The 115,343-nt window shown below is 59.7% G+C and carries 98 protein-coding genes, 1 tRNA gene and 3 pseudogenes (1 of these 102 running past the window's edge); 54 read left to right on the top strand and 48 right to left on the bottom strand.

Features of this window, described 5'->3' with window-relative positions; all coding sequences use genetic code 11:
- The 4 genes from AB4Z52_RS00510 to AB4Z52_RS00495 all read left to right on the top strand — a co-directional run.
- Positions 1–367, top strand: partial view of a 5'-nucleotidase C-terminal domain-containing protein gene (locus tag AB4Z52_RS00510; protein ID WP_442215844.1) — the 3' portion only. Its footprint begins 1,568 nt before the window's first position; 367 of the gene's 1,935 nt are visible here — the last part of the coding sequence; its start codon lies off the left edge, out of view; its stop codon occupies positions 365–367.
- 131 nt (positions 368–498) lie between these two features.
- Positions 499–1,533 (top strand): ferrochelatase, encoded by a 1,035-nt coding sequence (hemH, locus tag AB4Z52_RS00505; RefSeq protein ID WP_442215842.1) that lies wholly within the window; start codon positions 499–501, stop codon positions 1,531–1,533.
- A gap of 92 nt (positions 1,534–1,625) precedes the next feature.
- A complete protein-coding gene (locus AB4Z52_RS00500) occupies positions 1,626–2,639 on the top strand; it encodes an SPFH domain-containing protein (RefSeq protein WP_442215840.1) in 1,014 nt (337 codons plus the stop codon).
- A gap of 3 nt (positions 2,640–2,642) precedes the next feature.
- Positions 2,643–3,101 (top strand): NfeD family protein, encoded by a 459-nt coding sequence (locus tag AB4Z52_RS00495; protein ID WP_442215838.1) that lies wholly within the window; start codon positions 2,643–2,645, stop codon positions 3,099–3,101.
- Between the two features lie 49 nt (positions 3,102–3,150).
- Here the strand turns inward: AB4Z52_RS00495 and AB4Z52_RS00490 are convergent, their stop codons facing one another.
- A complete protein-coding gene (locus AB4Z52_RS00490) occupies positions 3,151–4,146 on the bottom strand; it encodes a KpsF/GutQ family sugar-phosphate isomerase (protein ID WP_442215836.1) in 996 nt (331 codons plus the stop codon).
- Between the two features lie 238 nt (positions 4,147–4,384).
- On the opposite strand from AB4Z52_RS00490, the gene AB4Z52_RS00485 reads away from it, so the two are divergent.
- Positions 4,385–5,905 carry an outer membrane beta-barrel protein gene (locus AB4Z52_RS00485; RefSeq protein WP_442215834.1) on the top strand — a complete coding sequence of 507 codons (1,521 nt, stop codon included), beginning with the start codon at positions 4,385–4,387 and terminating at the stop codon, positions 5,903–5,905.
- Between the two features lie 60 nt (positions 5,906–5,965).
- Here AB4Z52_RS00485 and galU read toward each other — a convergent pair whose 3' ends face one another.
- Positions 5,966–6,853, bottom strand: coding sequence for a UTP--glucose-1-phosphate uridylyltransferase GalU (gene galU, locus AB4Z52_RS00480; protein WP_442216622.1), 888 nt, complete (start codon positions 6,851–6,853; stop codon positions 5,966–5,968).
- Positions 6,854–7,060: 207 nt separating this feature from the next.
- Between galU and AB4Z52_RS00475 the strand changes: the two genes are divergently transcribed.
- Positions 7,061–8,284 carry a lytic murein transglycosylase gene (locus AB4Z52_RS00475; RefSeq protein ID WP_442215832.1) on the top strand — a complete coding sequence of 408 codons (1,224 nt, stop codon included), beginning with the start codon at positions 7,061–7,063 and terminating at the stop codon, positions 8,282–8,284.
- A gap of 28 nt (positions 8,285–8,312) precedes the next feature.
- Positions 8,313–9,512, top strand: a complete 1,200-nt coding sequence (locus AB4Z52_RS00470; protein ID WP_442215830.1) for an SGNH/GDSL hydrolase family protein — start codon at positions 8,313–8,315, stop codon at positions 9,510–9,512.
- Positions 9,513–9,579: 67 nt separating this feature from the next.
- Here the strand turns inward: AB4Z52_RS00470 and AB4Z52_RS00465 are convergent, their stop codons facing one another.
- Positions 9,580–11,034 carry a glutamate synthase subunit beta gene (locus tag AB4Z52_RS00465; protein WP_442215828.1) on the bottom strand — a complete coding sequence of 485 codons (1,455 nt, stop codon included), beginning with the start codon at positions 11,032–11,034 and terminating at the stop codon, positions 9,580–9,582.
- Between the two features lie 102 nt (positions 11,035–11,136).
- Positions 11,137–15,861 (bottom strand): glutamate synthase large subunit, encoded by a 4,725-nt coding sequence (gltB, locus tag AB4Z52_RS00460; protein WP_442215826.1) that lies wholly within the window; start codon positions 15,859–15,861, stop codon positions 11,137–11,139.
- Between the two features lie 524 nt (positions 15,862–16,385).
- Here gltB and AB4Z52_RS00455 point away from each other — a divergent pair.
- Positions 16,386–17,435 (top strand): threonine aldolase family protein, encoded by a 1,050-nt coding sequence (locus AB4Z52_RS00455; RefSeq protein WP_442215824.1) that lies wholly within the window; start codon positions 16,386–16,388, stop codon positions 17,433–17,435.
- Between the two features lie 6 nt (positions 17,436–17,441).
- Here the strand turns inward: AB4Z52_RS00455 and AB4Z52_RS00450 are convergent, their stop codons facing one another.
- Entirely contained in the window at positions 17,442–18,299 is an 858-nt protein-coding gene (locus AB4Z52_RS00450; RefSeq protein WP_442215822.1) for a LysR substrate-binding domain-containing protein, read from the bottom strand.
- Between the two features lie 91 nt (positions 18,300–18,390).
- On the opposite strand from AB4Z52_RS00450, the gene AB4Z52_RS00445 reads away from it, so the two are divergent.
- Positions 18,391–19,422: a bile acid:sodium symporter family protein gene (locus AB4Z52_RS00445; RefSeq protein ID WP_442215820.1), complete on the top strand. Its 1,032-nt coding sequence runs from the start codon at positions 18,391–18,393 to the stop codon at positions 19,420–19,422.
- A 76-nt stretch (positions 19,423–19,498) separates the two neighbouring features.
- Here the strand turns inward: AB4Z52_RS00445 and AB4Z52_RS00440 are convergent, their stop codons facing one another.
- Complete coding sequence (locus AB4Z52_RS00440) at positions 19,499–19,963, bottom strand: Hsp20 family protein (protein WP_442215818.1); 465 nt, start codon at positions 19,961–19,963, stop codon at positions 19,499–19,501.
- 400 nt (positions 19,964–20,363) lie between these two features.
- Between AB4Z52_RS00440 and AB4Z52_RS00435 the strand changes: the two genes are divergently transcribed.
- Positions 20,364–21,338 carry an alpha/beta fold hydrolase gene (locus AB4Z52_RS00435; RefSeq protein ID WP_442215816.1) on the top strand — a complete coding sequence of 325 codons (975 nt, stop codon included), beginning with the start codon at positions 20,364–20,366 and terminating at the stop codon, positions 21,336–21,338.
- 18 nt (positions 21,339–21,356) lie between these two features.
- Here the strand turns inward: AB4Z52_RS00435 and hisN are convergent, their stop codons facing one another.
- Together hisN and AB4Z52_RS00425 are read right to left on the bottom strand one after the other, a co-directional pair.
- Complete coding sequence (gene hisN, locus AB4Z52_RS00430) at positions 21,357–22,130, bottom strand: histidinol-phosphatase (protein ID WP_442215814.1); 774 nt, start codon at positions 22,128–22,130, stop codon at positions 21,357–21,359.
- A gap of 257 nt (positions 22,131–22,387) precedes the next feature.
- Positions 22,388–23,287 carry an N-formylglutamate amidohydrolase gene (locus AB4Z52_RS00425; RefSeq protein ID WP_442215812.1) on the bottom strand — a complete coding sequence of 300 codons (900 nt, stop codon included), beginning with the start codon at positions 23,285–23,287 and terminating at the stop codon, positions 22,388–22,390.
- A gap of 172 nt (positions 23,288–23,459) precedes the next feature.
- On the opposite strand from AB4Z52_RS00425, the gene cpdR1 reads away from it, so the two are divergent.
- The 6 genes from cpdR1 to AB4Z52_RS00395 all read left to right on the top strand — a co-directional run bounded on the left by cpdR1 (position 23,460) and on the right by AB4Z52_RS00395 (position 26,436).
- Positions 23,460–23,822 carry a response regulator CpdR1 gene (cpdR1, locus tag AB4Z52_RS00420; protein WP_111162680.1) on the top strand — a complete coding sequence of 121 codons (363 nt, stop codon included), beginning with the start codon at positions 23,460–23,462 and terminating at the stop codon, positions 23,820–23,822.
- 83 nt (positions 23,823–23,905) lie between these two features.
- Positions 23,906–23,980 (top strand) — tRNA-Val (locus tag AB4Z52_RS00415).
- Between the two features lie 137 nt (positions 23,981–24,117).
- Positions 24,118–24,360, top strand: coding sequence for a hypothetical protein (locus AB4Z52_RS00410; protein WP_442215809.1), 243 nt, complete (start codon positions 24,118–24,120; stop codon positions 24,358–24,360).
- 127 nt (positions 24,361–24,487) lie between these two features.
- Positions 24,488–24,718 carry a hypothetical protein gene (locus AB4Z52_RS00405; protein ID WP_442215807.1) on the top strand — a complete coding sequence of 77 codons (231 nt, stop codon included), beginning with the start codon at positions 24,488–24,490 and terminating at the stop codon, positions 24,716–24,718.
- A 201-nt stretch (positions 24,719–24,919) separates the two neighbouring features.
- Positions 24,920–25,390 carry a hypothetical protein gene (locus tag AB4Z52_RS00400; RefSeq protein ID WP_442215806.1) on the top strand — a complete coding sequence of 157 codons (471 nt, stop codon included), beginning with the start codon at positions 24,920–24,922 and terminating at the stop codon, positions 25,388–25,390.
- Between the two features lie 188 nt (positions 25,391–25,578).
- The gene (locus tag AB4Z52_RS00395; protein ID WP_442215804.1) at positions 25,579–26,436 is read left to right on the top strand and encodes a transglutaminase-like domain-containing protein; all 858 of its coding nucleotides are present in this window, start codon (positions 25,579–25,581) and stop codon (positions 26,434–26,436) included.
- Between the two features lie 9 nt (positions 26,437–26,445).
- Here AB4Z52_RS00395 and AB4Z52_RS00390 read toward each other — a convergent pair whose 3' ends face one another.
- Positions 26,446–26,694, bottom strand: coding sequence for a hypothetical protein (locus AB4Z52_RS00390; protein WP_442215802.1), 249 nt, complete (start codon positions 26,692–26,694; stop codon positions 26,446–26,448).
- A gap of 375 nt (positions 26,695–27,069) precedes the next feature.
- Between AB4Z52_RS00390 and AB4Z52_RS00385 the strand changes: the two genes are divergently transcribed.
- Positions 27,070–27,381 (top strand): hypothetical protein, encoded by a 312-nt coding sequence (locus AB4Z52_RS00385; RefSeq protein ID WP_442215801.1) that lies wholly within the window; start codon positions 27,070–27,072, stop codon positions 27,379–27,381.
- A gap of 15 nt (positions 27,382–27,396) precedes the next feature.
- Here AB4Z52_RS00385 and AB4Z52_RS00380 read toward each other — a convergent pair whose 3' ends face one another.
- The 4 genes and pseudogenes from AB4Z52_RS00380 to AB4Z52_RS00365 all read right to left on the bottom strand — a co-directional run.
- Positions 27,397–27,642, bottom strand: coding sequence for a hypothetical protein (locus AB4Z52_RS00380; RefSeq protein WP_442215799.1), 246 nt, complete (start codon positions 27,640–27,642; stop codon positions 27,397–27,399).
- Between the two features lie 311 nt (positions 27,643–27,953).
- A complete protein-coding gene (locus AB4Z52_RS00375; protein ID WP_442216621.1) occupies positions 27,954–28,304 on the bottom strand; it encodes a winged helix-turn-helix domain-containing protein in 351 nt (116 codons plus the stop codon).
- Between the two features lie 469 nt (positions 28,305–28,773).
- Positions 28,774–29,547: a 3-oxoacyl-ACP reductase FabG gene (fabG, locus tag AB4Z52_RS00370; RefSeq protein ID WP_442215797.1), complete on the bottom strand. Its 774-nt coding sequence runs from the start codon at positions 29,545–29,547 to the stop codon at positions 28,774–28,776.
- Positions 29,544–30,539, bottom strand: a pseudogene (locus tag AB4Z52_RS00365) (thiamine pyrophosphate-dependent enzyme); the annotation flags it as partial. The gene fabG and the pseudogene AB4Z52_RS00365, both read right to left, overlap by 4 nt.
- 78 nt (positions 30,540–30,617) lie before the next feature.
- Here AB4Z52_RS00365 and AB4Z52_RS00360 point away from each other — a divergent pair.
- From AB4Z52_RS00360 to AB4Z52_RS00300, 13 genes are all read left to right on the top strand, one after another.
- Positions 30,618–30,851 (top strand): hypothetical protein, encoded by a 234-nt coding sequence (locus tag AB4Z52_RS00360; RefSeq protein WP_442215795.1) that lies wholly within the window; start codon positions 30,618–30,620, stop codon positions 30,849–30,851.
- Between the two features lie 538 nt (positions 30,852–31,389).
- Positions 31,390–32,481: a DUF475 domain-containing protein gene (locus tag AB4Z52_RS00355; protein ID WP_442215793.1), complete on the top strand. Its 1,092-nt coding sequence runs from the start codon at positions 31,390–31,392 to the stop codon at positions 32,479–32,481.
- Positions 32,482–32,620: 139 nt separating this feature from the next.
- A complete protein-coding gene (locus tag AB4Z52_RS00350) occupies positions 32,621–34,048 on the top strand; it encodes a mannose-1-phosphate guanylyltransferase/mannose-6-phosphate isomerase (RefSeq protein ID WP_442215791.1) in 1,428 nt (475 codons plus the stop codon).
- A gap of 179 nt (positions 34,049–34,227) precedes the next feature.
- Positions 34,228–37,548 carry a transglutaminase family protein gene (locus AB4Z52_RS00345; RefSeq protein ID WP_442215789.1) on the top strand — a complete coding sequence of 1,107 codons (3,321 nt, stop codon included), beginning with the start codon at positions 34,228–34,230 and terminating at the stop codon, positions 37,546–37,548.
- Between the two features lie 14 nt (positions 37,549–37,562).
- On the top strand, positions 37,563–39,980 hold the full coding sequence (locus AB4Z52_RS00340; protein ID WP_442215787.1) for a circularly permuted type 2 ATP-grasp protein: 2,418 nt from the start codon (positions 37,563–37,565) through the stop codon (positions 39,978–39,980).
- A 3-nt stretch (positions 39,981–39,983) separates the two neighbouring features.
- Positions 39,984–40,862, top strand: coding sequence for a transglutaminase family protein (locus tag AB4Z52_RS00335; protein ID WP_442215785.1), 879 nt, complete (start codon positions 39,984–39,986; stop codon positions 40,860–40,862).
- 733 nt (positions 40,863–41,595) lie between these two features.
- Complete coding sequence (locus tag AB4Z52_RS00330) at positions 41,596–44,055, top strand: glycogen/starch/alpha-glucan phosphorylase (protein ID WP_442215783.1); 2,460 nt, start codon at positions 41,596–41,598, stop codon at positions 44,053–44,055.
- The gene (gene glgB, locus AB4Z52_RS00325; protein WP_442215781.1) at positions 44,055–46,262 is read left to right on the top strand and encodes a 1,4-alpha-glucan branching protein GlgB; all 2,208 of its coding nucleotides are present in this window, start codon (positions 44,055–44,057) and stop codon (positions 46,260–46,262) included. The genes AB4Z52_RS00330 and glgB overlap by 1 nt, the downstream gene beginning before the upstream one ends.
- A 19-nt stretch (positions 46,263–46,281) precedes the next feature.
- Positions 46,282–47,544, top strand: a complete 1,263-nt coding sequence (gene glgC / locus AB4Z52_RS00320) for a glucose-1-phosphate adenylyltransferase (RefSeq protein WP_442215780.1) — start codon at positions 46,282–46,284, stop codon at positions 47,542–47,544.
- A 3-nt stretch (positions 47,545–47,547) separates the two neighbouring features.
- Positions 47,548–48,987 (top strand): glycogen synthase GlgA, encoded by a 1,440-nt coding sequence (gene glgA / locus AB4Z52_RS00315; protein WP_442215778.1) that lies wholly within the window; start codon positions 47,548–47,550, stop codon positions 48,985–48,987.
- Between the two features lie 4 nt (positions 48,988–48,991).
- Entirely contained in the window at positions 48,992–50,620 is a 1,629-nt protein-coding gene (locus tag AB4Z52_RS00310) for an alpha-D-glucose phosphate-specific phosphoglucomutase (RefSeq protein ID WP_442215776.1), read from the top strand.
- Positions 50,621–50,630: 10 nt separating this feature from the next.
- The gene (gene glgX, locus AB4Z52_RS00305; protein WP_442215774.1) at positions 50,631–52,604 is read left to right on the top strand and encodes a glycogen debranching protein GlgX; all 1,974 of its coding nucleotides are present in this window, start codon (positions 50,631–50,633) and stop codon (positions 52,602–52,604) included.
- 83 nt (positions 52,605–52,687) lie between these two features.
- Positions 52,688–53,173, top strand: coding sequence for a MaoC family dehydratase (locus AB4Z52_RS00300; RefSeq protein WP_442215773.1), 486 nt, complete (start codon positions 52,688–52,690; stop codon positions 53,171–53,173).
- Between the two features lie 6 nt (positions 53,174–53,179).
- On the opposite strand, the gene AB4Z52_RS00295 is transcribed toward AB4Z52_RS00300, so the two are convergent.
- Genes AB4Z52_RS00295 through AB4Z52_RS00280 form a run of 4 tightly spaced genes read right to left on the bottom strand, consistent with a single transcriptional unit; the run spans position 53,180 to position 58,334 of the window.
- On the bottom strand, positions 53,180–53,728 hold the full coding sequence (locus AB4Z52_RS00295; RefSeq protein WP_442215771.1) for a sarcosine oxidase subunit gamma: 549 nt from the start codon (positions 53,726–53,728) through the stop codon (positions 53,180–53,182).
- Positions 53,721–56,714, bottom strand: coding sequence for a sarcosine oxidase subunit alpha (locus AB4Z52_RS00290; RefSeq protein WP_442215770.1), 2,994 nt, complete (start codon positions 56,712–56,714; stop codon positions 53,721–53,723). The genes AB4Z52_RS00295 and AB4Z52_RS00290 overlap by 8 nt, the downstream gene beginning before the upstream one ends.
- Positions 56,711–57,052 carry a sarcosine oxidase subunit delta gene (locus AB4Z52_RS00285; RefSeq protein WP_442215768.1) on the bottom strand — a complete coding sequence of 114 codons (342 nt, stop codon included), beginning with the start codon at positions 57,050–57,052 and terminating at the stop codon, positions 56,711–56,713. Before AB4Z52_RS00285 ends, AB4Z52_RS00290 begins: the two co-directional genes overlap by 4 nt.
- A 28-nt stretch (positions 57,053–57,080) precedes the next feature.
- A complete protein-coding gene (locus tag AB4Z52_RS00280) occupies positions 57,081–58,334 on the bottom strand; it encodes a sarcosine oxidase subunit beta family protein (RefSeq protein WP_442215766.1) in 1,254 nt (417 codons plus the stop codon).
- Between the two features lie 300 nt (positions 58,335–58,634).
- Here AB4Z52_RS00280 and rpsU point away from each other — a divergent pair, with 300 nt between their 5' ends.
- From rpsU to AB4Z52_RS00260, 4 genes are all read left to right on the top strand, one after another.
- A complete protein-coding gene (rpsU, locus tag AB4Z52_RS00275; protein ID WP_442215764.1) occupies positions 58,635–58,847 on the top strand; it encodes a 30S ribosomal protein S21 in 213 nt (70 codons plus the stop codon).
- A 129-nt stretch (positions 58,848–58,976) separates the two neighbouring features.
- Positions 58,977–59,852: a tetratricopeptide repeat protein gene (locus AB4Z52_RS00270; RefSeq protein WP_442215763.1), complete on the top strand. Its 876-nt coding sequence runs from the start codon at positions 58,977–58,979 to the stop codon at positions 59,850–59,852.
- 116 nt (positions 59,853–59,968) lie between these two features.
- Positions 59,969–61,057: an NAD(P)/FAD-dependent oxidoreductase gene (locus tag AB4Z52_RS00265; protein WP_442215761.1), complete on the top strand. Its 1,089-nt coding sequence runs from the start codon at positions 59,969–59,971 to the stop codon at positions 61,055–61,057.
- 204 nt (positions 61,058–61,261) lie between these two features.
- Positions 61,262–62,956 (top strand): sensor histidine kinase, encoded by a 1,695-nt coding sequence (locus AB4Z52_RS00260; RefSeq protein ID WP_442215759.1) that lies wholly within the window; start codon positions 61,262–61,264, stop codon positions 62,954–62,956.
- 782 nt (positions 62,957–63,738) lie between these two features.
- Here the strand turns inward: AB4Z52_RS00260 and AB4Z52_RS00255 are convergent.
- From AB4Z52_RS00255 to AB4Z52_RS00225, 7 genes are all read right to left on the bottom strand, one after another.
- A complete protein-coding gene (locus AB4Z52_RS00255) occupies positions 63,739–65,133 on the bottom strand; it encodes an NAD(P)(+) transhydrogenase (Re/Si-specific) subunit beta (protein WP_442216620.1) in 1,395 nt (464 codons plus the stop codon).
- 10 nt (positions 65,134–65,143) lie between these two features.
- Positions 65,144–65,542: an NAD(P) transhydrogenase subunit alpha gene (locus tag AB4Z52_RS00250; RefSeq protein WP_442215757.1), complete on the bottom strand. Its 399-nt coding sequence runs from the start codon at positions 65,540–65,542 to the stop codon at positions 65,144–65,146.
- Positions 65,542–66,705 (bottom strand): Re/Si-specific NAD(P)(+) transhydrogenase subunit alpha, encoded by a 1,164-nt coding sequence (locus AB4Z52_RS00245; protein ID WP_442215755.1) that lies wholly within the window; start codon positions 66,703–66,705, stop codon positions 65,542–65,544. Before AB4Z52_RS00245 ends, AB4Z52_RS00250 begins: the two co-directional genes overlap by 1 nt.
- 95 nt (positions 66,706–66,800) lie before the next feature.
- Positions 66,801–67,025 carry an aa3-type cytochrome c oxidase subunit IV gene (locus AB4Z52_RS00240; protein WP_442215753.1) on the bottom strand — a complete coding sequence of 75 codons (225 nt, stop codon included), beginning with the start codon at positions 67,023–67,025 and terminating at the stop codon, positions 66,801–66,803.
- A 191-nt stretch (positions 67,026–67,216) separates the two neighbouring features.
- Positions 67,217–67,972: an N-acyl amino acid synthase FeeM domain-containing protein gene (locus AB4Z52_RS00235; protein ID WP_442215751.1), complete on the bottom strand. Its 756-nt coding sequence runs from the start codon at positions 67,970–67,972 to the stop codon at positions 67,217–67,219.
- A 185-nt stretch (positions 67,973–68,157) separates the two neighbouring features.
- Positions 68,158–70,461 carry a putative bifunctional diguanylate cyclase/phosphodiesterase gene (locus tag AB4Z52_RS00230; protein WP_442215749.1) on the bottom strand — a complete coding sequence of 768 codons (2,304 nt, stop codon included), beginning with the start codon at positions 70,459–70,461 and terminating at the stop codon, positions 68,158–68,160.
- Positions 70,462–70,735: 274 nt separating this feature from the next.
- The gene (locus AB4Z52_RS00225) at positions 70,736–71,845 is read right to left on the bottom strand and encodes a TRAP transporter substrate-binding protein (protein WP_442215747.1); all 1,110 of its coding nucleotides are present in this window, start codon (positions 71,843–71,845) and stop codon (positions 70,736–70,738) included.
- Positions 71,846–72,153: 308 nt separating this feature from the next.
- Here AB4Z52_RS00225 and AB4Z52_RS00220 point away from each other — a divergent pair, with 308 nt between their 5' ends.
- A complete protein-coding gene (locus AB4Z52_RS00220) occupies positions 72,154–72,942 on the top strand; it encodes a gamma-glutamyl-gamma-aminobutyrate hydrolase family protein (protein ID WP_442215746.1) in 789 nt (262 codons plus the stop codon).
- Here the strand turns inward: AB4Z52_RS00220 and AB4Z52_RS00215 are convergent.
- The 3 genes from AB4Z52_RS00215 to AB4Z52_RS00205 all read right to left on the bottom strand — a co-directional run bounded on the left by AB4Z52_RS00215 (position 72,931) and on the right by AB4Z52_RS00205 (position 75,572).
- Positions 72,931–73,899, bottom strand: a complete 969-nt coding sequence (locus tag AB4Z52_RS00215) for a 2-hydroxyacid dehydrogenase (protein ID WP_442215744.1) — start codon at positions 73,897–73,899, stop codon at positions 72,931–72,933. The two genes, AB4Z52_RS00220 and AB4Z52_RS00215, sit on opposite strands and share 12 nt — an antisense overlap.
- A 24-nt stretch (positions 73,900–73,923) precedes the next feature.
- Positions 73,924–74,946 (bottom strand): LacI family DNA-binding transcriptional regulator, encoded by a 1,023-nt coding sequence (locus AB4Z52_RS00210; protein WP_442215742.1) that lies wholly within the window; start codon positions 74,944–74,946, stop codon positions 73,924–73,926.
- Between the two features lie 116 nt (positions 74,947–75,062).
- Positions 75,063–75,572, bottom strand: a complete 510-nt coding sequence (locus AB4Z52_RS00205; protein WP_442215740.1) for a MarR family winged helix-turn-helix transcriptional regulator — start codon at positions 75,570–75,572, stop codon at positions 75,063–75,065.
- Between the two features lie 85 nt (positions 75,573–75,657).
- Here AB4Z52_RS00205 and AB4Z52_RS00200 point away from each other — a divergent pair, with 85 nt between their 5' ends.
- The 5 genes from AB4Z52_RS00200 (at position 75,658) to AB4Z52_RS00180 (ending at position 79,370) form a co-directional block, all read left to right on the top strand.
- On the top strand, positions 75,658–76,449 hold the full coding sequence (locus AB4Z52_RS00200; protein WP_442215738.1) for a creatininase family protein: 792 nt from the start codon (positions 75,658–75,660) through the stop codon (positions 76,447–76,449).
- Positions 76,450–76,525: 76 nt separating this feature from the next.
- Positions 76,526–76,786, top strand: coding sequence for a type II toxin-antitoxin system Phd/YefM family antitoxin (locus AB4Z52_RS00195; protein ID WP_442215736.1), 261 nt, complete (start codon positions 76,526–76,528; stop codon positions 76,784–76,786).
- A gap of 70 nt (positions 76,787–76,856) precedes the next feature.
- A complete protein-coding gene (locus AB4Z52_RS00190; protein ID WP_442215734.1) occupies positions 76,857–77,180 on the top strand; it encodes a type II toxin-antitoxin system VapC family toxin in 324 nt (107 codons plus the stop codon).
- A 109-nt stretch (positions 77,181–77,289) separates the two neighbouring features.
- Positions 77,290–78,381: a CobW family GTP-binding protein gene (locus tag AB4Z52_RS00185; protein WP_442215732.1), complete on the top strand. Its 1,092-nt coding sequence runs from the start codon at positions 77,290–77,292 to the stop codon at positions 78,379–78,381.
- Positions 78,381–79,370: a WD40 repeat domain-containing protein gene (locus AB4Z52_RS00180; RefSeq protein ID WP_442215730.1), complete on the top strand. Its 990-nt coding sequence runs from the start codon at positions 78,381–78,383 to the stop codon at positions 79,368–79,370. The genes AB4Z52_RS00185 and AB4Z52_RS00180 overlap by 1 nt, the downstream gene beginning before the upstream one ends.
- A gap of 209 nt (positions 79,371–79,579) precedes the next feature.
- On the opposite strand, the gene AB4Z52_RS00175 is transcribed toward AB4Z52_RS00180, so the two are convergent.
- Together AB4Z52_RS00175 and odc2 are read right to left on the bottom strand one after the other, a co-directional pair.
- Entirely contained in the window at positions 79,580–80,170 is a 591-nt protein-coding gene (locus AB4Z52_RS00175) for a GNAT family N-acetyltransferase (protein WP_442215728.1), read from the bottom strand.
- A gap of 88 nt (positions 80,171–80,258) precedes the next feature.
- Complete coding sequence (gene odc2, locus AB4Z52_RS00170) at positions 80,259–81,392, bottom strand: ornithine/lysine decarboxylase (RefSeq protein ID WP_442215726.1); 1,134 nt, start codon at positions 81,390–81,392, stop codon at positions 80,259–80,261.
- Positions 81,393–81,919: 527 nt separating this feature from the next.
- Here odc2 and AB4Z52_RS00165 point away from each other — a divergent pair.
- The 3 genes from AB4Z52_RS00165 to AB4Z52_RS00155 all read left to right on the top strand — a co-directional run bounded on the left by AB4Z52_RS00165 (position 81,920) and on the right by AB4Z52_RS00155 (position 84,647).
- Positions 81,920–82,813 (top strand): LysR family transcriptional regulator, encoded by an 894-nt coding sequence (locus tag AB4Z52_RS00165; RefSeq protein ID WP_442215724.1) that lies wholly within the window; start codon positions 81,920–81,922, stop codon positions 82,811–82,813.
- 65 nt (positions 82,814–82,878) lie between these two features.
- On the top strand, positions 82,879–83,547 hold the full coding sequence (locus AB4Z52_RS00160) for a DUF1007 family protein (RefSeq protein WP_442215722.1): 669 nt from the start codon (positions 82,879–82,881) through the stop codon (positions 83,545–83,547).
- Entirely contained in the window at positions 83,541–84,647 is a 1,107-nt protein-coding gene (locus AB4Z52_RS00155; RefSeq protein ID WP_442215720.1) for a nickel/cobalt transporter, read from the top strand. The genes AB4Z52_RS00160 and AB4Z52_RS00155 overlap by 7 nt, the downstream gene beginning before the upstream one ends.
- A 24-nt stretch (positions 84,648–84,671) precedes the next feature.
- Here AB4Z52_RS00155 and AB4Z52_RS00150 read toward each other — a convergent pair whose 3' ends face one another.
- From AB4Z52_RS00150 to AB4Z52_RS00140, 3 genes are all read right to left on the bottom strand, one after another.
- Positions 84,672–85,223 (bottom strand): acyltransferase, encoded by a 552-nt coding sequence (locus AB4Z52_RS00150; RefSeq protein WP_442215718.1) that lies wholly within the window; start codon positions 85,221–85,223, stop codon positions 84,672–84,674.
- A gap of 197 nt (positions 85,224–85,420) precedes the next feature.
- Positions 85,421–85,636 (bottom strand): hypothetical protein, encoded by a 216-nt coding sequence (locus AB4Z52_RS00145; protein ID WP_442215716.1) that lies wholly within the window; start codon positions 85,634–85,636, stop codon positions 85,421–85,423.
- Positions 85,633–86,328, bottom strand: a complete 696-nt coding sequence (locus AB4Z52_RS00140) for a GNAT family N-acetyltransferase (RefSeq protein ID WP_442215714.1) — start codon at positions 86,326–86,328, stop codon at positions 85,633–85,635. Before AB4Z52_RS00140 ends, AB4Z52_RS00145 begins: the two co-directional genes overlap by 4 nt.
- Positions 86,329–86,352: 24 nt before the next feature.
- Between AB4Z52_RS00140 and AB4Z52_RS00135 the strand changes: the two genes are divergently transcribed.
- Positions 86,353–86,850, top strand: a complete 498-nt coding sequence (locus tag AB4Z52_RS00135) for a class I SAM-dependent methyltransferase (protein ID WP_442215713.1) — start codon at positions 86,353–86,355, stop codon at positions 86,848–86,850.
- Positions 86,851–86,930: 80 nt separating this feature from the next.
- The gene (locus AB4Z52_RS00130; protein ID WP_442215711.1) at positions 86,931–87,758 is read left to right on the top strand and encodes a COG4705 family protein; all 828 of its coding nucleotides are present in this window, start codon (positions 86,931–86,933) and stop codon (positions 87,756–87,758) included.
- Positions 87,759–87,897: 139 nt separating this feature from the next.
- Here the strand turns inward: AB4Z52_RS00130 and AB4Z52_RS00125 are convergent.
- Together AB4Z52_RS00125 and AB4Z52_RS00120 are read right to left on the bottom strand one after the other, a co-directional pair.
- A pseudogene (locus AB4Z52_RS00125) lies at positions 87,898–87,987 on the bottom strand (tellurite resistance TerB family protein); the annotation flags it as partial.
- A gap of 131 nt (positions 87,988–88,118) precedes the next feature.
- Positions 88,119–88,757: a 2-dehydro-3-deoxy-phosphogluconate aldolase gene (locus AB4Z52_RS00120; RefSeq protein ID WP_442215710.1), complete on the bottom strand. Its 639-nt coding sequence runs from the start codon at positions 88,755–88,757 to the stop codon at positions 88,119–88,121.
- Positions 88,758–88,921: 164 nt separating this feature from the next.
- Here AB4Z52_RS00120 and AB4Z52_RS00115 point away from each other — a divergent pair, with 164 nt between their 5' ends.
- The 4 genes from AB4Z52_RS00115 (at position 88,922) to AB4Z52_RS00100 (ending at position 92,747) form a co-directional block, all read left to right on the top strand.
- On the top strand, positions 88,922–89,395 hold the full coding sequence (locus tag AB4Z52_RS00115; RefSeq protein WP_442215708.1) for a CYTH domain-containing protein: 474 nt from the start codon (positions 88,922–88,924) through the stop codon (positions 89,393–89,395).
- Positions 89,385–90,293: a CHAD domain-containing protein gene (locus AB4Z52_RS00110; protein ID WP_442215706.1), complete on the top strand. Its 909-nt coding sequence runs from the start codon at positions 89,385–89,387 to the stop codon at positions 90,291–90,293. The genes AB4Z52_RS00115 and AB4Z52_RS00110 overlap by 11 nt, the downstream gene beginning before the upstream one ends.
- Positions 90,294–90,393: 100 nt before the next feature.
- Positions 90,394–91,338, top strand: a complete 945-nt coding sequence (trhO, locus tag AB4Z52_RS00105) for an oxygen-dependent tRNA uridine(34) hydroxylase TrhO (RefSeq protein ID WP_442215704.1) — start codon at positions 90,394–90,396, stop codon at positions 91,336–91,338.
- A gap of 803 nt (positions 91,339–92,141) precedes the next feature.
- On the top strand, positions 92,142–92,747 hold the full coding sequence (locus AB4Z52_RS00100; protein ID WP_442215702.1) for a hypothetical protein: 606 nt from the start codon (positions 92,142–92,144) through the stop codon (positions 92,745–92,747).
- On the opposite strand, the gene AB4Z52_RS00095 is transcribed toward AB4Z52_RS00100, so the two are convergent.
- The 14 genes from AB4Z52_RS00095 to AB4Z52_RS00030 form a co-directional block, all read right to left on the bottom strand.
- Entirely contained in the window at positions 92,744–93,289 is a 546-nt protein-coding gene (locus tag AB4Z52_RS00095; protein WP_442216619.1) for an NADPH-dependent FMN reductase, read from the bottom strand. The two genes, AB4Z52_RS00100 and AB4Z52_RS00095, sit on opposite strands and share 4 nt — an antisense overlap.
- 46 nt (positions 93,290–93,335) lie before the next feature.
- Entirely contained in the window at positions 93,336–94,709 is a 1,374-nt protein-coding gene (locus AB4Z52_RS00090) for a GH1 family beta-glucosidase (RefSeq protein WP_442215700.1), read from the bottom strand.
- 147 nt (positions 94,710–94,856) lie between these two features.
- Complete coding sequence (locus tag AB4Z52_RS00085) at positions 94,857–96,044, bottom strand: Gfo/Idh/MocA family protein (protein WP_442215698.1); 1,188 nt, start codon at positions 96,042–96,044, stop codon at positions 94,857–94,859.
- Positions 96,045–96,203: 159 nt separating this feature from the next.
- Positions 96,204–97,256: a sugar phosphate isomerase/epimerase family protein gene (locus AB4Z52_RS00080; protein ID WP_442215696.1), complete on the bottom strand. Its 1,053-nt coding sequence runs from the start codon at positions 97,254–97,256 to the stop codon at positions 96,204–96,206.
- A gap of 242 nt (positions 97,257–97,498) precedes the next feature.
- On the bottom strand, positions 97,499–98,446 hold the full coding sequence (locus tag AB4Z52_RS00075) for a substrate-binding domain-containing protein (protein ID WP_442215695.1): 948 nt from the start codon (positions 98,444–98,446) through the stop codon (positions 97,499–97,501).
- A 71-nt stretch (positions 98,447–98,517) separates the two neighbouring features.
- Entirely contained in the window at positions 98,518–99,522 is a 1,005-nt protein-coding gene (locus AB4Z52_RS00070; RefSeq protein WP_442215693.1) for an ABC transporter permease, read from the bottom strand.
- Between the two features lie 10 nt (positions 99,523–99,532).
- Positions 99,533–101,068, bottom strand: coding sequence for a sugar ABC transporter ATP-binding protein (locus AB4Z52_RS00065; protein ID WP_442215691.1), 1,536 nt, complete (start codon positions 101,066–101,068; stop codon positions 99,533–99,535).
- 652 nt (positions 101,069–101,720) lie between these two features.
- Positions 101,721–102,536 carry a hypothetical protein gene (locus AB4Z52_RS00060; protein ID WP_442215689.1) on the bottom strand — a complete coding sequence of 272 codons (816 nt, stop codon included), beginning with the start codon at positions 102,534–102,536 and terminating at the stop codon, positions 101,721–101,723.
- The gene (locus AB4Z52_RS00055) at positions 102,536–102,877 is read right to left on the bottom strand and encodes a hypothetical protein (RefSeq protein ID WP_442215688.1); all 342 of its coding nucleotides are present in this window, start codon (positions 102,875–102,877) and stop codon (positions 102,536–102,538) included. Before AB4Z52_RS00055 ends, AB4Z52_RS00060 begins: the two co-directional genes overlap by 1 nt.
- A 288-nt stretch (positions 102,878–103,165) precedes the next feature.
- A complete protein-coding gene (gene xylA, locus AB4Z52_RS00050; protein ID WP_442215686.1) occupies positions 103,166–104,476 on the bottom strand; it encodes a xylose isomerase in 1,311 nt (436 codons plus the stop codon).
- An 80-nt stretch (positions 104,477–104,556) separates the two neighbouring features.
- Complete coding sequence (gene xylB, locus AB4Z52_RS00045; RefSeq protein WP_442215684.1) at positions 104,557–106,014, bottom strand: xylulokinase; 1,458 nt, start codon at positions 106,012–106,014, stop codon at positions 104,557–104,559.
- Between the two features lie 27 nt (positions 106,015–106,041).
- Positions 106,042–107,067 carry a LacI family DNA-binding transcriptional regulator gene (locus AB4Z52_RS00040; RefSeq protein ID WP_442215682.1) on the bottom strand — a complete coding sequence of 342 codons (1,026 nt, stop codon included), beginning with the start codon at positions 107,065–107,067 and terminating at the stop codon, positions 106,042–106,044.
- Positions 107,068–107,212: 145 nt separating this feature from the next.
- The gene (locus tag AB4Z52_RS00035) at positions 107,213–108,817 is read right to left on the bottom strand and encodes a DHA2 family efflux MFS transporter permease subunit (protein ID WP_442215680.1); all 1,605 of its coding nucleotides are present in this window, start codon (positions 108,815–108,817) and stop codon (positions 107,213–107,215) included.
- Between the two features lie 16 nt (positions 108,818–108,833).
- Positions 108,834–110,075, bottom strand: coding sequence for an HlyD family secretion protein (locus AB4Z52_RS00030; RefSeq protein ID WP_442215678.1), 1,242 nt, complete (start codon positions 110,073–110,075; stop codon positions 108,834–108,836).
- A gap of 156 nt (positions 110,076–110,231) precedes the next feature.
- Here AB4Z52_RS00030 and AB4Z52_RS00025 point away from each other — a divergent pair, with 156 nt between their 5' ends.
- The 5 genes and pseudogenes from AB4Z52_RS00025 to AB4Z52_RS00005 form a co-directional block, all read left to right on the top strand.
- On the top strand, positions 110,232–110,912 hold the full coding sequence (locus tag AB4Z52_RS00025) for a TetR/AcrR family transcriptional regulator (protein WP_442216618.1): 681 nt from the start codon (positions 110,232–110,234) through the stop codon (positions 110,910–110,912).
- Between the two features lie 118 nt (positions 110,913–111,030).
- Positions 111,031–111,786 carry a TerC family protein gene (locus AB4Z52_RS00020; protein ID WP_442215676.1) on the top strand — a complete coding sequence of 252 codons (756 nt, stop codon included), beginning with the start codon at positions 111,031–111,033 and terminating at the stop codon, positions 111,784–111,786.
- A 218-nt stretch (positions 111,787–112,004) separates the two neighbouring features.
- Positions 112,005–113,462, top strand: a complete 1,458-nt coding sequence (gene gltX / locus AB4Z52_RS00015) for a glutamate--tRNA ligase (RefSeq protein WP_442215674.1) — start codon at positions 112,005–112,007, stop codon at positions 113,460–113,462.
- A 16-nt stretch (positions 113,463–113,478) separates the two neighbouring features.
- Entirely contained in the window at positions 113,479–114,975 is a 1,497-nt protein-coding gene (lysS, locus tag AB4Z52_RS00010; protein ID WP_442215672.1) for a lysine--tRNA ligase, read from the top strand.
- 18 nt (positions 114,976–114,993) lie between these two features.
- Positions 114,994–115,343, top strand: a pseudogene (locus AB4Z52_RS00005) (transposase); the annotation flags it as partial.

Genomic DNA, 115,343 nt, shown 5'->3' with positions numbered 1-115,343 from the left:
CAAGCCCTATCTCGACGGCCGCGTGACCCAGGTCGAGACGGCAGGCTCGACCGTCCAGCCGGAAGCCGTGCAGCCGACCGAAAAGCTGATCGCACCATCGGGAGAAAAACCCGCCGCAGCACCGCCAGCCCCTGCACCCGCACCCGTTACCCCACCTCCACCGGCCGCAAAGACTGAAGCAATGAAGCCAGCTGAGCCGATCAAAACGCCGACGACGCATGTCATTGCAGCGGGCGATACGTTCTGGGTGCTGGCAAAGACCTTTTATGGCGATGCCGGCCTCTGGCGGAAGCTTGCGGCGGCCAACCGCCACCTGAACCCGCGCCACCTGCCGGTCGGCCACGAATTGAAGGTTCCCGGCAAATAGAGGCGATTGGTCTTAACGCTCAAGGCCGGCCCGGGCTTTCCCAGGCCGGCTTTTGTTTCTAATAGATGAACCGTTCGCCACATGCCGCGCAGAATGGCGGAGAGAACTCCTGGAGCCTTGGACCTATTTTGATGACAGCAGTGACCACCGCCGAGCCGGCCGAGCATCCCCCGATCAACATCGGCAAGGTTGGCGTATTGATCGTCAATCTCGGCACGCCCGACGGCACGGATTATACCTCGATGCGCCGGTACCTCAGGGAATTCCTGTCCGACCGTCGCGTCATCGAATGGTCGCGCTTCCTGTGGTATCCGATCCTCTACGGCATTGTCCTCAACACCCGTCCGGGCAAAGTCGGCAAGGCCTATGAGGTGATCTGGAACAAGCATCTGAACGAGAGCTATCTTAGAACCTACACGCGCAACCAGTCTGACCGGCTGAACGAGGCGTTGAAGGACCTTGCGAACGTGACCGTCGACTGGGGCATGCGCTACGGCCAGCCTTCGATCGCATCGCGTATCGAGGCGCTGAAGGCCAAGGGCTGCGATCGCGTCCTCGTCTTTCCGCTCTACCCGCAATACGCAGCGGCCACCACCGCGACCGTCAACGACAAGGCCTTCGAGACGCTGCTTGCGATGCGCTGGCAGCCGGCGCTGCGCACCGTCCCGCCTTATCATGACGACCCGACCTATATCGATGCTCTCGCGAACTCGGTGACCAACCATCTGGCAACACTGGACTGGGAACCGGAGATCATGCTTGCCTCCTTCCACGGCATTCCGCAATCCTATTTCAAGAAGGGCGATCCCTATCACTGTCAGTGCCTGAAGACGGCGCGACTGTTGCGCGAGCGGCTCGGTTATTCGAAGGAGAAGCTGATGGTCACGTTCCAGTCCCGCTTCGGCCCCGAGGAGTGGCTGCAGCCCTATACCGACAAGACGGTCGAGCGGCTGGCCAAGGAAGGCGTAAAGCGGATCGCGATCATAAATCCCGGCTTCGTATCCGATTGCCTCGAAACGCTGGAAGAGATCGCCGTGCAGGCGGAAGAGAACTTTCACCACAACGGCGGCGAGAAATTCACCCACATTCCCTGTCTCAACGACGGCGAGGATGGCATGCGCGTGCTTGAAACGGTTGTCCGGCGCGAACTGATGGGATGGGTTTAAATCGGACAAGCCGCGTTGCAAATTATCTGGTAACTACCCACATCTTATAGGTGTGAATTGCACAGGACCGAACCGGGTCTAAAGGAGTTTCCATGGGTGGTTTCGATATCGTCGTTGTCTCGCTTGTCGTGCTTGTCATTCTGGTGCTGTTTGCAGGCATCAAGACTGTGCCTCAGGGTTATCGCTACACGATCGAGCGTTTCGGGCGCTACACCCGCACCCTGGAACCGGGCCTCAACCTCATCCTGCCTTTCATCGACCGCGTCGGCGCCAAGATGAATGTCATGGAGCAGGTGTTGAACGTTCCGACCCAGGAAGTCATCACCAGGGACAATGCCAGCGTTTCCGTCGACGCCGTGACATTCTTCCAGGTTCTAAACGCCGCGCAGGCCACCTATCAGGTCTCGAACCTTCAAAACGCCATCCTCAACCTGACCATGACCAATATCCGCTCGGTCATGGGCTCGATGGACCTAGACGAGCTCCTGTCCAACCGCGACACGATCAACGACAAGCTGCTGCGCGTCGTCGACGAGGCAGTCGGCCCATGGGGCATCAAGGTCACCCGCGTCGAGCTCAAGGACATCCAGCCGCCGCGCGACCTGGTCGACGCCATGGCGCGCCAGATGAAGGCCGAGCGCGAAAAGCGAGCTCAGGTGCTTGAAGCAGAGGGCTCGCGAAACGCGCAGATCCTCCGCGCCGAGGGCGCCAAGCAGGCCGCTATCCTCCAGGCGGAAGGCCAGCGCGAGGCCGCCTACCGCAATGCCGAGGCACGCGAGCGCCTGGCGGAAGCCGAAGCCAAGGCCACCACCATGGTTTCCGCAGCCATTGCCGCAGGTGACGTGCAGGCCATCAACTACTTCGTTGCGCAGAAATATACCGAGGCGCTGACCGCGATCGGCTCAGCCAGCAATTCCAAGATCGTGCTGATGCCGATGGAAGCTTCCTCGATCATCGGATCGCTTGCCGGTATCGGGGCTATCGCCCGCGAAGTCTTCGGCAATGACGGCGATGGCAACCCGCAGCCTCCGCGCCCGCGGCCGCAGACCGGACCCGTCCGCACCACGCCGGCCATCAACCCGCTGGCGCCGACACGAGGAGGCTAAACCATGCTTATAAGCCTCTTCAGTGAACTCGGACCATGGAGCTGGTGGGTCGTGGGGCTTGTGCTGCTTGCAGCCGAGCTTGTCGTCCCCGGAGTGTTCCTCGTCTGGGTCGGGCTTGCCGCCATCATTGTCGGCGCCCTGTCGCTGTTGCTTTGGGAAAGCGCCTTGTGGACCTGGCAATTGCAGATGCTGCTGTTTGCAGCGCTTGCGATCGTCGCAGCCCTCCTCGGCCGTCGCTACGTCTACCACAATCGCAACGCCTCGGACGAACCGTTCCTCAACCAGAGGAGCGCGGGGCTGGTCGGGCGGACGGCGACGTTGCAGGAACCGATCGCCGAAGGCCGAGGTCGCATCCGCCTGGACGATACCTATTGGTCGGTGATGGGGCCGGATCTGCCCGCAGGGACGCAGGTCAGGATCGTCGCCAGCAATGGCCGCGATCTGACGGTCGAACCGGCCTGATCGGGCGACATCTGTCCCAAAAAGTCGGGCAACATCCGCCCCCCCCAAATCAGGCCACGCCTATGCGCAACAGATCGTGGAAATGCACAAGCCCGATCGGCCGGCGATCCTCGTCGACAACGATCAGCGCCGAGATGTTGTTGTTGTTGAGCAAGGATAGCGCGCTCGTCGCAAGAGCCGTGGGCTTCACGGTTTTCGGCTCGCGCGTCATGATGTCGTCGACATTGAGCTCGGACAGATTTCTGGTGAGATTGCGCGCCATGTCGCCTTCAGTGACGATGCCGCATAGCCGGCCATCGCCGTCAAGCACGCCGACGCACCCGAAGCGCTTGCGCGACAGCGTAGTGATCGCCACCGGCAGAGGTGTTCCAAGCGCCACGAGGGGTATCCGGTCACCCTTGTGCATGATGTCGGCCACATGCGACAGGCTGGCGCCGAGCTTGCCGCCCGGATGAAAGACGTGGAAGTCGAGCGCGGTAAATCCGCGCGCCTCGAGGAGTGCTATCGCCAGCGCATCGCCGATCGCAAGCTGCATCAAGGTCGAAGTGGTTGGCGCCAAGCCATGCGGACACGCCTCTTGCTCATTTGGCAGAAGCAGCACGAGATCCGCCTCGCGCGCCAGCGCTGATGTCTCACCTGAGGTCACCGCGATCAAGGGTATGGAGAAGCGACGCGTATAGGTGATGATGCTGCGAAGTTCGGCACTTTCGCCGCCCTTAGAGAGCGCCAGCACCACATCGCTTGGGGCAATCATTCCAAGATCGCCATGATTGGCCTCGGCCGCATGCACGAAGGAAGCGGGGGTACCGGTGGATGCAAAGGTGGCAGCCATCTTTGCGCCGATATGGCCGCTCTTGCCCACACCGGTCACGATGACGCGACCGGAAATGCCACCGATCAGTTCCACAGCCCTGGCAAACGGCTCCGCAAGACCGTCGCTCAGCGCGCTCTCAAGTGCCTCCAGACCCCTGCGTTCGGTCTCGATCGTCCGTATTGCCGACTCGATCGCACCGTCCTTGACGAGTTTCACTGCTCTCTTATTCATGCCTGAGCGTTACCGCTTTTCTCGAAATCTGTCCACGCAGGAATGCCGGACCGTGAACCAGATGGCGTTTCGAGCAGTCAGATCAAGTTTTTTGCACAGTTTTTCGTCGAACGGGCACTTTAATTGCCCCTCAGCCCTGCGCCATTGACCCCCGCATTACGGCACGAAATCAACGATGCGTTAACCACATCACTTTACGGTTGGGTAACCACTTCGACGCATGCCGGATTAGGAACGCATGAGCATCTGGAACGACAAGGCGGGCGGACGCTCCCTGCGGTTGACGGCTTGCGCCGCATCGGCGCTGCTCGGCTGCGGCGTCCTCGCCATGCCTCAACAGAGCCTCAGCCAATCCCTAAATACCAGCCAGACGTCAGCCAACAATCCCGATCCTACAGGCGGGACATCCACGGATGGCTTGGCTGCGCCGGATACGTCGCCAAAATCGAAGACGCCGAAGGTTGCGACGTCCGCCGGTAGCGACGGCCCCGACGCACCGCTTAACCCACGCCTGCGCCTTGATGGCACGGATACATTGACGACCGGCTCGATCCTTAACGACGACATGCGGCGCATCAACACCCGCGATGCCAGCGTCGACAACGTCACCGTCAAGAGGCCTGGCGATGGCAACGACCAGCAGGGTATTCAACTCGGCAGCTTCACTCTTCGTCCCTCGGTCAACCAGTCGGTCAATGTCGAGGACAAACGCACCGGCAGCACCGACGAAAAACGGACTTATCTGGAGACTGATCTGCGCAGCACGCTGACCTCGGATTGGTCGCTGCATCAATTGACGATTACAGGCGACGGCACCTGGCAGAAGAATGTGAGCGGCACGGGCGAGGAGCAGCCGAATGTCGATATCAAGGCCGACCTTCGCCTTGACCTTCCCTCCGAGACGACGGCCCACGTCACCGCCGGCTACCAGTTCTTCCGGGAAAGTACCGACGATCCGAACGCCCTTGCCGGTGCCGCCAAGCAATCGGCGGTCAATCAATTCGACGGTGGCCTTTCGCTCGAACGCGACTTCGGCATCCTGCGCGGCACGACGGCGCTGGCATTGACGCGCACCATCTATTCCAACGCAGTCCTTTCCGACGGAACGAGCGTGACGCTCAGCGACCGCAACCAGACGGCCGGAACCTTGAGGGGTCGGCTCGGCTACGAGCTGTCGCCGGCACTCATCCCGTTCGTCGAAGCCACGCTCGGTCGCACCCTTTACGACGACGAACGCGATTCCTCCGGCTATGAGCGCTCCAGCCATAGTTATGGCGGCAAGGCCGGTATCGAGGTCGATCTCGGTGAAAAGCTGAAGGGAGAGCTCGGCATCGGCTACGAACAGACCGACTTCCAGGACCCCCGCCTCGCCTCGATCGGCACGCCGACGATCGACGGCGCGATCGCCTGGTCGCCCCAGCGCGGCACCAATGTCGATATAGGATTTTCCACCAGCGTCCAGCCATCGACGACGGCAGGCGACAGCGGTTACGTCGCCTATCAGCTGACGGAAACGATCACCCACCAGATGACCGACAATCTCGTCGCCAAACTCACCGGCGGCACGATTTGGCGCGACTATCCGTCCAACAGCAGCGCCAGCGACGAGACCGTCTACGATGCGGCTGCAGGCCTAACCTGGAGCGTCAACCGCTATCTCGATCTGACCAGCAATGTCGGCTACGAGCTGACCTCGAGGCAAACTGGAGACGACACGAAGCAGTTGCGGGCGGGCCTCGGCTTGACCGTGAAGCGGTAGTCGCGCTTGACGGGCGCGAAGCGCCGCGAAATCCACTCGAATCCGCGGCGCACAACGATACTACTTCAGCGCCTTGAGCAGCGCCCGGAACCCATCCTCGACCGTTGGACGGATGTCGTCTCTGGCAAGTGCGAAAGCGACATTGGCGAGAATGAACCCATCCTTGGCGCCGCAGTCATAGGTCTCGCCTCTGAAGTGATAGCCAGCAAAATCCTGTCTCTGGGCAAGCTTTAGCATGCCGTCGGTCAGCTGGATCTCGTTGCCCGCACCCCTCTCCTGATGCTCCAGGATCGAAAATATCTCGGGCTGCAGGATGTAGCGGCCGTTGATGAAAAAGTTTGACGGCGCGGTACCCTTGGCTGGCTTTTCCACCATCTGGGTGATCCGGAAGCCGGAGCCGATGGCCTCGCCGACGCCGACGATGCCGTATTTATGCGTCTGGTCCGGCGCACATTCCTCTACGCCGATAACGTTGCCGCCGCTCTGCTCGTAAAGATCGATCATGCCCTTCATACAGCCGGTCTCGGCACGCATGACCATGTCAGGCAGAAGCAGCGCGAAAGGCTCGTCGCCGACGATCTCGCGGGCGCACCAGACGGCATGGCCAAGACCAAGCGGTTCCTGCTGGCGCGTGAAGCTGGCAGTGCCCGCCTTTGGCAGCAGGCCGCTCAAAAGTGTCAGCTCGGCGTTTCTATTGCGCTGGCGCAGCGTCTGTTCCAGCTCGAACTGGATATCGAAATAGTCTTCGATGACGTGCTTGCTGCGGCCCGTGACGAAGACGAAATGCTCGATGCCGGCTTCCATTGCCTCGTCGACCACGTATTGAATGACCGGCCTGTCGACGACCGTCAGCATTTCCTTGGGCACTGCTTTCGTCGCGGGCAGGAAGCGCGTTCCCAGACCGGCAACGGGGAATACCGCTTTACGCACTTTCTTATGCTGTCCCACACATACCTCCTGGGTCGAACGCATCGGGATAATCAAGCTCATCAGACATCCGGTAGTATAAAATTCCTACCGTTTTGCAAAGGGTGACCCTTGCTCTGTTCCATGGTAAAGATTTTGTTGACATCATGCGCATAAAATCAGCCACGGGTGGAACGTTGCGATTCCCATGGACCGAATTATTCGAATGACGGACGGACACGAACGCTGATGACACTGAACAGCAAACGCTCCCTTCGAAGTCTCGCCCTGGGGCTCGCCCTTGGGGTCCTTGCGGGACTGGCGCCGGCCAACGCCAATGCGGACGCAGGGTTCCAGAAATGGATTTCCAATTTCTATGATACCGCCGCGAGAAGCGGCATCACCAGGGCGACATACAACGCAGCGTTTGCCGGAGTAACCGACCCCGATCCCACGGTACTTGAAAAGGCAGCCAACCAGGCGGAATTCAACAACCAGATCTGGGACTACATGGATTCGCGGGTCAATCCCTATACCGTCGGTGTCGGGCGGAAGATGGCGATAAAATATGGAGCCCCGCTCAAGACTATCGAGCGGCAATTCGGCGTCGACAGGAACATCCTACTGGCGATCTGGTCGATGGAATCCAACTATGGTGAGATTCTTGCCAAGGACGACCGTCTTCACTACGTGCCGCGGGCGCTTGCAACTCTTGGCTATGCCGATCCGAAGCGCGGCAAATATGCCCGTGCCCAACTGATCGCGGCCCTAAAAATCCTGCAGAACGGCGACATTTCTCCCAACAACATGACCGGCTCTTGGGCCGGCGCCATGGGACATACCCAGTTCATCCCGACGAGCTACCTGCTCTACGCGGTCGACGAGGACGGCAACGGCCGCCGCGACATCTGGAATTCGGTTCCCGACGCACTTGCGACCTCCGCCAATCTGCTGATGAAGAACGGATGGCAGACGGGCAAGACCTGGGGCTATGAGGTCGTCGTGCCGAAGGGCGGCGGTGCGCAGGCGGGCAAGACCCACACGCTCGCCGAATGGGCAGCCCTCGGCTTCGTCAGGCCGAACGGCAAGAGCTTCCGTCTGCCGAGCGATCGCGCGCAACTCAAATTGCCCGCCGGCTCCGATGGACCGGGCTTCCTGATGGCTGCCAATTTCTTCACGATCAAGCGCTACAACGCGGCCGATAGTTACGCGATTGCCGTCGGCCTGCTTGCCGACGAAATCGCCGGCTATGGCGGCATGCAGCAATCCTGGCCTCGCCCCGACGGCGCCCTCGACGTCAAGCAGAAATTCGAACTGCAGACCCGCCTTAAGGCGATGGGCTATTATGACGGCGTGGTCGACGGCAATTTCGGCTCCGGGTCGAAGGCGGCGATATCGGCCGTTCAGCAGCGCATGGGCCTTGATGCCAGCGGCGAGCCCTCGATGAACCTGCTAAATGCGCTCCGCCACTGAATCGATGCCGCTCGATCGGAAATGACAGATGAAGACCCAGCGCATCGGCCGAAAAAGACAGTTTGCAAAAGCCTGTCTTGCAAGCCTGCTTGCAGCCTTTTTCACCTTGTCCATGCTCGTGCCGATGGCAGAGGCGCAGCAAAGGATAGAGCAGCGGCGTTCGCTGCTCGAGATGCTGTTCGGCAGGCCGCTCTCTCAACCTGAATATATTCCCGAGGCCCCACCGCCGCGTCGCATCCCGCGCGCCCGGGCCAAACGCAGCACCCCTGCTCCGCCGCCGAAAACGATCGTCGCCCAGCCGGATCAGCCAGCACCTGCCGAAAAGCTGGACACCGCAAAAAAGGTCCTCGTCGTCGGAGACTTCCTGGCAAGCGGCCTTGGCGAGGGGCTTGCCGACGCGTTCGCGGCATCGCCGGGCGTGACGATAGAAGCACACGGCAACGTAGCCTCGGGTCTTGTCCGCCAGGATTATTACGACTGGCAGAAGCAATTGCCTGAGATGCTGGATGAAGCCAAGCCCGCGGTGGTAGTCGTCATGATCGGTGCCAATGACCGGCAGCAGATGGTCGGCGATCAGCTCAACGAGAAATACGGCACCGATGTGTGGTTCATGGCATACGAAGCACGCATCCTCGCCTTCGCCAAGATCGTGACAAGCCGCAACATTCCCTTGCTCTGGGTCGGTCTTCCCAGTTTCGTCTCTCCTTCGATGACCGCCGATTCCGTGAAGCTCAACCAGCTCTATCAGAGCCAGGTCACAAACGCGGGCGGCGAGTTCGTCGATATCTGGGACGGGTTCGTCGACGAAAGCGGCAAGTTCATCGTCACGGGCTCCGATATAAACGGCCAGCAGGTGCGCCTGCGCACCGCCGACGGTATCAACCTGACCACCTCGGGACGCCGCAAGGTCGCCTTCTATGTCGAGAAACCCGCCCGCAGGCTGCTCGGCGATCAGGCAAGCCCCGATATCATCCGCCTCGATACTGACAAGGCCGGCGGGGTCGCAAACCTTCCGCCGTCCGAGACCAACCAGCCGCAGAAGACCCAGCCGATCAGCCTGTCGGATCCGGATCTCGATGGCGGCGCCGAGCTTCTGGGCGCAAAGGGGGTAACGCCGGTTTCGACGTCGTCGCCGCGCGATTTGCTGGTCGAGAAAGGCCAGATGGCGCCAGCCCCCGCCGGCCGGGTCGATGATTACCGGCTTCCGGATACCAAGGCGGTACATTGAGTTGCAATGACAAGGGGCCGCCTGCGCGACCCCTCCTATAGCTATGCCGGCACTTTATTTTCCGCGGCTATTCCGGCAGGACTGTCGCCCCCATCAGCGCCTCGTCGATAGCGCGGGCAGCCTGGCGGCCTTCGCGGATCGCCCAGACGACAAGCGACTGGCCGCGACGAACGTCTCCGGCCGTCCAGAGCTTGTCGACCGAGGTCCTGTAGTCCTTCTCGTTGGCAACGACGTTGGTCGATCCGCGCTTGTCTGTGTTGACGGTCAACTTGCCTTCGAGCTCCTTGAGGACGCCGTCGGCAAATGGGCCACGGAAACCAATGGCAATAAAGGCGAGATCGGCGCGGATGACGAATTCGGTGCCGGCAACGGGGCGACGGCGCTCGTCGACCTCGCAGCACTTGACGCCGGTCAGGACGCCGTCTTCGCCGACGAACTCGAGTGTGGCGACCTGGAACTCGCGAACGGCACCTTCGGCCTGCGAGGAAGAGGTCCGCATCTTGGTTGCCCAGAATGGCCAGACGGCGAGCTTGTCTTCCTTTTCAGGCGGCTGCGGGCGAATGTCGAGCTGCGTGACCTTGACCGCACCCTGGCGGAAGGCGGTGCCAACGCAGTCCGAAGCCGTATCGCCGCCGCCAACGACGACGACATGCTTGCCGCCGGCAATGATCGGATCCGACGGCCAGCCGACGCTGTCGATGTTCTCGCGTCCGACGCGGCGGTTCTGCTGCACCAGATAGGGCATGGCGTCATGAACGCCGAAGAGCTCGATGCCTGGAATACCGGCCTCGCGCGGGGTCTCGGAGCCGCCGCAATAGAGCACGGCATCGTGGTCTGCGAGAAGCTGCTCGATTGGCATATCGACGCCGACATTGACGCCGCAATGGAAGGTGACGCCCTCGCCCTTCATCTGTTCGACGCGGCGGTCGATGAAGTTCTTTTCCATCTTGAAGTCCGGAATGCCGTAGCGCAGCAACCCGCCCGCCTTCGATTCGCGCTCGTAGAGATGGACGTCATGACCTGCGCGGCCGAGCTGCTGGGCAGCAGCTAGACCGGCCGGTCCAGACCCGATGATCGCAACCTTCTTGCCTGTGTGCTCGGTCGCCGGCTGCGGCCGGATAAAGCCCAGCTCATAGGCCTTGTCGGCGATCGCCTGTTCGACAGTCTTGATGGCGACCGGCGCGTCCTCGAGGTTCAGCGTGCAGGCTTCCTCGCAGGGCGCGGGGCAGACGCGGCCGGTGAACTCCGGGAAGTTGTTGGTCGAATGCAGGTTGCGGATCGCCTCTTCCCAGTTGTTGTTGTAGACGAGGTCGTTCCAGTCCGGGATCTGGTTGTGCACCGGGCAACCGGTCGGGCCATGGCAATAGGGAATGCCACAGTCCATGCAACGCGCCGCCTGTTTCTGTACCTCAGGGTCGGACATCGGGATTGTGAATTCGCGGAAATGACGGATACGATCGGAGGCCGGCTGATACTTGCCAACCTGCCTGTCAATTTCCAAAAAGCCTGTAACCTTACCCATCATCTAATCCCGATATCTAAAAGCTGAACCTGCACGATTTCCGTGCCACCATCGACCCACCGGTTGTCACTTCAACCGGCGGCATCATTGTCAGGAGCCAAACTACTCCGCCGCCACGCCCATCCGGCTGCGCTCCATTTCCTCCAGCGCACGACGGTACTCGACCGGCATGACCTTGCGGAATTTCGGGCGGTAGTCGGTCCAGGCATCGAGGATCGCCTTGGCGCGCGTCGAGCCTGTGTAGTGGAAATGGTTCGAGATCAGCTGGTAGAGCCGTTCCTCGTCGTGGCGCGTCATGTCGCCCGAGACATCGACGCGTCCCTTGTGCATGAGGTCGCCACCGTGATGGTGCAGCTTTTCCAGCATGTCGTCCTCTTCCGGAACCGGCTCGAGTTCGACCATGGCCATGTTGCAGCGCTTGGCGAAATCGCCGGTCTCGTCGAGCACGTAGGCAACGCCGCCGGACATGCCGGCTGCGAAGTTGCGTCCCGTCTCACCGAGCACGACGACGACGCCGCCGGTCATGTATTCGCAGCCGTGATCGCCGACACCTTCGACGACTGCGACTGCACCGGAGTTGCGCACAGCGAAGCGCTCGCCGGCAATGCCGCGGAAGTAGCATTCGCCCTCGGTCGCGCCATAAAGCACGGTGTTGCCGACGATGATGGACTCCTCGGCGAGGATGCGCGAGTTCTCCGGCGGACGGACGATGATCTTGCCGCCCGACAAGCCCTTGCCGACATAATCGTTGCCGTCGCCGATCAGCTTGAAGGTGACGCCGCGTGCAAGGAACGCGCCGAACGACTGGCCGGCGGTTCCTCTAAGCGTGACGCTGATCGTATCTTCCTTCAGTCCCTTGTGCCGGAAACGCTTGGCGACTTCGCCAGACAGCATCGCGCCTGCCGAACGGTCGACATTCTTGATGCCGACTTCCAAGGCGACCGGCGTCTTCGAGGTCAGCGCCGGCATTGCCTGTTCGATCAGCTTGCGGTCGAGGATGTCGTCGATCGGATGCTTCTGGCGCGCGGTCCAGAAGGTCGCTTCCTTCGGCGCCTCGACCTTGTGGAAGATGCGCGAAAAGTCGAGCCCGTTGGCCTTCCAGTGCGACAGCATCTCGTTCTTTTCGAGCAGTTCGGAAGCACCGATGATGTCATCGAGCTTCGACACGCCGAGGGAAGCGAGGATTTCGCGCACCTCTTCGGCAACGAAGAAGAAATAGTTGATGACATGCTCCGGCGCACCCTTGAAGCGCTTGCGCAGGACCGGATCCTGCGTCGCGACCCCGACCGGACAGGTGTTGAGATGGCATTTGCGCATCATGATGCATCCGGCCGCAACCAACGGCGCGGTGGCAAAGCCAAACTCGTCGGCGCCGAGCAATGCGCCGACAATGACGTCGCGCCCGGTCTTCAGTCCGCCGTCGACCTGCAGCGCAACGCGCGAACGCAGGCCATTGAGCACCAACGTCTGTTGGGTTTCGGCAAGGCCGATTTCCCATGGGCTGCCGGCATGCTTCAACGAGGTCAGCGGCGAAGCGCCGGTGCCGCCGTCGAAGCCGGCAATGGTGATATGATCGGCGCGCGCCTTGGCAACGCCGGCTGCAACCGTGCCGACGCCGACCTCCGAAACGAGCTTGACCGAGACATCGGCAACCGGGTTGACGTTCTTCAGATCGTAGATCAGCTGCGCCAAATCCTCGATCGAATAGATGTCGTGGTGCGGCGGCGGCGAGATCAGCCCGACACCCGGGGTCGAATGCCGGGTTTTTGCAACTGTCGCATCGACCTTGTGGCCGGGCAACTGGCCGCCCTCGCCGGGCTTTGCACCCTGCGCCACCTTGATCTGCAGCACGTCCGCATTGACCAGATATTCGGTGGTCACGCCGAAGCGGCCCGAGGCGATCTGCTTGATCGCGGAGCGTTCCGGATTGCTCGATCCATCGGGCAACGGCATGTAGCGGTCGGACTCTTCGCCACCCTCGCCGGTGTTCGACTTGCCGCCGATCCGGTTCATCGCGATCGCAAGTGTCGTATGCGCCTCGCGGCTGATCGAGCCGAAGGACATGGCGCCGGTCGAGAAACGCTTGACGATCTCGTTTGCCGGTTCGACCTCATCGACCGAGATCGGCTTGCGGCCGAGCGCTTCGGCAGGCTTGATCGTGAACAACCCACGGATCGTGTTCATCCGCAGTGAGGAATGGTTCACCATCGCCGAGAACTCGCGATAGCGATCCTCGGCATTGCCGCGAACGGCGTGCTGCAGCGAGGCAATCGCGTCCGGCGTCCAGGCATGGGCTTCGCCGCGCATGCGGTAGGCATACTCGCCGCCGATATCGAGCGTAGTCGCAAGGATCGGGTCCTTGCCGAAGGCTGCGTTGTGACGGGTGACGGTCTCCTTGGCGATGGCGTCGAGACCGACACCCTCGATCATGGTCGCCGTGCCGAAGAAGTACTTGTCGACCAGCTCGGACTGTAGCCCGATCGCATCGAAGATCTGCCCGCCGCAATAGGACTGGTAGGTCGATATCCCCATCTTCGACATCACCTTGAGGATGCCCTTGCCGACCGCCTTGATGTAGCGAGAGACGATTTCGTAGGCGTCGACCTCCTTGGGGAATTCCCCGCGGGCATGCATGTCGAGCAGCGTATCGAAGGCGAGATAGGGGTTGATAGCCTCGGCGCCGTAACCGGCCAGCAGGCAGAAATGATGGATCTCGCGTGGCTCGCCAGTTTCGACGACGAGACCGACTGATGTACGCAGCCCCTTGCGGATCAGGTGGTGATGCACGGCAGCGGTCGCGAGCAGCGCCGGAATGGCGATGCGGTCCGGCCCCATCTGCCGGTCCGATAGCACGATGATGTTATAGCCGCCCTTGACCGCCGCCTCCGCCCGCTCGCACAGACGATCGAGCATCTCGGGCATGCCTTCGGCCCCGCGCTCCACATCATAGGTGAAATCGAGCGTCTTGGTATCGAAACGATCTTCCGTATGGCCGATCGAACGGATCTTCTCCAGATCGCCATTGGTAAGGATCGGCTGACGGACCTCGAGCCGCTTGGCCTTGGCCGCACCTTCATGGTCGAGCAGGTTCGGCCGCGGACCGATGAACGAGACGAGGCTCATCACCAGCTCCTCGCGGATCGGATCGATCGGCGGGTTCGTCACCTGGGCGAAGTTCTGCTTGAAATAGGTATAGAGCAGCTTCGACTTGTCCGACATCGCCGAGATCGGCGTGTCCGTTCCCATGGAGCCGATCGCCTCCTGGCCCGTGGTCGCCATCGGCGACATCAGGATCTTGGTGTCTTCGAGCGTGTAGCCGAACGCTTGCTGGCGATCGAGCAGCGACACGTCGCGCCGCAGTGCCCGTGGCTCCACAGGCTTCAGCTCCTCGAGAATGAGTTGGGTGCGGTCGAGCCACTTGCGGTAGGGATGCTTGGTGGCAAGCTCCGACTTCACCTCGTCGTCGGAGACGATGCGGCCCTTCTCCATGTCGATCAAAAGCATCTTGCCCGGCTGCAGGCGCCACTTCTGGATAATGCTCTCCTCCGGCACTGGCAGAACGCCCGCTTCCGACGCCATGATGACACGGTCGTCGTTGGTAACGAGATAGCGGGCTGGGCGCAGGCCGTTGCGGTCGAGTGTCGCGCCGATCTGCTTGCCATCGGTGAAGGCGACCGCCGCAGGTCCGTCCCATGGCTCCATGAGAGCGGCGTGATATTCATAGAATGCCTTGCGGTCTGGCGCCATCGACTGGTTGCCGGCCCAGGCTTCCGGGATGAGCATCATGACGGCATGCGCCATGGAATAGCCGCCGCGCACGAGGAATTCGAGCGCGTTATCGAAGCACGCGGTGTCCGACTGGCCTTCATAGGAAATCGGCCAAAGCTTCGAAATGTCATCGCCGAAGAGCGGCGACGACACGGAAGCCTGACGCGCCGCCATCCAGTTGACGTTGCCGCGCAGCGTGTTGATTTCGCCGTTGTGAGCGACCATGCGGTAGGGATGCGCCAGCTTCCAGGACGGGAAGGTGTTGGTCGAGAACCGCTGATGCACGAGGCAGACGGCGGATTCAAAGCGCGGGTCGGACAGGTCCTTGTAATAGGCGCCGACCTGGTAGGCCAGGAACATGCCCTTGTAGACAATGGTCTTGCTGGACAGCGAGACCGGATAGAAGCCGCTCTCCTCACCCTCATATTCCGCATAGATGCGGTTGGAGATCACCTTGCGCAGCGTGAACAGGCGGCGTTCGAATTCGTCATGGCCGGCAGCATCCCGGCCGACGCCGATGAAGACCTGGACGTGACGCGGCTCGGTGGCGGCGATATCGTGCGCCTTCGACAGCGAAGAGTTGTCGACCGGCACGTCGCGGAAGCCGAGAAAGACCTGGCCCTCTTGCGCGATCACATCCTGGACCGTCTTCTTGAAGTGTTCGATCAGCGCTTCGTCCTGCGGCAGGAAGAAATGACCGACGCCATATTCTCCGGCTGGCGGCAGCACGATGCCTTGCGTCGCCAATTCCTCGCGGAAGAAGCGGTCGGGAATCTGCACAAGGATGCCGGCGCCATCGCCCATGAGCGGATCGGCACCGACGGCGCCGCGATGCGTCAGGTTCTCAAGGATGAACAGCCCGTCGCGGACGATCTGATGGGACTTCTGGCCCTTCATATGCGCGACGAAGCCGACGCCGCAGGCGTCATGTTCGTTGCGCGGATCGTAGAGGCCCTGTTTGCGCGGAAGACCTGACGCGAATTTGGACGTCGTGACCGTGGCGTCGGCACTTGCCGCGCCGGCCTGACCAAACAGCATGGATGGCGTCTTGTTCGTCATCGTCTTCCCTCCAATGGATCCCGCGTCGCGGGCGACCTCGTCCCGCGTCTGCCCGATTTCCGGTTCGACGCGCGACAGCGCTGTTGCATTTTAAAGATCCGGCCGCAGACCGTTGCTCTCAAGCGGAGCAAGTCAGTCAGCATTCCGCGCCTGCCGTGGTCTCCACCGCATTACCCCTGGGGCATGCTCTGGAAAACTATAACGTGAAATCCCGGCATCGCTAGGATTTTTGGCGCCTCTTCGGCCTCAAAGACCAAAATAGGACAGCAACACTGTCCTAATTCATCAGTTCTATGCCAGAAAGCGTGCGGTTAAGCAAGAGCGTCAAACGAAAATTTCGACGGAAGATTGCCGCAGCCTCCGACTTCGCGAAAGAAAATTTCCTTTAGAACTATAATTTTGTAGCTTGCTTGCGTAATGCCTGATTGAGGCGGCGTGCGACCAGCAACGAGGTTGATCGTCTTTGCCTTTTCCGTACTGTCTCGCCGACCCCGAAATCAACTCATTTGTGCGCGGTATATCCCATGTTCTTTGCTTCCGACAACTGGGCCGGTGCCCATTCGAAAATCGCTGAACGCTTGCTGAAAGAGTCCGGTGGTTTCGCCGCGGCCTACGGCACGAGCGACCTCGACCAGAAGGTCGAAGCGCGGTTCTCGGAGATCTTCGGGCGCGACGTCTCGGTCTTTTTCGTCGCCACCGGCACTGCGGCCAACTCGCTTGCGCTCGCAAGCGTCCAGCGGCCGGGCGGCATCACCTTTTGCCACTCCGAAGCACATGTCATCGAGGACGAATGCGGCGCGCCGGAGTTTTTCAGCGGCTCCGCTCGTCTGGCACCCGTCGAAGGCGCCGGCGGCAAGATTGGTGCGGAGGCGCTCGCTGCCAAAGTTGCTCGCTTTCCGCAGGATGCCGTCCACCACGGCCGAGCCACCGCGGTGACGATCACCCAGGCGACCGAGATCGGCACCATCTATTCGCTTGGCGAAATCGATGCCCTGGCTGCAGTCTGCAAGGAGAACGCGCTTGCGCTGCACATGGATGGCGCCCGCTTTGCCAACGCCCTTGTCGCCCTCGACGTTACGCCTGCCGAAATGACCTGGAAGCGTGGCGTCGACATTCTTTCCTTCGGCGGCACGAAGAACGGTTGCTGGTGCGCCGAGGCCATCGTGTTCTTCGATCCCGACAAGGCGAAGGAAATGCACTTCACGCGCAAGCGCGCCGCCCAGCTGTTCTCGAAATCCCGCTTCATCGCCGCGCAGTTCGACGGCTATTTCGAAAACGACCTCTGGCTCGATCTCGCCCGTCATTCCAACAGAATGGCCGACCGCCTGCGTGCCGGCATCGAAAGTGCTGCCAGTGCCAAGCTCGCCTGGCCAACCGCATCCAACGAAGCCTTTGCCGTCATCGAAAAACCGGCGATCGAGAAGGCGCGAGACAAGGGCGCAAAATTCTACGACTGGCCGATCCCGGAAAACAATGCCATCCTCGTCGGCGAAAACGAGGGCCTCATCCGCCTTGTGACCAGCTTTGCAACGACCGATGCCGATGTTGAGGGGTTTTTGGCATGTCTGGGGTGACGTGGTTCAGCCAGACCGTAAATTCCTGACCTTGGCAAGAATGTCCTCGGAAAGCGTGTTGACCAACAGCGGATCGGCGCCCTTGCGTGGCACGAGCACGAATTCCACGTCTTCGAGCACCGGCAGCCAGCCCGGTTCGATTTCGGTAAGGCCGGAGGGCGCCATGCTGCGGGGCTGGACGAGGACGCCCATTCCGGCGCGGGCGGCAGCGGTCAGCCCGCTCAGGCTGCCGCAGGTGCAGACGATCCGCCATGGCACCTGCTGTCGGCGAAGCGCCTCCAGGGCGACCGCCCGCGTAACGCTCGGCGCGGGGAAAGCGATGAGGGGTAGCGGTGCGCTCGACGCTCGGATACGTTCTGGATCGCGCGCCAGCCAGATGAGCGGTTCGCGATAGACCAACCGGCCTCTGACATCGCCGAGCCGCCGTTTTGCAAGAACGAGATCGAGCTCGCCATTGTCCTGCATTTCGTAAAGCGCACCGCTGAGCGCCACGGTCAGTTCCAGGTCCACGGAGGGGTGGGATCGGACGAATTCCTCGAGTACATAAGGCAGCTGGCTGGTAACGAAATCCTCCGAGACGCCGAGCCTGAGGCTGCCGCGCAGACTGTTGTCAGCAAAAAGCGACTGCACCTCCCCTTGGATGGACAGCATCATTCGCGCGTGGCCAAGCAGTGCCTCGCCATCGCCCGTCAGAACGACACGGTGGGTATCACGCGCCAGAAGCCTGCGCCCGAGCGCGGATTCGAGACGCTGGATATGCTGGCTGACGGTCGATTGGCCGAGGCCTAGACGTTCCGCCGCGAGCGTAAAGCTTCCCAACTGTTCGACGGCAACGAAACTCTGCAATTGCGTGAGATCAAGCATTTATCATCTCATTTCATGATAACTGTTATTCCTTGCATCGTGGATCACGATGAGGCAATCAACAAGAACAATTTTATGACGGGGATCTCCCATGCGCCGTTTTCTGCCTGACACCTTTACCATCCTGCTTGTCCTAACCGTGATCGCGGCATCCCTGTTTCCCGTCCACGGCGCCGCGGCCGGCTATTTCGGCATTGCCACCAACATCGCGATCGGGCTGCTATTTTTCCTTCATGGCGCTCGCCTTTCGCCCGAAGTGGTCATCGCGGGCGCGTTGCATTGGCGGCTGCATCTGGCGATCCTGCTTACCACCTTCGGGCTGTTTCCGTTGCTTGGGCTCGCCATGGGCGTCCTCGTGCCGACCCTGCTGCCGCCGGCGCTCTATACCGGCATCCTGTTTCTGAGCGTACTGCCTTCGACCGTGCAGTCGTCAATCGCCTTCACCTCGATTGCTGGCGGCAACGTTCCAGCTGCGATCTGCTCGGCGTCGGCCTCTAATATCTTCGGGATGTTCCTGACCCCGCTTCTGGTTGGCGTGTTGTTTTCCGTCGGCGGCCATAGCGGCGGCTTTTCCTGGACGGTGCTGGAACAGATCATGCTGCAGCTCCTTGCGCCCTTTATCGCGGGCCAATTGCTGCAGCCCTGGATTGGCGCCTGGATCCGCGCCAAGAAGAAGATCCTGATGCCGGTCGATCGCGGCTCGATCCTGATGGTCGTCTATGCGGCCTTCAGCGCTTCGGTGGTCGAGGGCCTGTGGCACACCTTCTCGATCGCCGACATCGCAGTCGTCATCATCGCCGACATGGTCCTGTTGGCGCTGGTCCTTTGCATCACCATGTTCGGCAGCCGCTGGCTGGGTTTTTCCCGCGAAGACGAAATCACCATCACCTTTTGCGGCTCGAAGAAGAGCCTTGCGAGCGGCGTTCCGATGGCAAGCGTCATTTTCGCCGGACAGGGCATCGGCGCAATCGTCCTGCCGCTGATGTTGTTCCACCAGGTCCAGCTCATGGCCTGTGCTGTCATTGCGCAGAAATATGCCGATGCCGCCCATAGGGCGACGGCCAGCAACGCTGCCGAAGCGGAGCGCCTCCAGGAAGAGGCCGAAGCTGCAAGCCCGACCTGAGAGGCAGAGCTGCTGACGTGAAAAAGGCGACGCTCATTTGAGCGCCGCCTTTTCCGGTCATCAGTCCTGGGAGGGATTAGTTGACGTGGGCTTCGATTGACTTCGGTGCATCGACTGGCTCAGCGGCGATGGCAATCTTGCGAGGCTTCAAGGCCTCGGGAGTATTGCGCAAAAGGTCAATGTGCAGCAGGCCGTTCTTCAGCGATGCAGCCTGAACCTCGACGTGATCGGCAAGCTGGAAGCGCCGCTCGAAAGCGCGCTTTGCGATGCCGCGATAGAGGAATTCGCCAGCCTCGGCAGGCTCTTCGCTCTTCTCACCCTTGACCGTCAGGACATGGGCGTGCGCTTCAAGGCTGAGTTCCTTCTCATCAAAGCCGGCAACAGCCATGGTGATGCGATAGGTGGTCTCACCCGTGCGCTCGATGTTGTAGGGCGGATAGGTCTGGGCCTGATCCGGCTGGGCCAGGCTGTCGAGCATGGTGAAGAGGCGGTCAAAACCGACGGTGGAGCGGTAAAGGGGGGAAAAGTCAACGTGACGCATGATGTCCTCCTGTGAGCGACGATTGCGGTTATCTGCCCCGAAAGCCCCATTCTGGCGGCCTTGGGACGGTTCAGCGGACCCTTTCGGCGTCCGCAAAATGAAGATGGGAATGGCCATTGGCGAGTTCAAGACCCCGCCCATCACAGCGGAAAAACCAACTGAACGGCGGATGAACGGTCGGTTCGGCATGCATTCAGGCTGCAAATCCTATCGATAGTGACATCGGATGGATGACTGTCCGTCGACTGGAGTGTATCGTCCCTTCTTCTTCAGTCGTCACTCGGCCGGCCCTGCGGATCCCTCAATCAACCCCGCATCGCCGGCCTTTTTTCTTTTGATTTCCATCCCCCATGCGCTAATTCGATCTGGCGAAGAATTGCCGCAACGAGGCCAGACCGATATGGATTCGATCCTCTTCTCGACGCCTGACAATCCGGTTCCCGACAACAGGACCGAGGGCTATTTCGAGACCCATGACGGGCACAAGCTGCGCTACGCCGTCTTCCGCTGCAAACAACAGGTCGCCAAGGGCACGGTCGTCATCCTGCAGGGGCGAAACGAGTTCATCGAGAAATATTTCGAGACTGTCCGCGACCTTACCGCCAAGGGGCTGTGGGTCGCCACGTTCGACCTGCGCGGCCAGGGCGGCTCGGCGCGCATGCACAGGGACAAGAGCCGGGGTCATGTCCGTCGTTTTTCCGACTACGAGCGGGACCTGACGAGCTTTCTCGACCAGATCGTGCTTCCCGATACCCGCCTGCCCTTCTATCTCCTCGGACATTCCACCGGCGGTCTTATTGCGCTTTCGGCAGCGCCGAGGCTTGCCAGCCGCATCGAGCGCATGGTGTTGTCAGCGCCCTTCGTCGGCCTTACCGGGCACGAAGCGTCGCCGCGCGTCATCCGCCTCCTGGCGGGCACTGCCTGCGCTGTCGGGCTCGGCGCGATGCAGCTGACGAAAAAATTCAAGACGCTGCCGTTCGAGCAGAACCCGCTGACCTCGGACGAAAACCGCTATCGGCGCAACACCGAGATTGCAGCCATCTATCCCGAGCTTTTTCTTGGCCCGCCGACCGCACGCTGGCTATCGGAAGCCTTCAAGACGATCAGGCGCGTTTCCGAGCCCGAGCATCTCTTCTCGATCGCCATCCCGACAATCCTGATCGCGCCCACCCGCGACGGCGTCGTGCCCTATCGCAATCAGGAGCGGATTTCGCGCTATTTCCGCGCCGCCCAACTCGTCCCAATTCCAGGTGGCAAGCACGAAATTCTTCAGGAAAAGGATGTCTACCGCGCGGCGGCGCTGGCCGCCATCCACGCTTTCATTCCCGGCAGCGATGCGGAAGCGAGCAACGAAGTGGTGGGCGTCGGAATATGAGGCGGCAGCGCCTTAAGCTCAGCGCGATAGCACCGCCATTGCCTGCTCGTGCACGGCGCGGCTGCCAGCGGCGATAATCGAACCGCCCGGCTCGGGCCGGCCGCCGTCCCAGGTAGTGATGATCCCTCCGGCCTGTTCGATGACAGGGATGATGGCGCCGACATCATAGGGCTTCAACACGTTCTCGATCACCAGGTCCACATGGCCTGCGGCCAGCAGCGCATAGGCATAGCAATCGGTGCCATAGCGGAAAAGGCGCACCTGGCTTTCGATTTCGCGGTATTTCGCCATCTCGTCGCCGACGAACAAATGCGGTGAGGTGGTGAACATGATCGCATTGGCAAGCATGCCGCAATCTCGCACCTTCAACTGTTTCTCGCCGCCCGGTCCGGTATAGGTCGATGTCTTGCCGTCGGCGAAGTAACGCTCTCCGGTAAACGGCTGGTCGACCAGCCCCATGACGGCGCGGCCCTTCGTCTGAAGACCTATCAGGGTTCCCCAGACGGGGACGCCCGATATGAACGCCCTGGTGCCGTCGATCGGGTCGATGACCCAGACATGCTCGCGGTCGAGGCCGACATTACCGAATTCCTCGCCGAGAATGCCGTGATCGGGAAATTCTTGCTCGATCAGCGCCCGGATCGCCGCCTCGGCGGCTCGGTCGCCCTCGGTTACAGGATCGAAGCCGCCGGCCTCCTTATTGACGACGTCAAGGCTGGAACGGAAGCGTGGAAGGGTCTCCGCCTTTGCTGCGTCGGCAAGGCGGAAGAAGAACGAACGGTCAGGAAGCATAGTCGATCCGATCAAAGGTGGCACGGCGCTGTCATAGCCTAAAACATCGGAAATGCAAAACAAATGAGGTAAAATGTGACAATTGCTGTTAAATTAGGCAACGTAACAACATGCTTGACATTTGTGCAGCGCAATATTAAGTTCCGAACCACAGTCTCTGACTGTAAATGCCCTCCTTGGGTGTTTCCTCCCTAGACTTAACCGCCTTCGGGCGGTTCTTTTTTGGGTGAACGACATTTCGGTGAGGAGTGGCCAGCCTATTCGGCAGCAAGTGCCGTATCGCCGGCGAATTTTTCCACATAATCGGCCATCTGCCGCATGAACGCGGTGACGGCGCCGGCAACCAGACCGAAATCCGGACGCTTCTGTAAGGTTGCCTCGTCGACATAGAGCGAACGGTTGATCTCGATCTGCAGCGCGTGCAACCCGCGCGCCGGCCGACCATAATGCTCGGTAATGAAGCCGCCGGCATAGGGTTTGTTGCGAACCGCAGCAAATCCCATTTCCTCGAGAATATGCATGGCAAAGCGCGACAGATCGGTTGAGGCGCTTGTTCCGTAGCGATCGCCGATGATGAAATCCGGGCGGACATTGCTGCCGCTGACGCGGATATTGCCCGGCATCGAGTGACAGTCGATCAGCACGCCGAAACCGAATTTCACATGGGTCCGGGCAATCAGCCCGCGAAGGGCCGCATGATAGGGCTTGTAGATCTCGTCGATCCGCTTCAGGGCATCCTCGACCGGAACCCGGCGTGCGTAAATCTCCATGTTCTCGGCGACGATGCGCGGAATAGTCCCCAGACCGCCAGCCACGCGAATCGAATTGATATTGGCATAGGCCGGCAAGGCACCGTCGAACATGCGCGGATCGAGCTCGTAAGGCTCGCGATTGACGTCAATATAGGCGCGCGGAAAATTAGCAAAAAGAAGCGGCGCACCAAGCTCGGCCGCCGCGGAAAAAAGCTCATCGACATAGTGGTCTTCGGACCGGCGGATGGCAGCGCCTTCGAGCCTGGATTGGGCAATGAAATCAGGAGGGTAAATACGACCGCTATGAGGTGAGCTATAGACAAAGGGAATGGTCTGCGAAAGGGGCTCCAATATCTCGAAAATTTCGAAAGTGCGCATTTCCCCCGGCATCTCGGTCTTTACCATGTCAACAACTTATCACAGTCGGCATGTTGCCAGTTGCGCACCGCCAAGTCCATACTAACGTTCAACCGAATTGCTGGCCGTCGATACCCAGATTCACCGCTTGTTTAAGGGCGACGCCTAACGTGAACGGCTAAATAAGCCGCGAGAGAAAACATTGATTGACGGTCCCGTTATGACTCAGAAAATTCTTCTTGCCGAAGACGACAACGATATGCGTCGCTTCCTGGTAAAAGCCCTCGAAAAGGCTGGCTACAAGGTGTCGTCCTTCGACAATGGCGCCAGCGCCTACGACCGGCTGCGCGAAGAACCGTTCTCTTTGCTGTTGACCGATATCGTCATGCCGGAAATGGACGGGATCGAATTGGCGCGCCGCGCCACCGAACTCGACCCCGACCTGAAGGTAATGTTCATCACTGGTTTTGCCGCCGTCGCGCTCAATCCTGATTCGAAAGCGCCGAAGGATGCGAAGGTCCTCTCCAAGCCGTTTCACCTGCGTGAGCTGGTCGACGAGGTCAATAAACTCCTTGCCGCATAAGGCCTGAAAGCTGCGCTTTCACAAAACCGAAATTAGCCTATTGACGGCGTAAAGGTTTTTTGATCTATGCGCCGCCATCGGATGGGCGTGTAGCTCAGCGGGAGAGCACTACGTTGACATCGTAGGGGTCACAGGTTCAATCCCTGTCACGCCCACCATCCTTTTCAAGGGCTTAGCGAGAAATCGCCAAGCCCTTTTTGATTCCGGCCTCGATGCGCTAGATTTAGTCTCCAATGCGGAAAGCAGTGCTTTCAACTGCCGGCCTGCTGCGTTGGCCGGCTAGGGGAGAAAACCGATGCCCGGATATCGCAAATTGATTGTGTTGGAGGCGTTCGACCGCAACGAAAAAGGCGAGCTCGTTTCCGCGATCGAGCCAAGACATTTGCAGACGGAAGCGGCTGCAATCTACCAGGCCCAGATGCTCATCAACGATCACGAAGGCGTCGTCGCCTGGAGCAGGGAAGGACAACCCGGCATCGGCGAGGAAGGTCCGACGATTATTCTTTTCCAATTCGGCGATATCCCGGAATTCGAGTGAGAGCCCGTTGATATCCGGCGAGGATCAACCTCCTTGGGCGCGGCCAGTGACAAACGATCGCCGCAAGCACACTTGACACTTCGAAACGGGCTGTCACGCTACGGTAACAATCGGACGGGAGGACGAGATGGCTATTGCGAAGCGGCAGTTCTACAAAAACAAGAAACCCCAGGGCGACGAATACTGGTTCTACCTCGCCAAGGACACGGAAACCGGCGAGGTTTTCGTCATTCGCGAATTCGACTATCTCGTCGATGGCGGCAGCGAAAAGAAGATGACGCTTTACGAATTCCTGGCCGGCGGCGGCAACCGCCAAAACGCCCTGTTGGAGTTGATCGGGACGCTCGTTCCGGACTGAACTTCAGCGGAGCAAACGGCGTTTCAACCCTGGCGTTCCGCAAATTCGCCAAACTTCAAGGAAATATGCGTTTCTGAGCACTCCGGTCTTTCGCGGTGTGCTGGGGCGGACACGCTGCGGCTGTCCGCTCTTGGTTTTCTCCTGACGCATTGACGGCGGGGATATGATCGACAACCTTGCGGCCAAACTAGGAGCCAGACCATGCGATTCGCAACCTTAAGCCTTGCAATAGGCCTTTCCGTTCTAGCATCGAGCGCGATGTCGCAGAATTTTCCGGGCGCCCCCGGCGTTGCCCTCCTCAATGGAAAATGCGCCAAGCTTGTTGTCGGAAAACTCGACGATTCGAAGAATTGCACAGGCCAACTGGCAAGCGTGACGACAGCCGAGGGCGCCGTCACCTTTATATTCACTGCCAACGGCAAGATGCTCGGCTTTGAGGGCGACGGAACGGCTATCAAGCCCGCGTCGAATGGAAACGCCCGCATGCCGATCGCCATCGTTTCCTCCGGCGTCGGCTCGAAGATGACCGGCGAGGTCAAGGCCGCCGGCTTCTGCACCTTCGGCAATCCTTATGCCGGCAAGCCGACGGTGGTCGAATGCACCGCTGAGACCAAGGCCTCCTCCTTCACCGGCAGTTTCCGCACCAACGGCAAGCCGCCGCAGTCGAAATAATCGCGCGATCTCGATTAGCCGCCGAAACATCGTGCATGTTCGCAGCATGGTGTTACTGTGCATGTGCAGCATGCCCGTTTCTGCGTTCGCAGTGAATTCTGCGGCGGGAAGGCAGCCATGCTTGGAGGCCCCCTGGATGATCGCCGCGCCCGATCATTCGGCAGCCAATGGCGCCGAGGAACGACTGGATGCTCATTCGCTATGGCTACGACATAACCGTAACATGCACGCAGCCAACGCCGATGGTATGTCTCCTCGAAATTCGCGATGACCGCGACGCGGATATACGTTCCCCTGAGCAGGTCGTCACAAACCCACCGGTCCAGACCACAACCTATAGTGATCTCTTCGGAAACACCTGCCGACGTTTCGTGGCCCCTGCGGGTGACTTTTCCATCTGGGGAGATGGCACCGTCGCCGACAGCGGCCTTGTCGATCCAGTCGATTGGAACGCGGGAGAAACCCCCATTGCCGAACTGCCGGACGATTGCCTCGTTTATCTACTCGGCAGCCGCTATTGCGAGACAGACAGGCTGAGCCAGATCGCATGGGACATGTTCGGCAAGCTCGAGCCCGGCTGGGGCCGCGTGCAGGCAATCTGCAATTTCGCCAACCAGCACATCACCTTCGGCTACCAGAACGCGCGCTCGACGCGCACCGCATTCGAGGCTTACGAGGAGCGCATCGGCGTCTGCCGCGACTATGCGCATCTTGCCATCGCGCTGATCCGTTGCATGAATATCCCGGCGCGCTATGTGAACGGCTATCTCGGCGACATCGGCGTTCCGATCCTCGACCCCATGGACTTCAGCGCCTGGATCGAGGTTTATATCGGCGGCCGTTGGATGACCTTCGATCCGCGCAACAACATCCCTCGGATAGGCCGGATCGTCGTTGCCCGCGGTCGCGATGCGGCCGACGTTCCGCTCATCCATTCATTTGGTCCGCATGTGCTCAAATCGTTCCGCGTCTGGACCTATGACGTCACTGATATGCCGAGCCCCGCCGCATTTCCTGATGAACGGCCAGCCGGTTACCGCGATTAGCGGCAGCGATCAGCAATCGTCGCCGTCGAGCACGTAGACCATGCCGATGATACTGCCGTCGCGCTCATGAACGAGCGTCGGCATATAAACCGGACCGCAATCCGGCACAGACGTGTCCAGCGACGCGGACATGTCGGCCCGGGCCATCTGTTGAGGCGCATAGTTTATGCTGCCTTCGAGCGCCGCCATTACGGGAACCGCCGCAGCGCACAAGAGCGCGGCTGCCGCCAAACCTCTCATTATCATTCGCTTTGGCATGTTGACCTCCAGCAGTAAAAACCGCTGCCTATTAATGTATTGGGCGCCCTTTGGTTCCACGTTTCAAGTAGTGAATCTGAGATTTATCGAAGTAGCCTTTCGACCCTCCTACCCGTTTGTTGGAATTGAAATACACACAGGTTAGCCATAGGGATTAGCTCCTGGCTGTGCCGAATAAACCCAACCGGGAGAACCGAAATATACTTTAAATATCGCCTCGACCCTGGAGATCGAGACTCAGAGCGACCGATAGTTTTTGCCGCCGAATAGGCCGGGATTGCTTGTGGTTTCGAACGTATATCCCGGTATCACTTGACGAAGTTCTGCGCGATGCTACCTCGCAATGACGACTGCAATCTGTGCAAGGGGATATCCATGCCAATACTTGTCTACATCGTCCATTTCTTCGGCGGCATCTTCCTTGCAAATGGCATTCCGCACTTCGTCAGCGGCGTCTGCGGCAAACCATTTCGCACGCCCTTCGTCCGCGCTCACGGGGGCACTGTCAGCTCGCCGGCCCTGAATGTCGTCTGGGGCTGGATGAACCTCCTCGTTGCATATCTGCTCTTCATCGATGTCGGGCCGCGTTATCTCGGCTCGCTGCCCGACACGATCGCAAGTGCTGCCGGCGTTCTGCTGGCCGGCCTGTTTCTCGCAAGGATATTTTCGGGCGAGCGCTTGGCGTGATATCGGCGTCGGGCACTATCTGCCGCTGCGTCGGGCCTTGGTCTTGGCGTCCACGTCGCCAGGCGCTTTCTTGGACAGATCGCTGCCGGTGACATGAGCAGGCACATGTATGTCCTCATACACCGTTGGCGGCAGCGTCAGCTCGACATTGTGCGGCGGCATCACCTGTATCGGCCTCGTGGCGTTCGGACGCGCCCGCATTTGCCGGCCCGCGGGTTTGGCCGGTTTCTGTTCCACATGCTTGGTAGGAGGTGGCGTCATGACGATCTCCTCGGTCAAGTAGGGCGATGAACGGCACAGCCCTCACCGAACCGCAACGCATCCGGTTTCCGATTGGTTCCACAAAATCGGAGCTCCAACAGCCTGGATGCCGCTGTCTTCTCTATTTGGCGTGGTGAGGGGTAATTGAACCACTTCGATCACATGGAAGGTTGTCGTTTCAGAACGAGGGGCATGCATGAAAACTCACTCTTCGGCATGGCCGCGAGATAGGACTCCTGCCGCTCAGTCTTCGTAGGTAATACCACTACTGCGACACAATGCATGTTGCCGACTGTCGATATCCGGCTCCCTTAGTCATCGGCCCAACGCGGTCCCGTAGAAAACGGGGACGACTTGGCGGCCGCTGGGAGCAAATCCAAGACGTAGCCAGCGGCGTGGACAGTCCTGATGTCGTCCCGACCGATTCCGTTCTTCAAAGCCTTTCGCAAGCGACCGATGTGAACATCAACGGTACGCGGTGTGACTTGGCCAGTTCGCGGCCAGGCCGATGCGATTAATTCGGAGCGGCTGCAAAGTTGTCCTGATCTCTTGATGAGGTAGCATAAAATCTTCAGCTCGATGGGCGGCAGAGCTACGTCTCGTCCCTCATAGCGAACGTGACGGCTGTCGATGTCAATTTCAAGCCCAGCCCAAACCGACATTTCAGCCATCATCGACACACGCGTTTCCACCTTCATTGCCCCGACCTGCCGGACGGACATCAGTAGTCTCTCCGGTGAGAGAGGCCTTACGATGCAGTCGTCGACACCAGCTTGCAGCAAGGCTAGATGAAGTGCCTGCGCGCCGGCTCGCAATAGGGCAATCAGGCGAATCTCTTTGCCCCACGACGATCGCCCGATCTGGCGGCACAAAGAAACGACGTCCAGAGCTTCGTGACTGCAGTCGAGAACTATCGCTGATGGGGAGCCATTCGTGCAACACGTCAGGACGTCATTGGCGCTGCAAGCCAAAGATGTTGCGAAGCCTTCCACCTTCAGAATATAGCTGAAAACTGAGAAGAGTTCTGCATCCGTCGTCCAGACAAGGACGGTGTTACCACCGGCTGCCTCCGCATCGTCGGATCCTTGCCAATGCCTTGCAGCCCACCGCATGCCGGGCGGACCAGCTTTCCTAGGCTGGCGCATATTCACCGCCATTGACATCGATGATCGCCCCGTTGACGAAGCCGGCGTCCGACGATGCCAAGAACGCGACAACGGCGGCGACATCGTCGGATGTTCCAAGCCGGGCTGCGGGGATGCGTCCGACCGCCTCTCTGTTGATCGGCGCATCCGGATCCCCAGTCATGGGTGTTGCAATTCTGCCCGGCGCGACGAGATTGACAGTTATGCCGAAAGGACCGAACGGACCCACCAATGCGCGCATCAGACCGGACAATGCCGCTTTTCCGGTCGTGTATGACGGTCCGGCCACGCGCGGTCGCGCCCGCCCAGCAAGTGATCCGACGAGAACAATGCGTCCGAAGCCAGCCTGCCGCATAGCGCCAACCACCGCCTGACAGCACAGCATTGTGCCGGTCAGATTCACCGCCAGCACCTCGCTCCACTCATCCAACCGCATGTCCTCGAACCGTCGAGGACCGTCTGGACCCTTGGGCGATATTCCGGCGCTGCATATGAGAATATCTGCGGTCCCCCAGATGGTCGGAAGGTCATTGAAGAAGCGACCAATGGCCGCAGGATCCGCCAGATCGACGACGCTTGCTAGAACCCGCGCGGCGCCAAATTCGGCAGAAAGGGAAGTCCTTGCTGCCGCGACGGCACCAGCGCTATGACTGAAGACGGCGACGCGATGCCCCGCCATCAGCAGCCGTCGCGCCGTTGCTAGTCCAATGCCGCTTGTTCCTCCCGTCACGACCGCGATATGAGACGCCTCTGGCATCATGCGGCCTCATCCATGCCTGCAAACAAGGACAATGGAGGGTGAGCGTTCGGATCCGTCATGACCTCAATGAACAGTGGGCCCCGCCCCGCCAATCCTCGCTGCAAATGGGCTCTGAGCTCGGCTGGATCCTCGACGCGAACTGCCGGACATCCACAGGCCTCAGCGATTTGCGCATGGTCGACGGGCGAGAAATGGCAAGCTGATGTGAACCGTCCGAACTTGACGGTTTCCGCATCCCGCTGGAAGCCGAGGATGCCGTTGTTGAGAAGGATGATCGTGACAGGAAGATCGCACCGGACCATTGTTTCAATTTCTGCCCAGCTATGGGCGAAACCGCCATCGCCGACCAAGGTGACGACCGCATGGTTGGGTCGGGCAGCTTTTGCTCCCAAAGCGAGAGGCAACCCCCATCCTAGGCCGGCAAGACCGCGCGGTGTGAGAAACCGCATTCCGGGAGCGAGCGATCGCAATTGCCCGGCGACCCACATCGACGAATAGCTTGCATCGGCGACAACGGTGGTTTGCGGCGTCAGCAACGCCTGCAGTTCGGCCATGACGCGCTCCGGGCGGATCGGCGTCGTGGCGGCGTGAACAAACGGATACCGATCCTGGTCGAATTGGCGCCAGCATTCGCTAATGCGGTCGACCGCCGCCGCCCGCTGACTCCGGCGCCGAGACAGGTCACGCTCGTTCAATAGACCAAAGAGCTCTCTGAGCGTTTCGCCGGCGTCACCAACCAAACGCAGCGCCTGATAGTTGCGGCCGATTTCCTGAGGGTCGACGTCGATGTGGATCACCTTTGCGCCAGGTGGAATTTGTCGCCAGCTATCCGTGCCGTTCTGGTTGGTGCGCGTTCCAATCAGGATCACAAGGTCGGCGTCCCTGACCAAGGCTGCGGTGTGGTGCCCGAGCGATCGCGGGCCGACGAGTGATCCCAATACTCCGGCCGATAGGGGATGATGTTCGTCAACGGCACCCTTGCTCCTTTCGGTTGCTCGGGACCATTCCCGATGGCGCCAAAGAAGAGGGCCGTCGGCCGCGGTCACCGAGCCCAAGCGAGGAGAACCCCCTTGCGGGGTTGGCCGCATAGGCGGGCGGTCATCTACAAAGGCGGCATGAAGAACGGGAATGGCTTCGAAGCGGCCGAGGCGGCAAGACACCGACAAGCCGGTTTGCATCCTGAGGAAAGTAAGCAGTGGCTCGGGACGCCGCGCTTCATCCGGATCGATAGTCACGCCGGCCAGCCGAACGGACAAGCGATAGCCCGCCTCTCTCATCGGCGCGAGAATTCGGTTCGCAGCTGAGGCCGGCCCCACCAGCTTACCACGAGATCACATGCTCCATTTGCCTCTGCTGGAGGAATAGCAGATGTTGGCACCGACAAAATCATGCCGATCGTCTTCGCGTGGTTGAGTGACACCCCCGCCTCGACCGGGTCACCTCCTGAATATGACGATCGCCGATCTGGCTTACGACTGGCGCTGACGGCGACCCGGTATGATCGGCGCACGTCTCGACGTCACTTGGAGACGCTTACAGTCATGCGGGAGGAACCGGCGATGGGCGACCATCCAACAAGCCTTGACGCACGCCCGAAGATCGCTAACTAATAGGAGATATTCCAGTGCCCGTCTGACATCGGCTCGGGAATGAACTTGGTGCCGGGCCCCTCTGGCGAGAGTTTTTACGGCGCTCTCGTGATGTCGGTACCGCCTGCAGATGAGCCGGCGGATTTCTTTCGATGATAAACCTGACCATGCCTTGCCCGCATGCCGTCTTCGGCATGCGACGCTGCCCTGCCTACCGATTTTTTGACATTCAACTTTTGAAAGCGGTGCTGAGATGACGCAGCACACTTCCCGCAGAGCCATGCTCGGCTATTTCACATGGGCGTTCATCGTAACCATCGCAGGCCTTCTGCTTGGCGGCCTGATCGGCTGGAACATGACCGGCACGATCGCCGGCATGGCAACCGCCTTCTTCATTTGCGCGGTCCTTGCCGTTCTTGAGATTTCGCTCTCCTTCGACAACGCCATTGTCAATGCCAATAAGCTCAAGGCGATGACGCCGATCTGGCAGAACCGGTTCCTCACCTGGGGCATCGTCATTGCCGTGTTCGGCATGCGCATCGTCTTTCCGCTTGCGATTGTCGCCATCGCAGGCCACATCGGCCCCTTAGAGGCGCTGCACATGGCGGCAACCCAGCCGGAGGATTACGCGCGTATCATGCAAGGCGCCCATCTTCCGATCGCGGCCTTCGGCGGCACCTTCCTGATGATGGTCGGCCTCACCTATTTCTTCGATCACAAGAAGGACGTTCACTGGATCGCGTTCCTCGAAAAGGCGATGTCGCATTTCGCCACTATCAAGGGCGTCGAAATCTCGATCGTCCTGATCCTCGTGCTTGTGTTCTCGTCACTGCTGGGCGACGAAGAAGCGACGATTTTCGTCTATTCGGCGGTCTACGGACTTTTGACCTTCCTGCTGGTCGAGGTCGTGGGCGGCCTTCTCGACGCTTCGCAAAAGGCGCTGAGCGAGGCCGCAAAGGGCGGGCTTGGCGCATTCATCTACCTCGAAGTGCTTGATGCCAGCTTCTCGTTCGATGGCGTCATCGGTGCCTTCGCCCTGACGCAGAACCTGTTCGTCATAGCAATCGGCCTTGGCATCGGCGCCATGTACGTGCGATCGATGACGATCATGCTGGTGGACAAGGGAACGCTTGCGCACTACCGCTATCTTGAGCACGGAGCCTTCTACGCAATCCTGATCCTCGCGGTGATCATGTATGTGCAAACCCTCATGCACATACCCGAAGTCGTAACCGGCCTTGGCGGAGCAGTGTTGATCGGCATCTCGCTGTGGTCCTCAATCAGGTATAATAAGCGCAGTCGCGAACCGGTCCCTGATAAGAGAGCCAAGATCGGCATGCCCTGAAAAAGGCTGCCTTTACCATGACAATTTCCGACTTCTTCAATTTCATGGTCTATTAGTCCTAGGCATGCATAAGGAAACGTTGCCGGATCCATCCGGCAACGCGACCAGTGTTCGTTGAGCTTGAAAGAGGATCGGAGCAATGACAGCAAAAATCGTCCCCGTCATTATGGCGGGCGGCAAGGGAACGCGGTTGTGGCCGCTGTCGCGGGCGACCGCGCCGAAGCAATTCATCCAGTTCATCGGCGACAAGACACTGTTCCAGAACACGCTGTCGCGCGTTTCCGATCCGGAGCTTTATGAAGCGCCGATCGTCCTGACCAACGAGGAATTCCGTTTCCTGGTCGCCGAGCAGGCGCGCGAACTCGGGATCACGCTGGCCGCTGTCATGCTGGAACCGGTCGCCCGCAACACGGCAGCAGCTGTTGCCGCCGCCGGGACGCTCGCCGGTACTCTGTTCGGCAAGAGCGCCATCATGCATGTGCTCGGCTCTGACTACGAGATCAACGCCGACAAGAGCTACTATGATTGTGTTCGCATCGCCCGGGAGACGGCGGCTGAAGGCAAGCTTGTGACATTTGGCATCACACCGACCGAGCCGGCGACGGGATATGGCTATATCGAGCTGGGCAAGGCACTTCCAACAGGCGCACACGAGGTCAAGCGCTTCGTTGAAAAGCCGGTTCTCGAAGACGCAAAGGCGATGGTCGACGCCGGAGATTTCTACTGGAACTCCGGAATGTTCATGTTCGGCGTCGCCCCGCTACTGGCGGAGATGAACGAGTACGCTCCCGACGTCGCCAAGGCCGCCGGCGAGGCTGTTGCCAAGGCTTCTCGCGATCTCGATTTCATCCGACTGGATGCAGAGGCCTTCGCAAAGAGCCCCAATATCTCGATCGACTACGCGATCATGGAAAAGACCGCGAATGCCGCTGTCGTCCCCTCGCCCTTCACCTGGTCTGACCTTGGGAGCTGGGATTCGGTCTGGAAGGTCGGCACGCCAGATCAAAACGGCAATGTCGCAGCCGGCAGCACGACGCTGGTCAATACCCGCAACTCCCTGGTCATGACGCATGGTGTACACCTTGCGGTGCAGGGCCTCGAAGATATCGCGGTGATCGCCAGCGAGGACGCGGTTTACGTCGGGCATCTGAAAGACAGCCAGGAAGTTGGCCAGCTGGTAAAGCTGCTCGCCGGGCAGAAATCAACGGCGAAGCTCACAGAAACGCACCCGACCTCCTATCGTCCATGGGGTGGCTATACGTCGATCTTCAACGGCGACCGTTTCCAAGTGAAGCGCATCTTCGTGACGCCTGGCAAGAAATTGTCGCTGCAAAAGCACCACCACCGCTCCGAACACTGGGTCGTCGTTCGCGGCACGGCCGAGGTGACGATCGGCGAGCATGTTCAGATGCTGCGTGAAAACGAATCGGTCTACATTCCGCTCGGCGAGGTGCATCGCCTGTCCAATCCCGGCAAGATCATGCTGGAACTGATCGAGGTCCAGACCGGCTCTTATCTCGGCGAAGACGATATCATTCGCCTTGTCGACGAGTTTGGCCGAAGCTGAAACCCAAACTGACAGACTGACGAGACGGCGGGCCATGGCTCGCCGTTTTTATTTTGTCCATCAACGGGATGCACGCTCCATCGGTCAAAGCGCCTTGCTTTCTCTCGTTGCATTGCACACAATCGCGCTGGGAACAGCAACAGCCGCACGTCGATGCGAGCCGGGCATAAGAAAACACAATGTCGATCAAAGCAAGCATCTACCACCTGACGCATTATAAGTACGACAAGCCGGTCCGTCTGGGTCCGCAGATCATAAGGCTGAAGCCGGCCCCGCATTCGAAAACGCGGGTGATCAGTCATTCGCTGAAGATAACGCCGGCAAACCACTTCGTGAACCTTCAGCAGGACCCGTACGGCAATTATCTGGCGCGCTACGTCTTCCCGGACCCGGTCACGGAATTCAAGATCGAAGTCGATCTCGTGGCTGACATGACGGTCTATAATCCGTTCGACTTCTTCATCGAGGAAGCCTCCGAGAACTGGCCGTTCGACTATCCGGAAGAGCTTCGTGACGATCTGAAGATCTATATGAAGCCTGAACCGATGGACGAGGCGCTTGCCAAATTCATGGCGACCATCGACCGAACGCCCCAGCGCACCATCGATTTCGTCGTGGGCCTCAATGCCCGCGTCCAGCAAGAGGTCAACTACGTCATCCGCATGGAGCCCGGGGTGCAGACGCCGGAGGAGACGCTGACGCGCGCGCTCGGCTCCTGTCGCGACAGCAGCTGGCTGCTTGTCGAGATCCTCCGCAATCTGGGCCTCGCCGCCCGCTTCGTCTCCGGCTATCTGATCCAGCTTGCGCCCGATCTGAAAGCGCTCGACGGCCCCTCCGGCACCGAGGTTGATTTTACCGATCTGCACGCATGGTGCGAAGTCTATCTGCCGGGTGCCGGTTGGATCGGTCTCGACCCGACATCGGGACTTCTGACGGGCGAAAGCCATATTCCGCTCGCCGCGACACCGCATTACCGCAACGCCGCGCCAATCTCCGGCGCAATTTTCGGCGAGGCCACCACCGAATTCGACTTTGCGATGACGGTCACACGCGTCGCCGAACATCCGCGGATCACCAAGCCCTTTTCCGACGAATCATGGGATGCGCTCAACGCACTCGGAAAGAAAGTCGACAAGGTTCTGGCCAGCGAGGATGTGCGGCTGACCATGGGCGGAGAGCCGACCTTCGTGTCGATCGACGACTTCCAGTCGGAAGAATGGAATACTGCCGCCGTCGGCCCGACCAAACGCGACAAGGCCGACCAGTTGATCCGCAAACTGCGCGAACGCTTTGCCCCTGGCGGTTTCCTGCACTACGGCCAGGGCAAATGGTATCCGGGAGAATCCCTGCCGCGCTGGACCTTCTCGCTCTATTGGCGAAAGGACGGCAAGCCGATCTGGCAGAATCCCGACCTGATCGCGGCCGAGGGCAACGAGACCGGCGCGACGCCGGAAGATGCCGGAAAGCTCCTGGTCGGTATCGCCAAGGAGCTGGCGATCGAACCCGACATGGTCCTTCCGGCCTATGAGGACCCCGCCGAATGGATTATCAAGGAAGGCAGCCTGCCTGAAAATGTCGATCCGTCCAATTCCAAGCTGAAGGACCCGGAGGAGCGCAGCCGCATCGCCCGTGTCTTCGAGCGCGGCCTGACGGTTGCAACCGGCTACATCCTGCCCGTCCAGGCCTGGAACGCGCAGGCGAGCGGCCATCGCTGGATCAGCGAAAAATGGCGGACGCGCCGCGGCAAGATATTCCTGGTGCCGGGCGATTCGCCCGTCGGCTACCGCCTGCCGCTCGGCACCCTGCCCTATGTGCCGCCGTCGAGCTTCCCCTATATCCACACAGCCGATCCTTCGATCCCGCGCAAGCCGCTGCCCGATATCGTCGTGCCCGCAGGCCGAGCCATGCCGGAAGCCTCCTTCCAGACCGACGAAAGCGGACAGACCCGCGTCGAACAGACGATCGGCGAAATCGGCGGTGCGGTCCGAACCGCCATTTCGGTCGAGCCGCGCCACGGCCGCCTGTGCGTGTTCATGCCACCGGTCGAGCGGATCGAAGACTATCTGGAACTCGTCGCTGCGGCCGAAAATGCCGCAGCGGAGATGAAGCTGCCGATCCACATCGAAGGCTACCCGCCGCCGCAGGACGAGCGCATAAACGTCATCCGTGTCGCGCCCGATCCCGGTGTCATCGAGGTCAACGTTCATCCCGCATCGAGCTGGAACGAATGCGTCGACATCACCTCGGCGGTTTACGAGGAGGCGCGCCAGACTCGCCTTGGGACTGACAAGTTCCTGATCGACGGCCGCCACACCGGCACCGGCGGCGGCAACCATGTCGTCGTTGGCGGCGTCAATCCGGCCAACAGCCCATTCCTGCGTCGCCCGGATCTGTTGAAGAGCCTCGTGCTCCACTGGCAGCGCCACCCGTCGTTGTCCTACCTCTTTTCGGGGCTCTTCATCGGCCCGACCAGCCAGGCGCCGCGTTTCGACGAGGCCCGCCACGACAGCCTCTACGAGCTCGAAATCGCGCTGGCACAGGTCCCCGCCCCCGGCGATGGCGTCCCGCCCCTGCCCTGGCTTGTGGACCGGCTTTTCCGCAATGTATTGATTGACGTCACCGGCAACACTCACCGCTCAGAAATCTGCATCGACAAGCTGTTTTCCCCGGACGGTCCGACCGGACGGCTCGGCCTCGTCGAATTCCGCGGCTTCGAGATGCCGCCGAATGCCCGCATGAGCCTTGCTCAGCAGCTCTTGGTCCGAGCACTGATCGCCCGTTTCTGGAAGAACCCGATCGGTGGCAGGCTTGTGCGCTGGGGCACATCTCTGCATGACCGCTTTATGCTGCCGCACTACGTCTGGCAGGACTTTCTCGACGTACTGGCGGACCTTGAGGAAAACGGCTTCGAGCTGCGCCCCGAATGGTTCAAGGCGCAGCTTGAATTCCGCTTCCCCTTCAGCGGCGAGGTCGAATACGAAGGCAACAAGCTCGAACTGCGTCAAGCCCTCGAACCCTGGCATGTCATGGGCGAAGAAGGTGCGATCGGCGGAACGGTGCGCTTCGTCGACTCCTCGGTCGAGCGGCTGCAGGTTCGGCTCGAAAGCAGCAATCCGTCGCGCTATGCCGTCGCCTGCAACGGCCGCGCAGTGCCGCTGACGCCGACGGGAGTATCTGGCGTTTCGGTCGCTGGCGTCCGCTTCAAGGCGTGGCATCCAGCCTCCGGTCTCCACCCCGTCCTGCCTGTGAACACGCCGCTGACCTTCGACATTTATGATACATGGTCCAACCGTTCGATCGGGGGCTGCATCTATCATGTTGCCCATCCGGGCGGCCGGAACTATGAGACATTTCCGGTCAACGGCAATGAAGCCGAGGCCCGTCGTCTTGCTCGGTTCGAGCCTTGGGGACATACCGCCGGTCGCTATTCGCTGCAACCGGAGTTGGTTTCACAGGAATTCCCGCTGACACTCGATTTGCGGCGGCCGCCGGGAGTTTGAACCAGAGTAACCGCATGGCCAAGAAACCGGCAGCTGAGCGAAAAGAACAGGTAAAGGCTGGCATCGGCACCGATCCGGCCTTTGCCTATTCGGCCCTGGCCGGCGTTGCCGACGAAATGGTCGACAACACCGGCGCCGTTCGCCCCGTCTGGCAGAACCTGCTCGGCGCAATCAGCCGAATGAGCGAAAAGGAACTCCACGAACGCTTCGCCCGCGCCGACCGCTACCTGCGCGACGCCGGCGTTTTCTACCGGGCCTATGGCGCAAAGGGTGTCAGCGAGCGCAACTGGCCGATATCCCACATTCCCGTGCTGATCGACGAACGCGAATGGCAAACGCTGTCGGAAGGGCTGGTCCAGCGGGCAGAGCTGCTCGAGCAGATCATGGGCGATATCCATGGCGAAAACCGGCTTGTGAACGAAGGCTTCATCCCGCCAGCGTTGCTTGCCTCAAACCCAGAATTCCTGCGGCCGCTGGTCGGCGTAAAACCGGCAAGCGGCCACTATCTCCATTTCCTCGCCTTCGAGATCGGCCGTGGGCCCGACGGCAACTGGTGGGTGCTGGCCGATCGGACGCAGGCTCCTTCGGGCGCAGGCTTTGCGCTTGAAACCCGTGTTGCGACGACGCGCGCATTTTCCGATATCTATGCCGAAACCCCCGTCCACCGGCTCGCCTCGTTCTTCGGCGCATTTCGCAACGCTCTGCAAGGCATGAAACAGAGCCCCGACGGCCGCATCGCCGTCCTGACGCCGGGGCCGGCGAACGAAACCTATTACGAGCACGCCTACATCGCCCGCTACCTCGGCCTGATGCTGCTCGAGGGCGAGGATCTTGCTGTCGTCAACGACAAGGTCATGGTGCGCACCGTCGCCGGGCTTAAGCCGATCAGCGTGCTATGGCGTCGTCTCGATAGCGGTTACGCCGATCCGCTGGAGCTGAACCAGCACTCCCATATCGGCACGCCCGGCATGGTCCAGGCGCTGCGCGCGCAATCGCTCACGATCGTCAACGCGCTCGGCTCTGGGGTCCTCGAGACGCGGGCGCTGCTTGCCTTCATGCCGACCATTTCGCGCCAATTGCTTGGTGAGGACCTGAAGCTGCCGTCGATCGCCACCTGGTGGTGCGGCCAGAAGGCCGAGCGCGAGCAGGTGGCAAAGAACATCTCCAAGATGGTGATCGGCCCGGCCTATTCGCGAATGCCGTTCTTCGACGACAACGGCCAGTCGGTGCTCGGCTCGACCCTGCGCTCGACCGCCAAGGAATCGATCGCCGACTGGCTGACGACAGACGGGCGCAAGCTGGTCGGCCAGGAGGTCGTGACCCTGTCGACGACGCCCGCCTGGGTCAATGGCAAGCTTCTGCCGCGACCGATGAGCTTGCGCGTCTTTGCGGCCCGCACCGAAAACGGATGGCAAATCATGCCGGGCGGCTTTGCCCGCATCGGCAGCGGCGACGACGTCGCGGCGATCGCTATGCAATCGGGCGGTTCTGCAGCCGACGTCTGGATCGTCAGCGACAAGCCTGTCGAGCGCCATACCCTGTTGCCGGCCGAAGAGACTTTCATGCGCAACATGCCCGGCAGCCTGCCGAGCCGCGCGGCCGATAATCTCTTCTGGCTCGGGCGCTATATCGAACGGGCCGAAGGCGCGCTGCGTATCCTGCGCGCCTGGCATGGCCGCTTTGCCGAATCCGCCGATCCGACGCAGCCGCTCCTGGCCGATGTCAGCGAATATCTCGGCGTCATCGATATCGATACGCTTGAGGCGGTACCCGAAAGCCTGCTGCGCAATATCGACAGCGCAGTTTATTCGGCAAGCAATATCCGCGACCGATTTTCCCCGGATGGATGGCTGGCGCTCAACGATCTGGCAAAGACCGCCCGCCGCTTCCACGAGACGGTCAGCCCCGGCGACGATGCCAGCCACGCGATGACCATCCTCCTGCGCAAGCTTGCCGGTTTTGCCGGTCTTGTCCACGAGAACATGTATCGGTTTACCGGCTGGCGCTTCCTGTCGCTGGGGCGCTACATCGAGCGCGGCCTGCACATGACCCGGCTGCTCGGCCATATGTCTGGCCCGGAGGCGCCCGACGGCGCGCTCGACATGCTGCTGGAGATCGGCGATAGCGTCATGACGCACCGCCGGCGCTACAACGTCAACACTGCGCGGCTGACGGTCACCGATCTTCTGGCGCTTGATCCGCTCAACCCGCGCTCGATCCTCTTCCAGATAAACGAGATCCACCACGAGGTGGAGCAATTGCCCAACGCCTTCGTCAACGGCCAGATGTCGCCCTTCTATCGCGAAGCCATGCGGCTCCACTCCGGACTTGCAGTCATGACCCCGGAGACGATGAGCGACGAGGTCTATCACCGCCTGGAACAGGAACTCGAGCGCCTCTCGGATCTGCTGGCGCAGACCTATCTCGGATAGACCATGCTTTACGATCTCTCGCTGCACATGGGTTATATCTACGACACGCCGGCTTCCGGCGCACGTCACGTCGTCCGCGTCCTGCCCCTGTCGCTCCCGAACCGCCAACGGCTCATCGCAGGATCGCTGAAGGTTTCGCCGAAACCCGACGACCAGTCGGCTTTCATCGACTTTTTCCAACATCCGGCAACTGCCCTTCTCGTCAGAGCCCATCACGAAAGGCTCGACATTCGCATGCAGGCTCGCGTGCAGGTCGAGAGCCTGCCGGTCGGAGCTGATTTCTCGCCCCTGCTTGCCATGCTTCCCGACGAGATCGCCGGCCTCTGGTCGATCGATCCGCTTTCACCGCACCATTTCACCGGCACTAGCCCGCGCCTTCCCGAAACGCCCGAGATCAGCAACTATGCGAAAGAGTGGGCCACGACAAAGCTGACGGTCATGCAGATCGCCCATGCCGTCTGCAGCCGAATCCACAAGGATTTCGACTATGACCCCGAGGCAACGACGGTCGACACCACCCCGCTGGAAGCCTTTCGGCTGAAGCGCGGCGTCTGCCAGGATTTCGTGCATGTGATGATCATAGCACTGCGCAGCCTCGGCATTCCGGCGGGCTATGTCAGCGGCTTCCTGCGCACGATCCCGCCGCCCGGCAAGGAACGGCTCGAAGGCGCCGATGCCATGCACGCCTGGGTCCGCATCTGGTGCGGCGAAACGGTCGGCTGGATCGAGCTCGACCCGACGAACGACATCCCGGCCGGAACCGACCACATCGTCGTCGCCTACGGCCGCGACTACTCCGACGTCGCCCCCGTCATCGGCGTCCTTAAGAGCTACGGCAGCCAGAAGACCGTACAGGCGGTTGACGTTATCCCGCTGAAATAACCGTGTCCCGAAATCAACCCGCAAGCGTTGACGAAGCTTGATGGCGCAGAGAAACCGTCGCATCACTCAATATACAATCTAAAAGCGCATTACGGGCGGCACGCTTTCAGACTGCAAATTGCATGCGCACGCGCTGCAGCACAAGGAGAAGAACAATCGACCGCCTGACCGACACATTCTGCTGATGACCGATGGCTCGATGGACGTCACATCCACCAAAAACGCCGACGAGACTGTCCGGGCGAGCTGCGACGAAGTGAAGGCTGATGGTATGAAGATTTTCAATGTTGGGTTCATGGCACCGGATATAGGTGCAAAGCTGCTAAAATACTGCGCATCGACAGCTGAAAATGACGACGAAACAAGGACAATGAGTAGTCTAGTGGAAGCCTTCTCCCAGATCGCAAAATCGACCACTCAATCGATAACGGCACTAACCAAGTAACTATTTGCCCGGTGCGTTGGGCCTATTGCGCCTAAAATGGCTGCTCAGGAACAATCCCGTGCAGCCTTCCGTTATATGTCGGTATTCAAATAAGCCCGCGAGAAGTGACTGAAATCAAGCCTTTTTCTACGATGGCAGACCTGGATGGCCTATTTTTTCATTTGCCCCATTCCCTTGTTGCAACTGCGATACAACGGTGCATAAACTGGACGGTGAGACGTGAATGGAAAAACGATTTTGTCAGAGATAACGCTCTGTAAATAAATCACAATTGGCGAGACCCCCATTATGAATACTCTTTCGAAGGCGGCTCTTCCCACTCCCGCCCCCCGCAGTTCCCGCCCTGAAATCCTTGCGGAAGAAATCATCGAGCGCTTGACCTACCGCATCGGCAAGGATGCCAAGGTCGCCAAACCGCATGACTGGCTGACCGCAACCATCCTCGTCATCCGCGACCGCATCATCGACAAATGGATGGAATCGACACGCAAGACCTACGCGTCGGGCGGCAAGCGCGTTTACTACCTGTCGCTCGAATTCCTGATCGGCCGGCTGATGCGCGATGCCATCTCCAATCTCGGATTGATGCAACAAATTACCAGTGCGCTTTCCTCGCTCGGCGTCGACATCAATGTCATTGCCGGGCTCGAGCCGGACGCAGCGCTCGGCAATGGCGGTCTTGGCCGTCTTGCCGCCTGTTTCATGGAATCGATGGCGACCGTCGATGTGCCGGCCTATGGCTACGGCATTCGCTATGTCCACGGCCTTTTCCGTCAGCAGATGGCCGACGGCTGGCAGGTCGAACTTCCCGAGACCTGGCTTGCCCACGGCAACCCGTGGGAATTTGAGCGCCGCGAGAGCGCCTATGAAATCGGCTTCGGCGGCTCGGTCGAGTTCGTCGCTGGAGAGGACGATGCGTCCCGTTATGTTTGGAAGCCAGCAGAGCGTGTCATTGCCGCCGCCTTCGACTTTCCTGTCGTCGGCTGGCGCGGCAAGCGCGTCAATACGCTGCGGCTCTGGTCAGCCCAGCCGATCGATCCAATCCTGCTCGATGCCTTCAACGCCGGCGACCACATCGGCGCGCTACGCGAGAGCAACAAGGCCGAGAGCCTGACCCGGGTGCTTTACCCCGCTGACGCCACGCCAGCCGGCCAGGAGTTGCGCCTGCGCCAGGAATTCTTCTTCTCCTCGGCCTCGCTGCAGGACATCATCCGCCGCCACCTGCAACAATATGACGATCTGACTTCGCTGCCGGAAAAGGTGGCGATCCAACTCAACGACACGCACCCCGCCGTTTCCGTGGCAGAGCTGATGCGGCTGCTCTGCGATGTCCACGGCTTCGAATTCGACGCTGCCTGGGAGATCACCCGCAAGACCTTCTCCTACACCAACCACACGCTTCTGCCCGAGGCGCTTGAAAGCTGGCCAGTTCCGTTGTTCGAGCGCCTGCTGCCGCGCCACATGCAGATTGTCTATGCGATCAACACCAAGGTGCTGATGGAAGCGCGCAAGGAGCGCAACTTCAGCGACACGGAAATCCGCAGCATCTCGATGATCGACGAAACCGGCGACCGGCGTCTGCGGATGGGGAACCTTGCCTTCATCGGCTCGCACAGCATCAACGGCGTCTCGGCTCTCCACACCGACCTGATGAAGGTCACCGTCTTTGCCGACCTTCACAAGCTTTATCCCGAGCGCATCAACAACAAGACCAACGGCATCACCCCACGTCGCTGGCTGATGCAATGTAACCCGGGATTGACGTCACTCATCCGCGAAGCGATCGGCGACGATTTCATGGATGACGCCGAAAAGCTGAAGCCGCTCGAGGCCTTCGCGACCGACAGCGCCTTCCAGCAGAAATTTGCAGCGATAAAGCGGACCAACAAGATCGCGCTTTCCAACCTCGTGGCGCAGCGCATGGGTATCAAGCTTGATCCCAATGCCATGTTCGACATCCAGATCAAGCGCATCCACGAATACAAGCGCCAGCTGCTCAACATCATCGAGACTGTGGCCCTCTATGACCAGATCCGCTCGCATCCCGAGCTGGACTGGCAGCCGCGCGTAAAACTCTTCGCCGGCAAGGCCGCCCCGAGCTACCACAACGCCAAGCTCATCATCAAACTCATCAACGACGTGGCGCGCGTAATCAACAACGACCCCTCGGTGCGCGGCCTGCTGAAGGTCGTCTTCGTGCCGAACTACAATGTTTCGCTCGCAGAAGTCATGGTTCCCGCCGCCGACCTTTCGGAACAGATTTCAACTGCCGGCATGGAAGCATCCGGCACCGGCAACATGAAATTCGGCCTCAACGGCGCGCTGACCATCGGCACCCTTGATGGCGCGAACGTCGAAATGCTCGAAAACGTCGGAGCCGACAATATCTTCATCTTCGGACTGACCGCCGAGGAAGTCGCCGACAAGCGGACCGAAGGCCACAACCCTCGGGCAGTCATCGAAGGCTCGCGCGAGCTGGCGCAGGCCCTTGCGGCAATCTCTTCCGGCGTTTTCTCACCGGACGATCGCGCCCGCTACACGACGCTGATGGAAGGCATCTACACCCATGACTGGTTCATGGTCGCGGCAGATTTCGACGCCTATGCCGACGAACAACGCATCGTCGACAAGGTATGGGCCACACCATCGCAGTGGCAGGAAAAAACCATCTACAACACTGCACGCATGGGATGGTTCTCGTCCGACCGGACGATCCGCCAATATGCCAAGGAAATTTGGAGAGCTTGATGAAGAAGCCGAAGCCCGCGACCGAAGGCGCAGCCTCAAGGGAAATTTCGGCAGATGAGATTGCTGCGATCCTCAAGGGGACGCATTCCGATCCGTTCTCCATCCTTGGCCTTCATCCGGCGGATGATGGCTATGTCGCGCGATGCTTCATCCCCGGAGCCGAGGCCGTCAGCGCAATGGCGCTTGACGGCACGGCGCTTGGCGAGCTCGAATGCGTTGATCCCGCGGGTTTCTTTGCGGGAAAGGTTTCCTTGTCCAGGCTCCAGCCGGTTCGCTACCGCGCCCGACGCGGCGACGCGGAATGGGCGGTGACCGACCCCTACAGCTTCGGTCCGGTTCTCGGGCCGATGGACGACTACTATGCCCGCGAAGGGTCCGATCTGCGCCTGTTCGACAAGATGGGCGCCCATCCCCTGAAGCATGAGGGCGTGCAGGGTTTCCATTTCGCCGTCTGGGCGCCGAACGCTCAGCGCGTCTCGGTGGTCGGCGATTTCAACAACTGGGACGGTCGTCGCCATGTCATGCGCATGCGCGCCGACTCTGGCATATGGGAAATCTTCGCCCCTGACGTCTCGGCCGGCGTCATCTACAAATTCGAGATCATCGGCAAGGATGGCATCGTTCTGCCGCTGAAGGCCGATCCTTTTGCAAGGCGCAGCGAACTGCGACCGAAAAATGCCTCGGTTACTGCCCTGGAACTCGTGCAGGAATGGGAAGATGCGGCCCACCGCAAGCACTGGTCGGAGGTCGATCAGCGACGTCAGCCGATCTCGATCTACGAAGTGCATGCCGGCTCTTGGCAGCGCCGGGACGACGGGACCATGCTGTCCTGGGACGAACTTGCCTCGCGCCTGATCCCCTACTGCATCGACATGGGTTTCACCCACATCGAGTTCCTGCCGATCACCGAACATCCCTACGACCCATCCTGGGGCTACCAGACGACGGGCCTCTACGCGCCAACCGCACGCTTCGGCGAGCCTGAGGGGTTTGCTCGCTTCGTCAATGGCTGCCACAAGGTCGGCGTCAGCGTCATTCTCGACTGGGTGCCGGCCCATTTCCCGACCGATGCCCACGGCCTGCGCTGGTTCGACGGCACCTCGCTTTACGAGCATGCGGACCCGCGACAGGGCTTTCACCCCGACTGGAATACGGCGATCTACAATTTCGGCCGCACGGAAGTGGTGTCCTACCTGCTCAACAACGCCGTCTACTGGGCCGAGAAATTTCATCTCGACGGCCTGCGCGTCGATGCCGTCGCCTCGATGCTCTACCTCGATTATTCGCGCAAGCACGGCGAGTGGGTGCCGAACGAATATGGCGGCAACGAAAACCTCGAAGCCGTCCGCTTCCTGCAGGAAATGAACAAGCGGCTCTACGGCAGCCATCCCGGCGTCATGTCGATCGCCGAGGAATCCACCTCCTGGCCGAAAGTTTCGGCCCCCGTTCACGAAGGCGGCCTCGGCTTCGGGTTCAAGTGGAACATGGGCTTCATGCATGACACGCTGAGCTATGTCATGCGCGACCCGGTCCACCGCCGCCATCACCATAGCGAGCTTACCTTCGGGCTGGTCTACGCCTTCTCGGAAAATTTTGTGCTGCCGATTTCCCACGATGAAGTGGTGCACGGCAAAGGCTCGATGATCGCCAAGATGTCGGGCGACGATTGGCAGAAATTCGCCAACCTGCGTGCCTATTACGGCTTCATGTGGGGCTATCCCGGCAAGAAGCTGCTGTTCATGGGGCAGGAATTTGCCCAGTGGAGCGAATGGAGCGAAGAGCGCGCGCTCGACTGGAACCTGTTGCAATACCGGATGCACGAAGGCATGCGACGCCTCGTGCGCGACCTGAATTTCACCTATCGCAGCAAGTCCTCGCTTCACGCCCGTGATTGCGAAGGTGATGGTTTCGAATGGCTTGTCGTGGATGACGACGCCAACTCGGTCTTTGCCTGGCTTCGCAAAGCGCCCGGCGAAAAGCCCATCGCTGTCATCACCAACTTCACCCCGGTCTATCGGGAAAATTATGCCTTGCGCCTGCCGGCCGAAGGTCGATGGCGCGAGATACTGAACACCGATGCCGACATCTACGGCGGCAGCGGCAAAGGCAACGGCGGACGAGTACAAGCCGTCAATGCGGGAGGAACGATAATGGCAAACATTACGTTGCCGCCTCTGGCGACCATCATGCTGGAACCGGAATTCTGATTATAAAGGGGAGGATCAAATGGTAGAGAAACGTGTTCAACCGCTTGCCCGTGATGCCATGGCCTATGTTCTTGCCGGCGGCAGAGGAAGCCGCCTGAAGGAACTGACGGACCGGCGCGCGAAACCTGCGGTCTATTTTGGAGGAAAGGCCCGCATCATCGATTTCGCGCTGTCCAACGCGCTGAATTCGGGTATCCGCCGCATCGGCGTCGCGACGCAATACAAGGCGCATTCGCTGATACGCCACATGCAGCGCGGCTGGAACTTCTTTCGTCCGGAGCGCAACGAGAGCTTCGACATCCTGCCCGCGTCCCAGCGCGTCTCGGAGACGCAGTGGTACGAAGGCACCGCCGACGCGGTCTACCAGAACATCGACATCATCCAGGATTATGGCGTCGAATACATGGTCATCCTGGCAGGCGACCACGTCTACAAGATGGACTACGAATATATGCTGCAACAGCACGTCGACTCGGGTGCCGATGTCACCATCGGCTGCCTCGAGGTGCCGCGCATGGAAGCCGTCGGTTTCGGAGTGGTCCATGTCGACGAAAATGACCGCATCATCGACTTCGTCGAGAAGCCCGCCGATCCGCCCGCCATCCCCGGCAAGCCGGACAGTTCGTTTGCTTCGATGGGCATCTATGTCTTCCACACCAAGTTCCTGATCGAAGAACTGCGTCGCGACGCGGCCGACCCGAACTCCAGCCGCGACTTCGGCAAGGATATCATCCCCTACATCGTCAAGAACGGTAAGGCTGTCGCCCACCGCTTTGCCCAGTCATGCGTGCGATCCGATTTCGAGCGCGAGCCCTATTGGCGCGACGTCGGGACCATCGACGCCTACTGGCAGGCAAACGTCGACCTGACGGCGATCGTCCCGGAACTCGATATCTACGACAAGACCTGGCCGATCTGGACCTATGCGGAAATCAACCCGCCGGCAAAATTCGTCCATGACGACGAGGATCGCCGTGGGTCTGCCGTTTCCTCGCTGGTGGCTGGCGACTGCATCATTTCGGGTGCGACCCTGTCGAACAGCCTGCTTTTCACCGGCGTGCGTGCCAACTCCTATTCGCGACTCGAGGGCGCAGTCGTCCTGCCGAGCGTCAAGATCGGGCGGCGGGCGCAGTTGAAGAATGTTGTGATCGACCACGGCGTCACGATCCCCGAAGGGCTTGTGGTTGGCGAGGATATCGACCTCGATGCCAAACGCTTCCGTCGGACCGAAAGCGGCATTTGCCTGATCACCCAGACGATGATCGACAAGCTGGATATTTGACATATGAAAGTTCTTTCGGTCGCGTCCGAAATCTTCCCGCTGATAAAGACAGGGGGCCTGGCCGATGTGGTCGGCGCCCTGCCCGTCGCCTTAAAACCGCTGGGGATCGATACGAAGACCCTGGTTCCGGGTTACCCCACCGTGATGAAAGCGATAAAGGACCCGGTCGTCCGGCTGCAATTCGACGATTTGCTCGGCGAAGAAGCAACTGTGCTCGAGGTTGACCATGACGGCGTGTCGATCCTGGTGCTCGATGCGCCGGCGTTCTACAATCGCAAGGGCGGACCCTATGTCGACACAGCCGGCAAGGACTATCCCGACAATTGGCGCCGGTTTGCAGCCCTGTCGCTGGCTGGCGCCGAAATTGCCGCCGGCCTGATGCCGGGCTGGCGCCCTGATCTCGTCCATGCCCATGACTGGCAGTCGGCGCTCATCTCCGTCTACATGCGCTATTATCCGACGCCCGAACTGCCAAGCGTGCTGACGATCCACAATATTGCATTTCAGGGTCAATTCGGCGCGGATATCTTCCCCTATCTCCGCCTGCCCACGCACGCATTCAGGGAGGGCCTCGAATATTACGGTGATGTCTGCTTCTTGAAGGGCGGCCTGCAGACGGCCCATGCCATCACCACAGTCAGCCCGTCCTACGCCGAGGAAATCCTCCTGCCGGAGTTCGGTATGGGCCTTGAAGGCCTGATCGCCAGCCGCATCGGCAGCCTGCATGGGATCGTCAACGGTATCGATCCCGACGTCTGGAATCCCGAGACCGATCCGATGATCGCCCGCAATTTCGGGCTGACGACGATGAAGAACCGCAGTGAGAACCGAAAGGCGATCGTCGAACATTTCGGCCTTGATAGTGACGACGGCCCGATATTCTGCGTTGTCAGCCGCCTGACCTGGCAAAAGGGGATGGACCTTCTGGCCGCGACGACCGAAGAAATCGTCGCCATGGGCGCCAAGCTCGTCATCCTCGGCGCCGGCGAAGCAGCGCTCGAAGGCGCACTGCTTTCCGCCGCCGCCAAGCATCACGGCCGGGTCGGCATGGCCGTTGGCTATAACGAACCGATGTCGCACCTGATGCAGGCGGGCTGCGATGCCATCATCATCCCCTCGCGTTTCGAGCCCTGTGGCCTGACGCAACTCTATGGTCTGCGCTACGGCTGCATCCCCGTCGTCGCCCGCACCGGCGGTCTCAACGACACGATCATTGACGCCAACCACGCCGCGGTCGCTGCAAAAGTTGCGACAGGGGTGCAGTTCGCACATGTAACGCCAGAAGGCCTTCTGCATGCGGTCCGGCACACAATGCAGCTTTTCAAGGACCGAAAACTCTGGACGCAGATGCAAAAGCAGGGCATGAAATCCGACGTATCCTGGGGAAAGAGCGCCGAGCGCTACGCCGCCCTTTATTCCAGCCTCGTCTCGAAAGGCATGTAACCCGATGATCAAAACGGTTCCGACAACACCCTTCAAGGATCAGAAACCGGGCACGTCCGGCCTCAGAAAGAAAGTTCCCGTCTTTCAGCAGCCGAACTACGCCGAGAACTTCATCCAGTCGATCTTCGATTCTCTGGAAGGGTTTCAAGGCAAATGCCTCGTCATCGGCGGCGACGGCCGTTATTACAATCGCGATGTCATCCAGAAGGCCATCAAGATGGCCGCTGCGAACGGCTTCGGCAAGGTGATGGTCGGCAAGGGCGGCATCCTGTCGACACCGGCCGCCTCCCATGTCATCCGCAAATACAAGGCCTTTGGCGGCATTGTACTGTCCGCCAGCCACAATCCAGGCGGCCCGACCGAAGACTTCGGCATCAAGTACAACATCGGCAATGGCGGCCCTGCGCCTGAAAAGATCACCGACGCGATCTACGCCCGCACCACCGTCATCGACAGCTACAAGATCGCTGATTTCCCCGACGTCAATCTCGACCGCATCGGCCGCGACGATGTCGGCGGCATGATCGTTTCCGTCATCGATCCGGTCGAAGACTATGCAGCCCTGATGGAAGAGCTGTTCGATTTCAATGCCATCCGCAACCTGATCAGCCTCGGCTTCCGCCTCTGCTTCGATGCGATGAGCGCCGTCACCGGCCCCTACGCCAAGGAAATTCTCGAAAACCGTCTCGGCGCACCGGGCGGCTCGGTCCGGAACTTCATGCCGCTTCCAGATTTCGGCGGCCATCATCCCGACCCGAACCTCGTCAATTGCCATGAACTCTACGAGGAGATGATGAGCGACGACGCCCCCGATTTCGGTGCGGCTTCCGACGGCGACGGCGACCGCAATCTCATCATCGGCAAGGGCATCTACGTCACCCCGTCCGACAGCCTGGCCATCCTTGCGGCCAATGCCAATCTGGTGCCAGGCTATTCGCATGGCATTGTCGGTATCGCTCGGTCCATGCCGACGAGTGGTGCTGCCGACCGTGTCGCGGAAAAGCGCGGTATCGGCATCTATGAAACGCCGACCGGCTGGAAATTCTTCGGCAATCTGCTGGACGCCGGCCTTGCGACGATCTGCGGCGAGGAAAGCTCGGGCACCGGGTCGAACCATGTGCGCGAGAAGGATGGCCTCTGGGCAGTTCTCCTCTGGCTGAACATCCTCGCGGTCCGCGGCGAGAGCGTTGCCGATATCGTCGGCCAGCATTGGGCGGCTTACGGTCGCAACTACTATTCCCGCCACGACTACGAGGGCGTCGACACCGATGCGGCCAACGGTCTGATCGAAAATCTGCGCGACAAGCTGCCGACGCTGCCGGGCACGAAGTTCGGCGACCTGACGGTTTCTGCCGCCGACGATTTCTCCTATCACGATCCGGTCGACAAATCGGTCAGCAACAATCAAGGTATCCGCATCCTGTTCGAGGGTGGCTCGCGCGTCGTCTTCCGCCTGTCTGGAACGGGAACGACCGGTGCAACGCTGCGCGTCTATATTGAACGCTACGAGCCAGACTCGACCCGCCACAACATCGAAACCCAGGAAGCGCTTGCCGATCTTATTGTCGCTGCCCAGGACGTCGCCGACATCCGCGGCCGCACCGGGCGCGACGTTCCGACCGTCATTACCTGATTTCGGGTTGATGGAAGCCAAGCCGCAACAGGGTGGAGTCGTCCTCACCCCGCAGGGTGCCGATTTTGCGGTGTGGTCCAGGAGCGCCGAAAAAATCGAGCTCTGCCTGTTCGACGCGTCCGGCGAGAAGGAAACCGCCCGCGTTGCAATGGAGCGCGACGGCGATGTCCATCGCGCATCCGTCGATGGGGTGAGGGTAGGCGGCCGCTACGGCTACCGGGCCTTCGGAACTTACGATCCCGACCGGGGCCTCTGGTTCGACCCATCGAAGTTGCTCGCCGACCCCTATGCCAAGGCGTTCGACCGCCCGTTCCACCACGACCCGCGCCTCGGCCTTTTCGGCGAGGAAACGCAGGACCTGATGCCGAAGGCGGTCATTGTTTACGATATCAAGGCAGAGCGGCGAAAGCCGCTTTTCAAGCCAGGCGGTCTGGTCTATGAAATTGCCGTCAAGCCCTTCACGATCCTTCATCCCGACGTCCCGGCAAGACAGCGCGGGACGGTGGCCGCCCTCGCCCATCCCTCCGTTATCGCCCATCTCAAGCGCATCGGCGTCGATGCCGTCGAGCTGATGCCGATCACGGCGTGGATCGACGAACGGCACCTGCCGCCGCTGGGTTTGAGCAACGGCTGGGGCTACAATCCGGTTGCCTTCATGGCGCTCGATCCGCGGATCGTTCCCGGCGGCATGAACGAACTGCGCGAGACGGTGGCCGCGCTCCATGCAGAGGGTATCGCTGTCATCCTCGATCTTGTCTTCAACCATACGGGCGAAAGCGACCGCTTCGGCACGACGCTCTCGCTGCGCGGTCTCGACAATCGCTCCTTCTATCGCCATGTTCCGGACAGACCGGGCGAACTGGTCAACGATACCGGTACCGGCAATACCGTTGCCTGCGATCATCCCTATATCCGCCGCCTGATTGTCGACAGCCTCCGTCATTTCGTCCTGAACTCCGCGGTCGACGGCTTCCGCTTCGATCTCGCGCCAATCATCGGCCGGACCGCCTCTGGCTTCGATCCAAACAGTCTGACGTTTCGCGAGATGCTGGCCGACGATGTCCTTTCCGACCGCTTCATGATCGCGGAACCCTGGGACATCGGGCAAGGCGGCTATCAGCTCGGCAATTTCCCGGCACCATTTCTCGAATGGAACGACCGCACCCGCGACGACCTTCGCCGATATTGGCGCGGCGACGATAATATGACCGGCGATCTCGCAACTGCGCTGGCCGGCTCCTCGCCGATTTTCGGACGCGACGGCAGGACGCAGACACGCAGTGTCAATTTCCTGGCCGCCCATGATGGCTTCACGCTGATGGATCTGGTCTCCAACGCCAGCAAGCACAACGATGCCAACGGCGAACACAACCGCGATGGCCACAACGAGAACCTGTCGTGGAACAACGGCGTCGAAGGCACGACCGACGATCCGGCAATACTGAAAAGTCGGCGGGACGACGTCATGGCCCTGCTGTCAACTTTGTTTGCAAGCCGGGGAACGATCATGCTCACTGCCGGCGACGAGGGCGGGCGATCGCAACACGGCAACAACAATGCCTATTGCCAGGACAACGAGATCACCTGGCTTAATTGGGCCCAACTCGACGACGCCTTGGTCAGCCACACCGCCTTCGTATCGGCACTTCGCAAACGTTTCTCGGTCTTTTCCGAAATGGCGTTCCTGACCGACCAGGATGTCGAATGGCTGTCACACGAAGGCACGCCGATGACGGTCGGTCAGTGGCAGACACCGAATTTCGCGACGCTGACGATGGTTTTGAAAACGCTCGATAATAGCAATTCCCAGAAGTCACGTATTGCCATTTTGATCAACCGCGCGCACGCTGAGCAGGTGTTCGCCCTGCCCTTGATCGGGGTGGCACGGTGGCAAGTGCTTACAGCCGAAAAAGCCGCCGAAGTCGATGGCAAATTCCTGGTTCCAGGCCGCTCGGTTCGTATGGTCCTGGGGGAATTGGCTTAGCGGCGCGGCCAGTTTTGTGATGAGTGCTGCCAGCGTGCAGTCGGGTTGGTCCCGGCAGGCCGGGAACTGTCGAAGGGAAGCCTATGCCGCGCGAAATTTCGCTGTTTGAAGTCCGAAATATCGTGGGAACGGAAGTCGGCCTGTCCGATTGGATCATGGTCGACCAGACGATGATCAACGCCTTTGCCGATGCCACGAATGATCACCAGTTCATTCATGTCGATGAGGAGCGCGCCAGGGCGACGCCCTTCGGCGGCACGATCGCCCATGGTTTCCTGACCTTGTCGCTATTGTCGGCGATGAACTACAATTGTCTGCCGAAGATCCGTGAGCAAACACTCGGCATCAACTACGGTTTCGAGAAGGTCCGCTTCATGGCCCCGGTGAAGGCCGGAAGCCGCATCCGCGGACATTTCATCCTCGCCGACAGCCGCTTCCGGGGTGCCGGCATGATCATGCTCACCTACGAGGTGACCGTCGAGGTCGAGCATGAGCGCAAGCCGGCCTTGACCGCCACCTGGATCACCATCTCGCAGTTCGACCCGAAGGATCGTCCGGAAGATGCCTGAGGAAGGTCAAAACGCCGTATCGGACGCCGCCTCAGCTAAAAGCCCGAAGGCATAGTCGGAAAACGAACGCCACACCTCGACGCGGAACGTGTCTTCCTCGACGCGCAGAAGAACGACCTCGACCTTGCCGAACAGGGTCCTCGAGCAAGCGCCGACGGGAAAGATCTCCAGCGAAAGATCCTGCGGGCAGCCGGCCGACAGCGTCGCCTCGGCACCGGGCCCAGAGACGATGATCGCCGTGTTGCGATGAGAAACGTCGGTGGCCGAATGTAACGCCGAGGCTGAGCCAAGAACCGCCATCAGATCGGCTCCACTCTCATCAATGACAAGCCATTCGTCGGGACCGAGCCAAATCGCCGAGCGCTTGCCGGCGCTTGCCGACATTTTCGGTTTGGTCGGAATAGCCAGCCCCAGCGCCTTCGAAAGGGCTGCGAGAGAACCGGCGGGTGCCCGGAGAGCCACGCGGGACGCGGGCGCTGCGGGCGTCAGGCGAACCGTGGCAGCGCCTCCATGGCGACCGGCGAGCGGCGACTTGCGAATAGCCTGGTCAGCCATTGATGCGGCCTCCTTCCTTGTCAAAGAACACCATGTCCGTCACCTCGACGGCGATCGTCTTGTCCGGCATCGGCACGTAGAGCGTCTTGCCCATCCGCTCCCGACCGCCGGCAACCAGCGCGAAGGCGATCGAGCGACCAAGGTTTTCCGACCAGTACGACGACGTGACATGCCCAAGCATGGTCATCGGCTTCGGTTCGTTCGGATCTGCAACGATCTGCGCGCCCTCTTCCAGAACTGCCTTCGGGTCCTTGGTGATGAGCCCGACGAGCTGCTTGCGCCCCTCCTTGACCAGATCAGGACGCGTCAGTCCGCGAATGCCGACAAAGTCGGCCTTCTTCTTCGACACCGCCCAGGAAAGGCCGGCATCGTCAGGTGTTACGGTTCCGTCGGTATCCTGCCCGACGATGATGTAACCCTTCTCGGCGCGAAGCACGTGCATGGTCTCCGTGCCATAGGCGCAAGCGCCGAGCGGCTCGGCACGCGCCCAGACAGCCTCCCAGACCGACTGGCCATAATCGGCAGGAACGTTGATTTCGAAGCCAACATCGCCCGTAAACGAAACGCGGAACAGCCGGGTCGGCACGCCGCAGATCTTGCCTTCCTTGACGCTCATATGCGGGAAGGCTTCGTTTGAAAGATCGATGCCTTCGATCAGCGGCTCGATGATCTCGCGGGCCTTCGGGCCCTGAACGGCAATGACCGCCCATTGCTCGGTGGTGGACGTCAGCCAGACCTTGAGATCAGGGAATTCGGTCTGCAAGTAGTCTTCCATATGATGCAGAACGCGCGGCGCGCCGCCGGTGGTGGTTGTCACATGGAACCGATCTTCCGCCAGCCGTCCGACAACGCCATCGTCATAAACGAAACCGTCCTCGCGCAGCATGATGCCATAGCGGCAGCGGCCGGGCTTCAACGTATCCCAGGCGTTGGTGTAGATCAGGTTCAGAAAGGCTGCAGCATCCGGGCCGACGACTTCGATCTTGCCAAGCGTCGATGCATCGAACACGCCGGCAAGGTTGCGCACGGTCGTGCATTCGCGGTTGACCGCCTGATGCATGGTCTCACCGGTCCGCGGATAGAACCAGGCGCGCTTCCAGTTTCCGACATCCTCGAAGAGGGCGCCATGCGCTTCCTCCCAGGAGTGGATCGGCGTCTTGCGCGCCGGGTCGAACAGGCCGCCGCGAGAATGATTGATCAGCGTGCCGTAGGTGACCGGCGTATAGGGCGCGCGGAAGGTGGTAAGGCCCACCTGCGGGATATCCTTGCCGAGCATTTCGGCTGCGATCGCCAGACCATGCATGTTGGAGAGCTTGCCCTGGTCGGAGGCCATGCCGTTTGTCGTGAAGCGCTTGATATGCTCGATCGAATGCATGCCCTCGCGAACGGCAAGCCGAATGTCCTTGGCGCAGACGTCGTGCTGGAAGTCGACGAAAGCCTTGGCATTGGTATCGGGGCCGGCACCCTCGGCGCTGCCGACCATGCCGCCGGTCCATTCGAAGGCCTGTTCGCCGGCAAGGACGATCTTGCCGCCACCGGCAGCACCGGCAGCGCGCGCCACCAGTTCGCCTGCCGCAAGCGATTCCTCGATCGCCTCCTGCAGGCCGTCGGTGCCGTTGCACGCGCCAACCGACAGGCAATCCTGGACATAGATACCGGGGAGAAAACGCTGCCTGTCGGCATCGAACTTCACCTTGCCGCGCGACTGCGAGAACAGATGCACGGATGGCGTCCAGCCGGCGGAAACCAGCAAGGCATCGACGGCAAACTTGCGAGGCGAGCCGCCGCCATTGCGGGCAACCGTCATCGACGAGATGCGCAACTTGCCTGCAGTATTTATGACCGAATGCCCGGGAAGGACCTCGATGCCGAGCGCCCTGGCCTCTGCCACCACCGCGTCGCCGGGACGCGGCCTGCAATCGACGATTACCGCGATCGAGACGCCGGCCTTCTTCAGGTCGAAGGCCGCTTCATAGGCAGAGTCGTGCGAGGTATAGACGCCGATCTTTGCGCCGACGGCAACGCCGTAATGGTTGAGATAGGTGCGCGCGGCCGAGGCAAGCATGATCCCCGGGCGATCATTGTTCGGGAAGACCATGTGGCGTTCGATCGCGCCGGTTGCAAGGATCACCCGCTTGGCCCTTACCTGCCACAGCCGCTCGCGCGGCAGGTCGCGGGCCGGACGTGCCAGGTGGTCGGTGACGCGTTCGGCCAGCCCGATAAAATTGTGGTTGTAGTAGCCGAATGCGGTGGTGCGGGTCAGCACGTCGACGTTCGGCATCGCCTTCAGCTTCGAAACGACATCCTGCGCCCAGACATAACCCTCGACGCCGTCGATCCGGACGCTGGTATCAAACCGTAGCGCGCCTCCGACCTCTGGCTGCTCGTCGCAAAGGATGACCTTCGCGCCGGCTTCGGCCGCTGCCAGGGCTGCTGAAAGGCCGGCAATGCCGCCACCGACAACCAGCACGTCGCAATGGGCGAAACGGCCGGCATAGTGGTCGGGATCTTCTTCCGTCGGCGCCACGCCGAGGCCGGCGGCATGTCTGATGATCGGCTCATAGATGTGCTTCCAGGCGGCCCTCGGCCACATGAAGGTCTTATAATAGAAGCCGGCGGCAAAGAACGACGAGAACAGATTGTTGATACCGCCGATATCGAAGGCGAGCGTCGGCCAGCGGTTCTGCGACTGGGCGATCATCCCGTCGAAAACCTCCTGGACGCTGGCGCGCACGTTCGGCTGTTTGCGGGCCGCATCCCGCGATATGTCCAGAAGCGCATTCGGCTCTTCGGCGCCGGCGGACAGAATGCCGCGTGGCCTGTGATACTTGAACGAGCGGCCGACCAGATGGACGCCGTTGGCCAGCAGCGCCGAAGCGACGCTGTCGCCCTCGAGCGCGGTATAGGTCTTGCCGTCGAAGGTGAAGCGCGCGGTTCTGGCAGGCGTCAGGCGACCTGCTCCGGCAATGCGATTGGCGCCGCTCATCGGGCGTCTCCTTCGGTCGCTTCATAGGTCTCGACGGTGGCGCTGGTCGCCGGCGCGACGTTGAGATCCGGCTTGGGCTCACCGGCCTTGTAGGTGGTCAGGAACTTGTCGCTGACGGTGTCGCGCGCCGCGTTGAAGAAGCGGCCGCAGCCGTGCATGTGGCGCCAGCGCTCGAAGATGAGCCCCTTCGGGTTGTCGCGCAGGAAGAAATAGCTCTCGAATTCCTCGTCGGAAATCGCCGAGATATTCTGAGGCCGGGCAATATGCGCATCGCCGGCGTTGCGGAATTCGAGCTCGGAGCGCTCTTCCTGACAGTATGGGCAGTAGATCAGCAGCATGGGTATTCCCTTGTCATGGAAGTCACGGTCAATGCGCAACGGCGGCAGCGGCGGCTTCATCGATCAGACGGCCGCTGCGGAAGCGGTCGAGCGTCAACCCGGCGCTGAACTTGTGCGGCTCGTCACGCGCGATCAGATGCGCAAACAGGTTCGCCGATCCCGGTGTCGCCTTGAAACCGCCCGTTCCCCAGCCACAATTGACATAGAGCCCCGGTACTGGCGTCTTCGACTGGATCGCCGAGCGATCGGGGGTGTTGTCGACGATGCCGCCCCAGGACCGCATCATCTTCACCCGCCGGAACATCGGAAACAGCTCGCAGATCGCATCGAGCGTGTGGGTGATGATCTGCAGGCCGCCGGTCTGCGAATAGGAATTATACTGGTCGGTGCCGGCGCCGATGACGAGCTCGCCCTTGTCGGACTGTGAGATATAGGCATGCACCGTGTTTGACATCACCACGCAGGGGAAGATCGGTTTCAGCGGTTCCGACACAAGCGCCTGCAGCGGGCTTGACTGCAAGGGCACCCGAACGTCGGCCATCTTCATGACCGTCGTGGTGTGGCCGGCAGCGGAAACGCCGATTTTCTTCGCGCCGATGAAGCCGCGTGACGTGTCGACACCGGTAACCCGGCCATCAGGCCCACGGCGAATGCCGGTGACTTCGCAATTCTGGATGATATGGACGCCACGATCCGACGCTGCACGGGCATAGCCCCAGGCGACCGCGTCATGGCGGGCCGTGCCGCCGCGGCGTTGCAAGGCCGCACCATTGATCGGGTAGCGCGCCGTCTTCGATATGTCGAGCGGCGGACAATAGGCCTTGGCCCGTTCGGGTGTCATCCATTCATTGTCGATGCCGTAGAGACGATTGGCATGGATGTGGCGCTTGAAAGATTGCTGGTCATGCACATTGTGCGACAGCATCATCACGCCGCGCGGCGAATACATCACATTGTAGTTGAGCTCCTGCGACAGCCCTTCCCAGAGCTTCAGCGAATGCTCGTAGATGTGCATGCTCTCTTCGTAGAGATAGTTCGAGCGGATGATGGTGGTGTTGCGGCCGGTATTGCCGCCACCGAGCCAGCCCTTCTCGATCACCGCGACATTGGTGATGCCATGCTCCTTGGCAAGATAATATGCGGCACCGAGGCCGTGGCCGCCGGCGCCGATGATGATGACATCATACTCCTTGCGCGGCTCCGGCGAGGTCCATTGGGCCTCCCAGCCCTTGTGGCCCCGTAACGCCTCTCTTGCCACGGCAAAAACCGAGTATTTGCGCATTCGTCCTCAACTCCTTGAAGGAAGAGCTCTTCCGATCGGCCATACAGATCGCAAATCGAAAACCGACACAACGGTTCTTTTGCGACGCATTCAAGCCCCGCTATCGACACGGACCAGAAACTCTTGTCTGGCGGAAATTTGTGGACGGAATGCGACGCCATATATGGACTTCCGCAACCCGATCTGATATTTCGCACAGCCAATCGCAAGGCCTTGCGCCCAGCGAACGATATTTCTTTGCCCCGGAAATCGCCGAATTTCCGCGGCAAGCAACTCTAAAGCCAAAGGAGCGGGGTTTTCGTGCAGGTACTCGTCCGCGATAACAATGTCGACCAAGCCCTTCGCGCGCTCAAGAAGAAGATGCAGCGCGAGGGAATTTTCCGCGAAATGAAAATGCGCGACTACTACGAAAAACCTTCGGAGAAGCGCGCCCGCGAAAAGGCCGAGGCTGTTCGTCGCGTTCGCAAGCTGGCGCGCAAGAAAGCCCAGCGCGAAGGCGCAGTTGCACGTTAACGGTCGTTATTTCGACGTTTTCAGATGCGTTTCTGGCGGGGCGAATGGTTCGCGCCGCCTTTTTTGATTTGTTTCGACCAGATGTATCAGGGACTACTGATATAACGCATGGGGAAAGCGAACCCGATAATGGCATTCACTCGATTTAGGGCATCCAGAACTTTGAATTCTTCCGTTTCTTCGAAAGGCAACCGGGCCGCGTTGCCGGTTCTGGCGTTGCTTGCTGTGATCGGCCTGGCCGGCTGCGAAACCACTTCGACCGATACTGTCATCCGTATTGACAAGGCGCAGGGCTCGCAGCAGAACATTGCGTCCCTGACTTCGGTCATAAACGCCAATCCGCAGGATCCGGAAGGCTACAACGTCCGCGGCTCTGCCTATGGCCGCGCCGGCGAGTTCAGCCGCTCTCTTGCCGACTTCAATCAGGCGATCCAGCTGAACCCGAAATTCTACCAGGCCTATGCCAACCGAGCGCTGGTTTACCGCAACATGGGCAAGCAGCCGGAAGCGGCCGCCGATTACAATGCTTCGCTGCAGATCAACCCAAGCTACGACGTCGCCTATATCGGCCGCGGCAACATCTATCGCCTCGCCGGCCGCGACGACGATGCCTTCAAGGACTTTTCCAAGGCGATCGAACTGGGAACGACCGACGGGCGCGCCTATCACGGCCGGGGCCTGATTTACCAGAAGCGCAATCAGCAGGACAAGGCGATCGACGATTTCAGCAAGGCGATCTCACTGTCGCCCAACTCGCCGGAGCCTTACAACGGCCGCGGCACGTCCTATCTGGCGCGCAATGACGACGACAACGCCTTTGCCGATTTCAATCACGCGATCGATCTGGACAACAAGGTAGCGGAATCCTGGGCCAACCAGGCTCTTGTCTACGAGCGTCGCGGCGACAAGGCCAAGGCAGCCCGCTCCTACCAGCATGCCGTCAATCTCGATCCGCGCTACCAGCCGGCCAAGGACGGCTTGGCGCGCGTGCGCACCGGCAGCTAAGTGATAACGCCGCCCGGCGAGCATTGAACGGGCGGCAATCAACTTGTCGGGCAGCCTATGACGCGGCCGCGTGCTACGGCTTTTCCTGATTGTGCGAAGCATGATAGGGAGGAAGCATGACACCGTCTCAAAACGCGCCCACACCTCAAAAGATCATCGTCGTCGGCGCCGGCATCATCGGCGCATCGCTGGCTTGGCATCTGGTTCAAGCGGGCGCTTCAGTCACGATTGTAGGTGCCACACCTGGCGGAGAGGCCACACCAAATTCGTTCGCATGGATCAATGCGAGCTGGGGGAACCCTGAATTCTATTTCCATTTCCGCCGACGCTCCATGGCCGAGTGGAAACGTCTCGCCAAGGCGCTTCCGTCTTTGCCGCTCAAGTGGTGCGGCGGTCTTTGCTGGGACCTGCCGCCTGAGGAACTCGACAGCTTCGCCAGCGGCCATAGTGCCTGGGGTTACGGGATAAAGCGCGTTGGACCGACCGAGCTAAACGAGATTGAGCCTTGCCTGGCCGCGGCTCCGCCCTTTGCTCTTCATGTTGCCGAAGAGGGCGCCGTCGAGCCGGAGGAGGCCGCCAATATCCTGCTGTCGGACGCCATCCGCAGCGGCGCCACACTCCTGTCCGGCATCAAAGTACAGCGCCTGGCCAGTGAGAACGGTCGCGTCATCGGGATAGAAACGGCCGATGGCGTCATGACTGCCGACGTGGTCGTGCTTGCTGCTGGCGCCGGCACAGCGGCGCTGGCCGCGAGTGCCGGCATTGAAATACCACTTCAGTCTCCGCCCGGCCTTATCGTCCATTCAAAGCCCGCCCGGCCGCTGCTTTCCGGACTGGTGCTTGCCCCTGAGCTTCACATGCGACAGACCGCGGAAGGCCGGATTATTGCCGGGTCGGATTTTGCCGGCACCGATCCAGGAGAACATCCGCAACAGGCGGCCGAGGAATTGTTCGCGAAGGTGAAGGCGATGCTGCGCGGCAGCGCCGATCTCGAACTCGACTTTTATACGGTCGGCCATCGGCCGACGCCGCAAGACGGCTTACCGATCATAGGCACGGTGAAGGACATGCCGGGCGTCTATCTCGCGGTCATGCATTCCGGCGTGACGCTTGCACCGATTATTGGCCTCCTAGGCACTGCTGAAATCACCGCCGGGACCGACGACACATCCTTGAAACCTTTCCGGTTGGCGCGTTTCGGCTAAGTGTCAGAAGCGAGGTCGACACCGGAAAGAGAGAGGTGCAAATTCTCTCGGCGCCGATGTTGCAACACCATTTTCTTGTTCCTAAAATACAATTTTTAAGGGCATATTCTACTCTGCTTGCACGGGGCGCCGAGTATCAATGAGACGACGGGTCATCTGCGCGACCTGATCGCAAACGTCGGGGTGGGGCGACTGAAATTGTTGATGAAAAGAAGGTTTCGCGTTTTTCCGAAAGCGTCGATCGGCATTTACCTGTTTGTGATCGTCTTAGCGATCGCACTGCCTATTCTTGCCTTTGTAGCGGTTCTGTTGGTGCAGCTTGAAAACAGTGAGCGGCATGGCCTAGAAAAGGATGCGGTCCAGGACGCGCTGGCGCTTGCCGGCAACGTCGATCGTCAACTGCAAGACATGGCGACGACATTGCATCTTCTATCCATCTCGCCGGAACTGGAAAAGAGCGATCTGGCCGCCTTTCATGATCGCACATACAGAGCTCTGGCATCGCAAGCCTTATATGTGATCCTGGTCGATGCGGACGGTCAGCAGCTTCTCAACACGCGAAGGCCCTTTGGCACTCCACTCAAGAAGACATCGAACCCGCAGTCGCTTCAGCACGCGCTTAAATCGAACAGCATCGAAGTATCGGACGTCTTTACCGGGGCAATGAGCGGCCAGCCCGTCTTCAGCATCATCGAACCGCTCAACCAATCGCCGGCAGGTGCGGCATTGATCATCACTCAAAATGCCAGCGACCTTTCCCGCCTGATGTCAACAGACGGACTTCCCCCCAACTGGTCCGCCGCAATTTTGGATAGCAGCGGGCACGTTGTGTCGACCAGCGGTGCGATCAACCTGGCCTCCGGCACGTTGTTCGACCAGGCGGGGGTCTCAGTGCTGGCCGAGCCACGCGGCTTCTTTGAGGACGACAGCGTTTACCCTCGCAGGCTTTTCGGATACGCGCAAATTCCAGGATGGTCCTGGAAAGCGGTGGTGTGGGGCCCAGTCGCTTCGACGCCCGTATCATTTGTCTCGACCTGGCGCTCTCTTGTCTATGGTGGCATCGTTTTATTGGGTATTGCGCTGTCCCTTGTCTGGATTGTCAGCCGTCAGGTTCGTACGACGATAAAGGACATAGCGGAATTGGCAGAGCGCATGGGCAGGGGAGAGATCGTCTCGCCGATCGAAACGAGCGTCATCGAAGCCAACCAGGTCTCAATCGCTCTTTCGAACGCATCATTCGACCGAAGCCAGACGGAGGATCGGCTTCATTTCGTCATGTATGAACTGGTCCACCGCACCAAGAACCTTTTGGCACTCGCCCAGGCAATGACCCGGCAGCTTGCCAAGCGGGCAGACAGTGTCGACGGTTTCCAAAAGGCAATCATAGGTCGCCTGGAAGGGCTTGCCCGCTCGATCGAGGTGCTGACGAACGAGCAATGGTCCGGCGTATCGTTTCGCCGCCTTGTCGACATCCATCTTGCCAATTTCCTCCAGCATCCAGACCAATTGGAGATTGTCGGCGAGGACTTTCTATTGACGCCGGAGGCCGTACAGAATCTGGGTTTGACGCTGCATGAACTGGCCACCAATTCGCTGAAATATGGGGCACTCTCGGTTCCCGATGGCAAGGTCGTCTTTGCATGGACAGACAGCGACGAAGAAGACGGCCGCATGATAACCTTGACCTGGACGGAAACGAATGGGCCAATGGTGAAGACCCCGGATCGCCCGGGCTTCGGCACGACTGTCATCAAGACCCACGCCGCGGCAGCGTTTGGAGGTGCAGTGAAGATCGACTTCCGCCCCGAGGGTCTCTGCTGGACCTTGACCGCGGCGCGAAAGATGCTTGAGCGAATACGAGAATCCGAGCAGGAGCCGCTTTCCAGTTCAAAGCGATAACGCGGTGGCGTTCACGAAAATGCCCGTCAGGCAAGGCGGGCATTTTTAAGGCATTATGGAGCAGTGAAAATGCTCGGATCGGACTGACGGGATCACGCGACGAGGAGCCTGTCTGATCGGAACCACACGCGTATTTTCGACGCTCTACTTTAGCTTCGCCGACACTGACGGCTGAAGTCTTGTGGAAGAGCACGCCGGGCAACCATCGAAAAAAATGAAGGCCAAAATCTTCCTCATGTTCAAGTCAGGCTTGTGGTGCCGATAAAGGAAGTCGGCCAGATATGGGGTCATCCAGACTTTGATATCGACGTCGCAGGGAGGCTCTTGAACGGTGAATACTTCTTTGGTGAGTGTAAGTGGAGAAGCACCATTATCGACTTAGGGCATTTGAGACAGCTACGCGACCGATCGGAGAAAACGAAGTTCGGAAAAGAAGTTGCAGGCAAACATTTTCTGCTCTTTAGCAAGGCAGGATTTTCAGCCGACCTCGTTGGACTTGCGAAGGATGAAACTCAACGAGTCCAATTGCTGACCCCTAGCGATCTTGTACAACCGAAACGTTGATCAACACCGGTGGACGGAATCCGCCGAGGAGCCACCTCGAAGGTGTGCTCCTTCATTCATACTACCAAGCTCGCTTCGGGCAGCCCGATGTATATGCCCATCTGACCCTAACCTTCAAAGAAAGGGCACCCGCTGCGAAACTAGGCAGAAAATGCCTCCCCCCGGCAATCTTCACCGGAAACCTGTGGCACTTGCCTAACCGCATTTTTAAGAACAGCTCAATCGTTGAGCGCCTTGACGATGTCCTCGGTCATCTTCTTGGCGTCGCCGAGCAGCATCATCGTCCCATCCTTGTAAAACAACGTGTTGTCGATACCGGCATAACCCGAGCCAAGCGACCGCTTGACGAAGAGGCAGGTCTTTGCCTTGTCCACATCAAGGATCGGCATGCCATAGATCGGCGAGGTCTTGTCGTCACGCGCGGCCGGATTGGTCACGTCATTGGCACCGATGACATAGGCAACATCGGCCTGAGCGAACTCGGAATTAATATCCTCCAGCTCGAACACGTCATCATAGGGAACGTTGGCTTCGGCCAGAAGCACGTTCATATGGCCCGGCATACGTCCGGCAACGGGATGGATCGCATATTTGACCTCGACGCCATGTGCCTTCAGCCGGTCGCCCATTTCACGCAAGGCATGTTGTGCCTGCGCCACCGCCATGCCGTAGCCGGGCACGATGATGACCTTTGAGGCATTGGCCATCAGATAGGCGGCGTCCTCTGCCGAGCCCAGCTTGACGGACCGGTCGATGTCGTCGGCCGCCGCGCTTGCCGCCTCACCGCCGAAGCCGCCGAGAATGACCGAAATGAAGGAGCGATTCATCCCCTTGCACATGATGTAGGAAAGGATCGCACCGGACGATCCGACAAGCGCGCCGGTAATGATGAGGGCAAGGTTGCCAAGCGTGAAGCCGATGCCGGCCGCCGCCCAACCGGAATAGGAATTCAGCATCGACACAACGACCGGCATATCGGCCCCGCCGATCGGCACAATCAAAAGCACGCCGAGCGCCAGGGCCAGCGCCACGATTGCCCAGAAGTCGAAGTGGCTTTCAGTGATCGCAAGACCGATGATGAAAAAGATGATGAGAGCGAGCAGCGCTGAGTTGATCGCATGCCGGTACGGCAACATGATCGGCTTGCCGGACATCCGCCCGTCGAGCTTCAGAAAGGCGACAATCGAGCCTGTGAAGGTCAGCGCGCCGATAGCAACGCCGATCGCCATCTCGACGAGCGCCTCGTGGCGGATGGCTCCGATCGCGCCGATCCCGAAGGACGAAGGCGTGTAAAGGGCTGCAGCCGCGACGAGGACCGCGGCAAGCCCGACCAGAGAATGGAAGGCTGCGACGAGCTGCGGCATCGAGGTCATCGGTATGACGCGGGCGATGTAGGAACCGGCGCCGCCGCCGATCGCCAGACCGAGGATGATCAACACCAGGCCGCCGAAAGACGGTGTCGCCAGAACCAGGGTCGTGGCAATGGCGATCGCCATGCCGACCATGCCATAGAGATTGCCTTTGCGGCTGCTGGCTGGATGCGAGAGGCCGCGCAACGCGAGAATGAAGAGAACGCCGGAAACGAGATAGAGGAAAGCTGCGATATTGCTCAGCATGCCGGCCTCACTTTTCTTTTTTCTTGTACATCGCCAGCATTCTTTGCGTGACGAGGAAGCCGCCGAAGATATTGACCGAAACGAGCACCAGGGCGACGAAACCGAACCCCGTCGCAAGACCGCTGGTCGAGATGCCGACCGCAAGAAGCGCGCCGACGACGATGACCGACGAGATAGCGTTGGTCACCGCCATCAAAGGTGTGTGCAGCGCCGGCGTCACCGACCACACGACGTAATATCCGACCAAGATCGACAGGACGAAGATCGCAAGCTCGAACACGAAAGGGTCGATCGCCGCACCCGATACGGCGCTGACGGCCTCAGGCGCTTGCGCTGCCGCCGTCATCACCGCGGTCACGGCTTTGTCCAATTGCTGCAGCGCCTGGTCCATTGCTTGGCTGGCCATCAGACTTCTCCCTTCTTGACGATCGCCTGATCCGGATCGCTGAAATTCGGATGAACGACGACGCCGTCATGGGTGAGCATCGTCGCCCTGATCAGCTCGTCGTCGAAATTGAGGCCAAGCGTCTTCGTGTCCTTGTTGACCATGGTCTCGAGGAAGGTGACGAGGTTCTTGGCATAGAGCAGCGAAGCGCTGGCCGCCACGCGACCCGGCATATTGGCAAAGCCGATGACGCGAACACCCTCCACCTCGACAACGCCCCCGGAATTCGAGCCTTCGATATTTCCGCCGCGCTCAACGGCAAGGTCCACTGCCACTGCGCCTGGCTTCATCGATGCCAACATCGCGCGCGTCACCAGGCGCGGTGCCGGACGACCTGGGATCAATGCCGTGGTGATGACGATGTCCTGCTTGGAAATATGGTCGGAGACCAAAGTCGCCTGCTTTGTCTGGTATTCCCTGGACATTTCCTTGGCGTAGCCGCCCGACGTTTCCGCCGCCTTGAATTCCTCGTCCTCGACGGCGATGAACTTGGCGCCGAGCGAGGCCACCTGTTCCTTGGCAGCCGGGCGAACATCGGTAGCGGATACGACGGCGCCGAGGCGCCGCGCCGTGGCAATCGCCTGCAGCCCGGCAACGCCGGCGCCCATGACGAACACCTTTGCGGCCGGAACGGTACCTGCCGCCGTCATCATCATCGGCATCGCCCGGTCATAGGTCGCAGCCGCCTCGATCACCGCCTGATAGCCGGCAAGATTGGCTTGCGACGACAAAACGTCCATCGACTGGGCGCGGGTGATGCGCGGCATCAGCTCCATGGCGAATGTGGTCAGCCCCGCCCTTGCCATTTCGGCAAGCGCCTGCTCGTTGCCGTAGGGATCCATGATTGCGATGACGATGGCGCCATTTTGATAACCGACAATCTCTTTTGATGTCGGCCGGCGCACCTTCAACACGACGTCGGCCTTGGCCGCATCCGAAAAGGATCCGACACGCGCGCCAATCGCCTGGTATTCGCTATCTGGAATCCGCGACAGAGCGCCGGCACCTGCCTCCACCACGACATCGAAGCCAAGAGAAATCAGCTTCTTGACCGTCTCCACCGATGCCGCGACCCGCGCTTCATCGGCCGCGGTCTCCTTTGCGACAAACACAAGATTGCCCAACTACACCTCCCCAGTGTCAAGCGGGACCGCCGCGGGCCAGAAGCCTGCAACGGTCAATAATTTAGAGAATATCGGAAAAGACCGGCTAAAGCCGGTCAGCGCACCAGAACGATGCCGACAACCGAGAGAATAGCAAAAATAATAAAGCCACCGAGCAGGCCTGCATGTCCGAAGAAACCTGCCGCCATTGCAATCAGAAGGACACCAATCAGCACCGTGCCATATTTGGCACCGGCGAGAAACATGTTGTAGGTCTTCTCATGCTCGCGATAATCCATCGGAGCACCTGTTTCGGCAGGTCCGGTGTGATGTTCGGCCATTCAATAGTCTCCCCTGATATCGCTCCCGACCCGGCATGAACCGATCGACGAAAGCCTAGCCTCGAAACCTCTGTCATGCCCGGCGCAGTTGGCATGCCGGCGGCATTTCCCTGTATCGAGGCCTTACACAATGTGGGAGAAAATGCAATGGATGACGATGCCGCAGCCAGGTCCTGGCATCGTCAAATTCGTCATACTGCCCGCCGCGCCGCAAGGCGTCCGTTGGCGGCAAGGCGGGCGGTTGGCAGGATCGTCAAGGGCGTTACCCCCATATCGGGCGACCGCTGGAACATCATCCGCCGCTCATAGGGCTCGGACACGAAAAATGGGAAGCGCTGGTAAAGTCCAGCGCGCACGTCCCGCGTTCGCGTCGCCATCAGCGTCAGTTCGATATTGTATTTGCCGACATTCTTCTGCGATGGCACGACCGTATCTGCATAAAAGACGCGGCGATAGAATGGCGCGTGCTGCGGACTGACCAGCTGCAGCACGCGATCAGCATCGAAATAATCCGCTGCCATCGATGCAATTCTAAGCGTCAGGTAAGGAAGTGCCGGCATTTCGCCTATGACGTCAGGATCAGCGGCAAATCGTACGGGGTCGATGAGCGTCATGCCCGCGTCGAGAAACTTGTCGATCTCGGTCGTATACATTTCCCGCGTCGAGCTCACCCGATGATCTGGCGTCACGTGATGAATGCGCACGGTGCTGATCAGACGCTCATCATAGTAGACGCCGAAGATATAGGCATGGTCGTCGAAATCGACGTCGTCGATCAACTTGGCGCCGTTAAGCGTCAGGATATTGGCGAGCTTGTAGGCGCGATACCGGATCCGCGCGACCTCCTCCATATCTTCATGCGTTTCGACGCGGCGATATTCGATGTGATCCAGGACTTCCAGCAACTTCTTGGAAAAATTACTCTGTCCGGCGTCTGAGGGTACCATATTCAAAATCCTGAAAGTTAATGAATAATTAATGCTTCAGGGCTAACCGGCACGCAACATTTGAATAAATTTTAACTAGAAAGCTTTCAGTTAAGGTTAACGGCGCGAGAAATTTGCGCGTAAAATCAAGGAGCAGCCGTTGCAGCTCCATCAGGCATCTGTCAGAAATTTAGCGCAGGAGGAGGTTATGCGACGTTCTTGCGGCGGCGAATGATCTGCTTTTTGGCAAGGCTTTCTACCATGGCAAGAATGCGCTCGGTCGGAACCGGTGTCGAAAATACGTATCCCTGCACATAATCGGCACACTGATACTTGTTGATCAGGGTCAATTGATCCTGCGTCTCGACGCCCTCGACAACGATCTCGAGGCCCAGTTCGCGCGAAAGATTGACCGTGCCGCGCAACAGCTTGAGGCGGCGCGCATCCTCGGTGATGTTGCGAACGAAGGATCGATCGATCTTGACGACATCTATCGGCAGGGAATCGAGATAGCTGAGGCTCGAGAAGCCGGTACCGAAATCGTCGATTGCAATGGTGATGCCCTTGTTTCGCAGTTCCGTCAAAATGGCGCGGACGGTGGCAAGCTCGTCCATCAGGCAGCTTTCCGTCACTTCGAGGTGCAGGCGCGAGGGCGACAGCCCGGACGTTGCTAGCGCCTCAGTGACGACGGCGACGACATTGCTGCTGCGCAGGTCCTGTACGGAGAGATTGACCGACACGGAAATTGACGACGGCCATGTTGCACAATCGCGGCAGGCCTGATTGAGCATGAATTTGGTGATGCCGGAAACGATACCCATCTCCTCGGCGATCTGTACGAAGACGGTCGGTGGCACCGAGCCTTTTTCGGGATGGACCCAGCGAGACAATGCTTCGCAGCACTCGATCCGGCTGCCGTCCGGCTTGAACATCGGCTGGTAGGCGGCATGCAGGCCGCCGTTTTCTATCGCGTCACGCAAATCGTCCTTGAGCTTCTGCCGTTCGATGTAGCGGGCGTCCATTTCCTCCTCGAACGCCGAGCAACCGCCCTTGACGCGGGATTTCGTTTCGAACAATGCCAGATCGGCCTTAATCTGCCATTCCTCCGGTCGAAATTCCAGGCTGTCGATCGTCACATAGCCGCCGCTGACGGAAATGCGGAACGTGTTGCCGTCAACTTCGTAGTTGCCCGCGATTGCCCCATGAAGCGCCCGGATGCGCAGATCGAGATCCTGAGCGTTGTCGTCATTGGGGAAAAACAGCACGAACTGATCACCCATCAGCCGCGCAACGAGCGCGCTGCCGCCGGCCTCTTCCTTCAGGCGTGCGGCGATTTTCACCAGCATCCGGTCGCCGGAAATGTGCCCCTTGGTGTCGTTGACATGCTTGAAATCGTCGACATCGAGAACCATGATGCCGATCGTCCCGGCCTGGCGGCGGGCGGCAAGATTTTCTTTCACCAGGTCGATGAAGTACTCGCGATTGGGCAGGCCCGTTAGAGGATCGAAGCGCACCATGTGAAGAATCTTGCGTTCGGCGCGGATGCGTGAGGTCACATCCTCGAAAATTAAGATCACGACCCCGTCCGGACGACGGTTGGCCGAAAACTCCAGAAACAGATCCTCATTGAACTGAATGAGCGTACGCGAAAGCGAGCCGTCGACGAGCTGTGCGAGCTGGCGCTGGATCAGGCTTGGCAACGAACCGTCGATGAATGCATTGCGCACGCCATAGCGCAGAACGACATCGAGCTCGCAGTCCTTCAACTGATCCTGGTTGGTCAGATGCAGCAGCTCGCAAGCCTTGCGATTGACCACCAGAATGCGATTGTTGCCGTCCAGCATGAACAGCCCGTGCGTCATGTTGTTAAGGGCGGTGTCGAAACGGTCGGCAATCAGCGATATCTCGCGCGACGCGATCACGTTCTTGTAGAGGAATTCGCGAACGCCGTTCGCCATCGAGCGGGTCGTCAGCACGAACGGGATGAGCGTGAACGACAACAGGACCATATACGGGTCCTTGAGCAGCAGGAAACCCAGGCTGATGGGAAGCGAAGCCGATATTGTCTGCAGGTTGACCGCCTTGGGCGAGCCGTAGTTTCGCCCAACCACCGAAACCATCGAGGCAAGCGTCACCGCGATACAGGCAATTTCAGCGAAAAAATCCTGAAGCACCAGCACGGCGAAGCCGCAGCCGATACCAAGAAGCGTCGTCGTCGAGACGCCGCCGTAGAGGTAGCGCCGCTCCCATCGCGCGATATCCTCGCGGCTCATCGCATCCTTGTCGGCCGCATCGAAACGCTGAAACCAGAAGATGCGATAAATGCAGACGACAATGAAGACGGCTGACAGGTAGATATAGAAATGAGCACCGGATTTCGAGTAAACGGCAACGTAGGTCAAGATCTGAACGATCATGCCCGTAAACAGTGTTTTTCGATTTCCAAAGAGCGAACTTACGAACGACAGATAGACGTCCGTCGGGACGATGTTCGGGCTTTGAGGCTTCATACAGAGTCCCCCTGTGCGGCTGGCACTCTAATCAAAACCATTTAAAAATTGATTGCCCGATTACGGCGGATTTGGTGAATTTTTCTACATTTTAGGAGATTATATCATAGAATCAGTGAATTTCTGCACGCTACTCGTGTATTCATACCAAAATTACTCTTCCCCGACACAGTATCCGTAGCAGATATATTGGAAACAGAAAGTGAACAAATCATCGCGGCAAGATTGACGAAAACGTCTTCGGGGAAGCGATTATGTTCCGCAGTGTAACACATCATAGTTTCCCGGCGCGCTGCTGTATCATCATGAATGTATCAAATGTGTACTCGGAAAGTTGCATCCAAAGATATGCCTCCTTCTTGTAGGCCACCTGGTTGTCGTAGATCTTCTTGAACGATGCATTTGACTTGGAAATATCGGCATAGATGACCGTAGCCGCTTGAAAGCAGGCTTCCATGATTTCCTGGCTGAAGGGCCGCAAGGTAACCCCCTCGGTCACGATCTCCTTTAAAGCCGGCGGGTTCTTGACGTCGTATTTTGCCAGCATGTTGGTATTGGCAAATGCGCACGCGTCGGTCAGCGCCGCCTGGTAGTTCTTCGGCAGGCCGTTCCACTTCTCGAGATTGAAGAAGGCGTGGATCACCGTGCCCCCCTCCCACCAGCCGGGGTAATAATAGAATTTTGCCACCTTCTGCAGGCCGAGCTTGAGGTCGTCATAGGGCCCGACCCATTCGCAGGCATCGATCGTCCCCTTGTCGAGCGCTGAATAGAGATCGGCGGTCGCAATCTCCTGCTGCGGTACTACGCCGACCTTGGCGATCACGCTGCCCGCAAGACCGGAGATGCGCATCTTCAGACCTTTGAGATCGTCGAGCGTATTGATTTCCTTGCGAAACCAGCCGCCCATCTGGACACCGGTATTGCCGGCAGGCAGTCCGTAAATGCCTTGCGTGGCGTAGAATTCGTTCATCAGCGCATTGCCGCTGCCCTGATAGAACCAGGCGTTGGACAGCCGCGCATTCAGCCCGAAGGGGATGGTCGTCCCGATGGCGTAGGTCGGGTCCTTGTTCCAGAAATAGTAGGAGCAGGTATGGGCCGCCTCGACCGTTCCGGCGCTGACCGCATCGGCCGCCTGAAGCCCAGGTATGATCTCGCCAGCCTCAAACGTCTGAATGGTGAAGTTGCCACCCGTCGCAGTTGAGACGTGGCTCGCAATGTCGTCGATGCCGCCATAGATCGTATCCAGGGTCTTGGGGAAGGACGACGTCATCCGCCAGGTGATCTTCGGATTTTCCTGGGCAATAGCAGGCGCTGCAAGCGCAGAGGACGCGGCAGCCCCGGCACCGATCGCACCCGCTTTTCTGATGAACGAACGGCGATCCATCAAAATCCTCCCGGATAGATAGCGGCGCAGGATATACCGGCTGTCCCGATCCTTCCGCGGCCGCAGAAGCTAACCATGTCGCACATCCTCTTTCAAGTCTTGCATTCACTAATCTTTTTGCCGTGTAGGCTTCGTTAAAAGGCGTATCCGAGGAGAAGGTGGAGCCTCGATAATACTACTTATGCGCGCGATTGCATGACACGGAACGGCTCGAATTCGACGGCGCCAAACGTCCAGAGCCGTTGACTTCGTCGACGTTCTGCGCTCTCAACAAACAAGGAAATCGGGCATTTTTACCGGAGCTTTCGATGACGAAGCCAATCATCGCCATACCTGCCGACATTCGTGTCCTTGACGGGGCAAGCTGGCACGCAGCGCAGCAGCAATATATCCAGGCAGCCCTGAACGTTGCCGGCCTGATGGTCGTGATCGTGCCTGCCATGGGCGATGGCTACGATCTCGACGCCATTCTCGACCGTGTCGATGGTGTGCTGGTGTCGGGCTCGGCCAGCAATGTGCATCCGTCGCTCTACGGCATGCCGGCGACCGAGGCGGATGGTCCTTTCGATCCCGCACGTGATGCGACATCCCTGCCGCTCATTCGTCGTGCCATCGACAGGGCCATTCCCCTTTTGGCGATTTGTCGTGGCATTCAGGAATTGAACGTGGCGCTCGGCGGTTCGCTCGCCAGCGAAATCCATGAACAGCCTGGCATCTGGGATCATCGAAAGCCCGTCACGCCGGAGCGCGATGCGATGTACGTGATCCGTCAGAGCGTATTCGTCAAGGAGGGCTCATGCATCGCCCGCTATATCGGCGCCGGCGAAGTGCAGGTGAATTCGTTGCACCGCCAGGCAATCGCAAAAACCGCGCCGCGCCTGCAGGTGGAGGCAACCGCCGAGGACGGGACGATAGAGGCTGTTTCCGTCATCGACGCCAAGGCATTCGCGCTCGGCGTACAATGGCACCCGGAATATTGGGCGGAAACCGACGAGGCGTCGCGCAAGCTGTTTGCGGCTTTTGGCAATGCGGTGCGCGACTATGCAGCCGGCAAGGCCCCGGCGATCCCGGCGGCGCGCAAACAATCAGCCCTTTGATCTTGGCGGGGTTTCTGGGACCGGTGTAACCGGTCTTCCTGTTGTAAACCACTGAATGATGTTTTCGGCCACGAGATCGGCCATCGCATTGCGCGTCGGCACCGAGGCGGACGCGATGTGCGGCAGCAGCGTCGCGTTCGGCAGCGAAAGCAAGCCTTCCGGCACGACCGGTTCGTCGTAGAACACGTCAAGACCCGCCGCCCCAAGCTTGCCGTCGCGCAAGGCTGCAATCAGCGCATCCTCGTCGACCGACCAGCCGCGCCCGACATTGATCAGCACGCCGTCGGGCCCGAGAAGTCTGAGGATCTCGGCATCGATCACCCTATGCGTATGTGCCGTCTTCGGGACGATGGCGATGATTGTATCGACGGCTGCGGCCATTTCCTTCAACGTTGGAAAATAATCATAGGCAACATCCTTGTGACGCGACCGGGTATGATAGCTGATCTTCACCTTGAAGGGCTCCAACCGCTTGGCAATCTCCAGGCCGATGCGGCCGAGACCAAACAGCCCGACATGGCGACCCTTCATCGAAAATGGCGAAAGCGGAAAGGATTGACCCGGCTTCCAATTGCCGGCGCGCAGCCAGTTTTCGGCCCGCGGCATCTGCCGAAGTGTATTCAGCAACAGCCCGATTGCCGTATCCGCGACCTCGTCATTAAGCACGTCGGGCGTATTGGTGACGACGATCCCCTTCGACGCTGCGTGGGCAACGTCGATCCCGTCGTAGCCGACGCCGAAATTGGCAATCACTTCCAGATTGGGCAAGGCGTCGATCCAGGCAGCATTCAGCCCTCCCGCGCAAGCAACGCCGCGAACGCGGGATAAAGTTTCGCGCTCGATCGTCGGGCCGCGCCCCGTCTCAACCGTCAGGATATCAAATAGCTTGCCAAGTTTCTCGAGGACGCGCGGATGGATTTTCCCCGGGATGAGGATTGCGATGCGGGGGTCTGACATGACTTTTCCTTGTCTGACTAATGACTACTGCCGCGGCCGGTAGGGCTCTGTCGACTGGCGTATGCGCATCTCCGGCTTGATGAGATGGATGCCGTCTGGCTCGTGGCTTCCGGCAAGTCTATCCAGAAGCGCGCGCGCTGCAAGTCTTCCGACCTCGGCCTGACCGTTCCAGACGGTCGTCAAGGCCGGCGTTGCGATCGACGCCTCCTCAAGATCGTCATAGCCCGTCACCGAGATATCCTTGCCCGGTACAAGCCCTGCGCGGGCGATGCCGTTCATGAGGCCGATGGCAACCAGGTCGTTCCAGCAAACGGCAGCCGTCGGCTTCTGCGGCAGCGACAGAAAATGTACGGCCGCCTCGAAACCACCCTGCTTTGAACGCGGCCCGGGAATGCGAAGCTCCGGATCGACGTCGATCCCTGCCTTGCGCAGCGCATTGACATAGCCCTGGTAACGATCTCGCCCGGTCGATGTCTGGTCAGTTCCGCCGATCATGGCGATCGAGCGATGCCCCAGGCTGATCAGGTGGTTGGTGGCAAGCGAAATGCCATAGGTGTCGTCGCCGCGATAGGTCGGAAAATCGACCACGTCCATAGAGCGCGCGACGAGGATCGCCGGCATGCCGTTCTCCTCCGTCAGCAGCATATCCTCCGACGGCGTACCGATCGCCGGCGACATGATGACGCCATCGGCGCCCAGCTGCAGCAGGGTCTCGAGGAAGTTCCGCTGTTTGTCGACGGAATCATAATGGTTCGACAGGATGAATGTGTGCCGACTACGATCGAGCTCGGTCTCGATCGCCTTTAGGATCTCGCCGTAGAACGGGTTCATGATGTCGTGCACGACAACACCGATGATACCCGAACGGGAGGTTCTCAGACTGGCAGCGCGGCGATTATAGATATAGCCGAGCGCCCTTGCCTGATCCTTGATGCGGTCTCGGGTATTCGTGGCAACAAGCGGACTGTCGCGTAGCGCAAGCGATACGGTCGCGGTTGAAATGCCAAGCGTCTCCGCTATCGTCGAAAGCTTTATCTTTTGAGCCACGCGCTCCCCTCCCCCCGTGTAACTCAGCCGACCAATTCACCCGGCATAGTGGCGAGCCAGGATTTAAAATGTTTAATTAAAAAATTTAGAGGACGCAAATGCAAATTTGACGATTTCTAGCTTTCGTCTTCTTCCATCAAATCTGCGCCGAGAAGATTGTTGTCGATTGCCCGGAGCAGCTTGACGAGCGAGCGGATGTCCTTGTCGGAAAAGCCCTTCGTGGCAAGCGCATCGCAGGCCGTAGCCGAGGTCTCGATCTGTGCGACGCTATTGCGTCCCGTTTGCGTGAGGTAGACCTTCGTCAGCCGGGCGTCTTCTGCATCGGCGCGGCGCTCGACGAAGCCCTGGGCTTCCATTCGACCGATGGTCCGCGTCATCGTCGGGGCCTTGACCCCGAGTTTCTGCGCAAGCGCACCGGCCGGAAGCCCGTCCTCGCTGGCAAGCGCCAGAATGACGCCATCCTGGCCGGCATAAAGCCCGCTTTCGGTCAGGCTGCGAGAGACCGCGGTACGCATCGAACGCGCCGCCTGGGTCAGGGCTGGCGAAAGATCGGCGAGAGAATATTCACCGTGATCCTTCTTCTTAGCCGACTTCGACTTTTTACCGTCTTTGTTCTTCTTGCCCATCTTGTTTCCGTTGGTCTTTCGGCGGCCGCATCCCCGCGCTATGACATTGCGCAGTACGCTGACATAAACAAGGGGCATGCTTCAAATGGTACAACCTTCGTTTCATTACGGAGACAATAGCCAGCATTTGCAGCCGCAAGATCGCCGCCGCTGGATCGCTGTGCTGCCGCTTGGTGCTCACGAGCAGCACGGCGCGCACCTGCCGTTTGAAACCGATACGCTGATCGCTGCCGGCATCGTCGAGCGGCTCAAGCAGCAGCTACCAAAAGACTTGCCGGTGACGTTCCTGCCCGTCGAGCCCGTTGGCTACTCCATAGAGCATATCGATGTTATCGGGACGAGGAGCCTGACGTTTGAAGATGCCGTCCATCGCTGGCTGGAGATTGCCGAAAAACTGCATCGATTGGGCATCCGCAAATTCGTGATGCTAAGCGCTCACGGCGGCAATTCGCCATTGATGACCATCGTTGCGACCGAAGCCCGGGTCCGCTTCGACATGCTTGCCGTTGCAACAAGCTGGACGCGCTTCGGCGTCCCAACCGGCATCATCGAGCCCGATAGCAAGGCGATCGACATCCATGGCGGCGATATAGAGACATCGGTCATGCTCGCGCTTCATCCTGACAAGGTAGACATGACCAAAGCTGCCGATTTCCCCTCCCGGCAAACCGACTACATCAACAAATTCCGGCATCTGCGCGCCTACGGCCCCCACGCCTTCGGCTGGAAGATGTCCGATCTCAACCCGGACGGCGTCGCCGGCAACGCATCGGCGGCGTCAGCTGAAAAAGGCGAAAGACTGATTGACCATGCGGTCGATGGACTGATCGAACTGCTGCAGGATGTCGACGAGTTTGACGTCGCGGCGCTGCGATAGCGCCAAAAACTTGTGCGCACACTCAAGATAGCCGATACTATCACAAGGGTTGGAGCCCGCAAAAAGAAGACAGAAGATGCACATCTCAATTGCGGAAGCGGAAGGCCAGTTGACAGAACTGGTTCGGCTCGCCAGCCAAGGCGAGGAAGTCGTGTTGACGCAGAATGGCATGCCGTATGTCCGGCTGGAACCGGTGAAAAAGTCGATTGATCCGAAGGTTCGAGACACGATTATTGAAAGGATTCAGAGGGAGGTTCAAGAATTGAATTTGCCCCCCGGTCCAGACGCGGCAAGAAGCCAAGACTTTCTGTACGATGAATACGGGCTGCCGAATTGATCGTCATCGACACGTCGGCGTTGAGTGCGATTGCCAAAACGAGCCGGCAGCAGGCGATTGCCGGGCAGCAATGCTGAATGAACCCAGAATTGTCATATCAGCAGGCACAATGGCGGAGGTGATCATCGTCGCCGCAGGACGCGGCTTGACGAAGGCAATGGCTCAATTGTTGGCCGACACGATATCCGAGGTTGTACCCGTCACGTCCGATCGTGCGCGCGCCACTGGAGCAGCCTATTCCAAATGGGGCAAGGGCATCCACCCGGCAGGTCTGAATTTCGGCGATTGCTTCGCCTATGCGCTCGCCAGAGAGTTCGATTGCGCGCTGCTTTATGTCGGCAATGATTTTGCCAGAACCGACATTGTGTCGGCGATTCCATCCGCCGAAACCTAATGTGATCTTATAACATAAAAACTCTTTGAACTGCCCAAATCGAACCCTTATATGGAGGCTGATCGACTTCCAGCCCTCAGGGGCGACAATCCATATATCGAGGTTCCCCATGACCGAAACCGCCGCTATCAAGCCCATTCCTGTGACCGTTCTGACCGGCTATCTCGGCGCCGGCAAGACGACGCTGTTGAACCGCATCCTGACTGAAAGCCATGGCAAGAAGTACGCGGTCATCGTCAACGAGTTCGGCGAGATCGGCATCGACAACGACCTGATCGTCGAGTCGGACGAGGAAATCTACGAGATGAACAACGGCTGCGTCTGCTGCACGGTGCGCGGCGACCTCATCCGGGTCGTCGAGGGCCTGATGCGCCGTCCCGGCCGCTTCGACGGTATCATCGTTGAAACGACGGGCCTTGCAGACCCGGTTCCCGTCGCCCAGACCTTCTTCATGGATGACGACGTTCGCGCAAAGACCGAGCTGGATGCAGTCGTTGCCCTGGTCGATGCCAAGCATCTGCCGTTACGCCTGAAGGATAGCCGCGAAGCCGAAGACCAGATCGCATTTGCCGATGTCGTCATCATCAACAAGACCGACCTCGTGACGCAACAGGAGCTTGCGCTGATCGAGGAGATTGTCCGCGCCATCAACCCGGCTGCCCGCATCTACAAGACCAGCCGCTCCGGCGTCGATCTCGCCCACGTGCTCAATCAGGGCGCCTTCAACCTGGAGCGCGCGCTAGAGAACGATCCGCATTTTCTCGAGCACGGCCATGACGATCACGCTTGCGGGCCCGATTGCGATCATCACGATCACGATCACGACCACCATGACCATGACCATCATCACCATGATCACGATCACGCGCACCACAATCACGGCCCTTCCGCCATCCATGACGTGACGGTGCAGTCCGTCTCGCTGCGTGGCGGCGAGATGAATGCCGATCGCTTCTTTCCCTGGATCCAGAAGATCACCCAGACGGACGGCCCGAATATTCTCAGGCTCAAGGGCATCATTGCCTTCAAGGACGATCCGGAACGCTATGTTGTGCAAGGCGTGCACATGATCATCGAAGGCGACCATCAGCGCGCCTGGAAAGACGGCGAGAAGCACGAAAGCCGCCTCGTCTTCATTGGCCGCGAACTCGACCGCGAAAAGCTGGAAAATAGCTTCAAGGCCTGCGAGGCGGCTGCCTGATGCCGACAGTTGCGCCGCTTGATGTCGACGGCCACGTCCTGGCCGTCGAATTTTTGAAGGATACCCCCCTCTTCGTCGCGGCCGCCGGAACGGTTCACCGGCTGGAAGGCGGCGAGAAAATCTCCGAAACAGGACAGGGCCTGCTGACTGTCATTCGCGATCCCTATAGCGACAGTCTCATCGCCGGCGGCGAAGACGGCAAGGTGCAGCGTATATCCGCAAATGGAGACGTCGTCGAACTTGCTCATGCACCGCGCAAGTGGATCACGCAGCTTGCCGCCGGTCCGCAGGGCACGATTGCCTATGCCTACGGCAAAAGCACGCTTGTCCGTCTTGCCGATGGCACGACGAAGGAATTTGCCGAGGAACGCACCGTTGAAGGCATCGCCTTTGCGCCGAAGGGCCTGCGGATCGCAGTTGCACGCTACAACGGCGTCTCCCTGCATTGGGTCGGCATGAGCGCCCAGCCCACCATCCTCGAGTGGAAAGGCGCGCACACCGGCGTCGTCTTCTCCCCCGACGGCCAGTTCGTCGTCACCACGATGCAGGAAAATGCACTGCACGGCTGGAAGCTGGACGCCAAGGCCGGTGCTGAAGCGCGCCACATGCGCATGACCGGCTATCCCTCGAAAGTGAAGTCGCTGTCCTGGTCGGCCAAGGGGAAATGGCTGGCGTCCTCAGGTGCGCCGGCGGCCATCGTCTGGCCCTTCCAGGGCAAGGATGGACCGATGGGCAAGGCTCCGCTGGAGCTTGGCACCCGCGCCAACATCATGGCGACTTCAGTCCTCTTTCACCCGCTTGAAGATATCCTTGCCATCGGCTTTATCGACGGCATGATCCTTGCGGTGCGCATCAGCGACAACAAGGAAGCATTGCTTCGCCGGCCCGGAAAGGGCGCGATCACCTCGATGAGCTGGAGCAAATCCGGCAAGCTTCTCGCTTTCGCGTCGGAAGCCGGCGATTGCGGCGTGGTCGATATTGCGAGCTGATGATCGCCCTGTCGTGAACCAGCACGACAAGCGCAGCATTGCAAATGACAAACTGCGTTTGCGCCAATAGCATCAAGCAGCCTCGTGCCACGCACCCTATAAGAAGAACTGTCTGAGAAAGGCGGATCGCCAGATGCACCGGGAAGTTCCCGCTGCCAGGTAAATATGGGAAGCAAAGTCACCCCGGCGTGCCGGGGGTGACAGCTTTCTCAGGCCGCGCGGCTCATCGGAGGCCGGGTCAATTGCCGGCCGCTGGCAACAAGCAGACCGACTGCGCCGTCAAGCCAGCCATCCTTGAGTTCGAGCGCCAGGAACCGGCTCCGCTCAAACGGGCCAGGCATGATGAGATGGCGGGCCTTGTCGGCAAAGAAGCCGAACCGCTCATAATAAGAGGCATCGCCAACCAGCATGATTGCCCCGTGGCCGTGCTTTTTTGCTTCCATGATCGCAGCGCGCATCAGCGCGGAGCCAATGCCCTTGCCCTCATGTGCCGGATCGACTGCAAGCGGGCCGAGCAGGAGCGCATCAACGGGATGAGTTTCGCGATCGACGCCAGCCTCGATGTTCCAGAGACGGACCGTGCCGATGACGTGGCCGCTGCGATCGCGGGCAACAAGCGCCAGCCCCTCGGCCGGAACGCGACCGCGGCGAAGCTTTTCCGACGACTTCTTTGTGCGCCCAGTGCCCATGGCGCGGTCGAGCAGGCTTTCCCGGGCGACGACGTCGCCGGCATTTTCAAGGTCGATAGTGAATGTGGACGGCGCAAAGAATGCGCGTACAGAATCAAGAACAGCGGCCATTTTGGCCTCCCGTACCCAATACCGTTATCAGCGGCGGTGAAAGAGAATTGTGAGGGTGCCGCCCCGACTGGCTACGGGGCCGGCGACATCAGATAACGTAGGCTTTCAGTGGCTCGAAGCCGTTGAAGGCGACCGCCGAGTAGGTGGTCGTATAGGCGCCTGTACCTTCGATCAGGACCTCGTCGCCGATGGTGAGCGTCACCGGTAGCGGATAGAGGTTCTTCTCGTAAAGCACGTCTGCCGAATCGCAGGTCGGGCCGGCAATGATGCAGGGCTCCATCTCGTCGCCGTCGCGTTCGGTGCGGATCGGGTAACGGATAGCCTCGTCCATCGTCTCGGCGAGACCGCCGAACTTGCCGATGTCGAGGAAGACCCAACGTGCCGTGTCGTTGTCCGACTTCTTCGAGATCAGGACGACTTCCGTCTTGATCACGCCGGCATTGCCGACCATGCCGCGGCCCGGCTCGATGATCGTGACCGGAAGCTGGTTGCCGAAATGGGCGCGCAGGCTCTGATTGATCGCCTTGCCATAGGCTTCGGCGGACGGAACGTCGCGCAGGTACTTGGTCGGGAAACCGCCGCCCATGTTGACCATCTTCAGGTGGATGCCCTGCTTGGCCAGCGACACGAAAACGCGCTTGGCATCGGCAAGAGCTGCATCCCAGGCATCGACCTTGGTCATCTGCGATCCGACATGGAACGACACGCCATAGGATTCGAGACCGAGCTGATGGGCATAGACGAGAACGTCGACAGCCATCTGCGGCACGCAGCCGAACTTGCGCGACAGCGGCCATTCGGCGCCTTCGCCATCGGTCAGGACGCGGCAGAACACACGGGCGCCGGGAGCTGCACGGGAAATCTTTTCAACTTCCTCATGGCTGTCGACCGCAAACAGGCCGATGCCGAGTGCATGCGCACGAGCGATATCGCGTTCCTTCTTGATCGTGTTGCCGAAGGAGATGCGAGCAGGGGTCGCGCCGGCGTCGAGCGCCATTTCGACTTCCGCAACGGATGCGCAATCAAAATTCGAGCCGAGACCTGCGAGAAGCTTCAGCACTTCCGGAGCCGGGTTTGCCTTGACGGCATAGTAGATGGCGCTGTCCGGCATCGCATGGCGGAAAGCATGAAAATTGTCGCGGACAACGTCGAGGTCGACCACAAGGCAGGGACCGTCAGGACGTCGGGTTGCGAGGAAGTCGCGGATGCGCTGGGTGGTCATGGTTATTCCCTCTCATATTCCAGAGCTCCGGCAAAACCGGAGGACAAAGGGCGTATGAGAATCCGCTCAGGAACCAGCCGGTGGAGACCCCGGATCCTTGGCAAACGCTCAACGCGCAATTCGTGAACCAACGCCAATAGTCGGCATAGGTTCGGCTTTGTCTGCCATGGATTGGAGGGAATATCCCAACCGCACTTCCGGCAATGATGGTGTGCCTCTTCAGTAACCCCGGCTGATGGAAAGCCGGGAGAGAACAAAAAGGCCCGCACCGTCGTTGCTTCAGATGTCCTCGCATTTCCCGGATGGCCGGAATAGCGACTGGAGGGGTTAATTCCAGGTACCTTACCGATTTCCTCACCACATCGAGGATCGGCGGACACCCACGGGCACGTGCGACTTTGGGCTGAGAGGGAGATAAGAATATTTGCCGTCATAATCAAGAATTTTTTTGACCCGCGCCTTAAAAAAATAATTGAACAATGTCACCGCTTTCGTTCAATATCTGGAAACGACACGGAGGGGTTCGCATGGACACGCTGACACGCATACGCGCTTTCATCGACGTCGTCGAAGCGGAAGGCTTTTCCGCCGCAGCGCGCAAGACCGGCCGCTCCAAGGCGCTATTGTCCAAATATGTCCGCGAACTGGAGGACGAGCTTGGCGCCCTGCTGCTCAACCGGACGACGCGACAATTTTCGATGACCGAGGCCGGTCATACCTACTTCCGCACCGCGTCCGACATTTTGAAGGAAATCGACAACCTCGCCGATCTCGTGCGCGAGAACAATCAGCAGCTCAAGGGCCGGTTGCGCATCTCGGTGCCGCGTACCTTTGTCGACGCCGATGTCGGCCAGTCGCTTATCGACTTTGCCAAAGAAAACCCCAATCTCTCCCTGGAGATTGCGGCTGAGGATCGCTTCGTGGACCTGATCGAGGAGGGTTTCGATGTCGCTGTGCGTGTCACCAAGCTCGAAGATAGCGGCATGATCGCCCGCAAGATCTCGGATTTCCGAGTCCATATCTGCGCGACGCAGGAATTCATCGACAGCCACCAGCCGCTCGACCACCCGAGCGACCTTGCGCGCGTTCCCTTCATCATCGACACCAACAACCGGTCGCAGAACAGCCTCAAATTCTATAATCCCGACGGCACGACGTTCAATGTCGCAATGAACGGCCCGATGGAGGTCAACAGCCCGCATGCGACACTGCGTGGCGCGCTCTCCAGCATCGGCATCGCCGTCGTTCCCGACTTCATCGCCCGCAAGAGCATCGACAGCGGAGAGTTGCTGACCCTGTTCAACGACTATGTCCCGACCGACCGCGGCATCTACGCTGTCTACCCGCACCGCCGCTACCTGCCGGCAAAGGTGCGCATCTTCGTCGACTACCTGCACAACTGGTTCCGCAAGAACGGATGAGGCGTTCGGTCGCTGCCGCAGGTCCCAATTCCGTCTCATTTTTTGAGCAAAAGCAAGGCGAAGCAATGCTCGCGACATATACGGGGCGCATGGGAAAATTCACCGCCATCCTCGCCGGAGCAATCTGCCTTGCTCCCGTATCGGCTTTCGCGCATCCGCATATCTTCGTGGAAGCGCGTCTTGAAGTGGTGGCGGGTCCTGACGGCAACGTCCAGGAACTGCATAATGTCTGGCGCTTCGACGAAGTCTTTTCTTCGTCTGTGCTGATGGACTTTGACAAGAACACCAACCTGAAGCTTGATCCCGATGAACTGAAGGAAGTCGGCAAGACGGTACGCGATTCGCTGGTCGACTATGACTACTACGTGAACATGACGCTGAACGGCAAAGCCATCAAAGTGAACAAGCCCGACGTCATCAACGTCGACTACAAGGACGGGCAGCTGTTGATGTTCTTTGCCGTCACGCCGTCCGAGCCAATGCCGATGAAAGGCAACAAGCTCTCGTTCGGCATCTACGATCCGACGCTTTATACCTCGATCGATTTTCCGACCGATGGCGATATGGTAACGATCGGTGACGGCTTCAAAACCTGCCAGAACAAGGTCGTTCGCCCCGATGCCGACGAGGTCATTGCCGAGAACAAGGCATCGCTGACCTCGGCCTTCTTTAACGATCCGACCGGAACAACCATGTCGAAGCTCTTCGCAACGCGGATTGATTCACAATGCTGACAAATCGCAACTGGGCGCTTTTCCCCGTCGCAGCACTTGCTGTCCTTGGCCTGACAGGCCTTGCCCATGCCACCGGATCGCCGCTCGGCATCGGTACGGCGGAGCCGAGCTTCCAGCCGATCGGCGGCCCGCTCGCGCCGATTTTTCTCTATATCAACTATGAGCAGCAGGCCTTCTATCGGGCGCTGACCAAGTCGATCGAGGCGATGCGCCAGGATCCTCGCGAGCTCTGGACCCTGGTCGGCCTCTCCTTTGCCTATGGCATTTTCCACGCGGCAGGCCCCGGCCACGGCAAGGCTGTCATCTCGTCCTACATGGTCGCCAATGAGATCGAGTTGAAGCGCGGCATCGTCATCTCCTTCATCTCGGCATTCATCCAGGGCCTGGTTGCCGTGCTGGTCGTTGCTGTTGCCTATTTCGCGCTGCGTGGCAGCGGCATCACCATGACGCAAGCCACCAACACGATGGAGATCGCGAGCTTCGTTATGGTCATCCTCTTCGGCGGGTGGCTGCTCTTTCGCAAGCTGCGATCGATGATCCGGTCGATGCCGAGGCGCTCGCGAATGCAACTTTCGACGGCCGCGGGACCGATCGGGATATCGCTATTTGATGGCGTCGACGATAAACGCCGCGGCCAGACCTCGTGGCGCAGTGCACCGCTAAAGCCAGCAAATCAATATAGTTGCGAGGCAGCCGGCAATGATGTGGAAAACGGTATGATCTGCGCGGATTGCGGCCGCTTGCACCTGCCGGACCCGGCGATGCTTGCCGCCGAAAATTTCAGCACCCGCGAGGCGTGGTCGGCCATCGTCGCCGTCGGGCTCCGCCCCTGCTCCGGCGCCCTGCTCGTCATGACCTTCTCGATGTTGAACGGTCTCCTGCTCGGCGGCATCCTGTCCGTCATCGCAATGTCCATCGGTACGGCGATGACGGTTTCGCTGCTTGCCATATTCGCCGTCACCGCCAAGGGCGCGGCACTGCGCCTGGCGGGCAAAGGCTCGCGGAAAGCTGCCTGGGTTGGAAACAGCATCGAGATCCTTGGCGCCCTCTTCGTCATCTGTACCGGCATCCTTCTGCTCGGCGCATCGCTGCAGGCCTGAATTTGCAAGCGGATTGCGGCCCGTTCAGCCCTGCATGACCGTCAGTTGCGCCTTTTCACCGCGCATTTTCAAAAGCCGGGCCGGATTTCCGACATAGATGCCGAAAGGTATGGTTGGCCCTTTGACGACGGCGTTTGCGCCGATGACGCAGCCGTGGCCGATATGCGAGCCTCCGAGGATCTTTGCGCCCGCACCGATCCAGACGTCGCCGTCGATGACGACTGGCTTGTCTGTGACGCCCTGAAACCTGATCGGCTTCGAAACGTCATCGAAATTGTGATCGAAGGAGGCGACGACGACGTTGGCGGCAATTCGGACCTCGTTTCCAATTGTGATGCCGCCATGTCCGAGCAGAACGACGTGATCGTTCAAGGAAACGTGGTCGCCGATTTCTATCCGTCCGTCTTGCGCATCGATCACCACGCCCGATCGAACCGACAGCTTGTCGCCGATCGCGATCCTGCCGCTCCCCCAGCGAAATTGGGTCAGGTGAAAGATCCTGGGCTTTCGCCCAAACGTCAGCGCTCCTCGCGAAAGAAGAGCCTGGAGGCGGTAAAGCAAGCCAAGACTAATCATGAAATCTAAAACTCTTCCAGCCGCGGGCGCCGACTATGCGCTGCTTGCCGTCCCGCAGGAAGCATCCTTGCGCCTGAACAACGTCAATTCACCGGCGATTTCGCCGATTGCCTGGGGATATAGGTGGGAACCCCGAGCGACATTTACCATTCCACCGTCGGAATCAGTGGCCGGCAGGACCACTGGGCGTCGCGAAATCAATCTTCGTGGCGTCGCTGGTACCGCGCCCGCAGCCAGAAGACCAGAAAGAACGATAAGACCAGGCCGGCGCCGACGGCTGTCGCCAGCCAGGGCGAATAGGCGCCCAGCGAAACGACGATCGTCGGCATGAAATAGATGACCACGCCGGCAACAAGCAGGATGGACGCCGCAGCGATTGCAGACGAGCGGCCATCGGCCTTCTTCGGCGTCACGACGCCATGTCCGTTGCAAGCTCGGCTCGAATATCCTGCAAGCGTCGCTGCTGCTTGCCTTCCCTGTCAAAATTGGCCGGCGAGAGCCATGCCTCGAAGGCAGCATTGATGAGAGGCCATTCACCATCGATCATCGAATACCAGGCCGTATCCCGGTTCTTGTGTTTCGACAGCATATGTTGGCGGAAAACGCCCTCGAAGGTGAAGCCGTAGCGTTCAGCCGTGGTTTTGCTGGCCCTGTTCTCGTTGTTGCATTTCCATTCGTAGCGGCGATATCCAAGGTCTTCAAACACATGTTTCGCCATCAGGTAATGCACTTCGGTGGCAAGTGGCGAGCGCGCCATGTCGGCGCCATGGGCGACACCACCCACTTCGACGACGCCATTGGCCGGATCGGCGCGCATGTAGTTCGCCATGCCGACGACCTTGCCCGAGGCGTTGTCGCGAAAGACATGCGTCACCCAGCCGGATTTGGTCTGAACGCTCTCGAGCCAGCTGTCGAAATCCTCGATGCCGGCGAAATCGTCCTGTGAAAAATAGGTGAGCAGCGGATTGATCGCCATGCCGCCGAGGCCGTCCCACAGAGCTTGCAGGTGCCGGGCCCGGTCATAGGGCTCGACGGTCACAAAGCGGCCCTTGAGCGTCACCGGCTTCGGCGCCGGGCAGCCTTTGAAATTCGACAGATCGCGCATAAAGCCCTCCCTTGATAGCAGGAGATGCTTAGGCCAGCCGCCGCCGAAAGGCAACGGCCGGGCTGTCCCTGGGACAATCAGGCTTTTGTTGTCGAGACCGTCGCCTCGACGATGATGGCTATGGTGCACGCGCGCAACCACTTGGCTGTCAATGACGGAAGATTGTCGCTGAAGCAGCGGTCTTTTGAGAAACTGTCGGTAGACGATGCGTCGATGGATGGAATTCTCGCCGTCAACGTCCTTTATTTTGTCGAGCCATTGAAGTCGGCTCTTGCGGAGGCCTGGCGGGTTTTGCGGCCTGGCAGATCGCTGGTCATCTATGTCAGGGACAAGTCCGTCATGTCGCGGCTTCAATTCGACGGGCGCGACACCAGACAGACATTCGATAAGCGGGACTTTACCGACTGCTCCGCACAGGCCCTTTCTGGACGAGTGAAATCGAAATTCGCAGCTTGTGGCTTCCGTTCCGGTTTCGCGGAATTCTGGCAAATGTCACCAAGCCGGTCAGTTTGTCACATCTGACGTTGGCTTAAATTCAGATACAAGGATAGCAAATTGCAAGAACGATTTTGGACCCCAGTAAATTTGATCGGAGATATATCTTGAGCCATACCGTTGCGATATCAGCGACAAAAGTGGAAGGTTTCCGGCAGGCGACTTCGAAAGTTCCGGAAGTCACCGCAATTTTCTGGATCATCAAGATCCTGACCACAGGCATGGGTGAAACGACCTCGGACTTTCTGGTCCGCCAGATTGATCCGCCAATCGCGGTTGGGATTGGGGCGATTTTTCTGATTGCCTCGTTGGCAGTTCAATTCTTTACGCCGGGCTACAATGCCTGGAAATATTGGCAGGCCGTTGTCATGGTTTCCGTCTTTGGCACCATGGCTGCCGATGTCCTGCATGTCGGCTTCGGCGTTCCCTACTGGATTTCGACCACCTTCTTTGCTGCCTCATTGCTGGCGATTTTTGGCGCATGGTACTGGAGCGAACGAACACTTTCCATCCACAGCATCTATACGAAGCGACGTGAGTTTTTCTATTGGGCAACGGTGTTGACAACCTTTGCGCTTGGGACTGCTGCAGGGGACATGACGGCGAGCAGTCTGGGGATGGGGTATTTGCTATCCGGCGCGTTGTTTGCTGCAGTCATCGCTGTTCCGGCTATCGCATACTGGAAGATGGGTCTTCCCGAAATTCCAGCTTTCTGGTTCGCCTATATCGTGACAAGGCCGCTCGGCGCGTCCTTTGCTGACTGGATGGGCGTTTCGCAGGTTCGCGGCGGCCTGGACTGGGGAACAGGTCCTGTCAGCCTGGTCCTGGCAATCCTGATCTGTATCTTTGTCGGCTATTCCACACATTCGTCGCGGCGCGCGCCGCATGGCAGACCTCAGTCAGTGGCGTCCCAATATTCAGAACCTTCTTTCTGAAGGCCGGTAACAGCGGGGCGGTGTTGCACGGATCATAGTGAAGCTGATCTTGAGCGCGTTTTCGCTCTCTGGATGCGCTCCATGCCACATAAGTTCAACAGCGATCGGCGGCATAAGATTGCCAAGCAGAAACATCGGGTGACGAACTGGCCCTGTCCTTCACCGTACCGTCCACGCCCGGCACCTGGCAGCCGAGAAATTGGTCAAGAAGCTTTCTAGGATCGATCATTGTTATCTCTGTCTTCACGATGTTGAAAGCGAGATAGGAATGAAACCGAAAATTGCAAACCCGTCGACAATTGAAAAAGACGCCCCCGAGAAAGGGCGCCTTGCGTTCATCGACAAAATCACATTCCGACTTCAGGCGGTCAGGGCAAATGCCTCGGCAGCGAGCTTGGTAATGCCGTCCCAGTCGCCCGCGGCCACCAACTCCTTCGGCGCCACCCAGGATCCGCCAACGCAGATCACGTTGGGCAGCGAGAGGTAGTCATGGGCATTCTTCAAGGAAATACCGCCCGTCGGGCAGAACAACGTGCCGGCGAGTGGCGACGACAGTGACTTCAGGTATGCAGCGCCACCGGCCTGCTCGGCGGGGAAGAATTTCAAGACCTTGTAGCCTTCCTCGCGCAGCGCCATGACCTCGCTGGCGGTCGCTGCTCCTGGAAGGAACGGCACATGGGATTGGCGCGCAACGTCGAGAAGCTCCTGGGTGGTCCCAGGGCTCACGATGAACTTCGAACCGGCGGCGACCGCCGCTTCCCAATGCGCGACGTTCAGGATCGTGCCGGCCCCGACTTCGGCGCCTTCGACCTCTTCGGCGACGGCCCGAATGGCATCCAACGCGGCAGTGGTCCTGAGCGTGATTTCGATGGCCCTCAGCCCGCCGGCAACCAGCGCGCGCGCCAGAGGCACTGCGGATTTGGCGTCTTCCACGACAAGAACCGGGACGACGGGCTGCAGCTTCAGGATGGAAAGAAGCTTTTCGGTTTTCTCGCCCATGTGCGGCGTGCTCCCTTAAAACGATTGAAAATCCGAAGTTTCGAATAGCCCTCCCCGAACTTCTTGTCGAGACAAAAGCAGGTGAAGGCACACTACGGGTAGGAAAAGCCTCAAACTTCCGCTAGCCTTGATGTTGCAGGGTGCGGGTGGAGCATGTCGGGCATATGGCAAAAGAGATCGAGCGGAAATTTTTGGTTCGCGGCGATGGCTGGCGGAGTTTCGTTTCCCGGACGCGCTTGCTGAGACAGGCCTATATCGCCTCCATGGACGATCGTTCCGTTCGGATAAGGTTGGAGAACGGCCATATCGCCACGCTGACCGTCAAGATCGGCCGGACCATGACCCGCGACGAATTCGAATATGCCATTCCCACGTCCGACGCCGAGGAGTTGCTTGGCACCGCGATCGGCCTGATCATCAGGAAGACACGGCATGTCGTCCCGTTCAAGGGGTTTACCTGGGAAGTCGACGTCTTTGAGGGCGCCCATGCGGGCTTGATCATTGCCGAAGTCGAGATGGATGACGAGAGCGACAAACCGGAACTCCCCGATTGGGTGGGCGAGGAGGTAACGGGGCAATACCGCTACTCCAATCAGGCCCTGGCACTGCAATTCGAGCATGAGTACCATGGCTTATAGGATCAGGCCGGACAAATCCTTCGACGCCGAGGTTCGCGCTGCTGCCCGCGCACAGCTTGAAAAGGCAATTGCCATTCTGCAGGACCGGCCGGATGGTTTGCACGAGGCCATTCACACTGCCCGCAAGCACCTGAAGCGGACGAGAAGCCTCTATAGGCTAGCCGTCGCGCATGTAGCGGAATTCTACGAGCAGGAAAACAAGCGCCTGCAGGGCGTTGCCAAATCGCTTGCCGTCTTTCGCGACGCAACCGCACTTGTCGAGATCGGCAAATATCTGCATGAGACCGCGACATCGCAGGAGGAAGCGTCTGCGCTCGCGCGGGTGGCCGATACATTGGCCGTGCGGCGCGACTGGGTGGCGCGCGCTGAAACCGATATCGAAGCCAAGACCGAGGCGGCAATCGAGACTTGCGGCGATGCGCTACGTGCGCTCGACGACGCCTCATTCAAGGACCACAAGGGCGACGTCGCCGGATTGCTGAAGAAGAGCTGGAGGAAGACCTCCCAGAAGGCCGTTACAGCGCTTACGGCCTGCAGAACGCAAGCCCATACCGACCAGTTTCACGAATTGCGCAAACGCTGCCAGAACTATTGGATGTACCACGCTTTGTTGCGCGATCTCTGGCCCGCGGCGATGCATGCCAAGCAAGTCGAGGCAAAGGCGCTCGTCGAAATCCTTGGCCGCTATCACGATCTTGCCGCCCTTTCCGAAGTCGTCAATCGCGAGCGCGACCTGTTCACCGCAAGCGATGACCAGGCGCGATTGCTGGAAGCCATCATTTCCCGTCAGCAGTTGGCTCGAAGCGCGTCGCTCGAAAAGGCCCGCCACGTATTTTCCGACAACCCGGATGACGAGGCCAAGATGATAGAGCGTCTTTGGTGTGGGGCCCGCCGCTGACGGTCTCACCGGCGCGCGGTACCGTCGCCAGGCAACGAGCCTGATACGGCAAGTGCAAATCGTCATTGCCTGACAGGCTTTGACATTGTATTTCGGGCGCATGACAGACGCCCCCCTCACCCAGCATTCGAAGAATGACGGCACATTCCTTGTTGCCGCGCTTTATCATTTTGCCTCTTTTTTGCGGTTTGAAGCCTTTCGCGAACCGTTGCAGGCCTTGTGTGACCAGAACAGGATCAAGGGCACGCTTCTTCTGGCTCACGAAGGCATCAACGGCACGATCGCCGGCACGGATGCGGCCATCGGCACGGTACTTTCCTTTCTGCGCGCCCAACCCGAATTCGCAAACCTGGAGCACAAGGAGAGCCGTGCGTCGAAGATGCCTTTCGTGCGCATGAAGGTGAAACTGAAGAAAGAGATCGTCACGATGGGCGTCGAGGACATCGACCCGACCCATATCGTCGGCACCTATGTCGCACCTAAGGATTGGAATGCCCTGATCTCCGGTCCTGACACAATCGTCATCGACACCCGCAACGACTACGAAACCGCGATCGGCCTTTTCCGCGGCGCGGTCGACCCGAAGACGAAGACATTTCGGGAATTTCCCGAATGGGTGAAGAACAATCCCGGTCTGCACGAAAAGCCGAAGATCGCGATGTATTGCACAGGCGGCATTCGCTGCGAGAAGGCGACCGCCTTCATGAAGGAACAGGGCTTCGATGAGGTCTACCACCTCAAGGGTGGCATTCTGAAATATCTGGAAGACGTGCCGGCTGAGGAAAGCCTATGGGAAGGCGCCTGCTTCGTCTTCGACGAGCGCGTCTCCGTCGAACATGGATTGAAGGAAGGCTCGCACAGGCTTTGTCACGCCTGCCGCACGCCGATCACGGCCGAAGAGGTGACCTCGCCTTTCTACGAGGCGGGTGTTTCCTGCAGCAATTGCCACAGCGAGCGCACGGAAGACGACCGGGAGCGTTATCGCGAGCGCCAGCGCCAGATTGCACTTGCAAGGAAGCGCGGTCACGAGCGTATCGGTGGCTGATCAGGCAGCAGCGGCCTCGTCGTCTTTGCTTGCCAAGTGCACCGCGTAAGCTGCAAGCCGCAGGTCGATCTCAATATCCGCCATGGGCTTGTCAAAGACACAGCCTGCAGCTGGTCGCAGCCGAATGCCGCCATCGCCTGGGCGTTGTCCAAATCAATGCAGTCAGCAATAAAATTGTCGGCAGTTTTTCGCAATTCGGTAACAACTGCCACCAGGACTACGCGCGTCTGACCATCTCGGAGCTCTTCAAAGACTTCGACCTCCGAAACTTCGTGCTGCGCACGTTCCGCGAGGCGCGGGCTTCCAATGCTCAGGATCACTCGGCGATTATTCGTTCGGCCCAGTCCGCATATTCTTCCAACCGTTCTAATGCTCTATCGGCATCTCGTCTGGTCTTGGCTCGAGACCTGTATTGAACTTCATCTTTCTGCTCGAGAAGCGATGCAAAGTTTCTTGCCTCGGCTTCGTGCAGTCGGTTTCCCAAAGCAAAGTCAATTAAAAGGACTAAACATCAGTTATCTGAACTACCACTAAGTGATCACTGCCGCCAAGTTTAGAATCCGGTCGCCCCCCATCCGTGCCCCGGTATGGTCCGCCGCATGTTCAGGGTCATACGAAAACGACACCGCTATGGGATCTTTGATCTTGGTCTTCGCCGGGCTTTAGGGCTGGAGCAGCGAAAACCGCTCCAGCCTCTCCTATTACCCGTCAGGGCTCTCGCCACCCTCCCACACCAATTCAGGCGGATGGTTGCCGTGCCAGTAGCCGCATAGGTTCCGCAACGTCCTGCGGGACATCGCGAGGTGAACCATCCCCGACACGAGCATCCCGTCGTCGACATGTCGATTGTCTTCGCGCCAGGCGATCTCGGCCGGATGCCAGTCGAAGTACCGCACCAAGAAGCGGTGATCCCCAGGAAAGTGGCCGATCCGAAGATCGAGGGTATTGTCGCCGTTTCCAAGCGACGCCCGGCCAAGCCGATCTGCAACAGCGACAACATTCCCGCTCGCCGAGGAACCGATGTCAAATCAGGCCGCTACCTCCCACAGGTGACGCTGCCCCTCGACCTTTCCAGCCGGGCGCACGCGGTTTGTCCTAGTGAGTTGGTCGAGAGACTGTGCGAAGCAGTTTCCGATCAGGCCTGGCCGGGCGCCGTGCTCTCCAAGCCCGGTCTCACGGACGAATGCCGCCGAGCGTTCAGCCGTCGTGATCTGGCGGCCCGCCTGGCGGAGTGCGGTACGATATCAATGGCAATCGCCGCAGGCGCCGGCCTTCTGCGCCGTGCCTGCCACCACCTATGTCCCGTCACCGAGATTATAACTCGCAGCGTCCAGCTGCTCATCCCGCCTCAAGAACTGCCAATTCTCGGCGTAGACCAACCCGTCATAATCTCGAAGACGGGACGCTAGGGGCGACCGATGGTTTCGGCAAACCGCCGAAGTGCCTCTTGCAGCAATCCCGACGATTTTGCCTCGGAAAGAAGCGCGTTCTGCGCCTGCGGCGTTTTTCCGACCAGCGGCAATTGCACGAAGGCGTCCGCCACCACCCTCAGCGACATCGTCGTCAAGACTTCCGTCAACTGAGACAGAACAAGCTCGCCGCGATGCGACGAATGGGCGATCATGACAGGCTTGAACGGCACTTCGCTGCGTGAAACGAGCCAATCGAGCGCGTTCTTGAGGCCGCCTGGAATCCCGTGCGCATATTCGGGGCAAGCGACGATCAGCCCGTCCGCCAGACGGATCTTTTCGGCGAACCGCTCGACGATCTCAGGGGTGAGTGCGCCTTCCCTATCCGGATTGAAGATCGGCAGATCACCAATCAGCTCGCAGATTTCGATTGCGATGCCATTGGCAGCAGCGGTCCTCAGAGCCTCGAGCAATGCCCGGTTCGTGGAGGCCCGCCGCTGGCTGCCGCAAAGTGCGTAGAATGTCAGCTGCTTGTCACTCATTCCCATGAGTTACAGCCAAGCGCCGATTCGGGCGAGAGGCCACCCCTCACACCGCCTTGTGATTTCCCTTCGGAAACAGCTTGGCCAGCTCGCTATACCACTTGCCGCTTTTCTTGACGGTACGCACCTGCGTTTCGTAGTCGACATGAACGAGACCGAAGCGCATGCGGTAGCCCTCCGCCCACTCGAAATTATCCATCAGGCTCCAAGCGAAATAGCCACGCATCGGATAGCCGTCCTTGATCAGGTCGGCGACGATGCCGAGATGCTCGGTGTAATAATCGAGCCGCGGCTGGTCATCGACCTCGCCGTTGACGACGCCCATGTTGTAGGCGGCGCCGTTCTCCGTGATGTAGCATTCCGGCAAATCGTAGCGCCTGTTGAGATCTTCGACGAGCAGCTTCAGGCCCGGCGCGTAGATCTCCCAACCGATATCGGTCTTTTCGTCGCTGGCTGGCGGCGCTTCCGTCGTCCACGGAAAATCGCCGGCTTTCGCAGCATCGTCGAAAACACGGTCGGGCTTGTAATAGTTGAGGCCCCACCAGTCGAGCTTCTGGTTGATCAGCTTGAGGTCGCCTTCGGCAATCGTCGGCATGCGGTCGCCGAGCGCCTCGAGAAATTCCTTCGGATAGGCTCCCTTGAAGACCGGATCGAAAAACGCGCCATTGTGGAACTGGTGCGCGCGCTCGCCGGCTGCCTTGTCGGCCGCACTGTCCGACCCCGGAATAATAGAGGATGCGTTCAGGACGAGGCCGACGGGCACATTCGGCGCTTCCGCACGGATGGCCTCGACACCCAAACCGTGCGCAAGATTAATATGGTGCATGGCGGCGAGTGCCGCTTCCATGTTGCGCTCGCCTGGGGCGTGAATGCCATGGAGGTGGCTGAGCCAGACGATGCACCAGGGCTCGTTGAAGGTCGCGACCGAATCCAGCCGGTCGCCGAGACGGGCCATAACCAGCTTTGCGTAGCGTTGGTAGGCATAGGCGGTCGAGCGCGCGGTCCAGCCGCCCTCGCCCATCAGCGCCAAGGGCAGGTCCCAATGGTAAAGGGTCGCAAAGGTCTTGATGCCACGCACCTTGCAGCCGTCGACGAGGCGATCGTAGAAATCGAGGCCCGCCTCGTTGATCGGACCGGTCCCTTCCGGGATGATGCGCGGCCAGGCAATCGAGAAGCGATAGGCTTCAACACCCATGTCCTTGATGAGATCGAGATCCTGCTCCAGCCTGTTGTAGTGGTCGCAGGCGACGTCTCCATTGTCACGATTGTGAACACGCCCCGGCATGTTGCAGAAGGCATCCCAGATGGAAGGCTTGCGTCCGTCTGCCTTCGTCGCTCCCTCGATCTGGAAGGCGGCAGTGGCGACGCCAAAGGTGAAATCGCCCGGAAAGCGGTCGGCAAACAGTTTTGGATCGATCATCGGCATCTCCCGAACGTCAGCAAAAGGCAGTAGCGGTTTAAACCAGTCAAAATGGCCTTGTACAGCCCCGATACGACAAATCTGTAACGTTGCAGTTGATAAACCGGAAAAGGAGCGGCCTGCCCTCAAGCCGCCCTTTCGGTTTATTTAGAGCTTGACCCAAGCACCATTGCGCTTTGACGAGGCGACGCAGGCCTCGACGAAGGCGACACCCTTCACGCCGTCGTCGACTGTGGGATAGACGACATCGGGATCGACCGCCTTGCCCTTCTTGACGGCGTTGATGGCACGGGCAGCCTCGGCGTAGATCGTCGCGAATGCTTCGAGATAGCCTTCCGGATGGCCTGACGGCACGCGCGACACGCGGGCAGCAGCGGGACCGGAGCCGGCTCCATTGCGGGTAATTAGCCGCTTCTGTTCACCGTAGGGCGTGTACCAGAGATAGTTCGGATCCTTCTGCGTCCATTCGAGGCCGCCCTTGGTACCATAGACGCGGACCATCAGGCCGTTCTCGTGTCCCGGCGCCACCTGGCTGCACCAGAGCATGCCCTTGGCCGGCTTTTCAGCGCCCTTGGGCTTAAACCGCAGCATAACATGGGCGTTATCGTCGAGAACACGTCCTTCGACGAAGCTGTCGAGGTCTGCAGCCAGGCTATCGAGCTCCAGCCCTGAAATAAAGGCTGCGAGATTATAGGCGTGCGTGCCGATATCGCCGGTCGAACCGCCTGCGCCCGATTGGGCCGGGTCGGTGCGCCAGGCGGCCTGCTTCTGGCCCGACTGTTCGATCGCTTCGGTCAGCCAATCCTGCGGATATTCGGCCTGGACGATACGGATATCCCCGAGTTCGCCGTTCGCCACCATCTCGCGTGCCTGGCGCACCATCGGATAACCGGTGTAATTGTGGGTCAGCACGAACAGCGCACCACTCTCATCGGCGATCTTCTTCAGCTTCTTGGCGTCCGCAAGGTTCGATGTCAGCGGCTTGTCGCAGATGACATGGATGCCGCGCCGCAGGAACTCCTTGGCCGCATCGTAGTGGACATGGTTCGGCGTGACGATCGAAACCGCCTCGATGCCGTTCTTCAGCTTTGCTTCGCGGATCGCCATCTCGCGATAGCTCGAATAGGTTCGAGACGGATCAAGGCCGAGGTCGCGCCCCGAAGCCTGGGCCTTGTCAGGCGATGCCGAAAGCGCGCCGGCGACCAGATCGAACTGATCGTCGATCCGTGCCGCTATTCGGTGCACCGCACCGATAAAGGCGCCGGCGCCGCCGCCCACCATGCCGAGACGAATACGCGGCTCGCGCGCTTCTGCCGATGATCCTTCGATTGCCATTTGTTTCTCCTGGAATTGATACCTAGCGAATTGGGCCAATGCGGGGTTAAGCCCCTCCCCCTTGTGGGGACGGGTTGGTGCGGGGAATTTCCCGAATGGGAAAGACCCCTCCCGGCGCATTCGCGCCACCCTCTCCACAAGGAAGAGGGGTAACCGTGCCTAAATCCCCAGCATCCGCCGGTTTGCCGCCTGGTCGGTGCCGCTGCCGGCGAAGTCGTCGAAAGCCTTTTCGGTGACGCGGATGATGTGCGCCTTGACGAACTCGGCACCCTCGCGAGCGCCGTCCTGCGGATGCTTGAGCGCGCATTCCCACTCGACCACGGCCCAGCCGTCGAAATTATTGGCCGTCATTTTCGAGAAGATCGCCCCGAAATCAACCTGCCCGTCGCCGAGGGAGCGGAAGCGGCCGGCACGCTCGACCCAGCCCTGATAGCCGCCATATACGCCCTGACGCCCGGTCGGATTGAACTCCGCGTCCTTGACGTGGAACATCTTGATGCGGTCTTTGTAAATATCGATGTTGTCGAGGTAATCCAGGCACTGCAGCACATAATGCGAGGGATCATAGAGCATATTGGCGCGCGGGTGGTTGCCGACACGTTCGAGAAACATCTCGAAGGTGACGCCGTCATGCAGGTCTTCGCCCGGATGAATTTCGTAGCAGACATCGACGCCGTTCTCGTCGGCATGGTCGAGGATTGGCTTCCAGCGGCGGGCAAGTTCCTCGAAGGCGGTCTCGACGAGACCCGCCGGACGCTGCGGCCAGGGATACATGAACGGCCAAGCAAGGGCGCCTGAAAAGGTCGCATGCGCCTTGATGCCGAGATGTTTCGAGGCCGTCAGTGCCATCTTCACCTGATCGACCGCCCAGGCCTGCCGCGCCTTCGGATTGCCGCGCACTTCAGGAGCTGCAAAACCGTCGAAGGCTTCGTCATAGGCCGGGTGAACGGCGACGAGCTGGCCCTGAAGATGGGTCGAAAGCTCTGTCACCTCGACGCCGTTCTCGCGCGCCTTGCCGGCAAATTCGTCGCAATAGTCCTTGGAGGTCGCAGCCTTCTTCAGGTCGATCAGCTGCCTTGCCCATGTCGGCACCTGCACACCGATATAGCCCGTGTCGGCCGCCCATTTGGTGATGGCATCCCAGGAATTGAAAGGCGCCGCGTCTCCAGCGAACTGCCCGAGAAACAAAGCCGGACCCTTGATGGTTTTCATGTCGAATTCCTCCCTGAACGTCGACCGTAAACGTTTATGATATGTTTTAACACGCAATTTGGCGGGGGCAAGGCACGTTTGCACCATCGAGAAAGATTTGGAGCAGACGTCACATTCCAATAGGTGGCGACCTAATCACGCAAGCGAAAAAGCCGCAAGTCACCTTGGCCTGACGCTGCAGACAGGTCATCAAAACTGAAAATGCGCCTACCCTTGCGGATAGGCGCATCGAATTTGCGAGATCAGAAAGGGCTATCGGGGAAGTAAAAATCCTTGGCGTTGTCCTTGGTGACCAGCGTCGCATCGACGAGGTAGGTACCGCGCACCGGTACCTGGCCATAGAAATTCGCCGCGGTCAGTTCAAGCGCCGTTCCGACCATTGCCGGCGGGTAGAGCACATCGACGGGGATGAGCTTGTCGCCGTCCATGACTTTCTTGACCATATCCTTCGAGCCGGCGCCGGCAACGACATACTTGATGTCGGTACGCTTTGCCTGATCGATGGCCTGCAGCACGCCGACGGCCATGTCGTCGTCCTGGCACCAGACGACGTCGATCTTCGGGTACTTCGTCAAATAGTCCTGCATGACCTTGAAGGCGTCGTCGCGGTTCCAGTTGCCGAACTGGCGGTCGAGAACCTTGACCTTGGAGCCGGCGATCCCCTTGTCGAAACCGTCCTGGCGCTGCTGATCGATTGGGATCGGCAGGCCGCGAATGACGACGACCTGTGCGTCCGGCGTATTGGCCTTGATATATTCGCCAGCCGTCTGTCCGAGCGCCGGATTATTGCCAGCGACATAGAGGTCACGGATGGTGCTGTCATTGGTGCTCGGCGCCCGGTCGACGATCGCCACGAACTTGCCCTTGTCCTTGACTTCCTTGATGGCGTTGACCAGCGGGTCCGGATCCGAAGGCAGGATGACGAGCGCGTCGATCCCTTGCGTGGCAAGATCCTGCACGGCGTTTGCCTGGCTTGCCGCATCCGGCGAGGTCTTGACGATGACGTTGAGGCCCGGATGCTGCGCCATCAGCAGCTTGGCCACGCGATTGGCGTGGAACACGACACCCGAGGTCCAGCCATGGTCGGCAGCGGGAATGGAAACGCCGATCGTCACCTTCTTGTCTTCGGCATGGACCACCCCGGCGAAAGCCGCCGCGGCAAAGGCCAGGCCCAACATTGTCTTGCGCATATTTTTCTCCTCCCAGAGACATTCAGGGCCTTTTCGGTCAGGGACCGGGCGACCCTTTCAACCCGGCCGATTCACTGCTTGCGCACCAGCGAGCGCTGCACCAGCATCGCGATGATGATGATTGCCCCCTGAATGGCACCGATCAGATATTCGCTGACGAAGTTCGACAGCAGCATGATATTGCCGACGATCTCGAGGATGAAAGCGCCGCAGATCGTCCCCCACACCCGCCCGACGCCGCCGCGCAGCGCCGTGCCGCCGACGACGACCGCGGTGATTGCCTGCAACTCCCAGAGGATGCCCGTCGTTGCCGAGGTCGAGCCGAGACGCGGGACATAGAGCAACACCGCCACGGCAACGCAGAGGCCCTGGATGACGTAGGTTACGGTTCGCACCTGATTGACCGAGATGCCGGAATAGCGCGCCACGTCCTCATTCGATCCAACGGCGACGACATGCCTGCCGTAGCGGGTGCGGTAGAGAACGAAAGCGCCAATCGCGGCCATGGCGAAGATGACGATGATCGGCACCGGGGCGCCGAGCACGGACCCGAAATAGACCGGCCGGTAGAGCTTCATGATATCGGGGTTGCGCAGGGTTATCGCTCCACCCTGCGACAGCCAGGTCGTCAGTCCGCGAAAAATGCCCATGGTGCCGAGCGTAGCGATAAACGGCTCAATACGGCCGACGGTGGTGATCAGCCCGTTGGCAAGGCCGCAGGCCGCCCCGATCGCGATCGCCAGAACCATCGCAGCGACAAGCGTCATTGTCGGGTCGGCGATGACGCCGCTATTGATGAACATGATCATCAGGCTGGCGACGAAGGCAACCATCGCGCCGACGGAAAGGTCGAGCCCACCTGCAGAAATGACGAAGGTTGCGCCGATCGCGATGATGGCGATGAAGGCGCTGCGGGTGATGACGTTGAGCAGGTTGTCGATGCTGATGAAATTGGGATTGGCAAAGGATCCAAGCACCAGAAGCAGTGCCAATGCCACGAACGGTGCGACTGCTCGAAGATCGATGTCCTTCCAGGATCTCTGCGCTTTTGTCGTGTCTACTGCGAGGTTGGTCATTGATACTCCGCTATGCGGCCTCCCCCGACTTGACGCCGGTCGCCAGGACAACGATTTCGTTTTCGGTCATGTGCTCGCCGGCCACCTCGCCAACAATCTGCCCGCTGCGCATGACAAGGATGCGGTCACAAATGCCGATCAGCTCCGGCATTTCCGACGAGACGACGATGACCGAACGCCCTTCTTCGGCAAGCGATGCGATGAACTTGTAGATCTGTTCCTTGGTGCCGATGTCGATGCCGCGGGTCGGCTCGTCGATGATGACGATCTCTGGATTGAGCATCATCATCTTGGCGAGCAACAGCTTCTGCTGGTTTCCGCCTGAGAGCTGGCCGGCCAAGAGATCCTTTCGACCGGTGCGAATATCGAATTCGCGTATCGCCTTGTCGAGCGCGTCGCGCTCCTTGGATCGGTCGATCTGGAAGAAACGTGTGAATCTGGCGAGCGAAGCGAGTGTCAGGTTGACGCGCAAATCCTTGGTCAGAAGCAGGCCCTTACCCTTGCGGTCTTCGCTCAGATAGACGATCCCCGCCTTCAGGCTTGCCTGCACATGGGCGAAATGTGCCGGCTGGCCTTTGAGCCGGATGGTTCCGCGCCCTGTTCGAAGCCCGACAATGCCTTCCATCAATTCGGTGCGGCCAGCGCCGACAAGCCCGGCAAATCCGAGGATCTCGCCCTTTCGCAACTGGAATGAGGCGTGCTGCGCATATCCGGGAACCCAGAAATCCTCAACCTCGAGAATTGTCTCGCGAACCGCCGTGTTGTGCCGATCCGGATAAAGCTTGGCAACGTCGCGGCCAACCATCAGCCGCGCCATGTCACCGGCCTCTAGATCGCTTGCCGGATGCGTGGCGACGAGGCGTCCGTCGCGAAGAACGGTGACCCGATCGGCAATTTCCTTCACTTCGGGCAGGCGGTGGGAAATATAGAGAACGCCGGTGCCGCGGGCCCGGATGTCGTTGATGACCTTCAGCAACGCGCCGGTTTCAGTCGGCGTCAATGAAGCGGTCGGCTCATCGAAGATCACCACGCGGTGCGGGACCAGAAGCACCCGTGCGATCTGGACGAGCTGGCGCTGCGCGATTGAAAGATGCCGCACCACCACGTTGGGATCGATATCGGCACCGAGATCCCGGATGGCGCGACGAGCGCCTTCATTCATGGCGCGATCGTCGACAATCACGCCCTTGTGCAGCTCGCGACCGAGATAGAGGTTCTGCGCGACTGTCAGGTCGGGCGCCAGCAGGATCTCTTGGTGGACCAGCACGATCCCGCGGTTCTCCGCATCGACAGGACTATCAAGGACGATGGCTTCTCCGTCGATCCGAACTTCACCGCGCGTCGGCTGCAAATGGCCGGCCAGCAACCGCATCAGGGTCGATTTGCCGGCACCGTTTTCGCCAATAATGGCGTGAACCTCACCCGAATTGACCGTGAGCGCGATATCTCGGAGCACCTCGACAATGCCAAAGGACTTCGCAAGGCCAACCGCCTGAAGAAGCGGAGGCGCGCCATCCGAAGGGCTGGAGGGAACCGGCATACTCATCGCAGCGGACCCGGCAGATGAGGAGATATGCCGCCACCTGCGGATACAGCAACCAGGCCGCCATCGATATATGCGGAGCCAGCCACCCAATTCAGCGCAGCCAAACTCACGCCAGCGTCCATCGGAAACGTTGCATCCACCCCACTACTCCTCCGAGAATGAGGCTAGCGTAAAATATGAGGTACGTAAAGCAGATTAGTCCTGTATTTTATCGATTACAAACAGTTGGCCTTGTTCATGATCTTGGCGTCAACTCGCCCATACGAGAGCGCAGTTTAAAAACTACGCTCTCGTATGGGTCAGAAGAACTGCTCAAAATCATGCGGTTGACGTGAATGAATAATGAACTTCAGGCTGCGTGAGCTATTGCCGTCCAAGTTCGCAGCGGTCTGAAGCCGTTGTCTGCTCTTGGAGAAGTCGGCCGTCTGGAGCGATCGATCTTCGTGCCCGATTGGCTGAGCGACATTGATTCGCGCCGGTTGAAACTGACAGCTCGCTTGAGGGCATGGTGGGCTTCCCCCTTGTTCAACCCGACCTGGGCCCGGCGCTGCAAATAGTTCCAATAACGATGATGGCAGTGAGCAGATTGGGGTAGTAACTGCCACCAGATTTCAGACGTTGACATTGGTAGGGTCGCCATACGCGCGTTCGGTCAACCAACATCTTCCCAGTGGTTGGTTGTCTCGGGCAGATCTGGTGTCACTTCATGCTCGGAGGTCACTTTCCTATACTCAACTCCCTGGGTCGCAATGTCATCGACCTCTATCGGTGATCCTGTTGAATCAACCGCAAGTACTCCTACAACTTCGGGAGGCGCATTGCGGATGTAGTTTTCCGCTCGATCAAGGGCAGCAACGAGTTCATCTCTGATCATTTCAGCGCTCCATTCGGAAGGTAGACCACGAACTGTTATGTAATCTTCACTTCGAACGGAAAGCGCCCTTCGACGAATTTCGTCGACCGCGCGTAGTGGTGAGTAGTGGGGCGGCTTGCCTGCTGCGGCCATTATCAATGGGCCTAGCGAACACATGTGATTGTTGATCATCAGCAGATCGACGAAGTCCCGTGGCTTCGTCCGTGTCGATGCGGCCAAAACCTTGTTCACCGCAAGATCCACTCGATGCAGGCGTGCGCCCCATTCTTGATCTCGGACAAGCGGATAAAAGCGGGTTCGAGTTTCACTCATCCACTGGACGAGAGTACTTTCCCCACCGCGAATGATAGTGGCTTCAACGCAGCCATAGACGTTGACATCAATCGAAACAAAGAAGCCGTCCGCCCTCAACTTATCGATATCGACAGCCGCAGCAGATCCGATCTCCTCGTCGGTATCATGAAAGATATCGATGTCGTCGGACATTCGGGGCCAGTCCATGTTCAAGACCAGGCCGCCAGCAATATAGCTGGTGTCAGACCTGTTTCCAGCGATTGACGTCATGATGTCTTTCTGAAGACGCGTTAATGCCATTAGATTACATTTCCAAGTTCAGAGACCATCTTGCGACCCATCGAATACGCTCTTGCATCACCGCGCTCCATGAGAGCGTTAGCGACAATGCGCGCCTTCTGCCGCAAATCATCCAATTTGCCGATATCGATGTTGTCGAACACCCTCAGCCCATATCTCTCGGTTGCCATTCTGATGAATTCCGCGAGCCGCACCTTCTCGGCGCGATGCCTGTCGCGGAACTCTGCCGCGACACTTACAATCTCATCGCGGCGCGCTCTTGGAACCAGGACTTCGACCCGAACGAGATCGGCTGCTCCTCCAGTCTCTCGATATCTTTTAATTCGCTCTTTGACGGCCATAGCGAAAACTCCAGTCAATGGGCAATATAAGTGTATCCGGGATACGGGTCAAGGTGCTGTAAATATTCATGAGATCAGAAAGGTGGCAGTTTGCTTCTTTTACGCTCCGGAGTAAGGCTATTTGGGAGCCGCACGCAACACTTCTGGGATCGCCATTGCGGATAGCCAGTGGTTCGACAGTCTGGTGCCAATTGCTGCCCAACCAGTCGAACTCACGGCAAGGGTGCACGCGAAGTACTAGCAAGAAAGTGCCCTCTCCACACATGAATGGGGAGAAGGCTTGTTGTATCAGACGTAGCGGTTGACGATGTTTTCCAGCAGCTCCTGCTTTCCGGACCTCGGCTGTGGATTGATATCCTTGGTCTCGACCCACTTGGCGATGTCGTCGAGTGAATATTCGCCACGCAGCAGCTTCTGTGATTCCGCGGAATCCCACCCAGCGTAACGATCGGCCAGCGGCTTGGAGAGAGCCTTGTCCTCGACCATCTTGACCGCTGCCTTGAGGCCCCGGGCGCAGCAATCCATGCCACCGATGTGGCCGATCAGCAGGTCTTGCGGATCGAGCGACTGCCGGCGCAGCTTGCTATCGAAATTGGTGCCGCCGGTCTTGAAGCCGCCGCCTGACAGGACGTGGTAATAGGCCAAGGCCATTTCCGGAACGTTGTTCGGGAACTGGTCGGTATCCCAGCCGGACTGGTAGTCGTTGCGGTTCATGTCGATCGAACCGAAGATGCCGAGCGCATTGGCAAGCGCCAGCTCGTGCTCGAAGGAGTGGCCGGCAAGGATCGCATGCCCCTGCTCGATATTGACCTTGACCTCGTTCTCCAGTCCATTCTTCCTCAGGAAGCCGTAGACGGTGGCGACATCGTAGTCGTACTGATGCTTGGTGGGTTCCTGCGGCTTCGGCTCGATCAGGATCGTGCCCTTGTAGCCGATCTTGTGCTTGTATTCGACGACAAGGTTGAGAAAGCGGCCCATCTGGTCGAGCTCGCGCTTGAGGTCGGTGTTGAGCAGCGTCTCATAGCCTTCGCGGCCACCCCACAGGACGTAATTCTCGCCGCCGAGCTTCATCGTCGCGTCCATGCAGGTCTTGACCGTTGCAGCCGAGAAGGCAAAGACGTCGGGATCAGGGTTGGTGGCAGCACCGCTCATGAAGCGCCGGTTGGAGAACAGGTTCGCCGTGCCCCAGAGCAGCTTGACGCCGGTTTCGGCCTGCTTCTTGGCAAAATAGTCGACGATCTCGTTGAGGTTCTTGGTGTTCTCGGCAAAATTCTTGCCCTCCGGACGCACATCGGCATCGTGGAAGCAATAATAGGGCGAGCCGAGCAGAGTGAAAAATTCAAAGGCGACGTCGGCCTTCAGCTTTGCTGCCTCCATCGTATCGTTGAACCATGGGCGCAGGAAAGTCTGGCCGCCGAAGGGATCGCCGCCTGGCCATGTGAACGTGTGCCAATAGGCGACGGCAAAGCGCAGATGCTCTTCCATCCTCTTGCCGGCGACGACTTCGTCCTTGTCGTAGTGGCGGAAGGCCAGCGGGTTTGTGCTGTCCGGCCCCTCATACTTGATCTTCTGGATATCGCCGAAAAATCCGGTGTTCATGTTATTTCCTCCTTGGGATGAGACATTCCGTGAGTTCTTGTCGTGAGGTCTGCCCCTCACCCTTGCTTTCCGCGATCAGATCAATGCGCCGACAGCGGCTTGATGGCCGGATAGAGGGTGCGATAGCGCTTGTAGGCGTCTTCGTAGGCGCCGATCAGTGCTGTGACAGGTTCGATGGTGCCGGCGATTTTCGGTGGCGCGCAGACGGCGACCGGATCGGCGCCCGTTGCGGCAATCAGCCCGAGACGGGCAGCACCGAAGGCGGCACCGAAATCGCCGTCCGCCGGCAGGTCGACCGGAACACCGAGCGCCGTCGCGATCGAGGCCAGCCAGTAGCGCGAGCGTGACCCGCCGCCGATCGCCGTGACCCGGGCGATCTCGGTACCGGCTGAACGCAGCGCCTCGAGGCTGTCGCGAAAAGCAAAACTCACCCCTTCGAGCACGGCCTGCGTCAGGACCACGCGACTGCTTTCATGGCCGAGACCGATGAAGGCGCCGCGGATGGCGGCATCGTTGTGCGGGGTACGCTCGCCTGAGAGATAAGGCAAGAAGGTGACGCTCGACGGCGCTTTCAGGCTGTCGCCGAGCTCGCCGGTCAGCTCCGAGGGCGACTTGCCCGTCACCTCGGAATGCCAATTCAGCGCATCGGTTGCCGACAGGATAACGCCCATCTGGTGCCAGGTATTCGGCAGCGCGTGGCAGAAGGCATGCACTGCGCTTTCGGGCTTTGGCAGATAGGAGCCGTTGGCGGCAAACAGCACGCCGGATGTGCCGAGCGATACGAAGGCTGCATTGTGGCTGACGGTGCCCATGCCGCAGGCAGACGCCGCATTGTCTCCGGCACCGCCGGCAACGACGACGTCGCCGCCAATGCCCCATCTGGACCTGAGCTCGTCGCGAAGCGTGCCGGCAACCGCGGTGCCTTCGACCAGCGTCGGCATTTGCTTCTCGTTAAGACCGGTCGCTGCAAGCAGTTCGGCTGACCACTTGCGCTTGCCGGTGTCAAGCCAGGAGGTGCCGGCGCTATCGGACATTTCCGACATGTGCTCGCCGGTGAGCCAAAGGCGCAGATAATCCTTCGGCAGGAGCACCCAGCGGACCTTGCCGAAAATCTCCGGCTCATGCTTGGCAACCCAGACAAGCTTCGGTGCCGTAAAGCCCGGAAAGACGATGTTGCCGGTGAGTGCGCGGAAACGGGAATCGGCGTCGAGGGCTGCTGCTTCCTCATAGCTGCGTGTGTCGTTCCACAGAATGCACGGGCGCAAGACTTTGTCGTCGGCGTCAAGCAGCGTCGCGCCGTGCATCTGTCCGGAAAGTCCGATGCCGCAAACCGCGGCAAGCTCTTTGGGATGCGATGCTTTGAGGCCGACGATTGCGTCTTCCGTGGCACGGATCCAGTGCGCCGGATCCTGCTCCGACCAGCCGGGATGCGGGCGCGAAATATCAAGCGCGCCATTGGCCGACCCGATGATCTTCTGATCACCGTCGATCAACATGGCTTTGACGCCTGATGTTCCGAGATCAAGACCCAGATACATGTGGTGTTACTCCCTTTATCCTGCCGCTCAGGGCAGATTGTCCTTCAAGAAAATGTCGAGGCGGATGCGCTCCTGCGCCGCGATCAGGCCAAGGCCGTCCGCATGGGCTTTCAACACCCGGATGGCGCTGCGCACCTCATGCCCGGCATCCTGATTGAGAACGGCATCGATGACGCCGTCCTTCAACGCTTCCCTGGTATGCTCCGTCAGCTCGTGGGCAACGACCGTGAGGTTGCGTGCAGCACCCTGCGCCTTTAACGCCCGGATCAGCCCGCGATTGCCCGCGCCGAGACTGTATATGCCGATGATACGACGATTGTTGGAAAGCGCGCCGGAGATCAGCCTGTTTGCCGTTTCAGGGTCGTCGCGCCCTTCAAGCACCGGCAACAGTGACAGCTGCGGAAATGCCTCCGACATCAAAGCCGAAAATCCTTCGAGCCGCTCACGGTGGTCGCGCACCAGCATTGAACCGGCCAGCGTCACGATGTCACCTTCCTGGCCGCTGAGAAAGCGCCCGAGCAACCGCGCAGCGGTGCGCCCGGCGGCAATGTTGTCGACGCCGGCATAGTGATGGCGCGACGATGCAGTAAGATCGGAAACGAGGGTCACGACCGGCACGCCGGCCGAGACGAGGCGATCGACGGCGTGTTTTACCTCCGGCGCGTCAATGGCAACCAGCGCCACACCAGAAGCCGTCCCGTCGCCGAGAGAATCGAGAGCTTCGACAAGCGCGGAAGGCACGAAGGCCGGTACCTCGATGATGCGAATATCCGTACGCTCGGAACTCGCACGACCGATCGCCTGCCGCACTTCGGCATGGAGGCCGTGCATGAAGGAATTGTCGCTTGCCGGCAGAATGAAGACCAGCGGATAAAGCCGGCCCTTGGCGAGATTGGCGGCGGCCACATCCCTGATGTAGCCGATCTCGCGGATCGCCTCCTCGACGCGCTGGCGGGTCACGCCGCGCACGCCCGGTCGCTGGTTCAGCACTCGGTCGACGGTCGCGAGGCTGACGCCCGCGACAGCGGCAATATCGTGAACGGTGGGCCTCATCACTCCTCCTGAGAGACCATTAGTCCACATTTTGACGTACGTAAATCAAAAACTCGTTGCAGCCCTGCTTTTGAAGCAGCCGATGAAATGACAAAGGGCTGCTCCATGTGAGCAGCCCCTTGAAAACGATAGAGTCTGGGGGAATTTAATGCCCGCCGCCGCCGGCGCCCGCCGGTGGCGGTTTCGGCTTGCTGATCATCATGACGCCGAGGATCATCGCCAGGAACAGCACGGTGAGCATCATGAAGATGTCGCTGAACGACAGCACCATCGCCTGTCGCGTCGTAATATTGACGAGCGCCTTGATCGCGACCGTCGAACCATCCATCCCGTGCGCAGTGTAATTGCCGGCCATGTTGTTCAGCTGATCGACGGCCAGGGGATTACCCCAATGCACGCCTTCGCGCATCCGCATGTAGTGCAGGTCCTGCCGAGTGGTCAGCACCGTGTTGATGATGGCAAGACCAACGGCGCCGCCAAGATTTCGCGTCAGGTTGAAGAGCCCGGATGCACCACGCATGCGCGCTGGCGGCATCGTCCCGAGCGCGATGTTGTTGATCGGCACCATGCACAGCATCAACCCGACGCCGCGAAGGATCTGCGGGATCAGCAATTCCCAGAAATCCCAGTCGATCGTGATATTGGTCATGATCCACGTGCCGCTGGCAAAGCAGACGAAGCCGATCGCCATCAAGAGGCGGAGGTCGAGCTTGCCGGACAGGAAACCGGCGACAGGTGCAGTGAAGAACATCGCAAGACCCGAGACGAACATCGTCTCGCCGATCATCAGCGAATCGTAACCGCGGATGCGACCGAGATAGAGCGGATATATATAGGTGAGCCCGTAGAGGCCGATACCCATGACAAAGGAGAACACCGAGCCGAACGAGAAATTCCGGTTGGCAAACGCCTTGAGATCGACGATCGGAAACTCGACCGTGAACGCGCGGTAAAAGAATATGATCGCGCCGATCGCGGAGGCGATTGCGGCAAGCACGATCCGGCTGTCGTTGAACCAGTCGTTGGTGTTGCCCTCTTCAAGCACATATTCCATCGCGCCGAGGAACACGGCCATCGCCAATAGACCCCACCAGTCGAACCGTTTCATCAAAGACAGTTCAGGCTTGTCGAAGTCGATGAAATTCCAGGTGACGATCGTGACGATGATGCCGGGGACGATGTTGACGAGGAAAAGCCAGTGCCAGGAAAAGGCATGGCTGAGATAGCCGCCGACCGTCGGGCCGATCGTCGGCGCCAACGTCGCGATCAGGCCGATGATCGGCGAGACGATATTGCGCTTCGACGGCGGGAAGATCGTGAAGGCGGCCGCGAAAACCGACGGGATCATGCCGCCGCCGATGAAGCCCTGGATGGCGCGGTAGACGATCATCTGGTCGATGTTCGTCGCCGTTGCGCAAAGGCCGCTGGCAAGCGTAAAGCCGGCGGCCGAAATCGCGAAAAGATAGCGTGTGGAGATGATCCGCGCCAATGTCCCCGACAGCGGGATCATGATGACCTCGGCGATCAGGTAAGCCGTCTGAACCCAGGCGATCTCGTCCGAACCGGCACTGAGGCCGGCCTGGATCTCCGCCAGCGAGGCGGAAACGACCTGAATGTCGAGGATCGACATGAACATGCCGAGCACCATTGCGAAGAAGGCGATCAGCGTGCGGGTATCCATGCGATCGGACGCAGGGGCAGCCGGGCCGGCTACCGATCCTGCAGGTATGGCAGCAGTGGCGGACGCCATGGGATCTTCTCCGAACTTACTTGCTCGCCGAGGTGCTGTTTAGCGGCGCTGTGCGCGTATCGACATCGACGACGACGCTGAGGCCGGCGCGCAGGCGGCCGCTATCGAGCGCATCCTGCGGAAGTGCGATGCGTACCGGAACGCGCTGGATCACCTTGGTGAAATTGCCCGTCGCATTTTCCGGCGGCAACAGCGAGAAGACCGAGCCCGAAGCGGGTGAAATCGACTCGACGGTGCCGACGATCGGATTGTCGCCATAGGCATCGACATGAACATTGACCTTCGAGCCTGGAACGAGATGCTGGATCTGCGTTTCCTTGAAGTTCGCGTCAATATAGAGCTGGCGCACCGGAACGAGGGCCATCAGCCGCTGGCCCGGAGAGACAAGGTCGCCTTCCTGGATCGAGCGATTGCCGATGAGACCGTCAAACGGAGCCTTCAAGACGGTGAAGCTGAGGTCGCGGGCCGCTTTGTCGCGGGCGATCTCCAGCGTGCGTACAGAGCCCTCGGCTTCCTTGCGCTGTGCCTGGATCAAGGTGATGTTGGCTTCGGCAGCCGTGATGTTGGCGTCGCCGCCGACCAGATTGGCATTTGCCTGGTCGAGCGCGATATTGGCGGCGTCGACGTTGGCAGCCGTACCGACGGCTTTCGACTGCAGCTGGCTGGCGCGGGTCTGGTTGATCTGCGCGCCGCGAACAGTCGCTTCCAACGCAACCTTTTGTGCTTGCGCCTGAGCAAGGCTCGCCTTGGCGCCTTCGATCTGCGCGTCGATACGCTGCAGGGAAAGCTGCTCGGTTACGATCTGGGTCTGAGCCTGGGCCAGTGCGTTCTGGTAGTCGCCGTCGTCGAGGGTGGCCAGAACGTCGCCGGCCTTGACCTGCTGGTTGGCAACGACGTTCACCTTGGCGACATAGCCGGTGACCTTCGGCTGGATGATGGCGATGTCGCCGCCGATATATGCGTCATCCGTGGACACCATGAAGCGACCGTTCGTCCACCAGTTATAGCCGTACCACCCGGCGCCGAATAACGCGACCGCAAGGATGATCGGGAAGACAATGCTGCGACGCTTCTTCTCTGCCTTGGGCGGAGCGGCGGGTGCCGCGGCCGGTGCCGATGTCGGAGCGACAGGCGCCGGGTTGCCGCGCGCGTCCGCAACAGGGGCATCGACCGAAGCGACGGCATCAGCCTCGGCATTTTCAGCATCGGCAGGGTCGTTGACAATGCGTGCGACATTGTTCTTCTGAATGGACGACATAGAGCTAGCACCAAGACGTTTGCGATAAAATAGTCGAACCGAACGGTTCGGTTCAGTTGACTTAGAGCGTTTTTCACTTCATATCAAGTCATAGCGAACCAATCGGTTCGATTTGGTTAAAGATTATTCGAAAAACTGATGACGGCCCAGGAAAAAATGGAAGAAAAAGTTGTGAGCGTAGCGGAAGACAATCTGCCTTCCGCAGGCGGGCGCTGGGCTGCGGGCGAAGACCCGGCAAAACGGCAGCAGATCCTCAACGGCGCCAGATCTGTTTTCATGAAAATGGGCTTCGATGCCGCAAGCATGAACGACGTAACGCGCGAGGCCGGGGTCTCCAAGGGAACGCTATACGTCTATTTCGCCAACAAGGAAGATTTGTTCACGGCGATGATGGAAGACCAGCGCGACAGATTTGTCGCGATGATCCGCTCGGCACTTGCCGAACATGACAATCTCCGCGACAGCCTCTATCATTTCGGCATCGTCTTCGTCACCCATTTGACCGACGAGAAGGTCATCGCCGCCATGCGCACCGTCATCGGCGTCCGCGACCGAATGCCCTCGCTCTGTCGCCGGTTTTTCTCCGGGCCGGAAAATGTCCGCACGGTGCTCAGGGAATTTCTGGCGCGCCAAGTCGCCGAAGGCACTCTTGAAATCGACGATCTCGACATGGCCGCCCGCCACTTCCTTGACCTGTCGAGCAGCAGCTTCTTCAAGCTTCGGCTTTTCGGCGACATGGAAGCTGCTCCTCCGCTGGAGGACATAGACTATACGATCCGCGGCGCCATCAGGGTCTTCATGGCCGCCTATGGCGCGCCGCAGAAAAAGCTGGCTTGAGGCGGACATCCTCCCCCGTAAATTGCAAAATTGCATGCAACCTGCTTGTCGATAAAATTACAGTCCCTACATTGGCGGTCGGCATTCAGCCGGGGCGTTCAGGTGGGGGATACGATCGATGCAGGATATTTTGTCGCTGATGCAGGACCCGGGCGCCTGGGTGGCGCTCATCACGCTCGTCGTGATGGAAGTCGTGCTCGGCATCGACAATCTTATCTTCATCTCGATCCTGACGAACAAGCTTCCGCCTGAAAACCGCGAAAAGGCCCGCAAGCTGGGCATCGGTCTAGCGCTGGTCATGCGCCTTGCCCTTCTGGGCACCGTCGCCTGGATCGTCCGCTTGACCGAGCCGCTGTTCGAATTGTTCGGCGAAGGCTTCTCGTGGAAAGACATCATCCTGATTGCCGGCGGCCTTTTCCTGGTCTGGAAAGCGACGAAGGAAATCCATCACCACGTCGACCCTGCCGATCAGGACGCTGATTTCATCGCCAAATCCACGACCAATGGGTTCGCTGCGGCCATCGGGCAGATCCTGCTGCTCGATCTCGTCTTCTCGGTGGACAGCATCATCACCGCCGTCGGTATGACGCCGCATCTGCCGATCATGTTCGTTGCCGTCATCGCTGCGGTCACCGTCATGCTGGTGGCCGCCACGCCGCTTGCCAACTTCATCGAGAAGAACCCGACGATCATCATGCTGGCGCTCGCCTTCCTCCTGATGATCGGCACAACGCTGATTGCAGATGGCATGGGCTTCCACGTTCCCAAGGGCTACATCTACGCGGCCATGGCATTCTCTGCGCTGGTGGAATTTCTCAACATGGTCGCGCGCAACAGGCGCGAGAGGATCGCAGTGCGAAATAAGCTGCATTGAAACCGCATTCGGGGCCGAGGCAGGCAGCCTTGGCCTCGCGGTTTTCCTTGACGTTCCCGGTTGAATATGGCCTAAGGCCAGCCAAACGGACAATTGCCGGAACTGCAGCGCCGACAGCGCCATTTTCAGGCGATTTGCCGATCCAAGGAGCTCCGATCCTTGCGGCCCGGCCCTGCGCCCCGCCAAGGATCTCCCGCACGTAATCACGGACAGATATCATGACCACAACAGGCGTTCGCGTCCGCATCGCACCCTCCCCGACCGGCGAGCCCCATGTCGGCACAGCCTATGTCGCGCTGTTCAACTATCTCTTCGCCAAGAAACATGGCGGCGAATTCATCCTGCGCATCGAAGACACGGATGCGACGCGCTCGACCCCTGAATTCGAACAGAAAGTGCTGGATGCGCTGAAGTGGTGCGGCCTGAAATGGTCGGAAGGCCCTGATGTCGGCGGCCCTTACGGCCCCTATCGACAGAGCGACCGCAAGGATCTCTACAAGCCGTTCGTCGACAAGATCGTCGCCAACGGCCATGGCTTCCATTGCTTCTGCACGCCCGAGCGCCTCGAAGAGATGCGCGCTGCGCAGCGCGCTGCCGGCAAGCAGCCGAAATATGATGGCCGTTGCCTCAACCTCTTAGCCGAGGAAGTCACCACCCGCATCGCGGCCGGCGAGCCGAACGTCGTCAGGATGAAAATCCCGACCGAGGGTTCGTGCAAGTTCGTCGACGGCGTATACGGCCCAGTCGAAATCCCGTGGGATGCGGTCGACATGCAGGTGTTGCTCAAGGCCGACGGCATGCCGACCTATCACATGGCAAATGTGGTCGATGACCACCTGATGAAGATCACGCATGTGGCACGCGGCGAAGAATGGCTGGCCTCTGTGCCGAAGCATATTCTGATATATCAGTATCTCGGCCTCGAGCCTCCGGTATTCATGCATCTGTCGCTGATGCGCAACGCCGACAAGTCGAAGCTTTCCAAGCGCAAGAACCCGACATCGATCTCCTACTATTCGGCGCTCGGCTACCTGCCGGAAGCGCTGATGAATTTCCTCGGCCTGTTTTTCATCCAGATTGCCGAGGGCGAAGAGATACTGGCCATTGACGAACTGGCCACGCGGTTCGATCCGGAAAACCTGTCGAAGGCCGGTGCCATCTTTGATATCCAGAAGCTCGATTGGGTCAATGGCCGCTGGTTGCGCGAAAAGCTGTCCGAAGAGGACTTCCAGCATCGCGTCCTGCAGTGGGCGATGGAGAACGATCGCCTTCGCGAAGGCTTGAAGCTCTCGCAGTCGCGCATCTCCAAGCTCGGCGAACTGCCCGAGCTGATGGGCTTTCTGCTCAAATCCGATCTCCACCTCGACCCCTCGGCCTTCGCCAAGATCAAGTCCACACCTGAAGAGCTGCTGGAAATCCTCAATACGGTCCAGCCGGATCTCGAAAAGATCCTCGAATGGGACGTCGCCTCGATCGAAGCCGAGCTGCGCGCCATTGCCGATCGCATGGGCAAGAAGCTGAAGGTGGTCGTCGCCCCGCTCTTTGTTGCGGTGTCCGGCTCGTCGCGCTCGCTGCCGCTGTTCGACAGCATGGCGATCCTTGGCCGCGCGGTCGTGCGCCAGCGCCTGAAACTTGCCGCCCAGACCGTTGCAACGCTCGTCGGCCCGAAGAACTGAACCGGACGCCAAGAACATGACCGAGAAGACCGAAATCGCCGCCCTCTCCTCCGACGCGACCGAGGTTCGTCGCCAGAAGCTCGCAATCCTGCGCGAGCAGATCGGAGATGTCTATCCGGCGCATTTCCACCGGACGATGACCAATGCCGAGCTGGCGGAAAAATATGTCGGCCTTGAGCCCGAAGTCGAGACCAGCGATATCGTGACGGTTGCCGGGCGCGTCTTCTCCTCGCGCAATTCCGGCATGTTCATGGATATCCATGATGCCTCAGGCAAGATCCAGATCTTCAGCCACAAGGACATGACCCCTGAGGCTGCGCGCGCGCTGCTGCCGATGATCGATATCGGCGATATCATCGGCGTCACCGGCGTCGTCCGTCGCACCAAGCGTGGCGAGCTGACGATCAATGCCCGCGAGATCACCATGCTGACGAAGTCGCTTCTGCCGATGCCGGAGAAGTATCACGGCCTTGCCGACATCGAGCTGCGCTACCGCAAGCGCCATCTGGATATCCTCAGCAACGAGGAATCCAAGCTTCGCTTCCGACAGCGTAGCAAGATCGTCTCCGGCATCCGTCGCTTCATGGAAAATGACGGTTTCATGGAAGTCGAGACGCCGATGCTGCATTCGGTCTATGGCGGCGCCACTGCCGAGCCCTTCAAGACCCACCACAACACGCTGAAGCTCGACATGTACCTGCGCATCGCGCCGGAGCTGTTCCTGAAGCGCACGCTGGTATCGGGGCTGACCGACAAGGTCTTCGAGATCAACCGCAACTTCCGCAACGAAGGCGTCTCCACCCGGCACAACCCCGAATTCACGATGATGGAATGCTACTGGGCCTATGCCGACTATGAGGACATCATGGACCTCGTCGAGCGGATGTTCAGCGAGCTGGCGATGACCATCCACGGCAGCACCGAATTCGCCTTCGGCGACAAGCAAATGTCATTCAAGGGTCCGTTCAAGCGCGTGCCGATGCCTGACGCCGTCAAGGAAGTCACCGGTATCGACTTTCTGGCGATGAAGACCGACGAGGAGGCCCGTGCTGCAGCCAAGGCGGCCGGCTTCGAAGTCGAAAAGGATGCCACCTGGGGCGAATGCCTGGCTCACATCTTCGAGGAGAAGGTCGAAGCCACGCTGATCCAGCCTTCGCATGTGACGCACTTCCCCAAGGACATCTCGCCGTTTGCCAAGGAAGTGCCGGGCGAACCTCGCCTCGTCGAGCGGTTCGAGACCTATTGCAACGCCTGGGAACTCGGCAACGCCTTCTCGGAACTCAACGACCCGGAAGAGCAGCGCAAGCGCATGGTCGAACAGCTGGAACAGGCCCACGCCCGCGGCGAAACTGCCAAGCAGCTTGATGAGGAATTTCTCGACGCCATCGACCAGGGCATGCCTCCCGCCGGCGGCCTCGGCATCGGCGTCGATCGCCTGATCATGCTTTTGACCAACGCCCCATCGATCCGCGACATCATCCTCTTCCCGGCCCGCCGCAGCAAGGCGGACTGAAGGAACCGGAACCGGACCGGCCGCGCGCCATGGACGCGCGCCCATACAAGATGGCTGGCATGCCAGGCATTCGATCATCCCGCCCACCAAATCCTGTTGGCGGAATATTGCCAGGCCATCGAGGATGGCGGCGTGCGTCTGGACAGGCTGACCAAGCTGGTGGGGGAGACCGCGGCATCCTGGTCGATGGCCCCGGTTGTGGCCGCCTATCAAGCGATGCGCGGCGTTGCGTTCATGACAGCGGTCACCTTCGTGGTCGAGATCGGCGATGTCAGGCGTTTTGATAATCCTCGTCAGTTGATGGCGTATTTGGGTCTTGTGCCATCGGAAAGCTCAACCGGCGAACGGGTCAAACGTTCAGGGATCAC

The sequence above is a fragment of the Rhizobium sp. 2YAF20 genome, from assembly GCF_052114685.1.
Taxonomy (GTDB): domain Bacteria; phylum Pseudomonadota; class Alphaproteobacteria; order Rhizobiales; family Rhizobiaceae; genus Rhizobium.
The sequence above is the reverse complement of the archived record's forward strand: the minus strand, read 5'-3'. Positions and strand labels throughout refer to the sequence as shown.

Bases quoted from the DNA above. Each gene is read 5' to 3' on its own strand.
- hemH (WP_442215842.1), top strand. From the start codon at position 499: ATGACAGCAGTGACCACCGCCGAGCCGGCCGAGCATCCCCCGATCAAC.
- AB4Z52_RS00500 (WP_442215840.1), top strand. From the start codon at position 1,626: ATGGGTGGTTTCGATATCGTCGTTGTCTCGCTTGTCGTGCTTGTCATT.
- AB4Z52_RS00495 (WP_442215838.1), top strand. From the start codon at position 2,643: ATGCTTATAAGCCTCTTCAGTGAACTCGGACCATGGAGCTGGTGGGTC.
- AB4Z52_RS00490 (WP_442215836.1), bottom strand. From the start codon at position 4,146: ATGAATAAGAGAGCAGTGAAACTCGTCAAGGACGGTGCGATCGAGTCG.
- AB4Z52_RS00485 (WP_442215834.1), top strand. From the start codon at position 4,385: ATGAGCATCTGGAACGACAAGGCGGGCGGACGCTCCCTGCGGTTGACG.
- AB4Z52_RS00475 (WP_442215832.1), top strand. From the start codon at position 7,061: ATGACACTGAACAGCAAACGCTCCCTTCGAAGTCTCGCCCTGGGGCTC.
- AB4Z52_RS00470 (WP_442215830.1), top strand. From the start codon at position 8,313: ATGAAGACCCAGCGCATCGGCCGAAAAAGACAGTTTGCAAAAGCCTGT.
- AB4Z52_RS00465 (WP_442215828.1), bottom strand. From the start codon at position 11,034: ATGGGTAAGGTTACAGGCTTTTTGGAAATTGACAGGCAGGTTGGCAAG.
- gltB (WP_442215826.1), bottom strand. From the start codon at position 15,861: ATGACGAACAAGACGCCATCCATGCTGTTTGGTCAGGCCGGCGCGGCA.
- AB4Z52_RS00455 (WP_442215824.1), top strand. From the start codon at position 16,386: ATGTTCTTTGCTTCCGACAACTGGGCCGGTGCCCATTCGAAAATCGCT.
- AB4Z52_RS00450 (WP_442215822.1), bottom strand. From the start codon at position 18,299: ATGCTTGATCTCACGCAATTGCAGAGTTTCGTTGCCGTCGAACAGTTG.
- AB4Z52_RS00445 (WP_442215820.1), top strand. From the start codon at position 18,391: ATGCGCCGTTTTCTGCCTGACACCTTTACCATCCTGCTTGTCCTAACC.
- AB4Z52_RS00440 (WP_442215818.1), bottom strand. From the start codon at position 19,963: ATGCGTCACGTTGACTTTTCCCCCCTTTACCGCTCCACCGTCGGTTTT.
- AB4Z52_RS00435 (WP_442215816.1), top strand. From the start codon at position 20,364: ATGGATTCGATCCTCTTCTCGACGCCTGACAATCCGGTTCCCGACAAC.
- hisN (WP_442215814.1), bottom strand. From the start codon at position 22,130: ATGCTTCCTGACCGTTCGTTCTTCTTCCGCCTTGCCGACGCAGCAAAG.
- AB4Z52_RS00425 (WP_442215812.1), bottom strand. From the start codon at position 23,287: ATGGTAAAGACCGAGATGCCGGGGGAAATGCGCACTTTCGAAATTTTC.
- cpdR1 (WP_111162680.1), top strand. From the start codon at position 23,460: ATGACTCAGAAAATTCTTCTTGCCGAAGACGACAACGATATGCGTCGC.
- AB4Z52_RS00410 (WP_442215809.1), top strand. From the start codon at position 24,118: ATGCCCGGATATCGCAAATTGATTGTGTTGGAGGCGTTCGACCGCAAC.
- AB4Z52_RS00405 (WP_442215807.1), top strand. From the start codon at position 24,488: ATGGCTATTGCGAAGCGGCAGTTCTACAAAAACAAGAAACCCCAGGGC.
- AB4Z52_RS00400 (WP_442215806.1), top strand. From the start codon at position 24,920: ATGCGATTCGCAACCTTAAGCCTTGCAATAGGCCTTTCCGTTCTAGCA.
- AB4Z52_RS00395 (WP_442215804.1), top strand. From the start codon at position 25,579: ATGCTCATTCGCTATGGCTACGACATAACCGTAACATGCACGCAGCCA.
- AB4Z52_RS00390 (WP_442215802.1), bottom strand. From the start codon at position 26,694: ATGCCAAAGCGAATGATAATGAGAGGTTTGGCGGCAGCCGCGCTCTTG.
- AB4Z52_RS00385 (WP_442215801.1), top strand. From the start codon at position 27,070: ATGCCAATACTTGTCTACATCGTCCATTTCTTCGGCGGCATCTTCCTT.
- AB4Z52_RS00380 (WP_442215799.1), bottom strand. From the start codon at position 27,642: ATGACGCCACCTCCTACCAAGCATGTGGAACAGAAACCGGCCAAACCC.
- AB4Z52_RS00375 (WP_442216621.1), bottom strand. From the start codon at position 28,304: ATGTCGGTTTGGGCTGGGCTTGAAATTGACATCGACAGCCGTCACGTT.
- fabG (WP_442215797.1), bottom strand. From the start codon at position 29,547: ATGATGCCAGAGGCGTCTCATATCGCGGTCGTGACGGGAGGAACAAGC.
- AB4Z52_RS00355 (WP_442215793.1), top strand. From the start codon at position 31,390: ATGACGCAGCACACTTCCCGCAGAGCCATGCTCGGCTATTTCACATGG.
- AB4Z52_RS00350 (WP_442215791.1), top strand. From the start codon at position 32,621: ATGACAGCAAAAATCGTCCCCGTCATTATGGCGGGCGGCAAGGGAACG.
- AB4Z52_RS00345 (WP_442215789.1), top strand. From the start codon at position 34,228: ATGTCGATCAAAGCAAGCATCTACCACCTGACGCATTATAAGTACGAC.
- AB4Z52_RS00340 (WP_442215787.1), top strand. From the start codon at position 37,563: ATGGCCAAGAAACCGGCAGCTGAGCGAAAAGAACAGGTAAAGGCTGGC.
- AB4Z52_RS00335 (WP_442215785.1), top strand. From the start codon at position 39,984: ATGCTTTACGATCTCTCGCTGCACATGGGTTATATCTACGACACGCCG.
- AB4Z52_RS00330 (WP_442215783.1), top strand. From the start codon at position 41,596: ATGAATACTCTTTCGAAGGCGGCTCTTCCCACTCCCGCCCCCCGCAGT.
- glgB (WP_442215781.1), top strand. From the start codon at position 44,055: ATGAAGAAGCCGAAGCCCGCGACCGAAGGCGCAGCCTCAAGGGAAATT.
- glgC (WP_442215780.1), top strand. From the start codon at position 46,282: ATGGTAGAGAAACGTGTTCAACCGCTTGCCCGTGATGCCATGGCCTAT.
- glgA (WP_442215778.1), top strand. From the start codon at position 47,548: ATGAAAGTTCTTTCGGTCGCGTCCGAAATCTTCCCGCTGATAAAGACA.
- AB4Z52_RS00310 (WP_442215776.1), top strand. From the start codon at position 48,992: ATGATCAAAACGGTTCCGACAACACCCTTCAAGGATCAGAAACCGGGC.
- glgX (WP_442215774.1), top strand. From the start codon at position 50,631: ATGGAAGCCAAGCCGCAACAGGGTGGAGTCGTCCTCACCCCGCAGGGT.
- AB4Z52_RS00300 (WP_442215773.1), top strand. From the start codon at position 52,688: ATGCCGCGCGAAATTTCGCTGTTTGAAGTCCGAAATATCGTGGGAACG.
- AB4Z52_RS00295 (WP_442215771.1), bottom strand. From the start codon at position 53,728: ATGGCTGACCAGGCTATTCGCAAGTCGCCGCTCGCCGGTCGCCATGGA.
- AB4Z52_RS00290 (WP_442215770.1), bottom strand. From the start codon at position 56,714: ATGAGCGGCGCCAATCGCATTGCCGGAGCAGGTCGCCTGACGCCTGCC.
- AB4Z52_RS00285 (WP_442215768.1), bottom strand. From the start codon at position 57,052: ATGCTGCTGATCTACTGCCCATACTGTCAGGAAGAGCGCTCCGAGCTC.
- AB4Z52_RS00280 (WP_442215766.1), bottom strand. From the start codon at position 58,334: ATGCGCAAATACTCGGTTTTTGCCGTGGCAAGAGAGGCGTTACGGGGC.
- AB4Z52_RS00270 (WP_442215763.1), top strand. From the start codon at position 58,977: ATGGCATTCACTCGATTTAGGGCATCCAGAACTTTGAATTCTTCCGTT.
- AB4Z52_RS00265 (WP_442215761.1), top strand. From the start codon at position 59,969: ATGACACCGTCTCAAAACGCGCCCACACCTCAAAAGATCATCGTCGTC.
- AB4Z52_RS00260 (WP_442215759.1), top strand. From the start codon at position 61,262: ATGAAAAGAAGGTTTCGCGTTTTTCCGAAAGCGTCGATCGGCATTTAC.
- AB4Z52_RS00250 (WP_442215757.1), bottom strand. From the start codon at position 65,542: ATGGCCAGCCAAGCAATGGACCAGGCGCTGCAGCAATTGGACAAAGCC.
- AB4Z52_RS00240 (WP_442215753.1), bottom strand. From the start codon at position 67,025: ATGGCCGAACATCACACCGGACCTGCCGAAACAGGTGCTCCGATGGAT.
- AB4Z52_RS00235 (WP_442215751.1), bottom strand. From the start codon at position 67,972: ATGGTACCCTCAGACGCCGGACAGAGTAATTTTTCCAAGAAGTTGCTG.
- AB4Z52_RS00230 (WP_442215749.1), bottom strand. From the start codon at position 70,461: ATGAAGCCTCAAAGCCCGAACATCGTCCCGACGGACGTCTATCTGTCG.
- AB4Z52_RS00225 (WP_442215747.1), bottom strand. From the start codon at position 71,845: ATGGATCGCCGTTCGTTCATCAGAAAAGCGGGTGCGATCGGTGCCGGG.
- AB4Z52_RS00220 (WP_442215746.1), top strand. From the start codon at position 72,154: ATGACGAAGCCAATCATCGCCATACCTGCCGACATTCGTGTCCTTGAC.
- AB4Z52_RS00215 (WP_442215744.1), bottom strand. From the start codon at position 73,899: ATGTCAGACCCCCGCATCGCAATCCTCATCCCGGGGAAAATCCATCCG.
- AB4Z52_RS00205 (WP_442215740.1), bottom strand. From the start codon at position 75,572: ATGGGCAAGAAGAACAAAGACGGTAAAAAGTCGAAGTCGGCTAAGAAG.
- AB4Z52_RS00200 (WP_442215738.1), top strand. From the start codon at position 75,658: ATGGTACAACCTTCGTTTCATTACGGAGACAATAGCCAGCATTTGCAG.
- AB4Z52_RS00195 (WP_442215736.1), top strand. From the start codon at position 76,526: ATGCACATCTCAATTGCGGAAGCGGAAGGCCAGTTGACAGAACTGGTT.
- AB4Z52_RS00190 (WP_442215734.1), top strand. From the start codon at position 76,857: ATGCTGAATGAACCCAGAATTGTCATATCAGCAGGCACAATGGCGGAG.
- AB4Z52_RS00185 (WP_442215732.1), top strand. From the start codon at position 77,290: ATGACCGAAACCGCCGCTATCAAGCCCATTCCTGTGACCGTTCTGACC.
- AB4Z52_RS00180 (WP_442215730.1), top strand. From the start codon at position 78,381: ATGCCGACAGTTGCGCCGCTTGATGTCGACGGCCACGTCCTGGCCGTC.
- AB4Z52_RS00175 (WP_442215728.1), bottom strand. From the start codon at position 80,170: ATGGCCGCTGTTCTTGATTCTGTACGCGCATTCTTTGCGCCGTCCACA.
- odc2 (WP_442215726.1), bottom strand. From the start codon at position 81,392: ATGACCACCCAGCGCATCCGCGACTTCCTCGCAACCCGACGTCCTGAC.
- AB4Z52_RS00165 (WP_442215724.1), top strand. From the start codon at position 81,920: ATGGACACGCTGACACGCATACGCGCTTTCATCGACGTCGTCGAAGCG.
- AB4Z52_RS00160 (WP_442215722.1), top strand. From the start codon at position 82,879: ATGCTCGCGACATATACGGGGCGCATGGGAAAATTCACCGCCATCCTC.
- AB4Z52_RS00155 (WP_442215720.1), top strand. From the start codon at position 83,541: ATGCTGACAAATCGCAACTGGGCGCTTTTCCCCGTCGCAGCACTTGCT.
- AB4Z52_RS00150 (WP_442215718.1), bottom strand. From the start codon at position 85,223: ATGATTAGTCTTGGCTTGCTTTACCGCCTCCAGGCTCTTCTTTCGCGA.
- AB4Z52_RS00140 (WP_442215714.1), bottom strand. From the start codon at position 86,328: ATGCGCGATCTGTCGAATTTCAAAGGCTGCCCGGCGCCGAAGCCGGTG.
- AB4Z52_RS00135 (WP_442215713.1), top strand. From the start codon at position 86,353: ATGCTTAGGCCAGCCGCCGCCGAAAGGCAACGGCCGGGCTGTCCCTGG.
- AB4Z52_RS00120 (WP_442215710.1), bottom strand. From the start codon at position 88,757: ATGGGCGAGAAAACCGAAAAGCTTCTTTCCATCCTGAAGCTGCAGCCC.
- AB4Z52_RS00115 (WP_442215708.1), top strand. From the start codon at position 88,922: ATGGCAAAAGAGATCGAGCGGAAATTTTTGGTTCGCGGCGATGGCTGG.
- AB4Z52_RS00110 (WP_442215706.1), top strand. From the start codon at position 89,385: ATGGCTTATAGGATCAGGCCGGACAAATCCTTCGACGCCGAGGTTCGC.
- trhO (WP_442215704.1), top strand. From the start codon at position 90,394: ATGACAGACGCCCCCCTCACCCAGCATTCGAAGAATGACGGCACATTC.
- AB4Z52_RS00095 (WP_442216619.1), bottom strand. From the start codon at position 93,289: ATGAGTGACAAGCAGCTGACATTCTACGCACTTTGCGGCAGCCAGCGG.
- AB4Z52_RS00090 (WP_442215700.1), bottom strand. From the start codon at position 94,709: ATGATCGATCCAAAACTGTTTGCCGACCGCTTTCCGGGCGATTTCACC.
- AB4Z52_RS00085 (WP_442215698.1), bottom strand. From the start codon at position 96,044: ATGGCAATCGAAGGATCATCGGCAGAAGCGCGCGAGCCGCGTATTCGT.
- AB4Z52_RS00080 (WP_442215696.1), bottom strand. From the start codon at position 97,256: ATGAAAACCATCAAGGGTCCGGCTTTGTTTCTCGGGCAGTTCGCTGGA.
- AB4Z52_RS00075 (WP_442215695.1), bottom strand. From the start codon at position 98,446: ATGCGCAAGACAATGTTGGGCCTGGCCTTTGCCGCGGCGGCTTTCGCC.
- AB4Z52_RS00070 (WP_442215693.1), bottom strand. From the start codon at position 99,522: ATGACCAACCTCGCAGTAGACACGACAAAAGCGCAGAGATCCTGGAAG.
- AB4Z52_RS00065 (WP_442215691.1), bottom strand. From the start codon at position 101,068: ATGAGTATGCCGGTTCCCTCCAGCCCTTCGGATGGCGCGCCTCCGCTT.
- AB4Z52_RS00060 (WP_442215689.1), bottom strand. From the start codon at position 102,536: ATGGCATTAACGCGTCTTCAGAAAGACATCATGACGTCAATCGCTGGA.
- AB4Z52_RS00055 (WP_442215688.1), bottom strand. From the start codon at position 102,877: ATGGCCGTCAAAGAGCGAATTAAAAGATATCGAGAGACTGGAGGAGCA.
- xylA (WP_442215686.1), bottom strand. From the start codon at position 104,476: ATGAACACCGGATTTTTCGGCGATATCCAGAAGATCAAGTATGAGGGG.
- xylB (WP_442215684.1), bottom strand. From the start codon at position 106,014: ATGTATCTGGGTCTTGATCTCGGAACATCAGGCGTCAAAGCCATGTTG.
- AB4Z52_RS00040 (WP_442215682.1), bottom strand. From the start codon at position 107,067: ATGAGGCCCACCGTTCACGATATTGCCGCTGTCGCGGGCGTCAGCCTC.
- AB4Z52_RS00035 (WP_442215680.1), bottom strand. From the start codon at position 108,817: ATGGCGTCCGCCACTGCTGCCATACCTGCAGGATCGGTAGCCGGCCCG.
- AB4Z52_RS00030 (WP_442215678.1), bottom strand. From the start codon at position 110,075: ATGTCGTCCATTCAGAAGAACAATGTCGCACGCATTGTCAACGACCCT.
- AB4Z52_RS00025 (WP_442216618.1), top strand. From the start codon at position 110,232: ATGGAAGAAAAAGTTGTGAGCGTAGCGGAAGACAATCTGCCTTCCGCA.
- AB4Z52_RS00020 (WP_442215676.1), top strand. From the start codon at position 111,031: ATGCAGGATATTTTGTCGCTGATGCAGGACCCGGGCGCCTGGGTGGCG.
- gltX (WP_442215674.1), top strand. From the start codon at position 112,005: ATGACCACAACAGGCGTTCGCGTCCGCATCGCACCCTCCCCGACCGGC.
- lysS (WP_442215672.1), top strand. From the start codon at position 113,479: ATGACCGAGAAGACCGAAATCGCCGCCCTCTCCTCCGACGCGACCGAG.